Genomic DNA, 112585 nt, shown 5'->3' with positions numbered 1-112585 from the left:
CAGCGGGCCGATCTGGTGGGCGAGTTCCTCGGGCAGACCGCGGTCAAGGCCAACGAACTGATCGACTCGGCGGTCGGCGGGGTGCTCTTCGTGGACGAGGCGTACGCACTCTCCAACACCGGCTACAGCAAGGGCGACGCCTACGGGGACGAGGCCCTCCAGGTCCTCCTCAAGAGGGCCGAGGACAACCGCGACCACCTCGTGGTCATCCTGGCCGGCTACCCCGAGGGCATGGACCGGCTGCTCGGCACCAACCCCGGGCTGTCCTCCCGGTTCACCACCCGGGTCGACTTCCCCTCGTACCGGCCGCTGGAGCTCACCGCCATCGGCGAGGTGCTGGCGGCGGCCAACGGCGACGGCTGGGACGACGAGGCCCTCGACGAGCTGCGCTCGATCAGCGGGCACGTCGTCGAGCAGGGCTGGATCGACGAGCTGGGCAACGGCCGCTTCCTGCGCACCCTGTACGAGAAGTCCTGCGCCTACCGGGACCTGCGGCTCTCCGGGTACGCCAGCACTCCGACCCGGAACGACCTCGCGACCCTCCGGCTCGCCGACCTCATGCAGGCGTACGGCGAGGTCCTGTCGGGCCGCGGTCCGGTCGACCGCGGCCCTCAGCAGGAGCCTCCCGGGTACTGAGACCTGCCCGGCGGTTCCCGCGCGGCCAAGCCTCCGTACCTGCCCCGGACCGGCCTCCGGATCCGGAGGCCGGTCCGGGGCAGCTCCGGATCCGCCCCTAGACCGGCACCGAGTCCCCCACCGGGGCGGTCCGCACCCGGTGGGCGGGGTCGCGGACCTCGCCCACCAGTGTCTCCAGGACGTCCTCCAGGGCGACCAGGCCGAGCACCCGGCCCGAGCCGTCCGCGACCTGTGCCAGATGGGTGGCGGCGCGGCGCATCACGGTGAGGGCGTCGTCGAGGGGCAGTTCGGCGCGGACCGTCGCCATCGGCCGCCAGAGCTGCTGCGGCACCGCCCGCTCCCGCTCCTCCAGGTCGAGGACGTCCTTCACGTGCACGAAGCCCATGAAGGCGGTGCCCGCCTCGGCCCGGACCGGGAAGCGCGAGTACCCGGTGCGTACGGTCAGCTCCTCGATCTCGCGCGGGGTGACCGTCGGCGCGACGGTGACCAGGGAGGACCGGTCGATGAGGACGTCCGTCACCGGGCGGGTGCCCAGTTCGAGGGCGTCCTCCAGGCGCTCCTGCTCGCCCGGGTCGAGCAGCCCCGCCTGGCCGGCGTCCTCGACGAGCCGGCCGAGCTGGGCCCTGGTGAAGACCGCCTCCACCTCGTCCTTCGGCTCGACCTTGAACGCCCGCAGGACCAGCCGGGCGCAGGCGCCCAGGGCGGCCGTCACCGGACGGCACAGCCGGGCGAAGCCGACCAGGCCGGGGGCGAGCCAGAGCGCGGTCCGCTCGGGCGCGGCCATCGCCAGGTTCTTCGGGACCATCTCGCCGATGACGAGGTGGAGGAAGACGACCGCGGCCAGGGCGATGACGTAGCCGAGCGGGTGGATCAGCGCCTCAGGCACCCCGACGGTGTGGAAGACGGGTTCGAGGAGACGGGCGACGGTCGGCTCGGCGACGGCGCCGAGCGTCAGGGAGCAGACGGTGATGCCGAACTGGGCGGCCGCCATCATCTGCGGGAGGTTCTCCAGTCCGTGCAGGACCTGCTTGGCACGGGCGCCGCCGAGCGGTTCGATCTGGCTGCGGCGGACGGAGACGAGGGCGAACTCGGCGCCGACGAAGAAACCGTTGGCCAGCACGAGCAGGACGGCGAAGAGGAGCGGAAGGGTGCTCATCGGGCCGCCTCCGCCACCACGGGGGCCGGCGACGCGGCCGCAGGGACGGGCGACGCGGCCGCGCGGTCCGTCGACGCGGCCGCCGGGTCCGTCTGGACGATCCGTACGCGCTCGGCGCGGTAGCGGTCGACCTGGCGCACCGAGAGCCGCCAGCCGGGGAGTTCGGCCCGGTCCCCCGGGGCGGGGATGCGCCCGAGGAGATCGGCGACGAGCCCGGCGACGGTCTCGTACGGACCGTCCGGCACGTCGAGGCCTATCCGGCGCAGGGTGTGGACCCGGCAGGAGCCGTCGGCCTCCCAGACGGGCCGGCCGTCCTCGGCGGGAGCGGCGGCCAGTTCGGGCCGGCCGTCGGCCACCGTGTCGTGCTCGTCGCGGACCTCGCCGACGAGCTCCTCGACGATGTCCTCCAGGGTGACGACACCGGCCGTACCGCCGTACTCGTCGACGACCACAGCGATCGGCTGCTCTCTGCGCAGCCGCTCCAGAAGGGCCTGGGCGGGCAGCGACTCGGGCACGAGGAGCGGGGGGACCGCGATCCGGCCCACGCGGGTGCGCAGCCGGGCGTGCGGGGCGACGGCGAGCGCGTCCTTGAGGTGGACCATGCCGACGATCTCGTCGATGCGGTCGCGGTAGACCGGGAAGCGCGAGAGGCCGGTGGCCCGGGTGAGGTTGAGGACGTCGGCCGCGGTGGCGTCCCACTGGAGGGCGCTCACCTTCACGCGCGGGGTCATGACCCGCTCGGCGGTGAGACCGCCGAGCGACAGGGTCCGTACGAAGAGGTCCGCGGTGTCCTGTTCGAGGGCACCGGCCAGCGCGGAGTGCCGGGCCAGGGAGACCAGCTCGCCGGGGGTACGGGCGGAGTCGAGTTCCTCGGTCGGCTCGACGCCCAGGAGCCGTACGAGGCTGTTGGCGACCCGGTTGAGCAGGGAGATCACCGGCCGGAAGAGCGTGGAGAAGTGGCGCTGCGGGGTGGCGACGAAGCGGGCCACCTGGAGCGGCCGGGAGACCGCCCAGTTCTTCGGTACGAGCTCGCCGACCACCATCTGGACGGCGGAGGCGAGCAGCATCCCGATCACCACCGAGATCCCGGAGACGGCCCCTTCGGGCAGTCCGGTCGCGGTGAGCGGTCCGTGCAGCAGTCCGGCGAGCGCGGGCTCGGCGAGCATGCCGACGACGAGGGAGGTGAGTGTGATGCCCAGCTGGGTGCCGGAGAGCTGGAAGGACAGCTCGCGCAGGGCGGTGACGACGGTGCGGGCGCGCCGGTCGCCGGCGGCCGCGGCCCGCTCGGCCTCGGCGCGCTCGACGGTCACGAGACCGAACTCGGCGGCGACGAAGAAGCCGTTGGCGAGGATGAGGACGAAGGCCGCGACGAGCAGCAGAAGAGAGACGATCATGCCTCCGCCTCCGGGGAGGGGGCGGCGCGGGTACTACCGGACGATCCGTCCATTGCTGGAGGGAGTCACTCCTCGGGTCGAAGGGTGGCCCCGCGGGCCGCGACGGCGGCCCTGCACACGCGAGGCGGTGGTGCCGCTCGGCACCACCGCCTCCAGAGTAGTCACGCGAAGGCCCCGAGGGGCAGGGGGTCGGCCCCGGATGGGGGACGGACCGGGGTGCGCGACCGGGTTCAGGCCGCCCGGTCCGATCCCGTGCCGTGGCTCTCCGCCAGGGCCCGCAGGGCGCGGGCGTCCCGGATGGCCGCCTCCTTGGCGATGCCGGGCTGGATACCCAGCACGGGCAGGCTGGTGCCGTCGCTCAGGTCGAGGAAGACCCAGGGGTCGCCGGGCCGGAGGTTGACCTTGAGGATCTCCGCCCAGGCGAGACGCCGGGTCCGGGTGATGTTGACGACGGTGACGCCCGCGTCGTCGGCGACGACCTTGGGGCGGCTCAACAGGACGAGGATCCCGAGGAGCAGCGCGGCGGTGAAGACGAAGCTGACGCGCTCCCCCGGTCCCAACCGCTCCAGCATGAGCGCGACGACCGTGATGACGGCGAACATCACGAGACCCGCGGTCAGCAGGACGGCCCGGGTGCGCCCGGGACGGAAGGTGACCGGCAGGGCGGGCGTCGGGGTGTGGGACATCGGTGGTTCCTCGGGGCCTTCGGTGCGGACGGTCCGGGCCGTCAGAGGCGGCAGGCGTGGATGGCGGTGGTGAGGATGGCGCGCGCGCCGATCTCGTACAGGTCGTCCATGATCCGCTGCGCCTCCTTGGCCGGGACCATCGCGCGGACCGCGACCCAGCCCTCGTTGTGCAGCGGGGAGATGGTCGGCGACTCCAGGCCCGGGGTGAGGGCGACGGCCTGCTCCAGGTGCTCGGCGCGGCAGTCGTAGTCCATCATCACGTACGAGCGGGCGACGAGGACGCCCTGGAGGCGGCGGAGGAACTGCTGGACCTGCGGGTGGTCGTCCGAGGCGCCGTGGCGGCGGACCACGACGGCCTCGGAGGTCAGGATCGGCTCGCCGATGACCTCCAGACCGGCGTTGCGCAGGCTGGTCCCGGTCTCCACGACGTCCGCGATGACCTGGGCGACGCCCAGCTGGATCGCGGTCTCCACGGCGCCGTCGAGGTGCACGACGGAGGCGTCGATGCCGAGGTCCGCGAGGTGCTTGGCGACGATGCCCTCGTAGGAGGTGGCGATCGTCATGCCGCCGAAGTCCTCCGGGCCCTTCGCCGTGCCCGGGCGGGTGGCGTACCGGAAGGTGGAGCGGCCGAAGTTCAGCGCGAGGATCTCCTCGGCACTGGCGCCGGAGTCGAGGAGCAGGTCACGGCCGGTGATGCCGATGTCCAGCTTCCCGGAGGCGACGTAGATCGCGATGTCCTTCGGGCGCAGGTAGAAGAACTCGACCTCGTTGTCGGGGTCGATGACCACGAGCTCCTTGGACTCCTTGCGCTGCCGGTAGCCGGCCTCATGGAGCATTGCCGACGCAGGTCCGGAGAGGGAACCCTTGTTGGGAACGGCGATGCGCAGCATGGGGTGAGCTTCCTTTGCCTGGGAGTGTCGGGGGTCGGGGACGGTGGTGCTCAGAGGTGGGCGTAGACGTCGTCGAGCGAGATCCCGCGGGCGACCATCATCACCTGGACGTGGTACAGCAGCTGCGAGATCTCCTCGGCGGCCGCTTCCTTGCCCTCGTGCTCGGCGGCCATCCAGACCTCGGCGGCCTCTTCGACGACCTTCTTGCCGATGGCATGGACGCCCTTGTCCACCAGCTCCGCGGTGCGGGAGGTGGCCGGGTCGCCGGTCTCGGCCTTGAGCTTGAGCTCGGCGAAGAGCTCTTCGAAGGTTTTACGGGTTCCGTTCGCCATGATGGTCCTAAGAGTACGGGGTGAGGATCGCGCACTCAGCGCCAGGGTTCGCTGACGGTACGCAGTGTGGTGGCGGTCGCGACGGCGGCGGTGACGGCCTCGTGGCCCTTGTCCTCGCTGGAGCCTTCGAGGCCGGCCCGGTCGAGCGCCTGCTCCTCGTTGTCGACGGTGAGGACGCCGAATCCGACGGGTACGCCGGTGTCGATCGAGACCTGGGTGAGGCCGTGGGTGACGCCCTGGCACACGTACTCGAAGTGCGGCGTTCCGCCGCGGATGACGACGCCGAGCGCCACGATGGCATCGTAGCCGCGCCCGGCGAGGACCTTCGCCACGACCGGGAGCTCGAAGCTGCCGGGGACGCGGAGCAGCGTCGGCTCCTCGATGCCGAGCTCGCCGAGGGCGCGCAGGGCGCCGTCGACGAGGCCGTCCATGATCTTCTCGTGCCACTGGGCCGCGATGACCGCGACCCGCAGGTCGCCGCAGTTCTTCACGCTGAGGACGGGTGCGCCCTTGCCGCTCATGATTCTCCTTGCCGGTGGATACGTGGAACGTGGTTACTGGTTGCCGCAGGTGGAGGCCGGGGAGCCGTCCAGCCAGGGCAGGTCGTGGCCCATCCGGTCCCGCTTCGTGCGCAGGTAGCGGAGGTTGTGCTTGCCGGCCGTGACGGGCATCGGCTCGCGGCCCTGGACGGTGAGGCCGTGCCGGGTCAGGGCGTCGATCTTGTCGGGGTTGTTGGTCATCAGGCGCAGGCTCCGGACGCCGAGGTCGGCGAGGATCTGCGCGCCGGCCGCGTAGTCGCGGGCGTCGGCGGGCAGGCCGAGTTCCAGGTTGGCGTCGAGGGTGTCGCGGCCGCGCTCCTGGAGTTCGTACGCGCGGAGCTTGGACAGCAGGCCGATGCCGCGTCCCTCGTGGCCGCGGAGGTAGACGACGACGCCGCGCCCCGCCTCGGTGATGCGGTCCATGGAGGCCTGGAGCTGGGGGCCGCAGTCGCAGCGCAGCGAGTGGAAGATGTCGCCGGTGAGGCACTCGGAGTGGACCCGGACCAGGAGGTCCTCGCCGTCGCCGATCCGGCCGTGGACGAGGGCGACGTGCTCGACGCCGTCCACGGTGGAGCGGTAGCCGTACGCGGTGAAGTCACCGTGCGCGGTGGGGAGCTGGACCTCGGCCTCGCGGCGGACGGTCGGCTCGGCGGAGCGCCGGTAGGCGATCAGGTCCTCGATGGAGATGATCGTGAGGCCGTGCTTGCGGGCGAAGGGGACCAGCTCGGGGAGGCGGAGCATCACGCCGTCCTCGCCGGCGATCTCGACGATCGCGCCGGCCGGGCGGAGGCCCGCGAGACGGGCGAGGTCGACGGCGGCCTCGGTGTGGCCGTTGCGGGCGAGGACGCCGCCGGGCTTGGCGCGCAGCGGGAAGATGTGGCCGGGGCGCACGAAGTCGGAGGGCTCGTGGCTGCCGCTCGCGAGCATCCGCAGGGTGGTGGCGCGGTCGGCGGCGGAGATGCCGGTGGTGACGCCGTGGGCGGGGGACGCGTCGACGGAGACGGTGAAGGCCGTGCGCATCGACTCGGTGTTGTGCTCGACCATCTGCGGGAGTTCGAGGCGCTCCAGCTCCTCGCCCTCCATGGGAGCGCAGATCAGGCCGCGGCACTCGCTCATCATGAAGGCGACGACCTCGGGGGTGGCCTTCTCGGCGGCGATGACGAGGTCTCCCTCGTTCTCGCGGTCCTCGTCGTCGACGACGACGACGGGCCGGCCGGCGGCGATGTCGCGGATGGCCTGCTCGACGGGGTCGAGGGCGAGGTCGGTGGCGTCCCAGAGGGGGGCGCGAGGCGCTGCGTGGAGCGCATCGGGCAGGTCGGAGGCGTGCGACGGGCGGGCGCTCATGCGTGGGCTCCTTCCAGAGCGGTGGGGGTGGTGCGCGTACGGAGCCACCAGTCGCGCATGCCCCAGATGACGAGCGCGAAGTAGATGACGTAGACCAGGCCGGAGAAGGCGAGGCCGCTGTTGAAGGCGAGCGGGACGCCGACGAGGTCGACGAGGAGCCAGGCGAACCAGAACTCGACCAGACCGCGGGCCTGGGCGACCATCGCGACGAGGGTGCCGACGAAGATGTACGCGTCGGCCCACGGGCTCCAGGAGAGCGACGGGTAGAGGGTGAAGAGGCCGCCGACGGCGAGGGTGCCGAGGACCGCGCCGCCGAGGAGCAGGCCGCGCTCCTTCCAGCTGGCGAAGCGGACGGCGATGGAGCCGTCCTGGGCCTGCTGGCGGCCCCGGTTCCACTGCCACCAGCCCCAGGCGGCGACGCCGATGACGAGGACCTGCTTGCCGACGCCGCCGGAAAGGTTCGCCGAGGCGTACGCCCCCACCAGGATCAGGCCGGAGAGCAGCTGGGCGGGCCAGGTGAGGATGGAGCGGCGCCAGCCGAGCGCGAGGGCTATGAGCCCGATCGTGTTGCCGATCATGTCGGACCACATGATGTGCTGGTCGAGGACGGTGAACGCCTCGGAGTTGAGCCAGTTCACTTGACGTTCTCCCCCGCGTTGGGGCCGAGCAGCCGCTCGACGTACTTGGCGATGACGTCCACTTCGAGGTTGACCGGGTCGCCGCTCTTCTTGATGCCGAGCGTGGTCAGGTCGAGGGTGGTGGGGATGAGGCTGATGGTGAACCAGTCGTCGGCGACCTCGACGACGGTGAGGCTGACGCCGTCGACCGTGATGGAGCCCTTCTCGACGACGTACCGGGAGAGGTGGGCGGGCAGGCCGACCTTGACGAGTTCCCAGTGCTCGGAGGGGGTCCGCTCCAGGATCGTGCCGGTGCCGTCCACGTGGCCCTGGACGATGTGACCGCCGAGGCGGCCGCCGACGGCCATGGGCCGCTCCAGGTTGACGCGGGAGCCGGTCTCCAGGGCGCCGAGGCTGGACCGCTTGAGGGTCTCGGCCATGACGTCGGCGGTGAACTCACCGTCGCCGAACTCGACGACCGTGAGACAGACACCGTTGACGGCGATGGAGTCGCCGTGCTGGGCGCCTTCCGTGACCAGGGGGCCGCGCAGTCGGAAGCGGGAGGCGTCCTCCAGCTGCTCGACGGCGACGACCTCGCCCAGTTCTTCGACGATTCCGGTGAACACGGTCAGGCTCCCTTGAGGGTGGCGGTGATGCGGAGGTCGGATCCGATGTGCGCGGTCTCGGTGACGTCGAGCCGCAACGCTTCGGTGATGGTGGAGATTCCGGCGTCGGCGAGGGCGGCGGGGCCCGCGCCGAGGAGGACCGGGGCGAGGTAGCCGACGACCTGGTCGACGGCGCCCGCGGCGACGAAGGCGCCCGCGAGGGTGGGGCCGCCTTCGAGGAGGACGGAGCGGACGCCGCGCGCGTGGAGGGCGTCCAGGAGGGCGGGGACGGAGAGGCCGCGCTCGGCCCTGGGGAGGCGGACGACGTCGGTGTCGTCGAGGGAGGTGGTGGCGTCCTCGGCGATCGCGATGAGGGTCGGGGCCGCGTCGTCCAGCACCCGGGCCCCCGGCTTCACGGCGGCTCCCTCGGTGTCGACGACGACCCGCAGCGGCTGGACGGCGCCCTCGATGCCGCGTACGGCCAGATGGGGGTCGTCGGCGCGGGCGGTGCCGGAGCCGACCACGACGGCGTCGGCCTCGGCGCGCAGCCGGTGGACGTCGGCGCGGGAGTCGGCGGAGGTGATCCAGCGGGAGGTGCCGTCGGCGGCGGCGATCCGGCCGTCGAGGGTGGCGGCGTACTTCCAGCGGACGAAGGGGCGGCCGTGGCGTACGGAGGTGAGCCAGGCGATGTTGACCGCCTCGGCCTCGTCCGCGAGGAGGCCCCGCTCGACCTCGACGCCGGCGGCGCGCAGGGTGTCGGCGCCGCCGGTGGCCTGGGGGGTCGGGTCGCCGACCGCGTACACGACGCGGCTGACGCCGGCCTCGATCAGGGCCTGGGCGCAGGGGCCGGTGCGGCCGGTGTGGTCGCAGGGTTCGAGGGTGACGTAGGCGGTGCCGCCGCGGGCGAGGACGCCCGCGTCGCGCAGGGCGTGGACCTCGGCGTGCGGGCCGCCGGCGCGCTGGTGCCAGCCTTCGCCGACCTGGTGTCCGGAGGCGTCGGTGACGACGCAGCCGACGACGGGGTTGGGGCTGGTGGCGCCGAGACCGCGTGCGGCGAGCTCGACGGCGCGTCGCATGGCGGTGATGTCGGCCTGCTGGGCCACCGGGTCCTCCTGCCTCTTCGGGCACGGACTCCGGGGCCTGTCGATGACGACAGAGAGCGGAACGACACTTCTCGCAGGGTGCGCCGAGGCCGCGCCCTGCGGGTACGCCGATCGGTGACGACACAGCGACCAGCGGACGTACGGCCGGCCCACCCCTGAAAGGGGTCGCCCGCCGCGCACTGCCTCCCATCCGGACTTTCACCGTCGGTCCAGGAATCTCACCTGGTCAACCGGCCGCTGGCTGCGGACGGGTCGCGGACTATACCGCCGGTTCGGAATTACACCGACCCCGGAGTGCGCTGCTGCTGATACAGGGCCAGTGTGCCACGACCCGCGCGGGGCGATGCGGCCGAGATCCTGTGGTCTGGCTCACAGAGTCCCACAGAACCACTCTTTGGTCCAGACCTATTGACGCACTGGTCTAGTCCTCTTAATCTCCGTGTCACCTCCTAGGAACGGCCCGACGGGGTGCGCACCCCACGGGCCCAACACGACCCACCCCCTTGTTCGTTGTGTTTCTCACCTCCCCAGGAGGAACCGATCGTGTTGTCCCCCACCACGAAGAGAGCCTCGCTGCTCGCCTCCGGCGCGGCGGTCGCCGGACTTCTGCTCAGCTCCCTCTCGGGCGGCGTCTCGTACGCGGCCGACAACGAGTCCTGTCGCCCCGACGGGCTCTACAAGACCCCGGGCGTCGACGTCCCGTACTGCTCGGTCTACGACGCCGAGGGCCGCGAGAAGATGGGCGCGGACCACCAGCGCCGCGTCATCGGCTACTTCACCGGCTGGCGCGACGGCAAGAACGGCCAGCCCGCGTACCTGGCCAAGGACATCCCGTGGGAGAAGATCACCCACATCAACTACGCCTTCGGCCACATCGGCGGGGACAACAAACTCTCCGTCGGAACGGACGGCCCGAACAACGCGGCCACCGGGATGACCTGGCCCGGTGTCGCCGGCGCCGAGATGGACCCCGCGTACTCCTACAAGGGCCATTTCAACCTGCTCAACAAGTTCAAGAAGCAGCACCCGAACGTGAAGACGCTGATCTCGGTCGGCGGCTGGGCCGAGACCGGCGGCTACTTCGCGGACAACGGCGACCGGGTGAACTCCGGCGGCTTCTACTCGATGGCCACCAACGCCGACGGTTCGGTCAACCAGGCCGGCATCGACACCTTCGCCGCCTCCTCCGTCGAGTTCATCCGGAAGTACGGGTTCAACGGCGTCGACATCGACTACGAGTACCCGACGACCATGAAGGACGCCGGCAACCCGCTCGACTGGCAGATCGCCAACGCCCGCCGCGCGGGACTCGTCCAGGGCTACGCGGCCCTCATGAAGTCCCTGCGCGAGAAGCTGGACGTCGCCGGCGCCGCCGACGGCAAGCACTACCTGCTGACCGTCGCCGCCCCCTCCTCCGGCTACCTGCTGCGCGGCATGGAGACGTTCCAGGTCCAGAAGTACCTGGACTACGTCAACATCATGTCCTACGACCTGCACGGCGCCTGGAACGAGTACGTCGGGCCCAACGCCTCCCTCTTCGACGACGGCAAGGACGGCGAGCTCGCCGCCGCCAACGTCTACGGCTCGGCGCAGTACGGCAACATCGGGTACCTCAACACCGACTGGGCGTACCACTACTTCCGCGGCTCCATGCCGGCCGGCCGGATCAACATCGGCCTGCCGTACTACACCCGCGGCCACAAGAACGTGCAGGGCGGCACCGACGGGCTGTGGGGCAAGGCCTCCGCGACCACCTGCCCGGCCGGAGCCGGTCTGACCAAGTGCGGTGACGGCGCCGTCGGCATCGACAACCTGTGGCACGACAAGGACACCAACGGTGTCGAGTCGCCCGCCGGATCGAACCCGATGTGGCACGCCAAGAACCTCGAGAAGGGGATCGTCGGCGACTACGTCACCAAGTACGGCTTCCCCGCGAACACCACCCTGACCGGCACCTACGTCCGCAAGTACGACTCGACCCTGGTCGCGCCGTGGCTGTGGAACGCGCAGAAGAAGGTCTTCCTCTCCACCGAGGACGAGCAGTCGGTGGGCGCCAAGGCCGACTACGTGGTCAGCAAGGGCATCGGCGGCACGATGGTCTGGGAGATGGCCGGCGACTACGACTGGAACGCCACCAAGGGCCAGTACGAGATCGGTGACACGCTCACCTCGCTGATGTACGACAAGTTCAAGGCCGCCGCCCCGTACGGCGCGAAGAAGTCCAACACGACCCTGCCGACCCAGGCCGTGAAGATCGACACCCAGTTCACCGAGTTCAAGCTGGGCGACTCGAACTACCCGATCACGCCGAAGATCAAGATCACCAACAACACGGCGACGGCCCTGCCGGGCGGCACGGAGTTCCAGTTCGACTACGGGACCTCGGCCCCGAGCAACGCCTCCGACCAGTCGGGCTTCGGCACGAAGGTGATCCGCAGCGACCACACGGGCGGCAACGTGGGCGGCCTGAAGGGCGACTTCCACCGCGTCTCCCTGAAGCTCCCGGCCTGGCAGTCGCTGGCCCCGGGCGCCTCGGTCGACCTGGCCTTCAACTACTACCTGCCGGTGTCCACCCCCTCCAACTGGACGGTGAACATCAACGGCACGACGTACGCCCTCGCCGGTGACCTGGCGCGCGGTACGACGGTGGTGGAGCCGGGCTCCACGACCCCGCCGACCACCCCGCCGACCACGCCGCCCACCACTCCGCCGACGACTCCCCCGACCACGCCTCCGACGACGCCGCCCACGGGCTGCGGCACGGTCCCGGCGTACGTGGCCGGCACGGTCTACAACGCGGGCAACGAGGTCTCCCACAACGGCCGCAAGTACAAGGCCCAGTGGTGGACCCAGAACGAGACGCCGGGCACGACCGGCAGCTGGGGCGTCTGGAAGGACCTCGGCGCCTGCTGACGTACCCCCTGAGACCCCCGGCGGCGGACTTCACGGCCCTTGCCGCCGCCGGGCCCCCTCCGCGCCGCGCCCCCCTGTCCGGGGCGCGGCGCGGCGGCGTTCTCCGGCTCCACGCGGGCGTGGCTCCGCTCGGTTCTTCCACCGGCTCCACTCGGGCGTGGTCGCGGCGGGCGCGCTTCCGCGGACGGTTCCGAGGTCTACGGGAACAGCTCGTCCTGGGCCGCGTCCCTGGCGCGGAGGAGGGCGCCGCGCAGGACCGCCGTGTCGCCGAGGGTGGTGGCGCGGACCTCGGTGGCGAGCGGCGAGAGGGCCGCGAGCTCGGTCTCCACGCGGGCGGCGAGCTCCGCGCCGCCCTGGTGGCCGGTCTCCCCGGCGAGGACCAGACAGCCGGGGTCCAGGACGGAGACGACCGCGGCCGCGCCGACGGCCAGGCGGCGGGCGAGGTCGTCGAGGAAGGGGCCGTGCCCGGAGGCGAGCGCGGCGGCCGGATCGAGCCCGTGCGCGGCGGCCAGGCAGGCGACGGCGGCCGCGCAGGCCAGCTCGTGGAAGCCGCCGTCGCAGCCGGTGGCCGAGGGGAGTCCCGAGGTCCCGGGGACCGGCAGGAAGCCGATCTCGCCCGCACCGCCCGAGGCCCCGCGGCGCAGCCGCCCGTCGAGGACGACGGCGGCGCCGACGCCCTGGCCGAGCCAGAGGAGGACGAAGTCCTCGCGGTCGTGGGCCGCGCCCTCGCGCAGCTCGGCGACGGCGGCGAGGTTGGTCTCGTTCTCGACGAGGACGTGTGCGGGCAGCCGTTCCTGGAGGACGCCGACGAGCCGCCGGTGCCAGGCGGGCAGTCCCGAGGAGTCGCGGAGCTCGCCGCTGGCGGGGTCGATGAGGCCGGGAGCGCCGACGGCCACGCTGTGCAGCCGGTCGGCGCCCGCCTCCTTCACGGTCCGCTCCAGGAGGCTGACCGCCTTCTCGACGGCCGGCCCGGTGCCGCTGTCGTCGCCGACGGGCACGGAGGCCTCGGCGAGCGTCGTGCCGAGCAGGTCGGCGACGGTGACGGAGACGGAGCGGGTGCGGACGTCCAGGGCGGCGAGGTGCGCGCGGTCGGCGACGAGCCCGTACAGCCTGGCGTTCGGGCCCCGGCGCTCGGCTCCGGACTCCCCCACGACATGGACGAGCCCGGAGCCCTGGAGCCGCTCGACGAGGTCGGCGACGGTGGGTCGGGAGAGTCCGGTGAGGGTCTTGAGCTGAGTGGCCGTCAACGGCCCCTCGTCCTGGAGCAGTCGCAGGGCGAACCGGTCGTTGATGGCTCGTGCGGTGCTCGGGGATGCGGCCATGCGGCGATCCTCTCAGACGCGCCCCGGCGAGGATGCCGTCCCGCGGGCTATTTATCAGGCAGGGTTCCTGATAGTTTACCCGCCACACCACGACCCTGGGAGGGGCCCATGGCGGCGGAGACCGTCACCAGCACCGATCGTCTGCGAAGGGCGCGCTTCGCGGTCGCCGCCGTCTTCTGCGTCCACGGCGCCGTCACCGGCAGCTTCGCGACCCGCATCCCCTGGATCCAGGAGCACGCGGGCGTGAGCGCCGGACAGCTCGGGCTCGCGCTCGCCTTCCCGGCCCTCGGCGCCTCACTCGCGATGCCGCTGGCCGGGGCGATCTCCCACCGTTTCGGCGCCCGTACGGCCCTGCGCGGGCTGCTCGTCCTGTGGACGCTCTCCCTGACGCTGCCCTCGCTCGCCCCGAACATCTGGGGCCTGTGCGGCGCGCTCTTCGTGTACGGCGCCACCGCCGGCATGTCCGACGTGGCGATGAACGCGCTCGGCGTCGAGACCGAGAACCGGCTCGGCCGGTCCATCATGTCGAGCCTGCACGGCATGTGGAGCGCGGGCGCCCTCATCGGCTCCGCCGCCGGCACGGTCGCCGCCCACCTCGGCGGCGACGCCCGCCTCCACCACCTCGTCGCGGCCGTGGTCCTCACCGTCCTCGGCCTGCTCTTCTGCCAGGGCGTGCTCGACGTGCGCAGCACCCCGGACGAGGAGGCTCCGCCGCGCTTCTCGCTGCCGCCGAAGTCCGCGCTGATCATCGGCGCGGTCGGCTTCTGCGCGGTCTTCGCGGAGGGCGCCAGCCTCGACTGGTCGGCCGTCTACCTCCGGGACGAGCTGGGCGGCTCCGCCGGTGTCGCGGCCGCCTCCACGACCGCCTTCGCCCTGACGATGACCATCGCGCGGCTCGCCGGCGACCGGGTCGTGGACCGCTTCGGCGCGGTCCGTACCGTACGGGTCGGGGGCGCCGCCGCCACCCTCGGCGGCGCCATGGTCGTCTTCGCCCCGCACGCCGCCGTCGCCATGGCCGGATTCGGACTCATCGGACTCGGGGTCGCGGTCGTCGTCCCGCTCGCCTTCGCGGCGGCCGGGCGCAGCGGCCCGAACCCCAGCCAGGCCATCGCGGGCGTCGCCACCATCACGTACACCTCGGGGCTCATCGCCCCCTCGGCGATCGGCGGCATCGCCGACGCGACCTCCCTGGTCTTCTCCTTCGGCCTGGTCACCCTGCTGACCCTGGGGCTCGTCGTCGGCGCGGGCGTCCTGCGGTCCGGCGGACGCGAGACGGCGCCGACGTCCGTGAGGGACGAGGCGCCGGCGAAGAGCCCCGGCCCGGTCGGGTAGCCACGATCACGCGGCGGCCCGCCGCCGGGCGCGGCTCCCCGCCCGGCGGCGGCGCATACCATGTGGCTGATCTTTTGCGGTCACGACACGACCGCCGGAACCGGAGAACGGGAGCCACCTCATGAACCTCGGCGTGCGCTGGACCTTGCACGGCGACGGGAAGACACCCGCTCCCGGAGCCGTCGTCCGCCCGGACGAACGGCTCTCCTGGCCCCGTACGGCCGGCCTCGGCGCCCAGCACGTGGTGGCGATGTTCGGAGCGTCCTTCGTCGCCCCGGTCCTCATGGGTCTGGACCCGAACCTCGCGATCATGATGTCCGGTGTCGCCACCGTGATCTTCCTCCTCGCGACCCGCGGCACCGTCCCCTCGTACCTCGGCTGCTCGCTCTCCTTCGTCGGTGTCGCCGCCGCCATCCGCGCCTCGGGCGGCACCAGCGCCACCGTGACCGGCGCGATCCTCGTCGTCGGCGCGGTGCTCTTCCTCGCCGGTCTCGCGGTCCGGAAGTTCGGCGCGCGGATCATCCACGCGGCGATGCCGCCGATCGTGACCGGCGCCGTCGTCATGCTGATCGGCTTCAACCTGGCCCCGGTCACCGCGTCGACGTACTGGCCGCAGGACCAGTGGACGGCCCTCCTCGTGATGCTGTTCACGGGTCTCGCCGTCGTCTGTCTGCGCGGTTTCTGGTCCCGGATCGCGATCTTCCTCGGCCTGGTCTTCGGCTACGGCATCTCCTGGGTCTTCGACCTCGTCTTCGGCAGGATCCACTCGGTGTCCGCGAGCGGCCAGGTCACCGACCACTGGCGGCTCGACCTCTCCGGCGCCTCGAAGGCCGACTGGATCGGCCTGCCGTCCTTCCACGGCCCCAGCTTCGAGTGGTCCGCGATCCTGGTCGCGCTGCCGGTCGTGATCGCCCTGATCGCCGAGAACGCCGGACACGTCAAGGCCGTCGGCGAGATGACCGGGGACGACCTGGACGACAAGCTCGGCACCGCGATCGCCGCCGACGGCGCCGCCTCGATGCTGTCGACCGCCGTGGGGGGCCCGCCGAACACCACGTACTCCGAGAACATCGGCGTCATGGCCGCCACCCGCGTCTACTCGACGGCCGCCTACTGGGCCGCGGCCGGTTTCGCCCTGCTCTTCGGCCTCTGCCCGAAGTTCGGCGCGGTCGTCGCCGCCATCCCCGGCGGCGTCCTCGGCGGCATCACCGTCATCCTGTACGGGATGATCGGCCTGCTCGGCGCCCAGATCTGGATCAACGCCAAGGTCGACCTGCGCAACCCGCTCAACCTGGTCCCGGCCGCCGCCGGCATCATCATCGGCGTCGGCGGGGTGAAGCTCACCTTCACGGACACCTTCGAGCTGGGCGGCATCGCGCTCGGCACGATCGTCGTCATCACCGGCTACCACGTGCTGCGGGCGTTCGCCCCGGCCCACCTCAAGGAGCAGGAGCCGCTGCTCGACTCCGGCACCAGCTCGTACGAGAGCACGTCCGGCGAGGAGCCGCCGTCGAAGGGCTGAGTGATTCGCCCGTTCTGGGGAAGCCGGGCCCGGGGTGTTCCCCCGACGGCCCGGCGGCTGGGAGCCTGCCTCCATGGCGCAGACCCAGCAGATCGGGCAGATCGGGCAGGTCGATCGGATCGACCCGCTCGACCGGATCGACGAGATCGGACAGATCGCACAGGCCGGGCAGCGGCTCGGACCGTTCCTTGCCGTCGACCCCGTCGTGGACCGGATGCGGGCGCTCCGCTCGGCCTGGCATCCGGCCGACGGGGTCGCCGTCTTCAACCGGGTCTACCTGACCGTCACCGAGGAGATCGGCCACGCCATCGAGGCGGGCGGATTCGCCGACAGGCGGGCCGCCACCACCCTCGACGTGCGGTTCGCCGAGCGCTACCTCGCGGCGGTCGACGCCGCCGCCACCGGCCGCGCCGCCACCGCCTGCTGGCGGCCCCTGTTCGACTACCGGCGCCATCCCGGCGTACGCCCGCTGCAGTTCGCGCTCGCCGGGATCAACGCCCACATCGGCCACGACCTGGCGCTCGCGGTGGTCGACGCCTGCGGGATCCTGGAGTGCGCGCCCACCGACCTGGAGGACGAGTTCGACCGGGTCGGCGACATCCTCGTCCTCCTGGAGGAGCGCATCCGGGAGGAACTGATGCCGGGCCCGGACCTCCTGGAGATCGCGGACCCGCTGACGCATCTGCTCGGCTGCTGGAGCCTGGACCGGGCCCGCGACGGGGCCTGGCTCGCCGCGCGCTCGCTGTGGGAGCTGCGCGGTCTTCCCGAACTGGCCGAGGAGTTCACGGAACGCCTCGACCGCTCGGTCGGCCTGGTGGGACGGATGCTGCTCACGCCCCTGACCAGGCCCTGAACCCCAAGGGGTAGCCCGGCCCCCGCCCGGCCTCCCGGCCCGGCCACCCGGCCCGGCCACCCGGCCCGGCCACGGACCGCGCGGACCGTCCTGCTCAGTCCTCCGGCAGCTCGACCGGGGCGATCTCGTCGTACACGTCGCCCGGACCCGGGTTGGTGGCGTCGGTGCCGCCGCCGAAGTGGTGCATCACGCCCCAGACCGCGTTGAGCGCCGTCTGCACCGCGCCCTCGGCCCAGCCCGCCGTCCAGGAGATGTCGTCGCCCGCGAGGAAGATGCCGCGCTTGTCCTCGGGCAGCCGGTCCTGCATGAAGTGGGTGAACAGGCGCCGCTGGTAGCGGTAGTGACCGGGCAGGTTGGCCTTGAAGGCGCCCATGAAGTAGGGCTCGTTCTCCCAGGAGACGGTCACCGGGTTGCCGATGATGTGCTTCCGGATGTCGACCTTCGGGTAGATCTCGCCGAGCGACTTGAGCATGACCTCCATCCGCTCGTTCGCGGAGAGCGGCAGCCACTTCAGGCTGTCGTCGCACCAGGTGTACGAGAGACAGATGGTGGCCGGCTTGTCCGGTCCGTCGTCCAGGAGGTAGGTACCGCGGGTCATCCGGTCGGTCAGGGTCATCGACATGACGTCCCGGCCGGTCGGATTTCCACTGTCGTCGACGGCCTTGTCCAGCCAGAACGGGCGGTCCACCGGGACGAAGAGCTTGGAGCTCTCCATGTAGTGGGTGCGCTCGATCGCCGTCCAGTGGTCGATCGGGAAGAGCGAGTCGTCACAGGCGATCTTGGAGAGCAGCATCCAGGACTGGGCGGTGAAGATCGCCGCCTGGAAGGTGCGGATGTCGCCGGAGGCGTCGGTGACGGTGATCCGGTTGCCGGCGGTCCGGTTCAGCCGGGTCACGGCCGGCTTCGGGGCGCCCTCGTGGAGGGAGCTGAGCGAGGTGCCCTGCGCCCAGTGGACGATCTTCTCCGGCTCGCGCTCCCACAGCCGCAGCGGCAGCTGCTGCGAGCCGCCCACGATGCCGCGGTGGTGGTCGTCGGCCTCGGTGTAGACGACGCGGAGGATCTCCAGGATGGAGTTGGGGAAGTCGGTGTCCCAGCCGCCGGTGCCGAAGCCGACCTGACCGAAGATCTCGCGGTGCCGGAAGGACTTGAAGGACTCCGACTCGCAGAGGAAGCCGTAGAAGGTCTGGTTGTCGAGCTTCTCGACGAGCTTCGACCAGATCTCGCGGATGCGCGGGACGTCGCGCTCGCGCATGGCCTGGTTCATGTCGGAGAAGTCGGCGCCCTCCTCCAGGCAGGCGTTCCACGCGTTCATCACGTCGCGGTAGACCTGCGGCAGGTCGTCGACGGTGGTGGCGTAGTGCGACTCGCCCTTGAGGTCGACGACGGTCGACGGGGTCGACTCGGCCAACGGGTTCGGGAAGGGCGTGGTCTCCAGGCCGACGAGGTCGATGTAGTGCTGGAGCGCGGTCGAGGAGGGCGGGAAGCGCATGGCGCCCATCTCGGCGGTGAGGCCCTCGGTGGCGGTGCCCTCGAAGCCCACGGTGCGCAGTCGGCCACCGATCTGGTCGGCCTCGTAGACGACGGGCTTGAGGCCCATCTTCATCAGCTCGTAGGCGGCGATGATGCCGGAGAGCCCGCCGCCGATGACGGCGACCTCGGTGCCGTGCTCGGTCGCGGGTATCTGGCCGAGCCCGGCCGGGTGGGCCAGGAAGTCGTCGTAGGCGTACGGGAAGTCCGGACCGAACATGGTGATCGGCGGCTGGCCGTCGCTGTGGGGGACGGCGGTCGTGGGCACCGTGGACGTCATGGGGTACGGACTCCTTGCGCGGGAAGAAGGGTGAGGCCGGGCGACTCGGCGGGGGCGGGCGGGGCGCTTCAGACGAGGGAGCCGTAGAGGCCCGGGCGCCGGTCGCGGAGGTAGGGGTTCTCCTCGCGGGAGACCGCGAGGAAGGCCGGGTCGACGTCGCCGAGGACGAGGTCCTCGCCGCGTCCGGCCCGCGTCCGGGCGGTGCCGTCGGGACCGGCCAGGGTGGAGAGGCCGACGAACTCGAAGGCGCCCTCGGGGCCGGTCCGGTTGGCGTACGCGATGTAGAGCTGGTTCTCGAAGGCGCGCACGGGGACGACGGACTCGGCGACGACCTCGGCGGGGTGCATGAGGGCGGTCGGCACGAGGAGGAGGTCCGTACCGGCCAGCGCCTGCGCCCGCACGTTCTCGGGGAACTCGACGTCGTAGCAGATCATCAGGCCGACGGTGATGCCGTCGATCTCCGCCTGCACGACGCCGTCCTCACCGGGCGTGAACCACTGGTGCTCGAAGTCGCCGTAGAGGTGGGTCTTGCGGTAGTTCGCGAGGAGGGATCCGTCGGCGCCGACGAGCAGGGCGGAGTTGTGGAGGACCCCGTGCCGCTCGGCGTTCCGCTCCGGGTAGCCGTAGCCGATGGCCAGGCCGTGGCGTACGGCGAGCGCCGCGACGGCGCGGGCGGAGGGGCCGTCGGCCGGTTCGGCCAGGCGGGCCATGTCGGCGCCGATCGCGTACCCGGTGAGGAAGAGCTCCGGGGCGAGCAGCAGCCCCGCGCCGGCGGCGGCGGCGCGACCGGCGGCCTCGTCGAGGATCTTGAGATTGGCGGCCACGTCGCCGAGTTCACCGGAGCTCTGGAGCAGGGCGGTGCGCAGCGCGGGCATGCGTGATCCTCGGGGGTCGGAGTTCAGGGGGAAGACGTCAAAAACGGTACGGTTTCACGCTCCGTCGGGACAAGACGGGAGCGTTGCGGACCGACCGTCGAACCGTTGCGCGATCGGAGGGTGCGGCGGAGATTCGTTGCGTACGGCTCCTCCCGGGGTCTCGGAGGTCCCCCGCCGCGCGGCGGAGACGGAACCGTCCTGAGGCTCGACGCCGTGCGGCGGGCGCCGCGGAAGAGTGGTGGTCGTCCGGAGAACCCCGGACGACCTGCCGAAAGGACCGCGTAGCCATGAACCGCCGTACGAAGATCGTCACCGTCTCCGCCGCCGTTCTGCTCACCCTGGGGGCCGGGGGCATGGCCGCCGCCTCGGCGGACGACAGCCACCGCCCCGCGTCGGCCCCGGCCGCCGTCACGGAGGCCGCGGCGCTGACCGGCACCGCGAAGCTGTACCGCCCGGCCGGGGACGACATCACGTTCTCCTTCGACGCGCACCTGGCGGAGAAGGACCGGCAGGATCCGATGAAGGCCACCGGCACGTTCCGCTTCAGCCACTACAAGGGCGACTGGGGCGGGTACGCCAAGGTGAAGGTCGACTGCCTCACCACGGGCGGCAAGGTGGCCGTCGTGTCCGGCGTCGTCGTCGAGACGGATGTGAAGGAGTTCCGCAAGGCGCGGGTGGGCGTCACGGTGCACGACACCCCCGGGGGCGACCGGCTCGGCTACACCTGGATGACCGCCGACCCGCAGAAGGACAAGGTGCAGCCGTGCCTCAGCGGCGCGCCCTTCGAGAAGGTCGAGAAGGGGACGGGCGACTTCACGGTCGTGCCCTGGGAGTTCGTCTACCCGACCGAGTAGACCGCCCCACGGGGGTGGGCGGGCGAAGGGCGGTGCGGGAACCACGGCCCGCGCCGCCCCGACCGCCGGCGTCCCCGCGGGGTTACGCGGGCGAGCCCGAGGAGAAGCGCCGCAGCAGCGGCGAGAGCACCAGGACGGACTTGGTGCGCTCCACGAACGGCTCGCCCGCGATCCGCTCCAGGACCCGCTCGAAGTGGCGCATGTCCGAGGTGAAGACCTGGACGACGGCGTCCGCGTCACCGGTGACGGTCGACGCGGACACCACCTCGGGGTACCGCTCCAGTCCGCGCCGGATGTCGTCCGGCGAGGTGTTGTGGCGGCAGTAGATCTCGACGAACCCCTCGGTCTCCCAGCCGAGCGCCGCCGGGTCCACCCTCACGGTGAAGCCGGTGATGGCGCCCTCGGCCCTGAGCCGGTCCACGCGCCGCTTCACGGCGGGCGCCGAGAGGCCGACGAGCGAGCCGATGTCGGCGTAGCTGCGGCGGGCGTCCTCCGCGAGGGCGTGGACGATGCGTTCGTCGAGGTCGTTGAGTCGCACTACGGGTGGATCACTTCTCTGTGGTGGCCAGGCGGGAGCGGCGCATGCCGTACAGGAAGTAGAACACGAGGCCCGCGGCCATCCAGCAACCGAAGACGGCCCAGGTGATCGCGTCCAGGCTGAACATGTTGTAGACGCAGAACAGGAAGCCCAGGATCGGGAAGGTCCAGCCGAGCGGCACGCGGAAGGTGCGGTCCATCGTCGGGCGGGTGCGGCGCAGCACGATCACCGCGATGTTGACCAGGGCGAAGGCGAACAGGGTGCCGATGCTCGTGGCGTCGACGAGCTTGCCCAGGGGGATGACGGAGGCGAGCGCGCCGCAGAACAGGGACACGATGACCGTGTTCACGCGCGGGGTGCCGGTCTTGCCGCTGACCCTGCCGAAGACCTTGGGCACGAGGCCGTCGCGGGACATCGCGAAGAGCACCCGGGTCTGGCCGTAGAGGACGGTGAGCACGACGCTGGCGATGGAGATGACGGCGCCGGCGGCGAGCAGGGTGCCCCAGAACTTCTGGCCGCTGACGTCGTTCATGATCGCGGCGAGCGTGGCCTCGGAGCCGTCGAAGTCCTTCCAGTTCCAGGCGCCGACGGCGACGGCCGCGACCAGGACGTAGAGCACCGTGACGATGAGCAGCGACAGCATGATCGCGCGGGGCAGGTCGCGCTTGGGGTCCTTGGCCTCCTCACCGGCGGTGGAGGCGGCGTCGAAGCCGATGTAGGAGAAGAAGAGGCTGGCTCCGGCGGCGCTTACGCCGGCCATGCCGAGCGGCATGAAGTCGGCGTAGTTGCCGGACTTGAAGCCCATGAAGCCGATGGCGCAGAAGAGCACGAGCGCGGCGATCTTCACGAAGACCATGATCGTGTTGACCACGGCGGACTCACGGGCGCCGCCGAGCAGGAAGACCATCGCGAGCAGGACGACGATCAGACCCGGGAGGTTGATGAAGCCGCCCTCGCCGGGGGCCGAGGAGAGCGCGGCGGGGAGGGTGACGCCGATCGTGCCGTCGAGCAGTTCGTTGAGGTACTCCCCCCAGCCGACCGCAACGGCGGCGACGGAGACGCCGTACTCCAGGACCAGGCACCAGCCGCAGACCCAGGCGACGAGTTCACCCATCGTTGCGTACGCGTACGAGTACGAGGAGCCGGCCACCGGTATGGTGCCGGCCAGCTCGGCGTACGAGAGGGCGGAGAAGAGCGCCGTGAGGCCGGCGATCACGAAGGCGAGGGTGACCGCGGGGCCGGCCTTCGGGACGGCGTCGCCGAGGACGACGAAGATGCCGGTGCCGAGCGTGGCACCGATGCTGATCATGGTCAGCTGCCACATGGAGAGCGAGCGGCGGAGGTTGCCCCCCTCGCCCTGCCCACCCTCTGCGACCAGCTGTTCCACCGGCTTGCGCCGGGTCAGTGCGCCGAGGGCGGAGGTCTTGCGGGTGGCCGTGTCGTCGACCGGTGGGGCTGCGCCGTGGTCCAGCACTGCGGAGGCTCCTTATCGCTGCCTGTGGGCGGGGCGTGGACCGCGGCGGTACGCGGGCATGACGAAGCAAGCCCACGGGGGAAGGGGAACCGCCGAGCAGGCGGTCGCCGCCACTCCTGGTACGGGCCCGAGCCTATGGGTCAGGCTTCGCACTCGTAATGCAGGGTTGTTGCGCACTGCCGGATGATCATTGCGCTCTCGGGGCACAGACGGGGAAACATTGCGCTCCCCCGCATGAATCCACACATTGGGGGTGTGAACCGGTCTCCCGGTGCGCATGGACTCCTCGTGCCCCATGACCCCCACCGCGAGCCCTCGACGACCTCACGATCGGAGGCCCGGGTGGCCTGGCTCGACCCGGCGCCGTTCCTGCGCGGTACGTCCTGGCTGGACGGGAACCGGCCCGTGCGCGCCGACCCGGACGACCTGGAACGGCTGCCGTGGGACATCGCCGAGCGGGCCGCGCTGCCCATCGGCGTACGGATCGAGTTCACGGCCTCGCCCGGCACGCGCGCGGTACGGCTCCGCTACCGGGCGGCCGTCCCCGGGCCGGACGACCCGCTGGCCGCACTGCGCCACTGCTTCGCCCTCTGGAGCGGTACGCGACTCGTCGGCGAGACCTGCGCCGCGCCGGCCGCCGAGGCCACCGTCACCCTCCCGCTGCCCCCGGCCGGCGGCGTCTTCACCATCCACCTCCCGGAGGGCCAGGCGCCGGTTCCGCTCGCCCTGGGAGCCCTCGGCGGCTCCCTCTCCCCCGCCCCGGTACGGCCCCGCTGGCTGGTCCACGGCGACTCGATCACGGAGGGCTGGTGGTCGACCCGCCCGGCCCACTCCTGGCCGGCCACGGCGGGACGGCTGCTCGGCCTCGACCCGGTGAACCTCGGGTACGCGGGCGGGGCGCGCGGCGAACTGCCGCTCGCCGAGCACCTGGCGCGACTCCCGGGCGAGGTGATCACCCTCGCCTTCGGCACCAACTGCTGGTCCACGGTCCCCGCGACGGCCGACTGGCTGTACGCCACCGTCAGGGCCTTCGTCGGCCTGGTCCGCCGGGGCCATCCGGACACCCCGCTGCTGATCGTCTCGCCCGTGCTGCGTCCGGAGGCCGAGCACACCCGCAACGCCCTCGGGGCGACCCTCACGGAGCTGCGCAGGGCCATGGAGCGGGCGGGCCGGGACCTGGCCGCCGAGGGCGACGCACGGCTCCTGGTGCTCCCCGGGCGGCCGCTGCTGGGCCCGGAGCACCTCGCGGACGGCCTGCATCCGGACGACCGGGGCCACGCCCGGATCGCGACGGCGGTGGCGGAGGCGCTGCGCGGGGTCCTGGGGACCCTGGACGAGGCCGCGGACCCGCACGCCGGGCGGCCACCCTCGCGAGGCCCCGTGGGCGGCGGCCCGCCCCTCCTCACCCCACCGGCGCCGTGAGCCTCCTGACCAGGAACGTGCGGGCGCCGGCCTCCTCGTGGCCGACGCCCCGGGGGTCCGGCCCTGCCCGCGCGGCTCCGGCCGTTCGTCGGGGCCGTCGAGCTCCGGGCAGTCCCCCACCTCGGGCGCCAGGGGCAGGTCCTCGGCGCGGCAGGGCCCGATCCGCGTACCGTCCACACGGTCCACGCGGCGACGGTACGAGAACGCCGTGGGCCCCCGGGAAGGATTCTCCCGGGGGCCCACGGCGTGAGCGGCGTCGCGGGGACTAGCTCCAGCTGGCGTGCAGCGGCTTGCCCTCGGCGTAGCCCGCGGCGGACTGGATGCCGACGACGGACTTCTCCTCGAACTCGGCGAGCGAGCCGGCACCGGCGTAGGTGCAGGAGGAGCGGACGCCCGCGATGATCGAGTCGATCAGGTCCTCGACGCCCGGACGCTGCGGGTCGAGGAACATGCGCGAGGTGGAGATGCCCTCCTCGAACAGCGCCTTGCGGGCGCGGTCGTACGAGGACTCGTCGGAGGTCCGGTTCTTGACGGCGCGCGCGGACGCCATGCCGAAGGACTCCTTGTAGAAGCGCCCCTTGGCGTCCTGCTGGAGGTCGCCCGGGGACTCGTACGTGCCGGCGAACCAGGAGCCGATCATCACGTTGGAGGCACCGGCGGCGAGCGCCATGGCCACGTCGCGCGGGTGACGGACGCCCCCGTCGGCCCAGACGTGCTTGCCGTGCTTCCTGGCCTCGGCGGCGCACTCCAGGACGGCCGAGAACTGCGGCCGGCCGACGCCGGTCATCATGCGGGTGGTGCACATGGCACCGGGGCCGACGCCGACCTTGATGATGTCGGCTCCGGCCTCGATGAGGTCCTTGACGCCCTCGGCGGCGACGATGTTGCCCGCGACGATCGGGACCCGCGGGTCGAGCGCCCGCACGGTCCGGATCGCGCTGATCATCGACTCCTGGTGGCCGTGCGCGGTGTCGATGACGAGCGTGTCGACGCCCGCGTCGAGCAGCTGCTTGGCCTTGCCCGCCACGTCGCCGTTGATGCCGACGGCGGCCGCGATCCGCAGCCGGCCCTTCTCGTCGACGGCGGGGGTGTAGAGGGTCGCGCGCAGCGCGCCCTTACGGGTGAGGATGCCGACCAGCTTGCCGTCGGCGTCGACGGCCGGGGCGTAGCGGCGGTTGGCCGCGTCGAGCGTGTTGAACGCCTCGCGGGGGTCGATGTCCGCGTCCAGGAGCAGCAGGTCCCTGGACATGACTTCGGAGAGCTGGGTGAAGCGGTCCACACCGGCGAGGTCGGCGTCGGTGACGACACCGACCGGGCGGCGGTTCTCGTCGACGACGACACCGGCGTCGTGGGCCCGCTTCGGCAGCAGGGAGAGCGCGTCGGCGACGGTCTGGTGCGGCTCCAGGACGATGGGGGTGTCGAGCACGTGGTGGCGGCTCTTGACCCACGAGATGACGTCGGTGACGACCTCGATCGGGATGTCCTGCGGGATGACGACCAGTCCACCGCGGCGGGCGACGGTCTCGGCCATGCGGCGGCCGGCGATGGCGGTCATGTTGGCCACGACCAGCGGGATCGTCGTCCCGCTTCCGTCCGGCGAGGAGAGGTCCACCGCCTGGCGGGAACCGACGGCCGAGCGGCTCGGCACCATGAACACATCGTCGTACGTCAGGTCGTAGGGCGGCTTGACGTCATTGAGGAAACGCACGTGCTGACATCCCAGTCGTTCGGATCGGCCCCTAGGCATTTCAGCCAGGGGAAAAAGCACGTAGTTCATTCTCCCACGCCGGTACGAATACCAGCCCCGGGCTAATCATCCGAGCCTTGCCGCAGATGCTTCGTGGGATCCTCCGAAGGCTCCCCCAGGGCGAGGAGGACCGTGAGGCGGGTGGGGCCCTCCTCGACGGCCGTGGCGAAGACGTCCTGGGCGGTCCGCCATTCGCCGGGGTGCGTCCTGGCGTACTCCTGCCAGCCGGTGACGACGAGGACGACCGGCTCGGGGAGGTCGGTGAGGCAGTCGGCGAGGGCGTCCCAGTTGCGTCCGAACCAGTCGGGCAGGTCGAGGGCGGCGGCGCACCGGTCCATGAGGGCGGCCTTGTCGGTGACGCCGGTCAGGTCGAGGAGGACGGGATCGTCAGTCCTCATCCGTGATCACCTCCCGGAAGGACGCGTAGTGGTCGTCGGTCCAGTAGATCTCACCGTTCCGCCCGGTGACGATCCGGCGTGCGCCCCGGTCGCGCTCGCCGGGGGTCTTCACGGTGTACTCGCGGTAGTAGCCGCGCGCCTCGCGGGGCAGGATCCGCTCGAAGTTGGAGAAGACGGCGCCGTCCTTGGCGTACGGGTAGGGGCCGCCGCGCGCGATGAGGGCGAGCGTCCGGCGCGCCTCTGGGGGCAGCTCGGCGGCCCGTACGGTGGCCAGTCCGGAGGTTCCGGTGGGCGCCGCCGCCTCGGCCGTGGCGGTGGTGCGGGCGGACGTGACGGGAGCGGCTCCGCCGCCGCCGGCCGTGGAGCACCCGGCCAGGAGGACGCACAGGACGAGCGCGAGGAGCACGCGCGGGGGCCGGAGCGACATGTCCCGAACATACCGTCACGGGACGACTCCGGCCCTCGTACGCCATGACGGGACGACTCCGGCCCTCGCACGCCGTGACGGGACGACTCCGGCCCTCGGTCGACCCGACCGGGTCGTCAGATGCCGTCCGGGTCCGTCCGGTCGAGCGCCGGGTGGGTGCCCGGGCTGGACTCGGTGAGGAGGTAGTCCGCCGCGGCGCGGTCGGTCACCAGGCTGGTGACGAGTCCGGAGCGGAGGACCGCGCCGATCGCCGCCGCCTTGCGCTGGCCGCCCGCGATCGCCACGACCTCGGGGATGCGGCGCAGCCGGTCCGCCTCGACGGTGATGCAGCGCTCGCCCAGGTCACGGCCGACCCGGCGCCCGTCGGCGTCGAAGAGGTGCGCGGACATCTCGGCGGCGACGCCGAGCGAGGCGTAGTGGGCGCGCTCCTCGTCGGAGAGCATGTCGTGGACCGTCGAGATGCCCGGCTCCCAGGAGCCGATGGAGACACAGGCGACGGTCACCTTGTCGAAGTACTCGAAAGCCCGCGCGATGCCGGTCTGGCTGCGCAGCGCGGCCGCCGTCGCGGGGTCGGGAAGCAGCATCGGCGCGTAGATGGGGTGGGCCTCGCCGCCGGAGACCTGCGCGGCGCGACGCACCGCCTCGACGGAGCCGCGCTCGGCGGTCCCGGCGTCGTACACCCCGGTGAGCTGGACGACCGTGCATGGGGGCAGCCGGTCGAGGGCCGCCGCCATGTGGATGGTGGAGCGGCCCCAGGCCAGGCCCAGGACGTCGCCCTCGGCGACCAGCTCGCCGAGCAGGTCGGCCGCGACCTCGCCGAGGTTCTCCGGGTCGGGCGACTCGTCCTCGCCCTCCGCCGGCGACTCGACGACGACGGCGTGGCGGAGCCCGTAGCGGGCGCGGAGCGCGTCGGAGCGCTCGGCGTCCAGCTCGGCCGGTACACGGATCTCGATCCGTACGAGATCGCGCTCCAGGGCGGTCTCCAGGACCCGGGCCACCTTGAAGCGGCTCACGCCGAACTCCTCGGCGATCTGGATCTTGGACTTGCCCTCGAGGTAGAAGCGGCGGGCCATGGCCGCCGCCTGCACCAGCTCCGCGGGGCCCATCCGCAGGGCTGCGCGTCCCGCCGACATACCCGCCACCGCGATCTCCTCACTGCCGTTCACGTACCGCTGTTCACGTAACGGTGCTCACGTACCGATGTTCACGTCACGACGTTCACGTACCGATGTTCAGGTACCGCTGTCGTTCACACTCTGGACTCGCCGTCCATCCTGTCAGATCCGGCGTGCCTTGATCAGTCCTGTCGGCGGCCCGACGGGCCGCGTTCATCCGCCGGAGGCTCAGTGGCCACACGCCCACGGGGCGGTGGCCGTCACCGCGTCCGCGCGGGCCCTCAGCGAGGCGACGGCGGCGGCCGGATCGGCGGCGCCGTAGACCGCGGAACCCGCGACGAAGACGTCGGCGCCCGCCTCGGCGCATCGCTCGATCGTGGCCTCGGCGACCCCGCCGTCGACCTGGAGCCACAGCTCCAGACCGTGCTTGGAGATCAGCTCACGGGTGCGGCGGATCTTGGGCAGCATGATGTCGAGGAAGGCCTGCCCGCCGAAGCCGGGCTCGACGGTCATGATCAGCAGCATGTCGAGCTCGGGGAGCAGGTCCTCGTACGGCTCGATCGGCGTGGCCGGCTTGAGCGCCATCGAGGCCCGCGCGCCCTTGGCCCTGATCTCCCGCGCGAGCCGCACGGGGGCGGCCGCGGCCTCGACGTGGAAGGTCACCGAACCGGCGCCGGCCTCCACGTACTGGGGGGCCCAGCGGTCGGGGTCCTCGATCATCAGATGGCAGTCGAGCGGGGTCTCCGTCGCTCGGGCCAGCGACTCCACGATCGGCACGCCCAGCGTCAGATTGGGCACGAAGTGGTTGTCCATCACGTCGACGTGCAGCCAGTCGGCTCCGTCGACGGCCTTCGCCTCCTCGGCGAGCCGGGCGAAGTCCGCGGACAGGATGCTGGGGTTGATCTGCGCCATGGGCCAAGCCTCCCACGTTCTTGGGTACTTCTTTGCCGCTGCGCTGTTTCGGTTGCGGTCCAGACCACTTTCGGTACGAAGCGACGAGCGCGGGACCGGCGCAGACCGGGAGATTACGGTCAGACGATCGAAGGGCCGGGGGCTCCCGGCGCCCCCGAAGGCCCTGCGGCTCAGGCGGTCCGGCGCAGCAACGCCAGGTACATCGCGTCCGTACCGTGCAGATGCGGCCAGAGCTGGACGTCCGGCCCGTCGCCGAGCGCCGGTACGCCCGGCAGCAGCGGGCGGGCGTCGATCAGCTCGGCCCCGCCGACCTTCTTCAGGACGTCGTCGACGACCACCCGGGTCTCGGCCAGGTGCGGCGAGCAGGTCGCGTACCCCACGACACCGCCGACACGGACGGCGCTCAGTGCCTCGGTGAGCAGGGCGCGCTGGAGCGGGGCGAAGCCGTCCAGGTCCTCGGGACGACGGCGCCAGCGGGCCTCGGGGCGGCGGCGCAGGGCGCCGAGACCCGAGCACGGCACGTCCATCAGGACCCGGTCGAAGGAGCCGGGACGCCACGGCGGGCGGGTGCCGTCGGCGGCGATCACCTGGTAGGGCCCGGGGTTGCCGGCCAGCGCGCGCTCGACGAGGCGGGCGCGGTGCGGCTGCTTCTCGGAGGCGAGCAGGACGGCGCCGCGCTCGGCCGCGAGGGCGGCGAGGAGCGCGGCCTTGCCGCCGGGGCCCGCGCAGCCGTCGAGCCAGCGGGCGTCGGGGCCCTCGACCGGCGCGTGGGCGAGGGCGATCGCGACGAGCTGGCTGCCCTCGTCCTGGACGCCGGCGCGGCCGTCCTTCACCGCCTCGATGGCACCGGGCTCGCCGCCCTCCGCCATGCGGACGGCGAAGGGCGACCAGCGGCCCGGCAGGGTCTCGGTGGCCTCGGCGAGCTCCTCCGTGGTGGAGCGGCCGGGACGGGCGACGAGGGTGACCTCGGGGCGGTCGTTGTCCGCCTCCAGGAGGTCCTCGATGCCGGCGCGCCCGCCGCCGAGGGCGTCCCAGAGCGCCGAGACGACCCAGCGGGGGTGCGAGTGGACGACGGCGAGGTGGTCCTCGGGGTCCGCGTCGTACGGCGGGGCGACCTGCGCCACCCAGGCGTCCAGATCCTGCCGCGAGATCTTCCGCAGGACGGCGTTCACGAACTTGGCCCGGCCGTCGCCGAGCACCACCCGGGCCAACTCGACGCTGGCCGAGACGGCGGCGTGGGTGGGGATCCGGGTGCCGAGCAGCTGGTGGGCGCCGAGCGCGAGCACGTCGAGCACCGGCGGGTCGACCTCGCGCAGCGGCCGGTCGATGCAGGCGGAGATGATCGCGTCGTACGTGCCCTGGCGGCGGAGCGTCCCGTAGACCAGTTCGGTCGCGAGCGCCGCGTCCCGCCCGTCGAAGTCCCCGGCCTCCCGGGCCTTCCGCAGCAGCGGCGGCAGCACCAGGTTCGCGTAGGCGTCCCGCTCGTCCACCGCCCTGAGCGCCTCGAAGGCGAGCATCCGGACGGGGTCCTTCTGGGGCCGCCGGTAGGGCTTGTGGGGACGGCGACGTGCCTGCTCGCTCAAAGGTGCTCCGCGTGACGAAATGACGAGGTCGAACCCCCCAAGCGTACGTCCGCCGCGCCCCCGCCGGCTCCCGGGGCCGGGACCGGCCTCCCGGACCCGCCGGGGACCCCCTCGGGGACCCGCCAGGGGCCTGCCCTACGCTCCCAGCCGCTCGCCGGGCGCGATGCGGACGCCGCGGGCCCAGTCGGCCGCCTTCATCGGCTTCTTGCCCTGGGGCTGCACCCAGAGGAGCTCGACGGCGTACGAGCCGGTGCCCGCGTACACGGTGCTCTTGCCCGCCGCGAGCTCGCCCGGCGCGAGGTCGCCGCGGTCGGGCAGCGGGGTGACCTGGATCAGCTTGAGGCGCTCGCCGCGGAAGAGCGTCCAGGCGCCGGGGGCCGGGGTGCAGCCGCGGACCACCCGGTCCACCCGGAGGGCGGGGGCGGCGAAGTCGACGTGGGCGTCCTCGACCTGGATCTTCGGGGCGAGGGTGACGCCCTCGGCGGGCTGCGGGACGGCCTTGAGCGTGCCGTCCTCGATGCCGTCCATGGTCGCGGTGAGCAGCCCGGCGCCCGCGAAGGCGAGCCGGGTGAGGAGGTCGCCGCTGGTGTCGGTCGGCCGGACGTCCTCGGTGACGACGCCGTAGACCGGGCCGGAGTCCAGCCCCTCCTCGATCAGGAAGGTGGACGCGCCCGTCACCTGGTCACCGGCCATCAGCGCGTGCTGCACGGGCGCGGCTCCCCGCCAGGCGGGCAGCAGCGAGAAGTGCAGGTTGACCCAGCCATGGGCGGGGATGTCGAGGGCCGCCCTCGGCAGGATGGCGCCGTAGGCGACGACCGGGCAGCAGTCCGGGGCGATCTCCCGCAGCCGGGCGAGGAACTCCTCGTCGCGCGGCCTGGTCGGCCGGAGGATCTCGATCCCGGCCTCCTCCGCCCGCTGGGCCACCGGGCTGGCGACGAGCCGCCGGCCGCGTCCCGCCGGGGCGTCCGGCCGGGTGACCACGGCGGCCACCTCGTGCCGGCCGGAGGCGAGCAGGGCGTCCAGAGCGGGTACGGCGACCTCGGGGGTGCCTGCGAAGACGAGCTTCATGGGTGGCGACTGCCTGTCTGTCCGGGGGCTTTGCGGGCAGCGCACCAGTCTAGGCGCCCGGTGCGGAGGGGGCGTACGGAAGGACGAGCGCCCCGCGCATATGCGTGTACGCCCCCGCAGCGTGACCCAACTCCCGGTGGCGCGTTGGTCAAGAGAGATTGACCGATTCGGGTCGCCGTTCCCCCCTGCGGCCCTTCCCCCTTTACATGCCGGTTCGAGAGGCTTTCACATGGCCGACCACGCAACCCACGACGCCCAGGCTCGGGCGAGTCTGCACCTGCTGGTGCGGGACATCGAGCGGGTCCGGCGGCAGGTGGACGCACTGCGCACGCTCACGGCCCAGCTGGGCAATGTCTACCGCCCTCGCCGCTCCGGCCCGTCCACGGGCTTCGTCGTCTACGGGCGGGCACCCGCCCCCACCGTCCGTCTCGCCCAGGAGCTGCGGGACAGTGTCGAGACCCTGGTGACCGCGGCGGTCGACTTCGACCGCTCGCTCGGGTTCTCCTGGGACGCGGTGGGCTCCGCGCTCGGAGTCACCAAGCAGGCCGTCCACCGCCGTTACGGCGCCCGGCGCGCGCCGCAGCCGGGCGCCGGCGTCGACCAGGACCCGATCGTGGAGCCGGGTGTGACGCGCACGCTCCCCCCGGTCCCCTCGGTCCCCGCCGCCCGCTCGATGCCCCCGCAGCCCACCTCGGGCAGCGCCACCCTCCGCGAGGAGCCGCGCCCCTCGGCCTTCCCCGGGCCGCGCAACGGCTGACCGGCCCGCACCGACGGCCGCCCCCCTCGCCGAGGCGGGCGGCCGTTCCGCGTCCCGGCGCGGAACGGCCGTCAGCCGATGTCCGGCGGATCGACCCGGATCCGCACCGGGTCCCCGCCGCCGCGTGCGAGCCGGCCCGCCCGCGCCTGCTTGAGCGCCGCCGCCAGGGCCGCGCCGCTGCCCGGCGGGACCCGGACCAGGGCCCGCTCCCACTGCTCGCCCGGTGGCGGGTCCCCGGCCCTGCGGGGCCCGCCCGGGCGCACCACGGGCAGGGGCACGGGACCCAGCACCTCGGCGTCGGGAGGCAGCCCGGCGCCCGCCAGAAAGCCTTCGACCGCCTCGGGCGGACCGGTCACCGCCGCCATCCGGGAGACCGGCGGGAAGCCCAGTTCGGCCCGCTCGGCTAGCTCCCGCTGGGCGTGCCCGACCGGGTCCCAGCGGACGAGCGCCTGGACCGGCCGGAGCGTCGGCTCGGCGACCACGACGACGGTCCCTCCCTCGGGCTGGCCCCGCACGAGGGAGGCCGCGTCGATCCAGCGGCGCAGGGCCTCCTCGCCCGCGCGGAGATCGGGCCGGCCGAGCATCGCCCAGCCGTCGAGGAGCAGCGCGGCCGCGTAGCCGCCCTCGGCGACGGGTTCGGCGCCGGGGGTGGAGACGACGAGCGCGGGGCGCCCGGGCACGCTGTCCAGGACGTGGTCACGGCCGGAGGTCCGGACGGGCACCGCGGGGAACGCCCGGCCCAGCTCCTCCGCGGTGCGCCGCGCACCGACGACCTGGGCCCGCAGCCGGGCCGAGCCGCACTCCGGGCAGTGCCAGTCGGAGGCTCCGCGCCCGCACCAGCCGCAGTGCAGCTCCCGCTGTTCGGGGGCCTCCAGGGGACCGGCGCAGTGACGGCAGCGGGCGGGCGTCCGGCAGCGCTCGCAGGCCAGCCGGGGCACGTACCCCCGGCGGGGCACCTGCACCAGCACCGGCCCGGTCTTCAGCCCTTCCCGTACGGTCTGCCAGGCCAGCGAGGGCAGCCGGGCGGCGCGGGCGGCCTCGTCGCGGGCCAGTTCGCCGTCGCCCACGGTCCGGATCAGCGGGGCGGCCCTGCGGACCTGCTCGCGGCCCGCGGTCAGCGCCTTGGCCCAGCCGGACTCGACGAGCTGGGCGGCCTCGACGGTGCAGCTGGTGCCGCCGAGGAGGAAGGCGCACCGGTCGTGGGTGGCGCGCAGGATCAGCACGTCGCGCGCGTGGGGCTGCGGGGCGTGCGGCTCACTGTGGCTGCCGTCGCCGTCGTCCCAGATGACGACGAGACCGAGGTCCCGGACCGGGGCGAACATGGCGGCCCGGGTTCCGACGACGGCCCGCACCGCGCCGCGCCGCACGGCGAGCCACTGCGCGTACCGCTTCTCGGGGCCGGCGTCGGCGGTGAGCAGCGCGTGCCGTCCTTCTCCCAGGACCCCGGTCAGGGCCGCGTCGACCCGGCCGGCGGCCCGCCCGTCGGGGACGACGACGAGGGCGCCGCGCCCGGAGGCGAGGGTCGCGGCGACGGCTCGGGCGATCTCCTCGGCCCAGAACGGTCCCGGCAGCGCGTTCCACACGGCCCGGGGAGCCCCGCCGCGCGCCAGGGAGTCCAGGAACGCCGCCCCCCGTTCGTACCGCGTCCAGCTGCCCGGCTCCGGTGCGGGGGGCGACGGCAGCGGCTCCGGCGAGGGGCGTCCCTCGGCGCGGGCGCTGCGCGGCGGCACGGCGAGCTGGAGCACGTCCGCGAGGCTTCCCGCGTACCGGTCGGCGACGGCGCGGGAGAGCCCGAGGAGCTCGGGTCCGAGGACCGGCTCCGGTGAGACGACGTCGGCGAGCGCCGCCAGCGGCCCGGAGTAGTCGGAGGTGGCCCGGCGCTCGACGAGGAACCCGTCGATGAGCCGGCCGCCCTCCCGGCGTCCGTTCTTGACCTGGTGCGCGCCCGCGCCGAACCGGACCCGCACCCGCACCCCGGGCCGCGCGACCTCGTCGAGTTCCTCGGGGACGGCGTAGTCGAAGAACTGGTCGAGGTGGAGCGACCCCTTGTTCACGACGACCCTGGCCACGGGCAGCTCCTTGGCCAGCGCGGCCCCCCGCCAGGTCCGCGGCTTGGCCCGCGGCACCTTCGCCTTCCGTACGGTCTCCCGGATGAGGGCGAGCTGCTCGGGCTCGGCGGACTCGGCGGACCTCTCGTTCTCGCTGCTCACAGCCCCATACCTACCAGACGCCACCGACAGCCGGGCAGAGCGAAGCCCGGCACCCCCGAGGGGGGCCGGGCTTCGCTCACGTACAGCCGGGGCCTAGAGGCCGGCGGCCTGCTTCAGGGCGGCCACGCGGTCGGTGCGCTCCCAGGTGAAGTCCGGCAGCTCGCGGCCGAAGTGGCCGTAGGCGGCGGTCTGGGAGTAGATCGGGCGCAGCAGGTCGAGGTCGCGGATGATCGCGGCCGGGCGGAGGTCGAAGACCTCGGCGATGGCGTTCTCGATCTTCTCGTTCTCGACGGTGTTGGTGCCGAAGGTCTCGACGAAGAGTCCGACGGGCTCGGCCTTGCCGATCGCGTACGCGACCTGGACCTCGCAGCGCGAGGCGAGGCCCGCGGCGACGACGTTCTTGGCGACCCAGCGCATGGCGTAGGCGGCCGAGCGGTCGACCTTGGACGGGTCCTTGCCGGAGAAGGCGCCGCCACCGTGGCGGGCCATGCCGCCGTAGGTGTCGATGATGATCTTGCGGCCGGTGAGGCCGGCGTCGCCCATCGGGCCGCCGATCTCGAAGCGGCCGGTCGGGTTCACCAGGAGGCGGTAGCCGTCGGTGTCGAGCTTGATGCCGTCCTCGACGAGCTGCTTGAGCACGTGCTCGACGACGAACTCGCGGATGTCGGGCGCGAGCAGCGACTCGAGGTCGATGTCGGAGGCGTGCTGCGAGGAGACGACGACCGTGTCGAGGCGGACGGCCTTGTCGCCGTCGTACTCGATGGTGACCTGGGTCTTGCCGTCGGGGCGCAGGTACGGGATGGTCCCGTTCTTGCGGACCTCGGTGAGGCGGCGCGAGAGGCGGTGCGCGATGTGGATCGGCAGCGGCATCAGCTCGGGGGTCTCGTCCGACGCGTAGCCGAACATCAGGCCCTGGTCGCCCGCGCCCTGCTTGTCCAGCTCGTCCTCGTCGCCCTCGACCCGCTTCTCGTACGCGGTGTCCACGCCCTGGGCGATGTCCGGGGACTGAGACCCGATGGACACCGACACGCCGCAGGAGGCGCCGTCGAAGCCCTTCTTCGAGGAGTCGTAACCGATCTCGAGGATCTTGTTCCGGACGAGGGTCGGGATGTCCGCCCACGCCTTGGTGGTCACCTCACCGGCGACGTGCACGAGGCCGGTGGTGATCAGCGTCTCGACGGCGACGCGCGAGGTGGGGTCCTCGCGCAGCAGCGCGTCGAGAATGGTGTCGCTGATCTGGTCAGCGATCTTGTCGGGGTGGCCCTCGGTGACGGACTCCGAGGTGAACAGACGACGGGACACAACGCTCCCTGGGGTTGCAGCGGCTGCTGGCTCTTCGTTAGACGGACCGGCAGGGGGCTGCGCCCCAAGACGTTCCGCGGACAGTCTATCGGTCGTGGTCGGAGGATGGACCAGGTGTCTCGCCTGACGAATGCCCTGACCGGGTGAATCCGGTCTTTCCGTGCCGGGACCACCCCTGGGGGACGCCCCCGTGAGGGCACCCGATGGGGCGCACATCACACGGGCCCGGCGGCGGTGTGTCAGGTCGTGGGGCGCAGCCGGGGCAGGACGAGGTCCCAGACCGTCTCGGCGAGCGCCTCCTTCGGACCGTACGGCACGGGGGTCTCCGCGCCGTCCGGGGCGAGGACCACGGCCTCGTTCTCCTCGGAGCCGAAGGTCTTGCGCTCCCCCACCTCGTTGACGACGAGGAGGTCACAGCCCTTGCGGCGCAGCTTCTCGCGGCCGTTGGCGAGGACGTCGTCGGTCTCGGCGGCGAAGCCGACGACGACCTGGCCCGGCAGGGCGCGGTCGGCGGAGAGCTCGGCGAGGATGTCGGGGTTGCGGACGAGTTCGACGGTGGGGGCTCCGCCGTCGTCCTTCTTCTTGATCTTCCCGGCGGCGTAGACGGCGGGGCGGAAGTCGGCGACGGCCGCCGCCATCACCACCGCGTCGGCGTCGGCGACGGCCTCGAGCACGGCCTCGCGGAGCTGGAGCGCGGTGCCGACGCGGACGACGTCGACGCCGGCCGGGTCGGGGAGACCGGTGTTGGCCTCGACGAGGGTGACCCGGGCGCCGCGGGCCGCGGCGGCCTTGGCGAGGGCGTAGCCCTGCTTCCCGGAGGAGCGGTTGCCCAGGTAGCGGACCGGGTCCAGGGGCTCGCGGGTACCGCCCGCGCTGACCACGACATGGCGTCCGGCGAGGTCGGGGGCGGCGTCCGCGCCACGAGCCAGGATCCGTCGGCAGATCTCGAAGATCTCCCCCGGGTCGGGCAGTCGGCCCTTGCCGGTGTCGACGCCGGTGAGGCGGCCGACGGCGGGTTCGACGACGACGGCGCCGCGGCGGCGCAGGGTCGCCACGTTCTCCTGGGTCGCCGGGTGCTCCCACATCTCGGTGTGCATGGCGGGGGCGAAGACGACGGGACAGCGCGCGGTGAGCAGCGTGTTGGTGAGCAGGTCGTCCGCGAGGCCGTGGGCGGCCTTGGCGAGCATGTCGGCGGTGGCGGGGGCGACGACGACGAGGTCGGCGGCCTGGCCGATGCGGACGTGCGGCACCTCGTGGACGCTCTCCCACACCTCGGTCGAGACGGGGTGGCCGGAGAGCGCGGACCAGGTTGCCTCACCGACGAAGTGGAGGGCGGAGTCGGTGGGGACGACCCGGACGTCGTGGCCCGACTCGGTGAGCCGGCGCAGCAGCTCGCACGCCTTGTAGGCGGCGATCCCGCCGCTGACCCCCAGAACGACCTTCGGCTTTGCCACGACTTCCACTACTCCCCGCACTCGGACGCGCACTCGGACGCGTTACGACTCCATGAGACACCACAGGCCCGGCGGATGTTCCGCCGGGCCTGTGGTGACAAGTGTTACAGCGCTACGTGCTTAGGTCGCGGGGCCCTCGATGGCCTCGGACGTCAGCAGACCCGCGTTGATCTCGCGCAGGGCGATCGAGAGCGGCTTCTCGTGGACGTGGGTGTCGACCAGCGGACCCACGTACTCCAGCAGGCCCTCGCCGAGCTGGGAGTAGTACGCGTTGATCTGACGCGCGCGCTTGGCCGCGTAGATCACGAGGCTGTACTTCGAGTCCGTGGCCTCGAGCAGCTCGTCGATCGGCGGGTTGATGATGCCCTCGGGCGCGGTGATGGAAGAGGACACGCTCTACCTTCCGAAGATGGAGAAAAGATCAGACATCCGATGGATGTCCGGGGGAATCGGTGGATCATTCCCCAGAAGTCAACAGCATCAACGTTAGCAGCTCGCGTGCGACGTCCTCGACGGAGGTGTTGACGAGGGTGGTGTCGAACTCCGACTCGGCGGCCAGTTCGATCTTCGCGGCCGCCAGCCGGCGCTCGATGACCTCGGCCGACTCGGTGCCGCGGCCGGTGAGCCGGCGGACCAGCTCCTCCCAGCTCGGCGGTGCCAGGAAGACCAGCTGGGACTCGGACATCGAGTCCTTCACCTGACGGGCGCCCTGGAGGTCGATCTCCAGGAGCACGGGCTCGCCGGCGTCGAGGCGGTCGAGGACCGCGCCGCGCGGGGTGCCGTAGCGGTTGCCCGCGAACTCGGCCCACTCGAGGAGCTCGCCGTTGGCGATCAGCTTGTCGAACTCGTCGTCCGTCACGAAGAAGTAGTGGACGCCGTGCTTCTCGCCGGGACGGGGCTTCCGTGTCGTCGCCGACACCGAGAGCCAGACCTCGGGGTGGACCTTGCGCATATGCGCGACGACCGTGCTCTTGCCGACCCCGGAGGGGCCGGAGAGCACGGTCAGCCGCGGACGTACCTCTGCTGCCATGCAGCGATTATTCCAGCTTCACCGGGGTGCCCGGGACGGGTGCCCCGGATCGGGAGCCGGACCGGTCGCCGGATCAGGCGCCGGTGCTGCCGAACTCGCGCTCCAGGGAGGCGATCTGGTTGGAGCCGAGACCGCGCACCCGGCGGCTCTCGGAGATGCCGAGCCGCTCCATGATCTGCTTGGCGCGGACCTTGCCCACGCCGGGCAGGGACTCAAGGAGCGCGGAGACCTTCATCTTGCCGATGACGTCGTTCTCCTGGCCGGTCTTGATGACCTCCTGAAGGGAGGCGCCGGAGTGCTTGAGTCGATTCTTGACCTCGGCCCGCTCCCGGCGAGCCGCGGCGGCCTTTTCGAGCGCGGCTGCGCGCTGTTCAGGGGTAAGGGGCGGAAGAGCCACGCCTACGTCACCTCGGATGTCGATCTGTCGGATACGGACCGGTGAGGAACCCTGCGCCCCACACCAGTGGAGCAACGCTCAACGGAGTGGTCGTTGAACGCCTGCTCTGCCCCGGAGACTAGCGGCCGAGGCCGCTCCAGTCAGCGAGAACAGCGGAAAAGTCCTGGTCAGCATCGACTGACCGGGACTTTTCCGGCAAAACGACCTGGTTTTGAGCCAAGTTTTCGTCAAGTAGTGAGACGGCCCGGTGAGACGGTTCGTCTCACCGGGCCGAAACAGCTCCGAAACGAGGGCGGCTGCCGGGGCGATCCGCTCCGACCTGCGGAGAGACCCCGGAGTCCGTCATCCGCCGACGGCCACCCGGATCTCGTCCGCGTACCGGTGAGCCGAGTCCCGCAGGGCGGCCACGTCCGGGCCGTGCCGCAGGACCCCGCGGCTGACGTTCGGGACGACGTTGCCGACCGCGGCGCCGAAGACGGCGGGGAGGTCGGCCGGGGTCGCGCCCTGGGCCCCGATGCCGGGGGCCAGGAGCGGACCGTTGATGTCCAGGTCGAACGAGGACAGGTCGCCGAGGGTGGCCCCGACGACCGCGCCGAAGGAGCCCATCGGGGTCTCCCCCGCGTTCTCCTCGGCGAGGTGGGCCAGCATGGTCGCGCCGATCGTGAGCCCGGCCGGGTCGTCGGCGCGGACCGCCCGCTGGACCTCCGCGCCCTCCGGGTTGGAGGTCAGGGCCAGGACGAACAGACCGGCGCCGGACTCGCGGGCCAGGTCGACGGCCGGCTTCAGGGAGCCGTAGCCGAGGTACGGGGAGACCGTGAGGGCGTCGGAGAAGAGCGGGGAGTCCACGCGCAGGAAGGTCTCCGCGTACGCGGCCATGGTGGAGCCGATGTCGCCGCGCTTGGCGTCCATGACGACCAGGCCGCCCGCCGCGCGCAGATCGGCGACGGCACGTTCCAGGACGGCGATGCCGCGCGAGCCGAAGCGCTCGAAGAAGGCGGACTGCGGCTTGAAGACGGCCACGGTCTCCGCGAGGGCCTCCACGACGGTGAAGGTGAACCGTTCGAGACCGGCGATGTCGTCGCCCAGGCCCCAGGAGTCGAGCAGGGCGGCGTGCGGGTCGATGCCGACGCAGAGCGGGCCGCGCTCGTCCATGGCGGAGCGCAGGCGGGTACCGAAGGAGAGGGTCACTTGGCGGCCTTTCGGTTGTCGGCGCCGACGGCCTCGGCGAGGGTCGCGTACGGGGAGGCCGCGAGGCGCGCGGCGAGGCCCTTGTGGATCGCGCGGGCGTAGAACGGGCCTTCGTAGATGAAGGCGCTGTAGCCCTGGATCAGGGTGGCGCCCGCGAGGATCCGCTGCCAGGCGTCCTCGGCGTTCTCGATGCCGCCGACGCCCACGAGGACCAGACGGTCGCCCACGCGCGCGTGCAGGCGCCTGAGGACCGCGAGGGAGCGCTCCTTGACGGGCGCCCCGGAGAGGCCGCCGGTCTCCTTGACGAGCTCGGGGTCGGACTTCAGTCCCAGGCCCTCGCGCGCGATGGTGGTGTTGGTGGCGATGATGCCGTCGAGGCCGAGCTCCAGGGCGAGGTCGGCGACCGCGTCGACGTCCTCGTCGGCCAGGTCGGGGGCGATCTTGACCAGGAGCGGGACGCGGCGGTCGGTGACCGTGCGGTCGGCGGCCTCCCGTACGGCCGTCAGGAGCGGGCGCAGGGACTCGGTGGCCTGGAGGTTGCGCAGACCGGGGGTGTTCGGCGAGGAGACGTTCACGACCAGGTAGTCGGCGTGCGCGGCGAGGCGCTCGGTGGACTTCACGTAGTCGGCGGCGGCCTCGGCCTCGGGGACGGTCTTGGTCTTGCCGATGTTGACGCCGACGACCGTCCGGAAGACCGGTACGCGCGCGTGGAGGCGTGCGGCGACCGCGGCGGAGCCCTCGTTGTTGAAGCCCATGCGGTTGATCAGGGCGCGGTCCGGGACGAGCCGGAAGAGGCGCTGCCTGGGGTTGCCGGGCTGGGCCTCGCCGGTGACCGTGCCGATCTCCACGTGGTCGAAGCCGAGCATCGACATGCCGTCGATCGCGACGGCGTTCTTGTCGAAGCCGGCGGCGAGCCCGAAGGGGCCGTGCATACGGAGGCCCAGAGCCTCGGTCCGCAACGCCGTGTGGCGGGGGGCGAGGACGGCGGCGACGAAGGTCCGCAGGACGGGGACGCGGGCGGCGAGGCGGATCCAGCGGAAGGCCAGGTAGTGGGCCTCCTCGGGGTCCATGCGCTTGAAGACGAGGTCGAAGAGGAACTTGTACATACGGGGAGTCCAGGTCTGCTCATGACGAGGGGGACACCGCAGGTCCTGCCGGTGTCCCCCTCCTCGTACGGGCTGCTAGTCGCGGGCCGCGATCAGGTGTTCCGCGTGCTCCTGGAGCGAGCGGACGCCCACGTCGCCGCGGTTGAGCGCGTCGATGCCCTGGACGGCCGCGGCGAGCGCCTGGACCGTGGTGAGGCAGGGGACGCTGCGCGCCACCGCGGCCGTACGGATCTCGTAGCCGTCGAGGCGGCCGCCGGTGCCGTACGGGGTGTTGACGATCAGGTCGACCTGGCCGTCGTGGATGAGCTGGACGATCGTCTTCTCGCCGTCGGGGCCCTCGCCCTCGCTCAGCTTGCGCACGATCGTGGCGTTGATGCCGTTGCGCTTGAGGACCTCGGCGGTGCCGGAGGTGGCGAGCAGCTCGAAGCCGTGGGCGACGAGTTCGCGGGCCGGGAAGATCATCGAGCGCTTGTCGCGGTTGGCGACCGAGATGAAGGCGCGGCCCTTGGTGGGCAGCGGGCCGTAGGCGCCGGCCTGCGACTTGGCGTACGCCGTGCCGAAGACCGCGTCGATGCCCATGACCTCGCCGGTGGAGCGCATCTCCGGGCCGAGGACGGTGTCGACGCCGCGGCCGTGCACGTCGCGGAAGCGCGACCACGGCATCACGGCCTCCTTGACGGAGATCGGCGCGTCGAGCGGCAGGGTGCCGCCGTCACCGGTCCTCGGCAGCAGGCCCTCGGCGCGCAGCTCGGCGACGGTGGCGCCGAGCGAGATGCGGGCGGCGGCCTTCGCGAGCGGGACGGCGGTCGCCTTCGAGGTGAAGGGGACGGTCCGGGAGGCGCGCGGGTTGGCCTCCAGGACGTAGAGGATGTCGCCGGCCATCGCGAACTGGATGTTGATCAGGCCCCGCACGCCGACGCCCTTGGCGATGGCCTCGGTGGAGGCGCGCAGGCGCTTGATGTCGAAGCCGCCGAGGGTGATCGGGGGCAGGGCGCAGGCCGAGTCGCCGGAGTGGATGCCGGCCTCCTCGATGTGCTCCATGACGCCGCCGAGGTAGAGCTCCTGGCCGTCGTAGAGCGCGTCGACGTCGATCTCGATGGCGTCGTCGAGGAAGCGGTCGACCAGGACCGGCCGGGTGGGGCTGATCTCGGTGGACTCGGCGATGTACGACTCCAGGCGGGTCTCGTCGTAGACGATCTCCATGCCGCGCCCGCCGAGCACGTACGACGGGCGTACGAGGACGGGGTAGCCGATCTCGTCGGCGATGGCCTTGGCGCCGGCGAAGGTGGTCGCGGTGCCGTGCTTGGGGGCGGGGAGGCCCGCCTCGGCGAGGACCTGGCCGAAGGCGCCGCGGTCCTCGGCGGCGTGGATGGCCTCCGGGGAGGTGCCGACGACCGGCACGCCGTTGTCCTTGAGCGCCTGCGACAGGCCCAGCGGGGTCTGGCCGCCGAGCTGGACGACGACACCGGCGACGGGGCCGGCGAGCGTCTCGGCGTGGACGATCTCGAGGACGTCCTCCAGCGTCAGCGGCTCGAAGTACAGGCGGTCGGAGGTGTCGTAGTCCGTCGAGACGGTCTCCGGGTTGCAGTTGACCATCACGGTCTCGTAGCCGGCGTCGCTCAGGGCGAAGGAGGCGTGGACGCAGGAGTAGTCGAACTCGATGCCCTGACCGATGCGGTTCGGGCCGGAGCCCAGGATGATCACCGCGGGCTTGGTGCGGGGCGCGACCTCGCTCTCCTCGTCGTACGAGGAGTAGAAGTACGGCGTCTTGGCGGCGAACTCGGCGGCGCAGGTGTCGACCGTCTTGTAGACCGGGCGGACGCCGAGGGCGTGCCGGACCTCGCGGACGACGTCCTCGCGCAGGCCCCGGATCTCGGCGATCTGGGCGTCGGAGAAGCCGTGGCGCTTGGCCTCGGCGAGGATCTCGGGCTCGAGCTTCTCGGCGGCGGCCAGCTCGTCGGCGATCTCCTTGATCAGGAAGAGCTGGTCGACGAACCAGGGGTCGATCCTCGTGGACTCGAAGACCTCCTCCGGGGTGGCGCCGGCCCGGATCGCCTGCATGACCGTGTTGATACGGCCGTCGGTGGGGCGGACCGCCTCGCGCAGCAGCTCGGCCTTGTCGCCGGGCTCGCCCACGAAGGTGAACTGCGAGCCCTTCTTCTCCAGGGAGCGCAGGGCCTTCTGGAGCGCCTCGGTGAAGTTGCGGCCGATCGCCATGGCCTCGCCGACCGACTTCATGGTCGTGGTCAGCGTGGAGTCGGCGGAGGGGAACTTCTCGAAGGCGAAGCGCGGGGCCTTGACGACGACGTAGTCGAGCGTGGGCTCGAAGGACGCCGGGGTCTTCTCCGTGATGTCGTTGGGGATCTCGTCCAGCGTGTAGCCGACGGCGAGCCGGGCCGCGATCTTGGCGATCGGGAAGCCGGTCGCCTTGGAGGCGAGCGCCGAGGAGCGGGAGACGCGCGGGTTCATCTCGATGACGATGATCCGGCCGTCGACCGGGTCGATCGCGAACTGGATGTTGCAGCCGCCGGTGTCGACGCCGACCTCGCGGATGATCGCGATGCCGATGTCGCGCAGCCGCTGGTACTCGCGGTCGGTGAGCGTCATCGCCGGGGCGACGGTGATCGAGTCACCGGTGTGGACGCCCATCGGGTCGAAGTTCTCGATGGAGCAGACGACCACGACGTTGTCGTTCTTGTCGCGCATCAGCTCCAGCTCGTACTCCTTCCAGCCGAGGATGGACTCCTCCAGGAGCACCTCGGTGGTCGGGGAGAGCGTGAGGCCCTGGCCGGCGATGCGGCGCAGCTCCTCCTCGTCGTGGGCGAAGCCGGAGCCGGCGCCGCCCATGGTGAAGGAGGGGCGGACGACGACGGGGTAGCCGCCGAGCGTCTCGACGCCCTGGATCACGTCGTCCATGGAGTGGCAGATGACCGAGCGGGCGGACTCGCCGTAACCGATCTTGGCCTTGACGGCCTCCACGACGCCCTTGAAGAGGTCGCGGTCCTCGCCCTTGTTGATGGCCTCGACGTTGGCGCCGATGAGCTCGACGCCGTACTTCTCCAGGACGCCCTGCTCGTGCATGGAGATCGCGGTGTTGAGCGCGGTCTGGCCGCCGAGGGTGGGCAGGAGGGCGTCGGGGCGCTCCTTGGCGATGATCTTCTCGACGAACTCGGGGGTGATCGGCTCGACGTACGTGGCGTCGGCGATCTCCGGGTCGGTCATGATCGTGGCCGGGTTGGAGTTGACCAGGATCACCCGCAGGCCCTCGGCCTTGAGGACGCGGCAGGCCTGGGTGCCGGAGTAGTCGAACTCGGCGGCCTGTCCGATGACGATCGGGCCGGAGCCGATGACCAGGACGGACTGGATATCGGTGCGCTTAGGCACGCTCGGCCTCCATCAGCGATACGAAACGGTCGAAGAGGTACGCGGCGTCGTGCGGGCCCGCGGCCGCCTCGGGGTGGTACTGGACGGAGAAGGCCGGCTGGTCGAGCAGCTGGAGGCCTTCGACGACCTGGTCGTTCAGACAGACGTGGGAGACCTCGGCGCGCCCGAAGGGCGTGTCGGAGACCCTGTCGAGGGGCGCGTCGACGGCGAAGCCGTGGTTGTGCGCGGTGACCTCGACCTTGCCGGTGGTGCGGTCCTGGACCGGCTGGTTGATGCCCCGGTGGCCGTACTTCAGCTTGTAGGTGCCGAAGCCGAGCGCGCGGCCGAGGATCTGGTTGCCGAAGCAGATGCCGAAGAGCGGCGTCCTCCGCTCCAGGACGGCGCGCATGACGGCGACGGGACCGTCGGCGGTGGCCGGGTCGCCGGGGCCGTTGGAGAAGAACACGCCGTCGGGCTGGACGGCGTAGATGTCCTCGGCGGTGGCGGTGGCGGGCAGCACGTGGACCTCGATGCCGCGCTCGGCCATCCGGCGCGGGGTCATGCCCTTGATGCCGAGGTCGACGGCGGCGACGGTGAACTTCTTCGTACCGATCGCGGGGACGACGTACGTCTCCTTGGTGGCGACCTCGGCGGAGAGGTTCGCGCCCTTCATCTCGGGCTGCGCCTGGACCCGGGCGAGCAGGGCCTCGTCGCGGACGCCCGTCCAGGCGTCGCCGGAGAAGATGCCGACTCGCATGGCGCCGCGCTCGCGCAGGTGGCGGGTGAGGGCGCGGGTGTCGATGCCGGAGATGCCGACGACGCCCTGGCGCTCCAGCTCCTCGTCGAGCGAGCGGCGGGCGCGCCAGTTGGAGGAGACGCGGGCGGGGTCGCGGACGACGTAGCCGGAGACCCAGATGCGGCCGGACTCGGGATCCTCGTCGTTGACGCCGGTGTTGCCGACGTGCGGGGCCGTCATGACCACGACCTGGCGGTGGTACGACGGGTCGGTGAGGGTCTCCTGGTAGCCGGTCATGCCGGTGGAGAACACGGCCTCGCCGAAGGTCTCCCCCACGGCCCCGTAGGCGCGGCCGCGGAAGGTGCGGCCGTCCTCCAGGACGAGTACGGCGGGAGCGGCCTTCTGCCTCTGAGAGGCGACTCCCTGGATGGAGGTGGTCATCGTGCGATGCCTTCCGTCGTGTGGATCATGGAGTTGATGGCCTCGACCCAGGCGGTGTGCTCGGCCGCCCGGTCGGAGCGGAAGCCGGAGTCGATCAGCTGGTCGCCGTGCGCCCAGGTGACGATCAGCAGGCCGCCCTCGGCGAGGACCTTGCCGGCGATGCCCTTGTCGAGGCGTGCCTCGCGCAGGGCCTCGGCCGGGACGAAGAAGTCGTTCGCCCCGGGGCGTACGACCGCGATCCCGGCGTCGGTGAGGGTGAGCTCGACGCGGCTTCGGGTGCCGAGACCGTGGGCGACGATCCGGTCGAGCCACTGCCCGGCGGTCGTCGAGCCGTGGTACCGGCCGGTGAGCTTCAGTGTCGCCTCGGCGCCCGTGGCGGGCACCTCCGGCAGCTCGGGGAGGTCGGACTGGAGGCTGCCGCGCCACTTCCATCCCTGGCGCATGAGCCAGTACACGAAGGCGATGAAGAGCAGCAGTCCGGCGACCCAGCCGAGCCGTCCGGCCCAGTCGGTCACCTCCGCCGACTTCTGATCGGCTGCCTCTGCGGCGATTGCGATGAGTGGTGTCACGCCAGCTTCCCGTCCACGACCGTTGCCCGGCCCCGCAGGATGGTGTGGGTGACGCGTCCCGGCAGCTCACGGCCCTCGTAGGGGGTGTTGCGGCTGCGGGAGGCGAACTCCGCGGGGTCCACGACACCACGGTAAGCCGGATCGACCAGCGTCAGGTTCGCGGGCTCACCAGCCGAGACGGGACGTCCGTGGCCCTTGGCCCGTCCGATGCGGGCGGGCGCGAAGGACATCCGGTCGGCGACGCCGGCCCAGTCGAGGAGACCGGTCTCGACCATCGTCTGCTGGACGACGGAGAGCGCGGTCTCCAGGCCGACCATGCCCATGGCGGCCGCGGCCCACTCGCAGTCCTTGTCCTCGTGCGGGTGCGGGGCGTGGTCGGTGGCGACGATGTCGATCGTGCCGTCGGCCAGCGCCTCGCGGAGGGCGAGGACGTCCTTCTCCGTGCGCAGCGGCGGGTTGACCTTGTAGACCGGGTTGTACGAGCGGACCAGCTCGTCCGTGAGGAGGAGGTGGTGCGGGGTGACCTCGGCGGTGACGTCGATGCCGCGGGACTTGGCCCAGCGGACGATCTCGACGGAGCCGGCGGTGGAGAGGTGGCAGATGTGGACGCGGGAGCCGACGTGCTCGGCGAGGAGGACGTCGCGGGCGATGATCGACTCCTCGGCGACGGCCGGCCAGCCGCCGAGTCCGAGCTCGGCCGAGACGATGCCCTCGTTCATCTGGGCGCCCTCGGTGAGGCGGGGCTCCTGGGCGTGCTGGGCGACGACGCCGTCGAAGGCCTTCACGTACTCCAGGGCGCGGCGCATGATCACGGCGTCGTCGACGCACTTGCCGTCGTCGGAGAAGACGGTGACACCGGCGGCGGAGTCGTGCATGGCGCCGAGCTCGGCGAGCTTCCTGCCCTCCAGGCCGACGGTGACGGCGCCGATGGGCTGCACGTCGCAGTAGCCGGACTCCTTGCCGAGCCGGTAGACCTGCTCGACGACGCCGGCGGTGTCGGCGACCGGGTGGGTGTTGGCCATGGCGAAGACGGCCGTGTAGCCGCCGGAGGCGGCGGCGCGGGTGCCGGTGAGGACGGTCTCGGAGTCCTCGCGGCCGGGCTCCCGCAGGTGGGTGTGGAGGTCGACCAGGCCGGGCAGCAGGATCTGGCCCTCGGCCTCGATCACGGTGGCGCCCTCGGCGGTCAGGCCGGTGCCCACCTCGGCGATGGTCTCGCCGTCGATCAGGACGTCCTGGACCTCGCCGCCCAGGACCTGCGCACCGCGGATAAGGATCTTGCTCATGGTTACTTGTTCTCCTCGGTGCGGGTGTGGGTGACGGCGGAGTCGTTGCCGCCCAGAAGCAGGTAGAGGACCGCCATCCGGATGGAGACGCCGTTGGCGACCTGCTCGACGACCGTGCAGCGGTCGGAGTCGGCGACCTCGGCGGTGATCTCCATGCCGCGGACCATGGGGCCGGGGTGCATGACGATGGCGTGCTCGGGCATCTTCGCCATCCGCTCGCCGTCGAGCCCGTACCGGCGCGAGTACTCGCGCTCGGTGGGGAAGAAGGCGGCGTTCATCCGCTCGCGCTGCACACGCAGCATCATGACCGCGTCGGACTTCGGCAGCACCCGGTCGAGGTCGTACGAGATCTCGCAGGGCCAGGTCTCGACGCCGACGGGGACCAGGGTGGGCGGGGCCACCAGGGTGACCTCGGCGCCGAGGGTGTGCAGCAGGTCGACGTTGGAGCGGGCGACCCGGCTGTGCAGGACGTCGCCGACGAGCGTGATCCGCTTGCCTTCGAGGTCCTTGCCGAGCCCGGCGTCCCGGCCGACGAGGCGGCGGCGCATGGTGAAGGCGTCCAGGAGGGCCTGGGTGGGGTGCTGGTGGGTTCCGTCGCCGGCGTTGACGACGGGGGCGTCGATCCAGCCGGAGGTGGCGAGGCGGTACGGGGCTCCGGAGGCGCCGTGCCGGATGACGACCGCGTCGACGCCCATGGCCTCCAGGGTCTGCGCGGTGTCCTTGAGGGACTCGCCCTTGGAGACGCTGGAGCCCTTGGCCGCGAAGTTGATCACGTCGGCGGAGAGTCGCTTCTCGGCGGCCTCGAAGGAGATCCGGGTCCGGGTGGAGTCCTCGAAGAAGAGGTTGCAGATGGTCCGGCCGCGCAGGGTCGGCAGCTTCCTGATGGGCCGGTCGGCCACCCGGGCCATCTCCTCGGCGGTGTCGAGGATCAGGACGGCGTCGTCGCGGGTGAGGTCGGCGGCCGAGATGAGGTGACGCATCATCGGGGTGTCTCTCCGTGGTGGGGAGTGTGAGGGCGTGCGGGGGCGCGGGGGGTGGCCCGGTCCCGCGCGGGGGAAGCCGGTCCGGCTAGGCGGTGGGCCTGGCACCGAGCAGGACGGTGTCGCGACCGTCCTCCTCGGCGAGCTGGACCTTGACCGTCTCCCGCAGCGACGTGGGGAGGTTCTTGCCGACGTAGTCGGCGCGGATCGGAAGCTCGCGGTGGCCGCGGTCGACGAGCACGGCGAGCTGGACCGCACGGGGGCGGCCGATGTCGCCGAGGGCGTCGAGGGCGGCGCGGATGGTGCGGCCGGAGAAGAGCACGTCGTCGACGAGGACGACCAGGCGGCCGTCGACGCCGTCACCGGGGATCTCGGTGCGGCCGAGGGCGCGCGCCGGCTTCATCCGCAGGTCGTCCCGGTACATGGTGATGTCGAGGGAGCCGACCGGGATCTTGGTGCCGGTGATGGATTCGAGCTTCTCGGCGAGCCGGCGGGCGAGGAAGACACCGCGGGTGGGAATGCCGAGGAGGACCACGTCGTCGGCACCCTTGGCGCGCTCGACGATCTCGTGTGCGATGCGGGTCAGGACCCGCGCGATGTCCGGCGCCTCCAGAACGGGGCGCGCGTCGTCGCTGTACTGCTGCTGGGTGTCCATGAAAAACGGACCTCCTTCTCCGCCTCACGGGACGGCTCTTAAAGGACGTCGGATTTGCGACGTCAACGATACCAGGGGCGGACGGGAACCTTCCCCGCACCCCGGTCGCCACTCCGGGCGCCGTCCCCCGGGAGGGGGGCGGTACGGACCATTCGGCTTGACGGGAAAGAGTAACGCTGCGTAACCTCACAGTGAGTTACCAGCCGCGCGGCGCAGCCGCATGTCGTCACAGCGTCCGGGAGCGTTATGTCCAGCGAATACGCAAAGCAGCTCGGGGCCAAACTCCGTGCCATCCGCACCCAGCAGGGTCTCTCCCTCCACGGGGTGGAGGAGAAGTCCCAGGGCCGCTGGAAGGCCGTGGTGGTCGGTTCGTACGAGCGTGGCGACCGCGCGGTGACCGTGCAGCGGCTTGCCGAGCTGGCCGACTTCTACGGGGTGCCGGTGCAGGAGCTCCTGCCGGGCACCACTCCGGGCGGGGCCGCCGAGCCGCCGCCGAAGCTCGTCCTGGACCTGGAGCGCCTGGCGCACGTCCCCCAGGAGAAGGCGGGCCCGCTCCAGCGCTACGCGGCGACGATCCAGTCGCAGCGCGGCGACTACAACGGCAAGGTGCTGTCGATCCGTCAGGACGACCTGCGCACCCTGGCCGTGATCTACGACCAGTCCCCCTCGGTCCTCACCGAGCAGCTGATCAGCTGGGGCGTGCTGGACGCGGACGCGCGCCGCGCGGTCGCCCACGAGGAGAACTGACCCCTTCCGAGGTCACAGCAGAAACGTACCGCCGGGCCCGTGCACGTCATCCGACGTCCACGGGCCCGGCGCTTTCGTGCGAGCCCAGGCCGAACGGCTGTACGGCCGGCTGTACGGGGGCCGTGCGGCTGCGGGGACACCGAGCCGGGGGTACGTCGAAGGGGCCCGCAGCACGAGTGCTGCGGGCCCCTTCGGCCGCCGGTGACGTCTACAGGATCAGGCGTCGGCGTCCCGGCGCAGACGCGGCTTCAAGTCCTTGAAGCGCGCCAGCAGACCGTTGACGAAGGTCGGGGACTCGTCCGTGGAGAACTCCTTGGCGAGCTGCACCGCCTCGTCGATCGCGACCGCGTCCGGCGTGCCGTCCTCCCAGATCAGCTCGTACGCGCCGAGGCGCACGATGTTCCGGTCGGCGACGGGCATCCGGTCGAGGTCCCAGTCCACCGCGTAGGTCGCGATGAGCTCGTCGATCCGCGCCACGTGGGCGGCGTACCCCTCGACCAGCTGCATGGTGAAATCGTTGACCGGCGGCTGACGGTCGTCCGACCGCGCGTGCCGGACCTGGTCCGCGAGGACCTCCTGGACGGAGGCGCCACGCTGGTCGGCCTCGAAGAGGATCTGGAAGGCGCGCTTGCGGGCCTTGCTCCGAGCGGCCACGGTTAGTCGTTCACCCGGCCGAGGTAGTCGCTGGTGCGGGTGTCGACCTTGACCTTCTCACCGGTGGTGATGAAGAGCGGGACCTGGATCTCGTGGCCGGTCTCCAGCTTGGCGGGCTTGGTGCCGCCGGTGGAGCGGTCGCCCTGGACGCCCGGGTCGGTGTGCTCGATCGTCAGCACCACGGCGGCCGGCAGCTCGACGTAGAGCACCGAGCCCTCGTGCTGCGCGACGGAGGCGGTGAAGCCCTCGATCAGGAAGTTGGCGGCGTCGCCGACGGCCTTGCGCTCGACCATCAGCTGGTCGTACGTCTCCATGTCCATGAAGACGAAGTAGTCGCCGTCCATGTAGGAGAACTGCATGTCACGGCGGTCGATGGTGGCCGTCTCGACCTTCACGCCGGCGTTGAAGGTCTTGTCGACGACCTTGCCGGACAGCACGTTCTTGAGCTTGGTGCGCACGAAGGCCGGGCCCTTGCCGGGCTTGACGTGCTGGAACTCGACGACGGACCAGAGCTGGCCGCCTTCGAGCTTGAGCACCATGCCGTTCTTGAGGTCGTTCGTGGAAGCCACGGTTGCGGAATCTCCTGGACTGACGTGGGACCGTGGAGGCGTACGCGCCTTACAGCGCGAGCAGCTCCTTGGTCGTGATGGTGAGTAGCTCGGGTCCGCCGTCCGCCTCCTGGCGCACGACGAGCGTGTCATCGATCCGGACTCCGCCCCGGCCCGGGAGGTGGACCCCCGGTTCGACGGTGACCGGCACACAAGCGTCCAGTTTACCCATGGCCGAGGGTGAGAGCTGCGGGTCCTCGTCGATTTCGAGCCCCACACCGTGCCCGGTGAGGGGTACGGCGGCCTCCGCGTGCCCCGCCGCGTCCAGGATCTGGCGGGCCGCGCGGTCCACGTCGCGGTACTCGGCGCCCGGTACGAGGGACTCCCGTCCGGCCCGCTGAGCGGCGAAGACGAGCTCGTACAGCTCGATCTGCCAGTCGGCCGGGGCCGTCCCTATGACGAAGGTGCGACCGATCTCGCACCGGTAGCCGCGGTAGTCGGCGCCGAGGCAGACGGAGAGGAAATCACCCTCCTCGACCCGGCGGTCGGTGGGCCGGTGGCGTCGCCGACCGGAGTGCGGGCCGGTGGCGACCGAGGTGGGGAAGGCGGCGCCGTCGGCGCCGTGGTCGACGAGACGCCGCTCCAGTTCCAGCGCGAGGTGGCGCTCGGTCCGCCCCACCAGGATCGACTCCAGGAGCTCGCCGAGCGCCTGGTCGGCGATCTCGGCGGCGATGCGCAGGCAGGCGATCTCGTCCTCGTCCTTGACGATCCTGAGCTGCTCGACGGCGCAGGCGAGGTCGGCGAGACGCACTCCGGGCGCGACGGAGCCCATGGCCCGGTGCCGGGCCACGGTCAGGTCGTGCTCCTCGACGGCGAGCGCGTCGGCTCCCGCCCGGCGGGCGAGGTCGACGGCGGCGACGGCCGGATCTCCGCCCCCTACGGGGAGGACCTGCCGGCGGAGGAGTTCGTCGAGCCGTCCGTCGGCCGGTTCACCGCTGGGCGCGACCGGGCAGAGCAGGACGTCCGCCTCCGGCTCGGGCCCGAGGAGGAGGACCGCGCCCGGGGGCGAGCCACCCGCGAGATAGCGGACGTTGGCGGGGCGGGAGACCAGGGCCGCCGGGCTGCCCGCGGCCGCGCAGCGATCGCGCAGCCGTACACGGCGGTCCGCATACACCTCTGACATGCTCCGAGCCTACGAGCAGCGCGCCGCGGTGGCCTGTTCTGCGCGGCCGGCCGGGGCAGGACGCCCGCCTGCGCGGCCGGGGCCCCGCTCCGGTCCAGGAGGACCGGCCCGGCAGCCCCGGAGCTCACCAGGTGGGCGGGCTGGCGATCGCCCGGGCGAGGATGTCGTCGAGGACCCGGGCGGTGGTCTCGACGTCGTACGTGGAGTTGTCGATGATCGGCAGGCCGGAGCCGTACCAGCCGGCCATGCGTCCGTGGATGGCGGCGACCTCCTCGTCCGAGAGGCGCCGGTTGCCGCTGCGCTCGGCGTTCCGCTCCAGGACGACCTCCAGGCCGGGCAGGAGCACCACCGGCAGCAGGCCGGGGCCGACATGACGCTTCCAGCCGCCGAGGCCGACGACGGGCCGGTCGGGGAAGACGGCGTCGTCGACGATGCAGGAGATGCCGTTGGCGAGGAAGTTGCGCGCGGCGAAGCCGCAGGTGCGGCGGGCGAGCCGGTACTGCGCCTCGGAGTGCTCGTTCCACCCGGACTGCGGGTCGGCGAAACCGGAGCAGACCCACTCGCGGACGTCGTCGAGGCTGATGTGCGCGGTGGGCACCGCCCGGCGCTGGGCCCAGTGCCGGGCCACGGTCGTCTTCCCGGCGCCCGCCGGGCCGATGAGCAGGACGGCGAGGGTGGCCGCGCCGGTGCCGAGGCCGTGCTCCACCGGCGGCGCGAGCGGCGCGGCGACGGGCGGCAGCGGTACCTGGCCGGTGAGGTCGGCGCGCTGGGGAGCCACGCCGGGGTAAGGGGAGCCGCCCGGGTGCTGCGGCCCGCCGGAACGCTGCGGCGCGGCTCCGGGGGCGCCCCAGCCGGCCGCCCCGGGCCCCGCGGGGGGCGAGGCCTGCGGAGGAGCGGTACGCGGGGGCGGCGACGCCTGCGGCGGCCTGGGGCCGCCGGCCTGGACGGTCGGGTGCACACCGAGCCGGGGTCCGGGGGGCGGCCCCGGATACGGGGCGCCCGGCGGAGGCGGCGGAACGGGCGGACTCCCGCCCTGGACACCGCTTCCCGCACCGGGGACGGTCTCGGGTCCGGCACCGGGGACGGTCCCGGGCACCGGAACGGGTCCCTGACCGTGACCGGGAACAGGTCCCTGTCCGGGGCCGGGTCCCTGTCCCACTCCTGCGCCCTGTCCGGGGCCGGGACCCTGTCCGGGGCCGGGGCCCTGCCCGCCGCCGGGCCCCAGCCCCGGGCCGGGACCCTGGGCAGTGCTCCGGCCGGGCGCCTGGCCCGATCGCTCGGGCGGTGGCAGCGGACCCCCCACTGCGTGCTGCATCCGGTGCCACTCCGTCTCGTACGCTCGTACGCCTGATGTATCCGGTGCGCCGGAACGTTACCGTCCCCGGCCCCCACACGGGGAACGGCCGGGGACTTCCCCAGGTGCCCGGCCGGCCTGGCGTCCTGTCAGCCGGCCAGTTGCTCGGCGAGCGCCCGCAGGGCCAGCCGGTAGGAACCGATCCCGAACCCGGCGACCGTCCCGGTCGCCACGGCCGCGACGACCGAGGTGTGCCGGAACTCCTCCCGGGCGTAGGGGTTCGAGATGTGCACCTCGATCAGCGGGGCCGTCCGCTGGGCGGCCGCGTCCCGCATCCCGTACGAGTAGTGGGTGAACGCGCCCGGGTTGATGACCACGGGGACCGAGCGGTCGGCCGCCTCGTGGAGCCAGCGGATCATCTCGCCCTCGTCGTTGGTCTCCCGCACCTCGACGTCGAAGCCGAGCTCCGCGCCGAGGGTGCGGCAGGACTCGACGAGACCCTTGTAGGAGGTGGCGCCGTAGATGTCGGGCTCGCGGGAGCCGAGCCGGCCGAGGTTGGGGCCGTTGAGCACCAGAACCGGACGCGGCTCGCTCACGCCGACACCTCGCCGTACGCCGCGATCAGGACCGCCGGGTCGGGGCCCTCCAGGACGGTCGGCCTGCCGATGCCGTCGAGCACGATGAAGCGGAGCAGGTCGCCGCGGGACTTCTTGTCGACCCGCATGGTCTCCAGGAGCTTCGGCCACTGGTCGCCGCGGTAGGTGAGCGGCAGCCCGACGGACTCCAGGACGGCGCGGTGCCGGTCGGCGGTGGCGTCGTCGAGGCGCCCGGCCAGACGGCCGAGTTCGGCGGCGAAGACCATGCCGACGGAGACGGCGGCGCCGTGACGCCACTTGTACCGCTCGTTCTTCTCGATGGCGTGGGCGAGGGTGTGGCCGTAGTTGAGGATCTCCCGGCGGCCCGACTCCTTGAGGTCGCCGGAGACGACCTCCGCCTTGACCTTGATCGAGCGGACGAGCAGTTCGGCGGTGTGCGGACCGGCCGGGGTACGGGCGGCCTGCGGGTCCTCCTCGATGAGGTCGAGGATCACCGGGTCGACGATGAAGCCGGCCTTGATGATCTCCGCGAGACCGCTGACGTAGTCGTTGACCGGCAGCGAGTCGAGGGCGGCGAGGTCGCAGAGGACTCCGGCGGGCGGGTGGAAGGCGCCGACGAGGTTCTTGCCCTCCGCGGTGTTGATGCCCGTCTTGCCGCCGACGGCCGCGTCGACCATGGCCAGGACCGTGGTCGGCACCGCGATCCAGCGGACGCCCCGCAGCCAGGTCGCGGCCACGAAGCCGGCCAGGTCGGTGGTGGCGCCGCCACCGACGCCGACGATGACGTCGCTGCGCGTGAAGCCGGTCTGGCCGAGCGCCTTCCAGCAGTAGGCGGCGACCTCGACGGTCTTCGCCTCCTCGGCGTTCGGCACCTGGATGGCGACCGCCTCGTAGCCCTGGTCGGCGAGGTCGGCGCGGAGCACCTCACCCGTGTCGGCGAGCGCCTCCGGGTGGATCACCGCGACCCGCTTGGCCTGCTTGCCGATCAGGGCCGGGAGCTCGCCGAGCAGCTGCCGGCCGACCAGCACCTCGTACGGATCCGTGCCCGCGCTGCCCGCGACAGGGATGCGGGTGACTTCCTGGTCCGTCGTCATGCGTCCTTCTTCAGATCCAGTGCCGAGAGGACCGCGTCCGCGACCTCTTCGGGGGTGCGGTCGTCGGTCGTGACGACGGCCCGCGCGACTTCGGTGTAAAGGTGGCGGCGCGCCTCCATCAGCTCGCGCCACTGGCGGCGCGGGTTGACGGCGAGCAGCGGCCGCGCGGTGTTCAGGCCGACGCGCCGGACCGCCTCCTCGACGTCCATCGAGAGGTACGCGACGGGCAGCCCGGCGAGGCGGGCACGGGTGCCGGCGTCGAGGATCGCGCCGCCGCCGAGGGCGAGGACGCCCTCGTGTTCGGCGACGGCAGCGGCGACCGCGTCCCGTTCGAGGGCGCGGAAGTGCTCCTCGCCGTCCTCGACGAAGATGTCGGAGATCTCGCGTCCCTCGGCGGCGACGATGTCGGCGTCGGTGTCCCGGTAGGGCGCGCCGAGCCGTTCGGCCAGGAGCGCGCCCACCGTGGACTTGCCGGAGCCCATGGGGCCGACGAGGACGACCAGTGGCCCGGCGGTCACCGGATGGACAGGTTGTCGAGGTACGACCGCACGTTGCGGCGCGTCTCGGGGACGCTGTCGCCGCCGAACTTCTCGACGACGGCGTCCGCGAGGACGAGCGCGACCATGGCCTCGGCGACGATACCGGCGGCGGGGACGGCGCACACGTCGGAACGCTGGTGGTGGGCGGCCGCGGCCTCGCCGGTGGCGACGTCGATGGTGGCGAGGGCGCGCGGGACGGTCGCGATGGGCTTCATCGCGGCGCGGACGCGCAGCAGCTCGCCGGTGGTCAGGCCGCCCTCGGTGCCGCCGGAGCGGCCGGAGGTGCGCCTGATGCCGTCCTCGGTGCGGACGATCTCGTCGTGGGCCTTCGAACCGGGCACGCGGGCCAGGTCGAAGCCGTCGCCGACCTCGACGCCCTTGATGGCCTGGATGCCCATGAGGGCCGCGGCGAGCCGGGCGTCGAGACGCCGGTCCCAGTGGACGTGCGAACCGAGCCCGACGGGCACGCCGTAGGCCAGGACCTCGACGACTCCGCCGAGGGTGTCGCCGTCCTTGTGGGCCTGGTCGATCTCCGCGACCATCGCCTTCGACGCGTCGGCGTCGAGGCAGCGGACCGGGTCGGCGTCGAGCCTCTCGACGTCGGCGGGGGTCGGGTAGACGCCGTACGGCGCCTTGGCGGCGGCCAGCTCGACGACGTGCGACACGATCTCGATGCCCGCCGCCTCCTTGATGAAGGAGCGGGCGACGGCGCCGAGCGCGACACGGGCGGCGGTCTCCCGGGCGCTGGCGCGCTCCAGGATCGGCCGGGCCTCGTCGAAGCCGTACTTCTGCATGCCGGCGAGGTCGGCGTGGCCGGGCCGGGGCCGGGTCAGGGGGGCGTTGCGGCCCGTCTCCTTGAGCTCGGCGGGGTCGACCGGGTCGGCCGACATGACCTTCTCCCACTTGGGCCACTCGGTGTTGCCGACCATGACGGCGATCGGGGAGCCGAGGGAGAGTCCGTGGCGGACCCCGCCCAGGAAGGTGATCTCGTCCTGCTCGAACTTCATCCGGGCGCCACGCCCATAGCCGAGGCGTCGCCGCGCGAGGTGGTCCGCCACCAGCTCTGTGGTGACCGGGACGCCGGCGGGAAGACCCTCCAGCGTCGCGACCAGCGCGGGTCCGTGGGATTCCCCAGCGGTCAGCCAACGCAACCTGCTCAACGATGCTCCTCATGCTCGCGCCTGGGCACTGCGACGGCGCGGCCGGGTGCGCGGCCCTGGCCCGCCATCCCCGATCCTCCCACGTCCGGGGCGTCGGCTTGGTCGCCGGTCCAGCTATCGGACGCGCGTCCCGTCCTCCTGGACGGTCTCCCCGCCCTCCTGGACGGTCTCCTCGTCCTCCTGGAGGGTCCCCTCGTCCTTCGGGGCGTGGGCGGAACGCTTCCGCAGCCAGGAGACGAAGCCGTACACGACGGTCGATCCGAAGAGTCCCAGCACGGTGTACCGCGCCCACGCGGGCAGGTCGCTGAAGAACCCCACCCAGAGAAATCGCACCACGTCGAGAGCGGCGTCCCACTTGGACGCCAACACCAGTTCCCCGCTCATGTCCCCCGTACTCTCCCCTGCGGCGCCGGTCGGTCCCCGGCGCCGTTCGTTCCCTAGCGGGCGGCCAGCGCCCGCTCCCCCGCCGCGCGCATCGCGGCCAGCGGCGCCCTGGGGACGCCCGTCATCTGCTCGACCTGGAGCACGGCCTGGTGGACGAGGAGGTCGAGGCCGCCGACCACCTTTCCGCCGTGCTCGGACCAGGCCGCGGCGAGCGCCGTCGGCCAGGGGTCGTACAGGACGTCGAAAAGGGTCCCCACGGTGTCCGGTACGGCGCCCGCCAGGGCGTTCGTCGTACCGGCCGGGGTGGTCGCGACGACCAGCGGGGCGGTGAAGGCCTCCGCCGCGTCGTCCCAGGCCGCGGTACGGACGTCCACCCCGAGCCGCTCGCCCCAGCCCCGCATCTCCGCGGCGCGCGCCTCGCTCCGTACGTACGCGGTGACGGGCCCGGCGCAGATCCGGGCCAGCGCGGCGAGCGCGGAGGAGGCGGTGGCTCCGGCGCCGAGGATCGCCGCCGACTCCACCTTCTCGACACCCCGCTCGCGCAGGGCGGCGATCATGCCGGGGATGTCGGTGTTGTCGCCGACCCGTCGCCCGTCCTCGCGGAGGACGACGGTGTTCACCGCCTCGACGGAGGCGGCCGTGTCGCTGATCTCGTCGAGCAGCGGGATGATCGCCCGCTTGAGCGGCATGGTCAGCGAGAGCCCGGCCCAGGCGCCGTCCAGTTCGCCGACGAAGCCGGCCAGCCCGGCCTCGTCGACCTCGAAGCGGTCGTACGACCAGCCGTCGAGGCCGAGTGCGGCGTACGCGGCCCGGTGCAGGACCGGGGAGAGCGAGTGGGCGATCGGCGATCCCAGCACCGCCGCGCGGCGTGGTGACGCCATCAGTTCTTCCTCGACTCGTTGAACTGGTCGACGAGCTTCTGGTGCTCGGCGTTCGTCTTCGTGAACTTGGAGGTCTTGCCGTCGAGCGAGATGAAGTAGTACCACCCGTCGTTCGTCGGGTTGAGCGCTCCCTGGAGCGCCTCCAGTCCGGGGTTGCCGATCGGACCGGGCGGCAGGCCCTTGACGAAGTACGTGTTGTACGGGCTGTTGTACTTCCGGACCTCCGCGAGCGAGAGGTCCAGCTTGCTCTGGTTCTTGATGTAGTTGTACGTCGAGTCGAACTCGAGCCCGCCGAAGGTCTGCGGGTTCGACGGCTTGAGCCGGTTGTAGACGACCTCTCCCATCTTGCGGAAGTCGTCGTGCGACGTGCCCTCCGCCTGGACGAGACTGGCGATCGTGACGATCTCCCAGGGGCTTTCGACCCCGAGCTCCTGCGCCTTGGCCTCCAGGTCGAGCTTGGCGTACTCCTGGTTCGCGCGGCCGACCATCTTGCGGAGCGCGTCCTCGGGCTTGCTGCCCTTGGCCACCGGGTAGCTCGCCGGGAAGAGGAAGCCCTCCAGCGGGTCCTTCACGTTCTTGTGGTTCACCGCCCATTCCGGGAGACCGAGCTCGCCGGCCCTGGTCCTGGCGATGTCCTTCGTCGTACCGGCTTCGAGGCCGAGCTTCCTGTCGATCTGCTCGTAGACCCAGACGTTGCGCCGGCCCTCGGGGATGACGAAGTTGCTCTGGCTCGCCGGGTCGAGCATCAGCGTGACCGCGCTCTCCGCCGACATCTCCTTCTTGAGCGTGTAGACGCCCGCCTGGATGGAGTTGCCCTTCGGGTTCTGCAGCTGCGCCGAGACGAAGGCGTCGACGCTCTTGACGACGCCCGCCTTCTTCAGGATGTTGCCGATCTCGTTGCCGTACGCGCCCTTGGGGATCTCGATCTGGACGTCCCCGCTGCCGCTGCCCGCGTAGTCCTCGGCCGCGCCGAACTGGCCCTGCCAGAACTGGTAGCCGAAGTACCCGATGCCGCCGACGCCGCCGACCAGGACGAGCGCGACGACCAGGCAGGCCGCGCCGTTCTTGCCCTTGCGTTTCTTCGCCTTGCTCCGGCGTTCGCGATCGCCGCCGCGGGAGCCCCGGCCGCCGCGCCCGGGCTCTTCCTCGTACCCGTCGTCCGGCTCGTCGTCGCCGGTGAAGAAGGGGTGCTTCTCCTCCTCCGGATCGGGACGCGCCTCTTCCTCCGGTTCCCAGTCGACGACCGGCTCCGGCGGGTTCTGGCGTCGGCCGGGAGGCTGGGGGGGAGGGTAGGCCTCGGGGGTGCCGTAGAGGTCCGGGTTCTGACCGCCGTACGGATCGGCCGGGGTCGTGCCGTACGGCATGGCCGCCTGGCCCGTCTCCCAGTGACCGTCGTACTGCTGTCCGAGGTTCCCGGGCGTGTCGTAACCGCCCGGGTACCCCGTCCCGTACTGCTGCTGTTCGTACGACTGCTGGTAGTGCTGAGGCTGGTGCTGCGCCTGCTGCTGAGGCTGCTGCTGGTGCTGGTGCTGGTGCTGCGACTGCTGCTGGTACTGCTGCGGGTCGACATACCCCTGCGGCTGCTGCTGGTACTGCTGCTGAGCATGCTGCTGCTGGTACGGGTCGGCCTCGTACTCCTGGCCGCCCTGGCCGTACGAGTCCTCGTAGCCGTGACCGCCCTGGCCGTACTGGTTCGGCTGCTGCGGATGCGGGTACTGCTGCTGGCCCTCCCACCCCTGGTCCCCGTAGAGCGGGTCCCCGGGGTGCCACGGTTCGGAGCCGGGGCTCCGGCCATACTCAGTCATCGATCCCCAAAACAGCCGCGAGGCTTCCGGACGATCCGCCTCTACGTAGTGCGGTAGCTGTTCGAACACCGCCGCATCGCGCGGAACGTTACCGTATCGCGATCAGATGACCACTTCGACGCCCTCACCGGGCGGATTACCTGATACCCGTTCGGACTCAAGAGCGTTCTGAAGGATGATCACAGCGGCGGCCTGGTCGATGACGGACCGCCCCTTCTTCGCCTTCACCCCGGAGGCCCGCAGCCCCTGGGTCGCGGTGACCGTGGTCATCCGCTCGTCGACCAGCCGGACCGGCACCGGGGCGATGCCCTTGGCCATCTCCCCGGCGAAGGCACGGACCTTCGTCGCGGCCGGTCCCTCCCGCCCGCTGAGCGAGCGGGGCAGACCCACGACGACCTCGATCGGCTCGTACTCCTCGACGATCTGGCGGAGCCGCCGGTGGGCGGCCCGGACGTCACGCCCCGGCACGGTCTCCACCGGCGTCGCGAGGACCCCGTCGGGGTCGCACGAGGCGACCCCGATCCGGGCGTCCCCGACATCCACCGCGATACGGCGGCCGCGGCGCATCGTCACGCGGTCTCCACCACGAGGCGCTCGACGGCGGCGATGGCCTCGCCGACGGCCTCCGGGTTCTGGCCGCCGCCCTGGGCGACGTCCGGCTTGCCGCCGCCACCGCCACCGAGGGTCTTGGCGGCGGTGCGGACCAGCTCGCCGGCCTTGAGACCGCGCTCGCGGGCGGCCTCGTTGGTGGCGATGACGGTCAGCGGCTTGCCGTTGGCCGTGGTGAAGAGGGCGACGACGGCCGGGCGGCCGCCCGAGATGCGCCCGCGCACGTCGAGGACGAGCCTGCGCAGGTCGTCGGCGCCGGTGCCGTCCGGGACCTGACCGGTCACCAGGGCGACGCCGCGGATGTCCTGGGCGGAGTCGACGAGACCGGCGGCGGCCTGGAGGACCTTCTCCGCGCGGAACTTCTCGATCTCCTTCTCGGCGTCCTTCAGCTTGCCGAGCATGGAGGAGATCTTCTCCGGCAGCTCCTCCGGGCGGCCCTTGACCAGCTCCTGGAGCTGGGCGACGACCGTGTGCTCCTTGGCGAGGAAGTTGTACGCGTCGACGCCGACGAGGGCCTCGATACGGCGCACGCCGGAGCCGATGGAGGACTCGCCGAGCAGCTTCACCAGGCCCAGCTGGGCGGTGTTGTGGACGTGCGTACCGCCGCACAGCTCCTTGGAGAAGTCGCCGATGGTGACGACGCGGACCTTCTCGCCGTACTTCTCGCCGAACTCGGCGATGGCGCCCTGCCGCTTGGCCTCGTCGATCGGCATGACCTCGGCGTGCACCTCCAGCTCGCGCGAGAGGACCTCGTTGATCTTCTGCTCGACGTCGGTGAGGACCGCGCCGGGGACGGCGTTCGGCGAACCGAAGTCGAAGCGGAAACGGCCGGGCTGGTTCTCGGAACCGGCCTGGGCGGCCGTCGGGCCGAGGGCGTCGCGCAGCGCCTGGTGGGTGAGGTGGGTGGCCGAGTGGGCGCGGGCGATGGCCCGGCGGCGGCGCACGTCGATGGTGGCGTAGGCGGTGGCGCCCACGGTCACCTCGCCGACCTGCACGGAACCCTTGTGCACGGAGACCCCCGGGACCGGCTGCTGGACGTCACGGATCTCGATGACCGCGCCGCTGTGCAGCTTGATCCGGCCCTGGTCGGCGATCTGACCGCCGCCCTCGGCGTAGAAGGGGGTGCGGTCGAGGACGACCTCGACCTCGTCGCCCTCGGAGGCGGCCGGCGAGGAGACGCCGTTGACGAGGAGACCGACGACCGTGCTCTCGCCCTCGGTGTTGGTGTAGCCGGTGAACTCGGTGGCGCCGTTGCTGTCGGCGATCTCCCGGTACGAGGTCATGTCGGCGTGGCCGGTCTTCTTCGCCTTGGCGTCGGCCTTGGCGCGGTCCCGCTGCTCCTTCATCAGGCGGCGGAAGCCGTCCTCGTCCACGGAGAGGCCCTGCTCGGAGGCCATCTCCAGGGTGAGGTCGATCGGGAAGCCCCAGGTGTCGTGGAGCAGGAACGCCTTGTCGCCGGAGAGGATCGTGCCGCCGGAGGCCTTGGTCTCGGTGACGGCGGTGTCGAGGATGTTGGTGCCGCCCTTGAGGGCCTTCAGGAAGGCGGCCTCTTCGGCGAGGGCGACGGTCTCGATCCGCTTGCGGTCGGTGACCAGCTCCGGGTACTGCTCGCCCATCGTGTCGATCACGGTGTCGACGAGCTCCTGGACGACCGGACCGGTGGCGCCGAGCAGGCGCATGTTGCGGACGGCGCGGCGCATGATGCGGCGCAGGACGTAGCCGCGGCCCTCGTTGCCGGGGGTGACACCGTCGCCGATGAGCATCACGGAGGTACGCATGTGGTCGGCGACCACGCGCAGCGAGACGTCGCTGTCGTGGGCCTTGCCGTAGGCGACGCCGGTGAGCTCGGTGGCCTTGTCGATGACGACCTGGAGGGTGTCCGTCTCGTACATGTTCTGGACGCCCTGGAGGATCATCGCCAGGCGCTCCAGGCCGAGGCCCGTGTCGATGTTCTTCGACGGGAGCTCGCCGAGGATCGGGAAGTCGTCCTTGCCCGTGCCCTCACCGCGCTCGTACTGCATGAAGACCAGGTTCCAGATCTCCACGTACCGCTCGTCGTTGACGGCCGGGCCGCCCTCGGCGCCGAACTCGGGGCCGCGGTCGTAGTTGATCTCGGAGCAGGGGCCGCAGGGTCCGGGGACGCCCATCGACCAGTAGTTGTCCTTCTTGCCGAGGCGCTGGATCCGCTCGGCGGGGACGCCGATGACGTCGCGCCAGATCTGCTCGGCCTCGTCGTCCTCCTGGTAGACGGTGATCCAGAGCTTCTCCGGCTCCAGCCCGTAGCCGCCGTGCTCGACCGAGGAGGTCAGCAGCTCCCAGGCGAGCTTGATGGCGCCTTCCTTGAAGTAGTCGCCGAAGGAGAAGTTGCCGCACATCTGGAAGAACGTGCCGTGGCGGGTGGTCTTGCCGACCTCTTCGATGTCCGGCGTACGGACACACTTCTGCACGCTGGAGGCGCGCGAGAAGGGCGGCTTGACCTCGCCCAGGAAGTAGGGCTTGAAGGGCACCATGCCGGCGGGGACGAGCAGCAGAGTCGGGTCGTCCGCGATGAGCGACGCCGAAGGGACGACGGTGTGCCCGCGCTCCTCGAAGAAGCTCAGCCAGCGGCGGCGGATTTCAGCCGACTCCATCAGTGGTCCTCATTCCGGTTGTACGAGATCGTGGGAATCGAATGCGTGGTCGGATACGGGGTGGTGCCGAGCGCGGTCCTGCGGCGCGGCTCCGGAAGCTCGTGGCCCGGGTCGGGTGCGTCCAGGCCGAGCGCCTCCTCCAGTTCGGCCTCCCGCCGGACCATGCCCACCCTCACGTCGAGGGCGAAGTCCTTGAGGCGGTGGCCCGCGTCGATCGCCTTGTTCGCGGCCTGGGCCGCGAGGCTCTCGGGGGTCAGCTGCTTCAGCTTCCGGTTGACCTTGGCGGTGGCCCACACGCCGGCGGCTGCGCCGGCCGTGAACCAGAACGTACGGCGGAACATCGCGGTCAGCCCTTCTGCTTCCGGCGTCGCGAGGACGGCACGGTTCGGCCGACGACCACGGTACGGCGCGAGGTGGCCCGCGGCGTGTCCTCGCCGTCCCCGCCCCGGCCGAGCGCCTTGCGCACCCCGTAGCCGAAGGCGGCGACCTTGACGAGCGGGCCGCCGAAGGTGGAGGCGACCGTGGAGGAGAGCGCGGAGGCGTTGGAGGTGACCTCCTGGACGTCCGAGGCGATGGCGTCGACCCGGTCGAGCTGGGTCTGCGCCGAGCGGACGGTCGCGGACGCGTCGGCGAGCAGGGGAACGGCCTGCTCGGTCACGTCCGCCACCATCCTGGTGGTCGCCCTGAGCGTCTGGGCCAGCCTCACCAGCACCACGGCGAGGAAGGAGACCAGGATCGCCCAGAAGACGGCCACCAGGATCCCGGCAACCTCTCCACCGGTCACGCTGCACCGCTCTCTGCTGTCGTCGGATCTGTCGAAAGTCGTCCCCCGACCCTATCGCGCCCGGGCTCTCCCCCCGTACCGCATTACCGCCCGTGGGACGGGAGTTACGGGAACCGATTGTACGGAGAGCGCGGGGGTGAGTACGCTCCGTGTCCCATGCGACGGAGCAATCTCCCGGCGGAGCTGAACCGGTTCGTCGGACGGGTCGCCGAGCAGGCCGCGCTGACGGCGCTCCTCGACGCGTCCCGCCTGGTCACGGTGGTGGGCGTGGGCGGGGTCGGCAAGACCCGGCTGGCGCTGCGGGCCGCCGCGGCGGTGCAGAAACGCTACGGCGACGGGGTCCGGCTCGTCGAACTCGCGCCGCTGCGCGACGCCCACCTGATCGAGTACGCCCTGGGCGAGGCGCTCGGCCTGACCGACCACACCCCGAGGACCCCGCGCGAGGCGCTCCTGGAGCACCTCGCGGAGCGGCGCACGCTGCTGGTCGTCGACGGTTTCGAGCACCTGGTCGAGGAGTGCGCGCCGCTGGTGCTGGAGCTCCTGGAGCGCGCGCCCGGGCTGACCGTCCTGGCGGCCGGCCGGCGGCCGCTGCGGGTGGCGGGCGAGGCCGTGTTCCGGCTGGCGCCGCTGGGCGAGGCGGACGCGATGACCCTCCTCGCGGAACGGGCGGCGGAGGCGGGCGCCCCGGCCCCTCCGGCCGGGGAGGACGCCGTGCGGGAGCTGTGCCGGCGGCTCGACGGGATTCCGCTCGCCCTCGAACTGGCGGCCGGCCGGCTCCCGCTTCTCTCCGTCCGGCAGATGCTGTGCCGCCTCGACGACCGCTTCCGGCTCCTCGCCGACGGCGCGCGCGGGGCGCTCCCCCGGCATCGGACGCTGCGCACCGCCATCGGCTGGAGCCACGAGCTGTGCACCCCGGAGGAGCGGCTCCTCTGGGCGCGGCTCTCCGTCTTCCCCGGGCCCTTCGACCTGGAGGCGGTGGAGTACGTGTGCGGGGGACCGGAACTGCCCTCGGAGCGGGTCCTGGATCTGCTCGGCGGGCTGCTCGCCCAGTCGCTGCTCACCCGGGAGGACACCCCCGTGGGCCCCGCGTACCGGATGCTCGACACGGTCGCCGCGTACGGGGCCGAGTGGCTGGCGGCGCTCGACGACACCGAGCGGATGCGGCGGCGACACCGCGACTGGTACATGGGCCTGGCCACCTGGTGCGAGCTGGAGTGGTTCAGCCCGCGCCAGGCGGAGGTGGCGGCCCTGACGGAGGTGGCGCTGCCGCATCTGCGGGCCGCCCTCGATCTCTGTCTGGAGGCCCCGGAGGACGCCCATCTCGCCCAGCACCTGGCGGGCACGCTCTGGTTCGCGTGGGTGGGCTGCGGGCGTCTGTCCGAGGGCCGGCACTGGCTGGACCGGTCGCTCGCCCTGGAGTCGGGGCACGAGGAGGCGCGGCTGAAGGCGCTGTGGGTGCTCGGTTACGTGGCTGTCCTCCAGGGGGACGGTACGGCGGCGGTGGCGGCGCTGCACGAGTGCGGGGAGCGGGCCAGGTCCTCGCACAACGCGCTGGCGGAGGCGTACGCGACGCACCGGATGGGCTGTCTCGCGCTGCTCACGGACGACATGCCGAGGGCCGAGGAGCTGATCGGGCGGGCGCTCGACGCCTACCGCGAGCTCGGCGAGCTGAACAGCAACGTGCTGATGGGACAGATCGAGGTGGCCCTGGCGCGGGCCTTCCGGGGTGATCTGGAGGGGGCGGTCGCCCTCTGCCGGGAGGTGCGGGAGATCTGCGAGGAGCGGGGCGAGCTGTGGGCCCGGGCGTACGCCCTCTACGTCCTGGCGTACTCGGCGTGGACCCGGGGCGCGTACGCGGAGGCTCGGGAGCTGCTCACCGAGTGCGTGTCCATCAACCACACCTTCCGCGACCTGGTCGGCCTCGTCCTGGCGGTCGAGCTGCTGGCCCTGGTGACGGTCAGCGAGGGTCACGCGGCGGAGGCGGCGGTCCTCCAGGGGGCGGCGGTGCCGGTGTGGGAGACGGTGGGGGTCCGGCTCTTCGGCTCGGAGGCGTTCGACGCGCCGAGGACGCTGTGCGCGCAGCGGGCGGAGGAGGCGCTGGGGGCGGCGGCGTACGGCGCCGCGTTCCGGGAGGGCCTGGCGCTGTCGGCGGCGGAGGTCGTGGAGCGGGCGCTCGCGGCCCGTCGGAATCCGGCCGTCGGCGGCCCGGCCGCGGCGTCCGCCCCGCGCCCCTTCCGCAGGGCCGGGTCGACGGCGCTCCCGGGAACGCGGAAGCCCGCCGGCTCCCCCACCGGAAAGGGCGGGGAAGCGGCGGGCTGAACACCGCGGGGGTGGTACTTCGCCGGAGCTGGGATCAGCGGGCGTAGTACTCGACGACCAGCTGCTCGTCGCAGATGACCGGGATTTCCTTGCGGTTCGGGTCGCGGTCGAGGCGGAAGGCCAGGGCCTTCAGGTTGACCTGCAGGTAGCGCGGGGTCTCACCGTCGGCGGCGAAGCCACCCTCACGGGCGACCTCGAACAGCGGCTTGGTGCGGCTGCGCTCGCGGACCATCACGACGTCGTCGGGACGGACGCGGAACGACGGCTTGTCGACCTTGCCGCCGTTGACCTGGATGTGGCCGTGGACGACCATCTGACGGGCCTGGTAGATGGTGCGGGCGATGCCCGAACGCAGGACCAGGGCGTCGAGGCGACGCTCGAGCTCGACGACCAGCGCCTCGCCCGTCTTGCCCTCGGCCTTCTTGGCACGGTCGTAGGCGCGGGCCATCTGGCGCTCGCTGATGTCGTACTGGGCGCGCAGGCGCTGCTTCTCGAGCAGACGGACCTTGTAGTCCGAGTTCTGCTTGCGGCCACGGCCGTGCTCGCCCGGCGGGTAGGGGCGGGCCTCGAAGTACTTGACAGCCTTCGGGGTCAGCGCGATACCGAGCGCACGCGACTTCTTGACCTTGGGACGCGACTGGTTAGGCACGTTCTCCAGACCTCCGTTGTAGGTTAGGTTAGGCTCACCTTACTCAAGGAGATCGCATGTCTCGCCCGGGGAACACCACACGCATCACGGACGGCAACACAAAGAACGACGCCCAATCCACGGATGAAGTCCTGGATGGCATCGATACGACGGAGGTCCGATCAGCTCATGGTCAGCCGCGTCCCAGCGGGCTTGAAATTGCGCGGATGCCGTCAGCAGCCGAGCGCACACGAACTCTCGTACAGAGTACATGCTCCGGAGTGCTGCTGATTCCGGGGGGCGAGGGCCACCGGCCCGAGCTGCTCGCGCCCGAGGCGCGGGCGGTCGGGCCCGAGGGCGAGATCTTCCTGCTCTACCCGGCCGAGGCACCACCCGTACGGGCCGCCACGCACGCCCGGGACGACGAGCTGCCGGTCGTCCTCGAACTCACCGACGTCGCCCCCGTCTCCGTCCCCCACCGTATCCGCGGCCGCGCCTGGATCACCGGCTGGCTCACCTCACTGCCCGGTGTGGCCGGTCCGGGACGGACGATGCTGCGCCTGGAGGTGGGCGAGGCCCGCGTGGACGACCTCTGGGGCACCGGCGAGATCGGCACCGAGGAGTTCGCCGCCGCCTCCCCCGACCCGCTGCACACTCACGAGACGGAACTCCTCCAGCACCTGCACACGGCCCACGGGGACCGGCTGCGCGAGCTGACCGCCCTGCTCGGCGCGCGCTCGGCCTCGCTCGTCCCCCGCCGCGACGTCGCCCCGCTCGCCCTCGACCGCTTCGGTCTGCGGGTCCGCTTCAGCTCCGGCCCCGGGGACTGCTTCGACGCCCGCTTCGACTTCCCCGAGCCGGTGCGGGAGATCTCCGGACTCCGCCGCGAGATGCACCGGCTCTTCGAGGCCGCCCGCGCCTGAGGCCTCGGCGCGTCCGGTCACCGGCAGGCGGCGAGCAGCTCCTCCAGCGCCTTCCTCTCCGGCGGCGAGACCGCGAGCCCGTACTTCGCCTTGATCCCGGTCCAGCGCCGGCCGTACTCGCACCAGTACGCCGCCCGCGGCGGCCGCCACCTGTCCGGGGTCCTGCTGCTCTTCTCGTGGTTCGTCGCCTTCTCCGTGGCGAGCAGCACGTCCAGGTCGTTGGCGTACGCCAGCCGCCGCTCCGGCGTCCACGCCCAGGCACCCGCACGCCAGGCCGCGCCGAGGGCGACGACGTGATCGGTCTGGATCCGGGAGGCCCTGCGGTACGAGTAGGGCAACTCCTCGCCGGTGTACGGGTCGCGCAGCACGCCGGACAGGACCACGCACGGGTTCCCGTCACCGAGCCGCACGTCGTCGAGGTCCCGGCGCAGCACGTCGTCCCGGGTGTCACAGCCGTTGCGCCCACCGGGGGCGTCGGTCTCGTCGGACCAGCCGTCCCCGAACTCCGACCGCTCGTACGTCTGCCAGTTCACGCCCCAGGCCACCGTGAGGGCCGCGAGCCGCGTCCGCGCCTCGGCGGGGGTGGGCGGGAAGCCGGGGGTGACGAGGGGAAGGGCGGACGCGGCGGTGGGCGCGGACTCCTTCACCGGACCGGGTGCGCACGCGACGACGGTCAACGCCAGGAGGAGCATTCCCGCTCTACGGATCATGGGGCGAGGCCAGGTGTCCGGGACGCGGCTCCGGACCACGGGCACCGCGCGGGTAGGCCGTGCCCACCCCGTTCCGCCCTGCTGATCGGGCCCACAGCCGGCCGGCGCCTACTCGCCGCCCTTCAGGCGGGCTCTCACCCGCTCCACCACGTCCGCGTACCTCGCCTCCGCGCCGTAGCGCGTCGGCTCGTAGTAGTGGCGGCCGTGGATCGTGTCCGGCGCGTACTGCTGGGCCGCGATGCCGCCCGGTACGTCGTGCGGGTAGACGTAGCCCTGGGCGTGGCCCAGCTTGGCCGCGCCCTTGTAGTGGCCGTCCCGCAGATGCGCGGGGACCGAGCCCGCGAGGCCGTTGCGGACGTCCGCCAGGGCGGCGCCGATCGCCGTCGTCGCCGCGTTCGACTTCGGGGCAAGGGCCAGGGCGATGGTCGCGTGGCTCAGGGTGAGCGCCGCCTCGGGGAAGCCGATCATCGCGACGGCCTGGGCTGCCGCGACCGCGATCGGCAGCGCGTTCGGGTCGGCGAGTCCGATGTCCTCGCTCGCGGAGATCATCAGCCGGCGGGCGATGAACCGCGGGTCCTCCCCCGCCTCGATCATCCGCGCCAGGTAGTGCAGGGCCGCGTCCACGTCGGAGCCGCGGATCGACTTGATGAGCGCGCTGGCCACGTCGTAGTGCTGGTCGCCGTCGCGGTCGTACTTCACGGCCGCGCGGTCGACGGTCTCCTCGACCGTCTGGAGCGTGATCTCCGGCTCCCCCTTGGCGATCGCGGCGCCCGCGGCCGCCTCCAGGGCGGTCAGCGCGCGCCGGGCGTCGCCGCCCGCGACACGGAGCAGATGGGACTCGGCGTCCTCCGGCAGGGTCACGGCCCCGCCGAGGCCGCGCTCGCCGGTGAGGGCCCGCGCCATCAGCCCCCGCAGGTCCTCGTCGGTGAGCGGTTCCAGGGTGAGGAGCAGCGAGCGGGAGAGGAGCGGGGAGATGATCGAGAAGTAGGGATTCTCGGTGGTGGCGGCGATCAGCGTCACCCAGCGGTTCTCCACGGCGGGCAGCAGCGAGTCCTGCTGGGCCTTGGAGAAGCGGTGGATCTCGTCGAGGAAGAGGACGGTCTCCTTGCCGTAGCCGCCGACCGCGCGCCGGGCTCCGTCGATGACGGCCCGGACCTCCTTGACGCCCGCGGTGATCGCCGACAGCTCCACGAACCGCTTGTTGGTCGCCTTGGAGACGACGTACGCGAGGGTGGTCTTCCCGATGCCGGGCGGGCCCCAGAGGATCACCGAGGAGGCACCGGCGGGGCCGCCGTCGCCGTCGCCCACGAGCCGGCGCAGCGGCGATCCGGGCTTGAGCAGGTGCTGCTGGCCCACCACCTCGTCGAGGGTGCGCGGGCGCATCCGGACGGCCAGCGGGCTGCTGGCGGGGTCCTTCTCCTGGCGGTCTTCGGCTGCTGCGGTAAAGAGGTCGGGCTCCACAGTCATGAAGCCTAGGTCACCGCACCGACAACGCCGTCCGGGCCGGTCAGCTCGTCCAGAAGTCCCACCAGCGGGTCAGGATCAGCATGCCGATGATCCCGATGTGCAGGACGGGGAGGATCCAGGTGAACTCGTCGAAGAAGGTCCTGAGGCCGCGGGGGGCGGGGATGACGCCGTGGCGGACGTTGTGCGAGGTCACGTACCAGAACATGACGATGGTGGCGACCCAGGCCAGGCAGCACCACAGGCAGAGCGAGTTGATCTCGTACAGCGACTGGTACATGAGCCAGGTGCAGAACCCGACGCCGAAGAGGGTGCCGGCGTTGAGGCCGAGCCAGTACCAGCGGCGGTAGCGGGCGCCGGCGAGCAGGGCCACACCGATGGCGATCACCATGGCGTACGTGACGAGGCCGAGCATCGGGTTCGGGAAGCCGAAGACCGAGGCCTGCTCGCTCTTCATGATGTTGCCGCAGGACACGATCGGGTTGAGGCTGCACCCCGGGACGAAGTCGGGGTCCTCCAGGAGCTTGAACTTGTCGATCGTGATGACCCAGGCGGCGAGCACCCCGGCCGCTCCGGTGATCACGAGGAGCCAGGCGAAGGCCCTGCTCGCCCCGATCGTGCCGTCCTCGTGCCGGCCGGACGCGGCCTCGTCCACCGCTGCCTTCGTCATGTCGCCTTTTCCCTCGCTCGCGGGCCTTGTGGGCACGGTCATTCTGCCGTACGGGGGACCCGGCCCACCGTTCGGCGGGGATAAGTGAGGGGGGCGTAAGAACGAAGCGGAGGGGCCGGGTCCACGCGCGCGCGTGGACCGGGCCCCTCCGTCCGTGCGGTCCGTCAGGCCAGCTTGGCCCGCACCGCCTCCAGCAGGGCGTCCAGGGCGACCGACCGCTGCTCGCCGGACTCCATGTCCTTGAGCTGGACGACACCCTCGGCGAGGTCGCGCTCACCGGCGACGACGGCGAGGCGGGCGCCCGAGCGGTTGGCGTCCTTCATCGAACCCTTGAGGCCCTTGCCGCCGAAGGAGAAGTCCGCGGCGATGCCCTCCCTGCGCAGCTCGGTGACCTTGCCGAAGAGGATCCGGCGGGCCTCCTCGCCGATGGCGACGGCGAAGACGCTGGTGGCGGCCGGGATGTCCAGCTCGACGCCCTCCGCCTCCAGGGCAAGGACCGTGCGGTCCACACCGAGCGCCCAGCCCACGGACGGCAGCGCGGGGCCGCCGATCATCTCGGAGAGGCCGTCGTAGCGGCCGCCGCCGCCGACCGCCGACTGCGAGCCGAGACCGTCGTGGACGAACTCGAAGGTGGTACGGGTGTAGTAGTCGAGGCCGCGCACCAGCTTGGCGTCGTCCTCGAAGACGACACCCGCCGCGGTGATCAGGGCGCGCACCTCCTCGTGGTACGCCTTGCACGCGTCGCAGAGGTAGTCACGCAGGAGCGGGGCGCCGACCAGCTGCTTCTGCACGGCCTCGCGCTTGTCGTCGAGGACCCGCAGCGGGTTGATCTCGGCGCGGCGCAGGGTCTCCTCATCGAGGTCGAGCCCGCGCAGGAAGGTCTGCAGGGCCTCCCGGTAGACGGGACGGCACTCCTTGTCGCCCAGCGAGTTCAGCAGGATGCGGAAGTTCCGCAGGCCGAGCGAGCGGTAGGCCTCGTCGGCCAGGATGATCAGCTCGGCGTCGAGCGCCGGGTCCTCGGAACCGATCGCCTCGGCGCCGACCTGCGAGAAGTGCCTGTAGCGGCCCTTCTGCGGACGCTCGTACCGGTAGTACGAGCCGGAGTACCAGAGCTTGACCGGCAGGTTGCCCTGCTTGTGGAGGTTGGCCTCCAGGGCGGCCCGGAGCACGGAGGCGGTGCCCTCGGGACGCAGGGCGAGCTTGTCGCCGCCCTTGGTCTCGAAGGCGTACATCTCCTTGGACACGATGTCGGTGGACTCGCCGACACCGCGGGCGAAGAGGTTCACGTCCTCGAAGCCGGGGGTCTCGACGTAGCCGTACCCGGACCGGCGCAGCGGCGCCGAGATGGCCTCGCGGACCGCGAGGTACGTCGCCGAGTTCGCCGGGATCAGGTCGTACGTGCCCTTGGGGGCCTTGAAGGTGCTCACGTGAATCGTCACATTCCTCGTCGGGGAGCCTTCGTGCTCCCGAGGCCGGCGGCCACGTCCCGCAGATACGGGTTGGTGGCGCGTTCCTGGCCGATGGTCGTCTGGGGACCGTGTCCCGACAGCACCACGGTCGAGTTGTCGAGCGGCAGGCACACGCGGGCCAGCGACGCGAGCATCTCGTCCATGTCACCGCCGGGAAGGTCGGTGCGTCCGACGGAGCCGGCGAAGAGCAGGTCCCCGGAGAAGAACACGGAGGGGATCTCCGCGGTCTCCGGCATCCTGAAGGTCACCGACCCCTTGGTATGACCGGGCGCGTGGGCGACGGAGAACTCCAGACCGGCGAGGTCGAGCGCCGCGCCGTCGGTGAGCTCGCGCACGTCGTCGGGCTCCCCCACGGTCAGCTCGCCCATGAGGGGCATCCCGATGGAGCGGCCGAGGGCCTTCTCCGGGTCGCTCATCATGTAGCGGTCGGACGGGTGGATCCACGCGGGGACGTCATGGGCGCCGCACACCGGGACGACGGAGGCGACGTGGTCGATGTGTCCATGGGTGAGGACGACGGCGACGGGCTTGAGCCGATGCTTCCTGAGCGTCTCCTCGACTCCCTGGGCGGCCTGGTGGCCCGGGTCGATGATCACGCACTCCTCGCCTGCGGCGGGGGCGACCAGATAGCAGTTGGTCCCCCAGGCCCCGGCGGGGAACCCGGCAATCAGCACGTTCGTCCTTAGTTGTCGTCCGGCACTGGGCACGGAATTCACGGGAATCGCGGGATTCAGCAGATCAGAGCCTACCGGCGGTGCCGGTTCCACAGCCAACCCGTATACGGTACGGGCACATCCGGCCAGGACAGGAACAGACGAGCGACGGGAGCGGTACCGGTGGTCACCAGCGATCAGCGGCGGCGGCAGCTTGCCAGGGAGAAGTACGCGCGGCAGCAGCAGCGGCGGGAGGAGAACCGGCGCAAGGCGAAGCGCCGCAACACCGTCGTCGCGGCCGCGCTCGCGGTGGTGCTGGCGGCGGGCGGCGCGGTGTACGCGTCCGTGGCGCTGACCGGCGACGACTCCTCGAAGGGGTCGGACACCGCGGCGGGCTCCGACAAGCCGACGAGCGAGGCGCCCACCACGCCGGCGCCCACGCCGAGCAAGCAGGCGGGCCCGGAGCCGAAGCTGGCCGTGGACCCGAAGGCCACGTACGCCATGGCCCTGCGGACCAACGAGGGCGATGTCACGATCACCATGGACGCGGCGAAGACCCCGCGCACGGTGAACTCCTTCAAGCACCTCGCCGACAAGAAGTACTTCGACGGGACGAAGTGCCACCGGCTCACCACGCAGGGCATCTTCGTGCTCCAGTGCGGTGACCCCAAGGGCGACGGCACCGGCGACCCGGGGTACACCATCCCGGACGAGAACCTGGGCGCGCTCGGCAAGGCGGGCGCGGACGGCACGGTGACCTTCCCGGCCGGCACGGTGGCGATGGCCAACACCGGTCAGCCGGGCACCGGCGGCTCGCAGTTCTTCCTCGTCTACAAGGACACCAAGCTCCCGCCGAGCTACACCCCGTTCGGGAAGATCGACGCGGCGGGCCTCGCGGCGATCGAGAAGGTGGCGGCGGCCGGTGTCGAGGGCGGCGCCACCGACGGTGCCCCGAAGAAGGCCGTCACCATCGAGAAGGCGACCGTCGCGAAGAGGTGAGCCGGGCGTCCGCACGCGCGCGTGACCGTGGAATCTCGGTCGCGCTGAGTGCGGACAGCCGGGCCGCCGTTCGCCTAGATTGGCGTTGTGCAGCGTTGGGCCGTCGGCCGCGCTGCGGAAGGCGGGCGAGGCCCGCCGGGAAACTGTGGACGATGCCCGGGGGGTACGACCCCGCGACGGCATCATGGTGAGGAGGCGCTGTGAGCAGCGACCCGTGGGGCCGTGTCGACGAGACGGGCACCGTGTACGTGCGGACGGCCGAGGGCGAGAAGGTCGTCGGATCGTGGCAGGCCGGTACCCCTGAGGAGGCCCTGGCCTACTTCGAGCGCAAGTACGAGGGCTTGGTTGTCGAGATCGGCCTCCTCGAGAAGCGGGTGAGGACCACCGACCTCTCGGCGAAGGACGCCACCGCGGCGATCGAGCACATCCGGCAGCAGGTCGACGAGCACCACGCCGTCGGTGACCTGGCCGCGCTCGCGACCCGTCTCGACAAGCTCGTCGAGACGGTCGAGTCGCGCCGCGAGGAGCGCAAGGCCGAGAAGGCCAAGCAGACCGACGAGGCGCGCGGCGCCAAGGAGAAGCTCGTCACGGAGGCCGAGGAGCTCGCCCAGAGCGAGCAGTGGCGTTCCGCGGGCGAGCGTCTGCGGGCGCTCGTGGACACCTGGAAGGGCCTCCCCCGGCTCGACCGCAAGTCCGACGACGAGCTGTGGCACCGCTTCTCGCACGCCCGCTCCGCGTTCTCGAAGCGCCGCAAGGCCCACTTCGCCTCGCTGGACGCCCAGCGTGAGGACGCCCGCAAGGCGAAGGAGCGCCTGGTCACCGAGGCGGAGTCGCTGTCGAACTCCACCGACTGGGGCAACACGGCGGCCCGCTACCGCGAGCTGATGACGGAGTGGAAGGCGGCCGGCCGCGCCCAGCGCGAGCACGAGGACGACCTGTGGAACCGCTTCCGCGGCGCCCAGGACGTCTTCTTCGCCGCGCGCGGCGAGGTCTTCGCCGAGCGGGACGCGGAGCAGACCGAGAACCTCAAGCTGAAGGAGGAGCTCGCGACGGAGGCCGAGAAGCTCCTGCCGGTGTCGGACCTGAAGGCGGCGCGTGCGGCCTTCCGTTCCCTCAACGAGCGGTGGGAGGCCATCGGCCACGTGCCGCGTGACGCCCGCCCCAAGGTCGAGGGCCGGATGCAGACGGTGGAGCGCGCCATCCAGGAGTCCGAGGAGGCCGAGTGGCGCCGGACGAACCCGGAGGCACGCGCGCGTGCCGCGGGTCTGACCGGTCAGCTGCAGGACGCGGTCGAGAAGCTGCGCAAGCAGATCGACGCGGCCCGTGCCGCCGGCAACGACTCCAAGGCCGACAAGCTCGCCCGCGAGCTGGAGGGCCGCCAGGCCCTGCTCGACCAGGCCCTGAAGGGCCTGGAGGAGTTCGGCGGCTGACACGGAGCCCGTGACCGTACGAGGAAGGCCCCCGGCGAGTGAGCCGGGGGCCTTCCTCGTGTCGTCGCTACGACGTCACGGCCTGCGGGCCGAGGTCACGCGGTAGACGTCGTAGACGCCCTCGACGCCCCGGACGGCCTTCAGGACGTGGCCCAGGTGCTTCGGGTCGCCCATCTCGAAGGTGAAGCGCGAGGTGGCCACCCGGTCACGGGAGGTCTGCACGGCCGCCGAGAGGATGTTGACGTGCTGGTCGGAGAGGACCCGGGTGACGTCCGAGAGCAGCCGGGACCGATCCAGCGCCTCGACCTGGATGGCGACGAGGAAGACCGAGGACTGGGTGGGCGCCCACTCGACCTCCAGGATCCGCTCCGGCTCCCGGGAGAGCGACTCCACGTTGACGCAGTCGCTGCGGTGAACCGATACGCCGCTGCCCCGGGTGACGAAGCCGATGATCGGGTCGCCGGGGACGGGGGTGCAGCAGCGGGCCAGCTTCACCCAGACGTCCTCGACGCCCTTGACGACGACCCCGGGGTCGGCGTTGGAGCGTCGCTTGGAGCGGCCGCGGGTGGGCGGCGTCGCCTCGTCGATGTCCTCGGTGGCGGCCTCTTCGCCGCCGAGCGCCTGGACCAGCTTCTGCACGATGGACTGGGCGGTGACATGGCCCTCGCCGATGGCCGCGTACAGCGAGGAGATGTCGCTGTAGCGCAGTTCGTGGGCGAGGGTGACGAGGGAGTCGCCGGTCAGGATCCGCTGGATCGGCAGGTTCTGCTTGCGCATCGCCCGCGCGATGGAGTCCTTGCCCTGCTCGATGGCCTCGTCGCGGCGCTCCTTGGAGAACCAGGCGCGGATCTTGTTGCGGGCGCGCGGGGACTTGACGAAGCCCAGCCAGTCCCGGGAGGGCCCGGCGCCGGCGGCCTTGGAGGTGAAGACCTCGACCAGGTCGCCGTTGTCGAGGGTCGATTCGAGCGGCACGAGGCGGCCGTTGACCCGCGCCCCTATGGTGCGGTGGCCGACCTCGGTGTGGACCGCGTAGGAGAAGTCGACGGGGGTCGCGCCGGCGGGCAGCGCGATGACGTCGCCCTTCGGCGTGAAGACGAAGACCTCGTTGCGGGAGAGGTCGAAGCGCAGGGACTCCAGGAACTCGCTGGGGTCCTCGGTCTCCTTCTGCCAGTCGAGGAGCTGGCGCAGCCACGCCATGTCGTTGAGGTGGTCGTCCTTGCCGGTCCTCTTCGGCACGTCGGCGCGCACCTTGGAGGCACCGGCGACGGCCTCCTGCTTGTACTTCCAGTGGGCGGCGATGCCGTACTCGGCGCGCCGGTGCATGTCGAAGGTGCGGATCTGCAGCTCGACGGGCTTGCCGTTGGGTCCGATGACCGTCGTGTGCAGCGACTGGTACATGTTGAACTTCGGCATCGCGATGTAGTCCTTGAACCGGCCGGGGACCGGGTTCCATCGCGCGTGGACGGTGCCGAGGGCGGCGTAGCAGTCCCGCACCGTGTCGACCAGGACACGGATGCCCACCAGGTCGTAGATCTCCGCGAAGTCACGGCCGCGGACGATCATCTTCTGGTAGACGCTGTAGTAGTGCTTGGGGCGGCCGGTGACGGTGGCCTTGATACGGGCGGCCCGGAGGTCCGTCTGGACCTCGTCGGTCACTATGGCGAGGTACTCGTCCCGCTTGGGGGCGCGCTCGGCGACGAGACGGACGATCTCGTCGTACATCTTGGGGTAGAGGATCGCGAAGGCGAGGTCCTCCAGCTCCCACTTGATGGTGTTCATGCCCAGGCGGTGGGCCAGGGGCGCGTAGATCTCGAGGGTCTCGCGGGCCTTCTTCTCCTGCTTCTCCCGCTTGAGGTACCGCATGGTGCGCATGTTGTGCAGGCGGTCGGCGAGCTTGATGACCAGGACGCGCGGGTCCTTGGCCATGGCGACGACCATCTTGCGGACGGTCTCGGCCTGCGCGGCCTCGCCGAACTTGACCTTGTCGAGCTTGGTGACGCCGTCGACGAGGAGCGCGACCTGGTCACCGAAGTCCCGGCGCAGGGTGTCGAGGCCGTACTCGGTGTCCTCGACCGTGTCGTGCAGCAGGCCGGCCATCAGCGTCGCCGGGTCCATGCCGAGCTCGGCGAGGATCGTGGTGACGGCGAGGGGGTGCGTGATGTACGGGTCGCCGCTCTTGCGCTTCTGACCGCGGTGCCAGCGCTCCGCGACCTGGTAGGCCCGCTCGACCTGGCGGAGCGTCGCCGTCTCGATCTTGGGGTCGTTGGAGCGGACGATCCGCAGCAGCGGTTCCAGGACCGGGTTGTACGGGGACGAGCGCTGGACGCCGAGCCGGGCGAGGCGGGCGCGGACGCGGTTGGACGAGCCGCCGGAACGGGCGGGGGCCGCCGGGGCCGGCCGCGACGGGGCCGGGGGCTCGGGAGCCGGGCTCTTGGGCGCCGGGCTCTCCGAGGGCGGCGGCGTGGAGGCGGCAGGCGCGGGCCCGGTCTCCGCCGGCTCGTTCTGGGGCGTGCCCGTCCCCTGCGCGGCCTTGTCGGCCTTCGGGTCGGGCTGCGCGGCGGAGAGTGACTGGGCCTCGTCTGGCAAGAGCGCTCCTCTGGGGTCCCCCCGGACGGAGTCTGGGGGAGGTGCCGGGTCCCCCGGTCAGGCCCGGAAAGGCCATGGTATCGAGCCCTGACACGCACTGCTCACGCGGCCGGGCGGGGAACGGACCCGGCACGGGCGCGGCACGCTCTCCGGGCCCCGGACCGGGGGCTCCGGAAAACCGACGGGGCGCCCCGGGGATTCCCCGGAGCGCCCCGTACGAGGTGTTCGCCCGATGTCAGACCGTGATCAGCGCCGTGAGCGGAGCGCCGTTCAGGGCCGGCTCCAGCCGGGCGCGGCCCGGGAGGAAGCCGAGCTCCATGAGGACCGCGACGCCCGCCACCTCGGCGCCCGCGCGGCGGATGAGCTCGATGGAGGCCTCGGCCGTACCACCGGTGGCGAGGACGTCGTCGATGACCATGACGCGGTCGCCCGCGTCCAGGTCCTCGGCGTGCACCTCGATCTCGGCGGTGCCGTACTCCAGCTCGTACGCCTGGCGGAGCGTGGCTCCGGGGAGCTTGCCGGCCTTGCGGACCGGGATGAAGCCCAGCCCCGCGCGGACGGCCACCGGGGCGGCCAGGATGAAGCCGCGCGCCTCGAGTCCGACGATCTTCGTCGCGCCGTGCGCGGAGCACAGCCCGGCGAGGACGTCGGTGAGGGCCGTGAACGCCTCCGGGTCCGCGAGCAGTGGCGTGATGTCCTTGAACAGCACGCCCGGCTTCGGGTAGTCGGGTACGTCACGGATGCGGCTGAGCAGGAGGTCGGTGACGGCCTGGGCCACGGCGGTCATCCTCGGTGCTCCTGGGTGCGACCGCGGCGGTCGGCCCGGGGGCCCACGACCGCGATCTCGTTGTCGTCGAGGGACGGGCCGTCCGAGTCGCCCTTGGCCGCCTCGCCGGCCCGCTTGACCATGATGCGCTTCCTGAGCGCCTTGATCGCCGGCTCGCGCTCCTTGAGGTCGGCGACGAGCGGGGTGGCGATGAAGATCGACGAGTACGCACCGGCGGCGAGACCGACGAACAGCGACAGGGAGATGTCGTTGAGCATGCCGGCGCCGAGGACGCCACCACCGATGAAGAGCAGGCCGGCGACCGGCAGCAGCGCGACGACGGTGGTGTTGATCGAACGGACCAGGGTGCCGTTGATCGAGCGGTTGGCGAGCTCGCTGTAGGTGAAGCGGGTCTGCTTCGTGATGTCCTTCGTCTGCTCCTTGAGGGAGTCGAAGACGACGACCGTGTCGTACAGCGAATATCCGAGAATGGTCAGCAGACCGATCACCGTACCCACGGTGACCTCGAAGCCGACCAGTGAGTAGATGCCCACCGTGATCGTGAGGTCGTGGATCAGCGCGATGAGCGCCGCGACCGCCATTCTCCACTCGAAGGCGATGGCCAGATAGATCACCACGAGGATCATGAAGACCCCCAGGCCGGTCCAGGCCTTGTTGGCGATCTGCTCACCCCAGCTGGGGCCGACGAGCTCCGCCGCGATCTTCTCCTCGGGGACGTTCAGGTCCTTGGCGAGTTCCGAGCGGACCTGGTCGGACTGCGCGGTGTCGAGGCCGCCGACCTGGATGCGCAGGGAGCCGTTGCCGAGCTGCTGGACGATCGCGTCGTGGCCGGAGGCCTCTTCCGCGTACTCCTGCGCCTGACTGACGGTGACGTCCGACTTCGGGGTGGTGAAGACCGCGCCGCCCTGGAACTCGATGCCCATGTTGAGACCGCGGACGGCCAGGGCGACGATGGCGGTGATCGTGATCAGGATGGACAGGCCGTACCAGATCTTGCGGTTGCCGATGAAGTCGTAGCCGACCTCACCGCGGTGGAGCCGGGCTCCGAGATCGCCGAGCTTCGACATCTCACGCCTCCTTCGGGTCGACAGGGCCGGCGGCAGAGCCGGTGGCACGGCGGGAGCGGCGCAGCGGCGGCTTGGCGCCGAGTCGCTTCGGGTCCAGGCCGGACCAGGGGTGGCCGTCACCGAAGAACTTGGTCCGCGCGAGGAGCGTCATGACCGGCTTGGTGAAGAGGAACACCACGACGACGTCGAGCAGGGTGGTCAGGCCGAGCGTGAACGCGAAGCCCTGGACCTTGCCGACGGTGACGATGAAGAGGACGGCCGCGGCCAGGAACGACACGAAGTCGGAGACCATGATCGTGCGACGGGCACGCGGCCAGGCGCGCTCGACGGCCGGGCGGAGCGTGCGGCCCTCGCGCAGTTCGTCGCGGATGCGCTCGAAGTAGACGATGAACGAGTCCGCGGTGATACCGATGGCGACGATGGCGCCGCAGACGGCCGGCAGGTTCAGCGCGAAGCCGATGGCCGGGCCGAGGAGGGCCATGATCACGTAGGTGAGGAGCGCGGAGACACCGAGGCTGAGGATGGCGATCAGCGACAGGCCGCGGTAGTAGGCGACCAGGTAGATGATGACCAGACCGAGGCCGATCGCACCGGCGATCAGGCCGGCCTCCAGCTGGTCGCCGCCGAGCGCGGCGGTGACGGTGTCGACGCTCTGGGTCTCGAAGGAGAGCGGCAGGGCACCGTACGACAGGATGTTGCCGAGGTCCTGAGCCGACTGCTGGTTGAAGTTGCCGGAGATCTCGGCGCTGGCGCTCAGCGTCTGGCGCACCGACGGGGCCGAGACGACCTCGCCGTCCAGGACGATCGCGAAGCGGTTCTGCGGGTCGGCCTGCGAGGAGAGCTTGCCGGTGATCGCCTGGAACTTCTTCGAGCCCGCGCCCGTGAAGTCCATGGTGACGATCCACATGCCGCGCTGCTGGTCGAACTGGCCCTTGGCGTCGTCGACGTCACGGCCCTCGACCTCGGCCGGGCCGAGGAGGTACTTCGACCACACGCCGGGGGCGTCCTCGCCACAGGCGACGGTCGGCTCGGTGGGCTTGACGCCCTGGCCGGCGGCGGTGCGCTGCTTGGGGTCGAGGCAGTTCAGTGCGGTGAACTTCTGCTCGAGCGCGGCGGTGGCGGGGTCGGGCGTCGGGGCCGCCGACGGGGTCCCGCTGGGCTTCGGCGCCGTGGAGGCCGAGCCGGTGCCGGTGGGCGTGGGCGTCGGGGCCTTGAGGGCCTCGGTGAGCGCACGGCCCTGGGTGGCGCCGGCCGTCGGGGTGGCCGGCTTCTCGCCCGTGGACGAGCCGGAGGCGGAGGCGGACGGCTTCGGCGTGGCCGAGGGGGAGCCGGAGGTGCCGGCGCTCGGCGCCGGCGCGGGGCCACCGTTCGTCACCGCGAGAACGGGCCGGAAGTAGAGCTGGGCGGTCGTACCGACCTGCTCACGGGCCTGCTTCTCGTTCGTCCCGCGAGGGATGTTGACGATGATGTTCTCGCGGCCCTGCGTCTGGACCTCGGCCTCGGAGACACCCAGACCGTTGACACGGCGCTCGATGATGTCGACCGCGGTGTTCATGTTGGTCTCGTTGACCGCCGACTCCTGACCGGGCTCAGCCTTGGCCTTGAGCGTGATCGACGTACCACCGGCGAGGTCGATGCCCAGGCGCGGGGTGGTGTGCCCCGACCAGAACATGCCGCCGGTGAGTGCGACCATGGCGATCAGGATGAGTGCCAGGGCGCGGCCCGGCCGGCTCTGTCCCCCCGCCGGCCTTCGGCCCTTCTTCGGTGCTGCCACCTGTCGTATCTCCCTGTCCAACCGTCTCGCGCCGGGTATGCGTGAGACGGCCACGAAGTGTGTGTGGGGACCTTCCCCCGCAGACGTGGAACCGTTCCGGGGACCGCGCGCGCCGGTGGGCGTGCGCGGTGTCCCCGACCGCGACTACTTCGCGTCGGTCTCGCCGTCGGTCTTGCCGTCCTTCTGGCCCTCGGCGGCGGCCTCGGCCGTGTCCGACTTCTTCGTCAGGTCGGCCTTCGGCGCCGCGTCCTCCACCTCGGCGGTCTCCGTCCTGTCCGTGGCCTCGGCGGCCTCGGTCAGGGAGGAGGCGTCGTCCGGGACGACGGTGCCGGAGTCCGAGTCCTCGTCGTCGCCGTGGACGATGCGGTTGTACTCGGAGTCCTCGAGGACCGCGCCGATCGCGTTCTTGGCGTAGACGGCGTGGACGCCGGGAGCGACCTCGAGGAGGACGGTCTCGTCGCCGATCTCCTTGACGGTGGCGTACATCCCCCCGATCGTGCGCACGCCGGTGCCGGGCTGCATCTCGTTGCGCATCTGCGCCGCCGCCTGCTGCTTCTTCTTGGCAGAGCGGGTCATCAGGAACATGGCCCCGATGAGGACGATGAAGGGGAGGAGGGTCACGATGCTCACGGGACGGGTTTCCTTCGCACGGTCGCGGAGAACCCGCGGCCTGATCTTCGGGGGTGGGCGCGCCGACCAGAAAGGGCGGCATCGGCGGAGTCTAGGCGAGTCCGCATCGACAGAACAACGTCCAGCATCGCACCCTGGTTCCTGTCCGGGCGAGTGTCAGCACCGTCACGCCCCGAAGAGCCCCTGTTGTCCGCTTCCGGTCGCCCCGGGGCCCGCTGCCTGCGGCGGAACCAGTCCGAGGTGGGCCCAGGCCGCCGGAGTCGCGACCCGGCCACGGGGGGTGCGAGCCAGCAGACCTTCGCGTACGAGGAAGGGTTCGGCGACCTCCTCGACGGTCTCGCGCTCCTCCCCCACGGCGACCGCGAGGGTGGAGAGGCCGACCGGGCCGCCGCCGAACAGCTTCAGCAGGGCTTCCAGGACGGCGCGGTCGAGTCGGTCGAGGCCGCGGCCGTCGACCTCGTACACGCTGAGGGCCGCCTCGGCGATCTCCCGGTTGATCGCTCCGTCGGCCCTGACCTGCGCGTAGTCGCGGACGCGGCGGAGCAGCCGGTTGGCGATGCGGGGGGTGCCGCGGGAGCGGCCGGCGATCTCGGCGGCGCCGGCCGGGTCGATCTCGACGTCGAGGAGTCCGGCCGAGCGGTGGATGACGCGCTGGAGCTGGGCCGGGTCGTAGAACTCCATGTGGCCGGTGAAGCCGAAGCGGTCGCGCAGCGGGGGCGGCAGGAGCCCGGCCCGGGTGGTGGCGCCGACCAGGGTGAAGGGCGGGAGTTCGAGGGGGATGGCGGTGGCGCCGGGGCCCTTGCCGACGATGACGTCGACGCGGAAGTCCTCCATCGCCATGTAGAGCATCTCCTCGGCGGGCCGGGACATGCGGTGGATCTCGTCGAGGAAGAGGATCTCACCCTCCTGGAGGGAGGAGAGGATCGCGGCGAGGTCTCCGGCGTGCTGGATCGCGGGGCCCGAGGTGATGCGGATCGGGGCGTTCATCTCGGCCGCGATGATCATCGAGAGGGTGGTCTTGCCGAGGCCGGGGGCGCCGGAGAGCAGCACGTGGTCGGCGGTGGCGCCGCGCTGGCGGGCGGCCTTGAGGACCAGGTCGAGCTGCTGGCGGACCTTCTCCTGGCCGACGAACTCGCTGAGGTCCTTGGGGCGCAGGGCCGCCTCGACGGCCTGGTCGTCGCCCTCGGCGGAGGCGCCGACGATGCGCGCCCCGTCGTCGGATGCCTCGGCGGTGGTGTCGTCGTCCCAGTTCACGGTGGATGCCTTCTCGTTCGTACGGCCGGGTCGGGCCGGGTGGTAGGGCCTGTCCGGCCACGGGGTCGGATCAGGCCGGGTCGTGCGGGCCGGCGGGCCGGACCCGGCGGGGGTGCGCGGACGGCCCCGGGTCAGCGGGCGCGGTTGAGGGTCTGCAGGGCGGCGCGCAGCAGCTGCGGCACGGGGGCGGTACCGGTCTCGGCGATCGCGGCCTCGGCCTGCGGGGCGACCGCGCCGACGGCCTCCTCGGCCTCGCGGCTCGCGTAGCCCAGGCCGATCAGGGCGGCGGTCAGCTGCTCGGTCCACGGCGCGGGTCCGGAGGCCGCGGCGCGCTGGGCGCCGACCAGGCCGCTGCTGCCGAGGGGGGCGCCGAGCTTGTCCTTCAGTTCGAGGAGGAGTTTCTGGGCGCCCTTCTTGCCGATGCCGGGGACGGCCATGAGGGCCTTCTCGTCGCCGGTGGAGACGGCGACGCGCAGGGCGTCGGGGCTGTGCACGCCGAGCATGGCCTGGGCGAGGCGGGGGCCGACGCCGCTGGCGGTCTGCAGGAGTTCGAAGACCTGACGCTCGTCGTCGTCGGCGAAGCCGTACAGGGTGAGGGAGTCCTCGCGGACGACGAGGGAGGTGGCGAGCCGGGCGTCCTGCCCGATCCGGAGGGCCGCGAGGGTGCCGGGGGTGCACTGGACGGCCATGCCCACGCCGCCGACCTCGATGACGGCCGTGGTGGGGGCGAGGGCGGCGACCGGGCCGCTGACGAAGGCGATCATCGGGTTCGGCCTTTCACTGCGGCCGCCTGCCGGGCGGCCGCCTGCTGGAGACGGTTCTGGGCGACGGCCTGCTGGAGGCGGTTCTGGGCGGGGGCCCGCCAGATGTGGCAGATGGCGAGGGCGAGGGCGTCGGCGGCGTCGGCCGGCTTCGGCGGGGCGGAGAGCCGGAGCAGCCGGGTCACCATGGCCCCGACCTGCGCCTTGTCGGCGCGTCCGCTGCCGGTGACGGCGGCCTTGACCTCGCTGGGGGTGTGCAGGGCGACGGGGATGCCGCGGCGTGACGCGCAGAGCATGGCGACCGCGCTCGCCTGGGCCGTGCCCATCACCGTACGCACGTTGTGCTGGCTGAACACCCGCTCCACGGCGACGAGTTCGGGTGAGAAGCGGTCGAGCCACTCCTCGATGCCCCGCTCGATGCCGACCAGGCGCACGCCGATGTCGTCCTCCGGGGTCGTCCGCACCACGCCAACGCCGAGCATGGTGAGGGGCCGTCCGGCGACGCCCTCGACGACGCCGACGCCGCACCGGGTCAGGCCAGGGTCCACCCCGAGTACCCGCACCGCGCCCCCTCCAGTCGATCACCTGTTTGTGCAGGCTATCGGCTGCCACCGACAACGCCGCACGAACGGCGGCGGGCCGACGGGGGTGTGTCCCCGTCGGCCCGCTGCGGAGCGGTCGCGATCAGACGTCGACCTTCTCCATGACCTCGTCGCTGACGTCGAAGTTGGCGAAGACGTTCTGCACGTCGTCGCTGTCCTCCAGCGCGTCGATCAGCTTGAACATCTTGCGCGCGCCCTCTTCGTCGAGCTCGACCTGCATGGTCGGGACGAAGCTGGACTCGGCGGAGTCGTAGTCGATGCCGGCCTCCTGGAGGGCGGTACGGACCGCGACCAGGTCGGTGGCCTCGCTGATGATCTCGAAGGACTCGCCGAGGTCGTTGACCTCCTCGGCGCCGGCCTCGAGCACCGACTCCAGGACGTCGTCCTCGGACAGCTCGCCCTTGGGGAGGACGATGACGCCCTTGCGGTTGAACAGGTACGAGACCGAGCCCGGGTCGGCCATGGAGCCGCCGTTGCGGGTCATGGCCACGCGCACGTCGGAGGCGGCGCGGTTGCGGTTGTCGGTGAGGCACTCGATGAGCACCGCGACACCGTTCGGGCCGTAGCCCTCGTACATGATCGTGGCGTAGTCGGCGCCGCCGGCCTCGAGGCCCGCACCGCGCTTGAGCGCGGAGTCGATGTTCTTGTTCGGGACCGACTGCTTCTTCGCCTTCTGGACGGCGTCGAACAGCGTCGGGTTACCGTCCAGGTCGGCGCCGCCCGTACGGGCCGCGACCTCGATGTTCTTGATCAGCTTCGCGAAGAGCTTGCCGCGCTTGGCGTCGATCACGGCCTTCTTGTGCTTCGTCGTAGCCCATTTAGAGTGGCCGGACATCTGCCTGTCTCCTTCGCGTAACCCATTTCTGAACGAACCCCAGAGATCCTACCGGGATCGGGTCAGCGTGCCGCGCGCACCATGTCGACGAACAGGGCGTGGATGCGGTGATCACCGGTGAGCTCGGGGTGGAACGAGGTCGCGAGCGCGCGGCCCTGCCGTACGGCGACGACATGGCCCTCGTGCTCGGCGAGGATCTCGACCTCGGCGCCGACGGACTCCACCCAGGGGGCCCGGATGAAGACGCCCTCGACGGGGCCTCCCTCGACGCCCGCGACGGTGACGCCGGCCTCGAAGGACTCGTTCTGCCGCCCGAAGGCGTTGCGGCGGACGATCATGTCGATGCCGCCGAAGGTCTCCTGGCCCGAACGCGGGTCGAGGATCTTCTCGGCGAGCATGATCAGGCCGGCGCAGGTGCCGTAGACCGGCAGGCCGGCGGCGATGCGCTCGCGCAGGGGCTCCGCCATGCCGAACAGGTCGGCCAGCTTGGAGATGGTGGTGGACTCACCACCGGGGATGACGAGGCCGTCGATCTCGGCCAGTTCCTCGGGGCGCCTCACCGGCCTGGCCACGGCGTCCGCCGCGGCCAGGGCGATCAGGTGCTCCCGTACGTCGCCCTGGAGGGCCAGGACGCCGATCACGGGTGTGGTCATGAGTGCTTACCAGCCGCGGTTGGCGTAGCGCTCGGACTCGGGGAGGGTGTCGCAGTTGATGCCGACCATGGCCTCGCCCAGGTTGCGGGAGGCGTCCGCGATGATCTTCGGGTCGTCGTAGAAGGTGGTGGCCTTCACGATGGCGGCGGCGCGCTTGGCCGGGTCGCCCGACTTGAAGATGCCGGAGCCGACGAAGACGCCCTCGGCGCCGAGCTGGCGCATGAGCGCGGCGTCGGCCGGGGTGGCGACGCCACCGGCGGAGAACAACACGACCGGCAGCTTGCCGAGCTCGGCGACCTCCTTGACGAGCTCGTACGGGGCGCGCAGGTCCTTGGCGGCGGCGAACAGCTCGTTGTTGTCGAAGCCGCGCAGCCTGGCGATCTCGTTCTTGATCTGGCGCAGGTGGCGGACGGCCTCGACGACGTTGCCGGTGCCGGCCTCGCCCTTGGAGCGGATCATGGCCGCGCCCTCGGCGATGCGGCGCAGGGCCTCGCCCAGGTTGGTGGCGCCACAGACGAAGGGGGTCGTGAAGGCCCACTTGTCGGAGTGGTTGACCTCGTCGGCCGGGGTCAGGACCTCGGACTCGTCGATGTAGTCGACGCCGAGGGACTGCAGGACCTGGGCCTCGACGAAGTGGCCGATGCGGGACTTGGCCATGACCGGGATGGAGACCGCGCCGATGATCTCCTCGATCATGTTCGGGTCGGACATGCGGGCCACGCCGCCGTCCTTGCGGATGTCCGCGGGGACCCGCTCCAGGGCCATGACGGCCACGGCGCCGGCGTCCTCGGCGATCTTCGCCTGCTCGGCGTTGACCACGTCCATGATCACGCCGCCCTTGAGCTGCTCGGCCATGCCGCGCTTGACGCGCGCGGTGCCGGTCTCGGGGGACTGGAAGGTGGTGGAAGGCGTGGTGGACACGGATACCTCACTCGTGACAACAGGGGTTGACGACAAGATGAGGAAACAGGCCACCTCGGGTCCACAGCAAGGGCCAATGTGGACCCGGTGGATCGTTTTCGCAGGCTGTGGGGGTCAGACCGGGCGATCGGCAAGGGCCACCGGGGGCTCGTCGTCCATTTCGAAGGCCAGCGGGAAGGGCGCGTGGCCCGCCAGCCGGAACCAGCGGACGGTGCGGTGACGGCGCAGGGCCCGGGCGGCCCGTACGGCGTCGTTGTGGAAACGGCGGGCCATCGGCACCCGGCGGACGGCCTGCGCGAGCTCCCCCACGGCCTCCTCGCCGCCGGGGGCCTGCCGGACGACCTCCATCTGCTCGGGCTCGCCGAAGACGGCCCGCAGGGCCTGGCTGAGTTCGCTCTCGGCGACCTCCCGGTGGTCCTCCTCGGCCTGCCGGGCGGCGTGCGCGGCCTCGTACAGAACGATCGAGGCGGCCGGGTCGAGGACACCTGAGGTGGCCAGCTCCTGGGTGACCGAGGCCCGGCGCAGCAGCTGCGCGTCCAGGGCGGCGCGGGCGGCGTCGATACGGGAGTGCAGCCGGTCGAGCCGTCCGGCGGTCCAGCTGAGATAGACGCCGACGAGAATCAGCGCGACGACGGTCCAGATCAGGGTTTCGGTCACGGGCGCACAGGCTACCGGGGCGGCGGCAGCACCCCTTCCCAGAGGTCGCGGTCGTGGGCGAACAGGACACGCGCGGGGCGGCCCGACGCCAGCTCCGCGAGCCGGTCGAGCCAGGGCCGGTACGGCGTCCCGAACTCGGCCGCGACGTCGTACGCCTGCCCGGCGAGGACGGTCACGCGGTCGCCGTGGTCGAGGAGGAGCGACTGATGGCCCTCGGTGTGGCCCGGGGTGGGCACGAGCAGCACGCCGGGCGCGATCTCGTGTTCGCCGTCGATCTCCTCGTACCGGACGCCGGGGAGGAGCGAGTCGATGGTGTGGCCGCCGGCGCGGGCGGTGGCGAGCTCGGTGCGCTGGACGAGGACGGGGGTGGCGGGGAAGCGCTGGTTGCCGCCGATGTGGTCGAAGTGCAGGTGGCAGTTGGCGACGAGGTCCACGTCGGCGGGGCCGACGGTGAGGGGGCGCCGGACGGGCCGGTAGTGGGCGTCCGTCTCCGGGGAGCCGGTCCCCATCCCGGTGTCGAAGAGCAGCCTCCCGCCGACGTGCCGCACGAGGTACCCGAGAACGGGCTCCACGCGTGGGTGGGGACCGCCCCACTCGGCGGCGGGACGGGTGAAGTGCCCGAGGTCGAGCCGGCGCACGGAGATCGGGTCCATGCGCGCAACCTGCCCGGAAGCACGCCGCGCAACCGCCCCCGGGCCCGCGCCACCGGTGCGCCGGCTACAGGCCCAGCCTCGCCCGGAGCCCCACCCGTTCGTCCGTGTCCACCGCCGCCGCCCCGTCCGTGACCGTCTCGTAGACCGCCAGGATGTCCGCGCCGACCGTCGTCCAGTCGAAGCGGCGCACATGGGCCGAGCCGCGGGCGCTCAGGCCCGCGCGGCGTTCCTCGTCGCCCAGGAGCCGGATCGCCGCGTCCGCGAGCGCGTCCGCGTCCTCGTTGGCGAAGAGGTCGCCCGCCGCCCCCTGGTCGAGGACCTGGGCGAAGGCGTCCAGGTCGGAGGCGAGGACCGGCGCACCGGCCGAGAGCGCCTCGACGAGGATGATGCCGAAGCTCTCGCCGCCGGTGTTGGGTGCCACGTACACGTCGACGCTGCGCAGGAGCCGCGCCTTGTCCTCGTCGCTGACCATGCCGAGGAACTCCACCCGGGACCGCATCTCGCGCGGCAGCGAGGCGACCGCCTCCTCCTCGTCGCCGCGTCCGGCGACGAGGAGCCGCGCTCCGGGCCGCTCGGTGAGGATCCGGGGCAGGGCCCGCATGAGGACGGGCAGGCCCTTGCGCGGCTCGTCGATCCGGCCGATGAAGCCGAGGGTCTCGCCCCGCCACTCCTTCTTCGGTTCGGCGCGGGCGAAGAAGTCGACGTCGACCCCGTTGGGGATGACGACGGCGTCGCCGCCGAGGTGCTCGACGAGCGTGCGGCGCGCGTACTCGCTGACCGCGATGCGGGCGCTGATCTTCTCCAGGGCGGGCTGGAGGATCGGGTACGCGGCGATCATCGCCCGGGAGCGCGGGTTGGAGGTGTGGAAGGTGGCGACGATCGGCCCCTGCGCGGCCCAGCAGGTGAGCAGGCCGAGGGAGGGCGAGGTCGGCTCGTGGATGTGGACGACATCGAAGGTGCCGTCGTGCAGCCAGCGGCGCACCCGCGCGGCCGAGAGGAAGCCGAAGTTGAGCCGGGCCACGGAGCCGTTGTACGGCACGGGGACGGCCCGGCCGGCCGAGACCACGTACGGCGGCAGCGGGGTCTCGTCGTCGGCGGGGGCCAGGACGGAGACCTCGTGGCCGAGCCGGACGAGGTGTTCGGCGAGGTCGCGGATGTGGAACTGGACGCCGCCCGGCACGTCCCAGGAGTACGGGCAGACGATCCCGATCCTCACTCGCCGCGCTCCCCGCCCCGCTCGGCACCCACCGTGGGTCCCGGGCGTTCCTCCAGGTCGGCGAGCCACAGTCGTTGCAGCATGTGCCAGTCCTCCGGGTGGTCCGCGATGCCGGCCGCGAAGGCGTCGGCCAGCGCCTGTGTCATCACGGACGTCTTCTCGTCCCGCGTACCCGACTCGGGCACGTCGACGGGTGCGTGGATGCGCCCCCTCATGACGTCCGTGTCGTCGTACCAGAGGGTCGCCGGCAGCAGCACCGCTCCCGTGTGCTGGGCGAGGATGGCGGGTCCGGCCGGCATCCGCGCCGTCTCCCCGAAGAAGGTGACCTCGGTACCGGAGGCCGACAGGTCGCGGTCGGCGACCAGGCAGACGAGGCCGCCCGCCCGCAGGCGCCGTGCGAGGGTCCCGAAGGCGGAGCCCCCGGTGTGCGGGAGGACCTCCATGCCGAGGGACTCGCGGTAGGCGACGAAGCGGTCGTACAGCGTCTCCGGCTTGAGCCGCTCCGCGACCGTGGTGAACGGCACGCCGAGGGCGCGGGTCACCCACACCCCCGCGAGGTCCCAGTTCGCCAGGTGCGGCAGGGCGACGACGACCCCGCGACCGGCGGCGAGCCCGTCCATCAGGTGATGGGCGTCCTTGAGGTCCACCCCGTGTTCGACCCGCTCCTTGCTCCAGGTCGGCAGCCGGAAGGACTCCATCCAGTACCGCATGTACGAGCGCATGCCGGCCTTCGACAGCTCGGCGAGCCGCTCGGGCGTGGCGTCGGGCACCACGCGCGCGAGGTTGGCCTCAAGGCGCAGGACGCTCTTGCCGCGCCGCTTCCAGGTGAGGTCGGCGATCCGCCGGCCGAGGCCCGCGGCCACCGGCTCGGGCAGTTTCTTGACGGTCGCCCAGCCGGCGCCGTACAGCCCGTCGCTCAGTCGGTCCTTCAGCGTGCTCACGTCGCAGCCCCGTTCCCCCCGGCCGCGGCGGCGTCCGCCTCGGCCGATTCACGTCGTACGGTCACGACCCGCTGGCCCAGGGTCACGGCGCTGCCGACGGCCACGATCCACAGGGCGATCGGGAGCAGGATCTCGACGCCGGGGACGCCGAACGTGTGCAGCCCGGCGAGGCCGGCGGCGACCAGGGAGATCACCAGGCGTTCGGCGCGCTCGATCAGGCCGTTGACCGCGACCGGCAGGCCAATCGATTCGCCTCGCGCCTTGGTGTAGGACACGACCTGACCGCTCGCCAGGCAGAAGATCGCCACGGCGCACAGCACGTTGTCGTCGCCCTTGCCCGCGTACCAGAGCGCGAAGCCGCCGAAGATGGCGCCGTCGGCGACGCGGTCGAGCGTCGAGTCGAGGAAGGCGCCCCAGCGGCTGGAGACCCCCGCCTGCCGGGCCATGTTGCCGTCGACGAGGTCGGAGAAGACGAAGAGGGTGATGACGATGGTGCCCCAGAAGAATTCCCCGCGGGGGAAGAAGACCAGCGCGCCGGCCATCACTCCCGCCGTGCCGATGAGCGTGACCGCGTCGGGGCTGACGCCCCGGCGGAGCAGAAACGCTGCGAACGGTGTGAGGACACGCGTAAAAAATGCACGCGCGTACTTGTTCAGCATGGCCTTCCCGAGGTTCGGTGGGCCGCGCGGCCCCTACGACCACCGGCTCACCCATCGTAGCGACGCGCGCCCCGGCGTACCGGCGGGCACCCGCCCCGCCGCGTCGGCGTCCCTGCGAGGACCCATCCGCGTACGACGTACGGACGCGTCGGAGCGCCCGGAGGTTGCCCGGCGGTAGTACGGACCCCGGGACGGCACGGGGGCGCCCTGAGCGCCCCGGCGTCGCGCGACGGATGCCCGGCACCGTGCGACGGATGGACGCGTCCTGGCGTCGGTGCAAAGCTCGAAGGACCACCGCGGGCACCGCCGGAGCCGTACCGCGACTCACCACTCCCCCACGCCCGCGTCCCGCCGCACCGTGCGAGCAGCCGGGAGGACACATCATGGGTGACAAGGCGAACACGGCCGCCGGGGCCGCCGGCAGAGCTCCGACGGCCGACCGGCCCACGGCCGTACGGAACGTGGTGCTGGTCGGCCACAGCGGATCGGGGAAGACGACCCTGGTCGAGGCGCTCGCGCAGACCGCCGGCGCGCTCAACCGGGCGGGCCGCGTGGAGGACGGCGGCACCGTCTCCGACTACGACGAGATCGAGCACCGCAGGCACCGCTCCGTACAGCTCTCCCTCGTCCCGGTCGGCTGGGACGGGTACAAGATCAACCTCCTCGACACTCCCGGGTACGCCGACTTCGTCGGGGAGCTGAGGGCCGGTCTGCGCGCGGCGGACGCGGCCCTCTTCGTCGTCTCGGCCGCCCAGGAGGCCGACGCCGTCGCCGCCTCCACCCGGATGATCTGGGAGGAGTGCGCCGCCGTCGGCATGCCCCGCGCGATCGTCGTCACCCACCTCGACACGGCCCGCACCGGCTACGACGAGCTCACCGCCGTCTGCGCCTCCCTCTTCGGCGGCGACGACCCGGACGCCGTCCTCCCCCTCCACCTCCCGGTGTACGGCGACGAGGCCCCCGACGGACACGCGCCGGCCACCGGGCTGGTCGGCCTGCTCTCGGAGCGGACCTTCGACTACTCCACGGGGGTACGGAGGGAGGGCCCGCCCGACGAGGGCAGACGGGGGATCGTCGCGGAGGCCCGGGCCCGGCTGATCGAGGGGATCATCGCCGAGAGCGAGGACGAGAGCCTCATGGACCGCTACCTCGGCGGCGAGGCGATCGACCTCGAGACCCTCGTGGACGGCCTGGAGAAGGCCGTCGCCCGGGGCACCTTCCACCCGGTGCTCGCGGCCGCGCCCGCCGTCGACGGCGGCACCCAGGGCCTCGGCACCCTGGAGCTCCTGGAGCTGATCACCGGAGGCTTTCCCTCCCCCGTCGAGCACGAACCGCCCGCCGTCACCACCCCCGACGGGCGCCCCCGGCCCCCGATCCGCTGCGACCCCGAGGGTCCCCTGGTCGCCGAGGTCGTCAAGACCGCCGCCGACCCCTACGTGGGCCGGATCTCCCTCGTCAGGGTCTTCTCCGGCACCCTGCGTCCCGACGAGACCGTGCACATCTCCGGTCACGGCCTGGCCGACCGGGGCCACGAGGACCACGATGTCGAGGAGCGGATCGGCGCGCTCACCTCCCCCTTCGGCAGGCAACAGCGGCCGATGGCGCACTGCGTCGCCGGGGACCTGGCCTGTGTGGCCCGGCTCGGCCGGGCGGAGACGGGCGACACGATCTCCGCGAAGGACGATCCGCTCCTGATCGAGCCCTGGAGCATGCCCGAGCCGCTGCTCCCGCTCGCCGTCGAGGCCCACAGCAAGGCCGACGAGGACCGGCTGTCGCAGGGTCTGGCCCGGCTGGTCGCCGAGGACCCGACCCTGCGCCTCGAACAGAACCCGGACACCCGGCAGGTGGTGCTGTGGTGCCTGGGCGAGGCCCACCAGGACGTCGTCCTCGAACGCCTCAGGGGCCGGTACGGGGTGCGGGTCGACGCCGTGCCGTTCAAGGTGGCGCTGCGCGAGACCTTCGGCGGGACCTCGGCGGGCCGGGGCCGGCACGTCAAGCAGTCCGGCGGCCACGGCCAGTTCGCCATCTGCGAGATCGACGTGGAGCCACTCCCGCCGGGCAGCGGCATCGAGTTCGTCGACAAGGTGGTCGGCGGGGCGGTCCCGCGCCAGTTCATCCCCTCCGTAGAGAAGGGGGTACGGGCCCAGGCCGCGAAGGGCGTCTCCGCCGGCCATCCGCTCGTCGACATCCGCGTCACCCTCCGGGACGGCAAGGCCCACTCGGTGGACTCCTCCGACGCCGCCTTCCAGACGGCCGGCGCGCTCGCCCTGCGCGAGGCGGCCGCCGAGGTCGCCGTCCATCTCCTGGAACCGGTCGCCGAGGTCCAGGTCCTCGTGCCGGACGAGTACGTCGGCCCCGTCATGAGCGACCTGTCGGGGCGGCGCGGCCGGGTCGTCGGCACCGAGCAGGCCGGTCCCGGGCGGACCCTGGTCCGGGCCGAGGTGCCGGAGATCGAGATCGGGCGGTACGCGATCGACCTGCGGTCCGTGTCACACGGCACCGGCCGGTTCGACCGTACGTACGCACGGCACGAGCCGATGCCGTCACATCTGGCCGAGAGGGTCCGCCAACAGGCCTGAGGTCGCCGCGGGTTGGCGTATGGCGACGGCGACCGTCCGCCCGGTGCCCCGGGCGGACGTCATTCGGCCTCGATGTCCACAGGCGGTGACGCGCACGACGGTCCCCGGTTACGCTGTGGTGCCCAGCTCAGAAGGTGTGCGGGGCACGGCAGTTGGGAACAGCCCGCACAGATACTCGCGCGCGATGGGGGCGGCAGTGGCGATCGATGGCTTCGGACCCGGGGCGCAGGTCCCCCTCGTGGGCTCGGGCGGCGGCACGGGAGCGACGAACGCGCTCGCGTCCGCCGCGTACCGGGACAGCGAACTGAAGACGATTCAGGACGCGGACAACGAGCTCTACAAGACGACACTCAAGGCCGGGAAATGGGAGAAGCTCTTCCGCCCCGACCTGGGAGAGGCGTTCTCCCGCGCCGTCCAGGTCCGGATGCTGGGCGGCGGTCGCGCCGCCCTGATCCAGTCCTTCGGCGCCGATCCGCAGCCGGTCGTCGAGCACTGCCTGGCGGCCACCCACATCCGTCGGCAGCGTGACAGCAAGCTCACCCTGGTCACCTTCGTCTGCGGTGTCCTCTTCCTGCCCGGCCTGCTGCTCTGGCTCGGCGTCATCCAGCTCCGCCGGATCGCCGCCGGATCCCAGAAGAAGCGCACCAGCGCCATCGGCACCGCGCTGCTGTGGGCGGCCGGGCTCCTGGCCGCGCTCGTCCTGCTCAAGCTGCCCTTCCACGGGATCCTGCCGAACTACCTGCGCGCCATGCTCGTGGCCCCCGTGGTCGGCTGGTTCCTCGCCCGCCGGATCTGCGAGAGGTCCGCCGTCGACCTGCGCGAGCGCTGGACGGCGCTGCTCAGCGGTGGTGGCATCGGCGCGCAGATCCCCAAGTCCGTCCCGAAGGACCCCAGCGAGAAGGCGGCCGAGGAGCTCCGGCTCAACCTGGAGAAGCTCTCCGCCGAGCAGCAGTCCAACATCGCGTTCTACGCCGGGCCCAAGGGAATCCTCGGCCTGGGCACCCGCTGGGGCAGCTGGACGCTCGCCGAGGAGCTCGTCCCGCAGGCCGGCCGGGAGATCCACGACTTCCGCGCCTGGGACGTCGTCCGCAAGATCCACGACCAGCTCACCCTGCTGGAGCGGGGCTCCCTCAAGACCGGCTTCCCGAAGCCGACGGTCAAACACTGGATCGTCTCGGCCGTCGGCGAGGGCGCCGACTCCGTCACCCGCCCCGAGGGCGACAGCATCGTCCACTTCCAGGTCAAGCCGCACGAGATACAGCGCATCTGCAACGACCAGCAGTTCGGCGCGGGCAATCGTCACTACCTCGGTGTCCAGTTCACCCTCTGGGACGGGAACCTCGTCCTGACGATGATGGTCACGGTGACCTCGCTCCACCACACCCTCAGGATCGAGGTCACCGGCCACGCGCTGGGCCCCGTCCACAGCCTCTTCGGCACGAAGCCCGCGGCCAAGACCAAGGAGGTCTCCAAGGCCGTCCGTTTCTGGGAGACGAAGTCGATCCAGCAGCCGCTGCTCGTGGCCGACGACATCGTGCGCCTCGCGGTGCGCGCCCCGCTCACCTGGTACCCGCCGGTCCTGGAGTACCTCGGCGGCAAGATGGTCCTGCCCGAGCCCTTCGGCCTGCGGCACGTGTGGGCCGGACCGCTCTGGAAGAACCGCTTCATGGCCGACGACGCCATCCGCATGGCGACGCCGGTGCTGCGCGCGGTCCACTCCGCGACCCTGAAGATGCTCGACGAGCACGGCGTGGACACGGAGCGCTTCGTCAACCGCTCGCTGGTCCTCAGCGGCGGCGTCCAGGAGCCGGGCCCCAAGAAGGCCGACGTCTACGACGCCTGACGTGACGGTGCGACGGAGGGCCCGGGGCGGCGTTCGCGCCCCGGGCCCTCCGTACCGATCCGACGTGTCCGGTCCCGTACGGCTCAGACGGTGGCCGGCCAGGCGTCGGCCAGCATCTTCCGGGTGTCCGCGAGGAGTTGCGGCAGCACCTTGGTGTGTCCGACGACCGGCATGAAGTTCGTGTCCCCGCCCCAGCGCGGCACCACGTGCTGGTGCAGATGGGCGGCGATCCCGGCGCCCGCGACGGCGCCCTGGTTCATGCCGATGTTGAAGCCGTGCGCGCCGGACGCCGCCCGCAGCGCGACCATCGCGCGCTTGGTGAAGTCGGCGAGCTCCGCCGTCTCCGCCGCGTCCAGGTCCGTGTAGTCGGCGACGTGGCGGTAGGGGACGACCATGAGGTGACCGCCGTTGTACGGGTACAGGTTGAGGACCGTGTACACGCTCTCGCCCCGCGCGATCACCAGACCGTCCTCGTCCGACTTCGCCGGGATCGAACAGAACGGGCAGCCGTCCTCGGCGCCCGGCCCGGTGGGCTTGTTCTCGCCCTGGATGTACGCCATCCGGTGAGGCGTCCACAGGCGCTGGAACGCGTCCCGCGTCCCCACTCCGATCTGCTGCTCCGGCTCAGTCGTCATGTCGAGCAGCATATTGCGTCGTCCGTTCGGAACGTGTCGCCGGGGCGGAAGATCGATGCAGCGGCCATGCTGATCCGATGAGCGACAGGGCACCGAAACCGCCTCGGCTTGAGCGCTGGGACCGCCGCATGGAGGGGCCGCTCGCCGTGGCCTCCCTCGTCTACCTGACGGGCTACGCGGTCCGCATCCTCGCCCACCACCGCCTCCCCCAGGGCTGGCTCGACCTCTGTCTCGCGGTGACCCTCGGCGCCTGGGCCCTCTTCATCGCGGACTACGCGGTACGGCTCCGGCTCAGCGGCCTGGGTCCGCTCCGCTTCCTCCGCGGCCACCTCCTGGACACGGTCGTCGTGATCCTGCCGCTGCTGCGACCGGTGCGGATGGTCAGCATCTACAACCAGATCCAGCGCCGCCACGACAAACCGCGGCTCGGTCTCTACGCGCGCGTGATGGTCTACTCGGGCCTCACCGTGGCCCTGCTCGGCTTCGCGGGCGCGCTCACCGTCTACCGGTACGAGGTGGACGCCCCAGGCGCCTCGATCGTGACCTTCGGCGACGCGGTGTGGTGGGCCTCCGCCACGCTGGCGACGGTGGGGTACGGCGACGTGGTGCCGGTGACGCCCATCGGCAGGCTGGTCGCGGTGGGCATGATGGCCTGCAGTCTGGCCCTGCTCGGCGCGGTGACGGGTTCGTTCTCGTCCTGGCTGATCCAGACGTTCCGGCGGGAGGGCGAGGACGAGGACGGCGGAAGGCCCCCGGGGGGTTCCCCGGGGGCCTCCTAGGTCACGCTTCGGGCCGTCAGACCTGGACGCGGTCCTCGACGACCTTGGCGAGCTTGGCGATCGCCTCGTCGACGGGGACGCCGTTCTCCTGCGAACCGTCGCGGTAGCGGAAGGAGACGGCGCCGGCGGCCATGTCCTCGTCGCCCGCGATGATCATGAACGGGACCTTCTGCTTCTGCGCGTTCCGGATCTTCTTCTGCATCCGGTCCGAGGAGGAGTCGACCTCCACCCGCAGGCCCCGCTTCTTCGCCTTGGCGGCGAACTCGTGCAGGTAGTCGACGTGGGCGTCACCGATCGGGATGCCGGTCGCCTGGACGGGCGCCAGCCACGGCGGCATCGCGCCCGCGTAGTGCTCCAGGAGCACCGCGAAGAAGCGCTCGATCGAACCGAACAGCGCGCGGTGGATCATGACCGGGCGCTGCTTGGTGCCGTCCGGGGCGGTGTACTCCAGGTCGAAGCGCTCCGGCAGGTTGAAGTCGAGCTGCACGGTCGACATCTGCCAGGTACGGCCGATGGCGTCGCGTGCCTGCACCGAGATCTTCGGGCCGTAGAACGCGGCGCCGCCCGGGTCGGGGGTCAGCGGGAGTCCCTGCTTCTCGGCGACCTGCTGGAGGACCGCGGTGGCCTCCTCCCAGATCTCGTCCGAGCCGACGAACTTCTCCGGGTCCTTGGTGGACAGTTCCAGGTAGAAGTCGGTCAGACCGTAGTCGCGCAGCAGGTTCAGGACGAAGGTGAGGGTCTTGTCCAGCTCCTCCGCCATCTGCTCCTTGGTGCAGTAGATGTGCGCGTCGTCCTGGGTGAAGCCGCGGGCCCTGGTCAGGCCGTGCACGACGCCCGACTTCTCGTACCGGTACACGGTGCCGAACTCGAAGAGGCGCAGCGGCAGTTCACGGTACGAGCGGCCGCGCGCGTCGAAGATCAGGTTGTGCATCGGACAGTTCATGGGCTTGAGGTAGTAGTCCACGCCCTCGTCGAGCTGCATGGGGGGGTACATGCCCTCGGCGTACCAGTCGAGGTGACCCGACTTCTCGAACAGCTTGCCCTTGGTGGCGTGCGGCGAGTAGACGAACTCGTAGCCCTCCTCCTCGTGGCGCCTGCGCGAGTAGTCCTCCATGACCCGGCGGATGATGCCGCCCTTGGGGTGGAAGACCGCGAGGCCGGAGCCGATCTCGTCCGGGACGGAGAAGAGGTCGAGTTCGTTGCCGAGCTTGCGGTGGTCGCGCTTCTCGGCCTCGGCGAGGAAGTCGAGGTGGGCCTTCAGCTCTTCCTTCGACGGCCAGGCGGTGCCGTAGATGCGCTGGAGCATCGGGTTCTTCTCGCTGCCGCGCCAGTAGGCGGCGGCGTTGCGCATCAGCTTGAACGCCGGGATGTTCCGGGTGGTGGGCAGGTGCGGACCGCGGCAGAGGTCCTTCCAGCACAGGTCGCCGGTCTTGGCGTCGAGGTTGTCGTAGATGGTCAGCTCGCCGCCGCCCACCTCGACGCTGGCGCCGTCGTCGGTCGACGCGGAGCCCTTGATGCCGATGAGCTCCAGCTTGTACGGCTCGTCCACCAGCTCGGCGCGGGCGTCCTCGTCGGTCACCACCCGGCGGGCGAAGCGCTGGCCGCGCTTCTGGATCTCCTGCATCTTCTTCTCGATGACCTTGAGGTCCTCGGGGGTGAAGGGCTTCTCGACGTCGAAGTCGTAGTAGAAACCGTCCCGGACCGGCGGGCCGATGCCCAGCTTGGCCTCGGGGAAGAGCTCCTGCACGGCCTGGGCCATGACGTGCGCGGTCGAGTGGCGCAGGATGTCGAGACCGTCCGGGGAGGAGATCTCGACGCCCTCGACGACGTCGCCGTCGGAGAGCTCGTACGACAGGTCCTTCAGCTCGCCGCCGACGCGGGCGGCGATGACGGTGCGGTCGTCGGCGAACAGGGCGCCGGCGGTGGTGCCCGCGCTCACCGCCCTCTCCTCTGCTTCCGAGGCGGACTGGACGGTCACACGGACATCAGACACGAATGCTCCATACATAGGGGCGCTGGCAGGCACGAGGTGCCGGCGCCGGCGGTGCGCGACAGAGACGAGGTGCCGCGCACGGCCGATCCTACCGAGGCGACCGACCCGCCCGCGAAACGGTTTGCCGCGGCTCGCGCCGGGTCCGGCGCTATGCCTCGTCGGGGCCGCAGGTCTCCTCGAAGAAGTCAGCGTCCTCGACGGTCCCCTGGAGCGACTTCATCAGCCGGTCCCGTTCCGTCTCGTCGACCTGGACGGGGACCACCCCGGAGGCGTCGGTGAGGCGGCGGAAGCCGCCCCGGCTCTCCAGGCGGCCCGCCACCCGGATCGGGAGGCCGACGAGGTGGGCGTGGCCCGCGGTGCGGTACGCCTCCTCGTCGAGGGTGACGCGGACGTGCGGGACCTCCGCCCCGCCGAGCACCCGGAGGCGCACGGTGCCCTCGCCGCGCGGCCCGGAGCGGCGCATGCGGACGACGGCGCCGGTGAGCCGTACCGGCACGGACGGCTCGTCGGTCAGGTAGCGGGCGCTCGCCTCGCGCAGGGCGGGCAGGTCGCCGGGCGAGAACTCGACCGGTTCGGGCCGGGCGGCGCACCCCGCGGGCGCACCCGTCGACGGGGCCCACTCCAGGGCGATGCGGGCACCCTCGGTGCCGCGGACGAGGGCGACGAGCGCCTCGGTGAGTTCCCGGCTGACGCCCGCCTCGACGGCGGCGTCGAAGGCCTCCATGCCGCCGGTGGCCCGCTGGTAGTCGGTGGCCTCACGGGCGGCGTGCAGCGCGTGGTAGAGCCGGACGGCGATCGGGCGGCCCGGTTCGACGGGCAGGAAGGCGGTCATGCCGCGGCCGCCGGGCGCCGCGCCGACGACGACGGTCTCCAGGGAGGCCTGGGCGGGGCGCCGGTGCCGGGCCCCGTGGTAGCCGGCCCGGCCGCGCACCGCGAGGGCGCCGGCGAGGAGCAGCTGACGGGCGGCGGACCTGAGCTGTTCCTGCACGGTCCAGGGGACGGTGCCGGCCGGGCCCGGGGGCACGTCGCGCCACCAGCGGATCTCGTCGCTGGGCACGGCGAGGCCGGTGAGGACCTCGCGCGCGGAGGGCGTGCCGCTGCGGGCGAGGGCGGTGAGCGCCTCGCCGAGGAGGTCCTCGCAGTCCGGGAAGGCGCGGCTCTCGGGGACGAGGAGGCTGGTGCCCGTGCCGGGGCCGGGGGGCGTCCAGCGGCTGTAGCGGCCAGCCGCCCCGCCGCGCCTGCGCCACCCGTGGCGGGCGAGGAGGGCGCCGAGGACCCGCGGGTCGACCCGGCCGGGGTCGGGCGCGCCCTGGCTGTCCGCCCAGGGGCCGGCGGGCGGGGCGGGGACCCCGGTCCACGGGCCGGGGGTGTCGCCGGGCGCCGGGTGGGGCCGGTAGGGCGGGGGAACGGAGACGGGGCCGTGTCCGGCCCCGGTCCCCTCCTCCCCGAACCTCGGTTCGTCGGTCGGTCGGTGCATCAAGGTCTCCCTCCCACGCCGACCCGGGTCATGATCTCGCAGAGCGCCCGGTCGTCGAAGATCCGTGCCGTCGGTATGCGCACGGTGGTCCGGCGCCGTCCCGTGACCGGGTGTCCGGCCAGGTTGATCCAGTAGCAGCAGTGCCGCAGGTCGAGCCGGTCGTGGCCGGCCCTCAGCCAGTCCTCCTGTGACCTCGGGACGAGCATCACGACGAGGATCTTGTGCACGGAGACCGGCGTCCTGGCGAGCTTCACCAGGTGGTCGTTGTCGAGGGTGAACGAGAAGGTGCTCCCGGGCGGGCGCGGCGATATCTGGTAGGTGCACTTGAGCTGCACCTTGATGGTCACCTCGTCGTCGACGGTGTGCGCGGGAGCGCTGTGGCTCACGTGCCAGTCGATGCCGTTGTCCGGAAACGGCTGGGAGAGCGAGCAGCCGGCCGCGGCAGCGACCGCGTGCAGATAGCCCACCTGAAGGGTCTCCATGCAGGCGGTGGTGGCGAGTGAGCCGCGCGTCGGTGCCAGCCGCTGGGGCGGCAGCCCTCCCGACTCGGGCTGGGCGAGCGCCATGTCGATTTCCTTCCCCGTCCCTTGTGTTGTGACCGGTCCGCGTACGGCGCAAACAGTCCGGGTATCACCGTTTCGGGGCAGGGGGTTGGCCATCTGCCGCACGTGTGCAGGGAGTTCAGGGATGACGATGCACTGGTACGAAGGGCCCCTGGCCGCTTTCGACACGGAGACCACGGGAGTCGACGTCGAGGGCGACCGGATCGTCTCGGCCGCACTGGTCGTGCAGGATGCCGCGGGAGCCCGTCCGCGGGTGACGCGCTGGCTGGTCAATCCGGGCATACCGGTGCCCGAAGGGGCCACCGCCGTGCACGGCCTGACGGACGAGCACCTCCAGCGGAACGGCCGCTGGCCGGCTCCGGTGATGGAGGAGGTGGCGCGCGCCCTGTCCGAGCAGACCGCGGCGGGCCGTCCGCTGGTGGTGATGAACGCGCCGTTCGATCTGACGATCCTCGACCGGGAGCTGCGCAGGCACCGGGCGTCCACGCTCGGCGACTACCTGGGGGGCGCTCCGCTGTGCGTGCTCGACCCGCGGGTCCTGGACAAGCACCTGGACCGCTACCGCAAGGGCCGGCGCACGCTCACGGACCTGTGCGCGTTCTACGAGGTGGAGCTGGCGGGCGCGCACGACGCGGCGGCGGACGCGACGGCGGCGCTCGATGTCGTACGGGCGGTGGCGCGGCGCTTCTCGTCCCGGCTCGAACGGCTGACCCCGGCGGAGCTCCACACCCTGCAGGCGGTGTGGCACGCGGCGCAGGCGCGGGGGCTCCAGGCCTGGTTCACCCGGCAGGGCACGCCGGAGACGGTGGACCCGGCGTGGCCGCTTCGGCCGGAACTGGGCACGGCGGCCTGACACATGACAGAGGCCGGTCCGTCTTTCGACGGACCGGCCTCTACCCGGTGGGCGATACTGGGATCGAACCAGTGACCCCTTCGGTGTGAACGAAGTGCTCTCCCGCTGAGCTAATCGCCCGGGAACGGGTTGAACCATACAGGCCTTCGCGCCCTCCGTTCAAACCGGCCGCCCGCCGCCCGGGGTACTCAGGCGGGAAGCGGCCGAAGATGAGTACCGGGACGCATTCCCGCCGGGTGTGGCCCGGGCCACACTCCGGACATGGACAACTCCCTGCCGCCCGCGGACGAGCTGGTGCTCGTCGACCGTGAGCTGGCCCAACTCGACACACGCCGGTCCCAGTTGCTGGCCCGGCGGGCCTGGCTGCTCCAGGTGCTGTACGCGCCGGCCGCGCCGGCGAGGGCGGCGACGGCGCGCCCGCGCCCGCCGGTGGCGGACTCGACGCCGCGGAGCGCGCAGAACGTGCTGCTCACGCTCGGCGGCACTCTGCTGACGATCGCGGCGGTCGCCTTCACCCTGGTGAGCTGGGGCTCGATGGGGATCGGCGGCCGCGCCGCGGTGCTGTCGCTGGTGACGTCGGCGGCGCTGGTGGCGCCCGTGGCACTGCTGCGCCGGAGCCTGGTGTCGACGGCCGAGTCGGTGGCGGCGCTGGGTCTGGTCCTGATGGTGCTCGACGCGTACGCGCTGCACCGGGTGGCGCTGCCGGAGACGGACGGCCTCGGGTACACGGCGGTGGCCGCCGCGGTCCTCGCGGGCGCGTGGGCGGCGTACGGTTCGGCGCTGTCCCGGCTGCGGAGCCCGCTGCCCGCGGCCGTGGTCGCCGGCCAGCTGCCGCTGCCGCTCGGGGTGCTCGCGGCCGGCGGCGGGCCGACGGCCTTCGCGTGGGCGGCGCTGGTCACGGCCGCGGCGGACGGGGCCCTGGTGCTGTGGACCCGGCCGGCGTCGGTCCGGATCACGGCGGCCACCGGTGCGGTGGTGCTGGGCGGCTGGGCGCTCCTGACCGGTGGCTGGCTCTCGCTCACCTCGCCGTGGAGCGGCGCGCCGCTGCTCCTGGCGGGCGCGGCGGTGACGCTGTACGTGGCCTGGCGGACGCCCACGCTGTCGGTGGCGGGGGCGGCGATCGCCGGTCTGACGGCCGTGACGGCCCTGGGCGGTCTGCTGAGGGGGTCCGTCCCGGCGGAGTGGACCGTGCCGGCGTACGTCCTGTGCGGGCTCGCCCTGGCGTCGGTGTGGCGCGTGGGCGCGGTGGGCTCGGGCACTGCCCCCGCGGCGGGAGAGGCGGGGGCCGGGCGGCCGACGCCCACCGACGCGGCCGCCGGTCCTGACGGAGCCCGCGCGGCCGGGGTGCGGCTGCCGGCCGGGGTCCGGCTCGGCCTCGCCGGCGCGGGGGCCGGGGTGGCGGCGCTCGGGGCCGCGTGGGCGCTGCCGCCGGTGGCGGCGGGCCTGCTCGGGCCGGTGGCCCGGACCACGGAGGTCTGGTCGGGCGAGCACGCCGGGCGCGCCCTGGCCTCGTACCCGGCGACGGCCGTCCTGGTCCTCGCGGTGGCCGCCGCCGTTCTCGCGGCCCTCCCCCGGCTGTGGGCGCGCTGCGCCGCCCTCGTCCTGGTCTGGGCGCTCCTGACCGCGCTGCCGGTCTCCCTCGACCTGCCGTACGCGGCGACGCTCTCCCTCCAGCTCCTCACCAGCGCGGCGGCGCTGGCCTGCGCCGTCCGTCCGGGCCCGCTCACACGCGGCCTGCGTCCGGCCGAGGCGCCCGGGGCACCGGTCGGCGGGCCGGGACCGGCGAATCCGCCGGGCGCCATCGGTCCCGGTGCGCCGTGGGTCTCCTGGGCGCCCGAGCGGCCGGGCCGTCAGCCGTCCGCCGTCGAGCCGGGGACCGCCCTCGGGTGGAGCGCGTACGCCGCCGGGCTGGCGTCCGTCCTGAGCGCGATCGCCCTGGCCCTGGACGTGCGGGGGGCCACGTTCACCGCGCTCGGGGTGGTGCTGGGGCTCCTCACGGGCGTGGCGGTGCTCGGTGGCGGCGCGCGCCGGGTGGTCGCGGCCTGCGGGGCGGTGCTCACGGCGACGGGGCTCGTGTTCGCGGCGGCGGCCGTCGGCGGGTTCGAGGACCACTGGACGGCGCTCGCGCTGCTGCTCGTCCCGGCGGCGACCGCCGCCCTCGGCTCCCGGGCTCCGCGCCCGGTGGCCCTGGCGGTGGAGATCACGGGCGGGGCCGTGGGGCTGCTCGCCCTCGGGATCGCCGTGTCCCGGCCGGCCTTCCTCGCGCTCGCCCTGGCCCTCGGCGGGGTGATCGCGGCGGCGACGGCGGTGCGGCCGGAGCGGCGCCGGTTCGCCTCCTGGACGGCGGCGGCGCTGTTCCTGCTCGCCACCTGGGTGCGGCTGGCGGTCTGGGACGTCACGACCCCGGAGGCGTACACGCTGCCGGTGACCGTGCCCGCCCTGGTCGTCGGGTTCCTGCGGCGGCGCCGGGACCCGGAGGCCTCGTCCTGGACGGCGTACGGCCCCGGTCTCGCGGCGACGCTGCTGCCGAGCCTCTTCGCGGCCTGGATGGACCCGGAGTGGGCGCGCCCGCTGGCCCTGGGGGTCGTGGCGCTCACGGTGACGCTGCTGGGCGCGCGGTTCCGGCTCCAGGCGCTGCTGGTCCTCGGTGGCACGGTGCTGGTCCTGGACGGGCTGCACGAGCTGGCGCCGTACGTGGTGCAGGTGGTGGGCGCGCTGCCGCGCTGGCTGCCGCCGGCCCTCGCCGGGCTCCTGCTGCTCGCGGTGGGTGCCACCTACGAGCAGCGGCTGCGGGACGCCCGGAGGCTCCGGGACCGGGTCGCGCGGATGCGGTGACGGAAGACGCCGAAGGCCCGGGACGGTGATCCGTCTCGGGCCTTCGGGCCGGGTGGTGGGCGATACTGGGTTCGAACCAGTGACCCCTTCGGTGTGAACGAAGTGCTCTCCCACTGAGCTAATCGCCCCGGTGCACCGCAAACATTACCGCATGTCAGCGGGGCTCCCGAACCATCCGAGGGTCACTCGGTGATCTTCCACGGCATGACGAAGCCGAACTTCCAGAGGTAGACGCCGAGCAGGACGGCGATGATCACCAGGCCGACGGTGGTCAGGATGATGTTGCGGCGGCGGACCTTGGGGTCGAGGGCGCGCTGGGCGGCCTCGGTGACCTTGCGCTTGGTCCAGCGGAGCACGAGCTGGGCCCAGACGAACTCGGTCGCCCAGATCGCCATGCCGCCGAAGATGACCAGCCAGCCGGGGCCCGGGAGCACCAGCATGAGCACTCCGGCACCGACCACCGCCAGACCCACGACGAAGACACCGACCTGCCAGCTCAGATGCAGGCCTCGTCGGGACTTGATGAACTCCGGTGCGCGGGATCCCAGTTCGGCTTCCTGGCCGTCTGCGGACTCCCCGGTGCGCTCGTCACTCTCCGCATTCATGCCTCCCAACTTACCGGACGGCGAGCCGTCGCCGGAATGGCGGTATTACCGCAGGTCACACGCACCCATACGAGCTACCTGAACGATCACAAAACCGACAGAGGGGTTTACAACGGCACTGGAGGTGGCATGTCGATTTCGCCGACGTGCGAATCCCCGAGCGCACACTGAGCGAAAGGCCCTGGCGCTTATGAACACCACGGTCAGCTGCGAGCTGCACCTGCGCCTCGTTGTGTCGAGCGAGTCCTCACTGCCTGTACCCGCGGGCCTGCGGTATGACACGGCCGATCCCTATGCCGTGCACGCCACCTTCCACACCGGAGCCGAGGAGACGGTCGAGTGGGTCTTCGCCCGCGACCTTCTCGCCGAGGGGCTGCACCGGCCCACCGGCACGGGCGACGTCCGTGTCTGGCCGTCCCGTAGTCACGGTCAGGGAGTCGTCTGCATCGCGTTGAGTTCCCCCGAGGGAGAAGCCCTGCTCGAGGCCCCGGCGAGGGCCCTGGAGTCGTTCCTGAAGAGGACCGACGCCGCTGTGCCACCGGGCACCGAGCATCGACACTTCGATCTCGACACGGAGCTCTCCCACATCCTGGCCGACAGCTGAGCCAGGCCGAGAGCCGCACGGCGCCGTCCGACTCGGGGCGACGGCGCCGCGCGGGCAGCCACATAGGCACGACATCCGGCGCTCCCACCGCGCAGCCGGCGCGGTGGTGGGCGCCGGTGTCCTTTTCCCGGTCGCGCTAAAGTCAGCGCCATTCCGCGGGCGCCCGCCCGCGGCCGGCCAGGGAGCGAATCGTGCTGATCCCCCACGACACCCGGATCGCCCTCGACACCGTCGTCGATCTGATGAACACGGCGCCCCAGGGCGACCGCGCCGACGAGCTCGCGGACCTCCAGGGGCTGCGGATCTTCGTGGAGGCGCACAAGATCAGCGGCGTGGGGGAGCTCGGGCCCGGCGACCTCCGGGCCGTGCGCGCGGTGCGCGAGAATTTCGCGGCGGTCTTCTCCGCCCCCGAGTCCCGGATCGCGGCCCCCCTGATCAACCAGCTCGTGGCGGGTGCGGGCACCACACCGCAGCTCACCGACCACGACGGCTACGACTGGCACGTGCACTACTTCGCGCCGGGCGCCTCCGTGGCGGACCACCTCGCGGCCGACTGCGGCATGGCGCTCGCGTTCATCGTGGTGGCGGGCGAGCAGGAGCGGCTGCGGCGCTGCGAGGCGCCGGACTGCGGCCGGGCCTTCGTCGACCTCTCCCGCAACCGTTCGCGCCGCTACTGCGACAGCCGCACCTGCGGCAACCGTCTGCACGTGGCCGCGTACCGGGCACGGCGCAAGGAAGCCGCGGGCTGAGACGGGCCGGAGCGGGGACCGAGGCGGGAGACGTCCCAGCACGCGCCTCCGCACACCCCACCGCACCCCGCGCCGCACACCTCACAGCACGAAGAGATCGTGCACGGCGGCCATCAGCAGCAGACAGCCGATCACCCCGAGGAAGATCATCAGAGGGGGCTGGGAGAGCGCGAACAGACAGCCGCGCGGCTCTTCGGCAGGGGCATCGGGGGCGGCGGGAACGGGGTCCCGCGAGGTATCCAGCATCTCGGGTGGATGATCGCGCACCCAGGACCCCTGAAGTCCCCTAAAACGCTCCAGCGCAAAGGGAGTTCACCCCTTCCCGTGGATCACGGGAAGGGGAATCGCCAGAAGCGATCAGATTCCGTGCTTCTTCAGAATCGCCTCGATGTCACTGAAGTCCTCTCCAGCGGCCTTGCCGGCCTGCGGCTTCGCCGTCACGGCACGGGAGGGCGCCGACGCCCCGGGGGCCACGGCACCCGGCTCGGCCCCCCGGGTGGCCTGCTTCCGGCCGCCCCGGCGCCGCTCGACGGACCGGGTGGACAACAGGAGCAGCCAGGCGGCGCCGAGCACACCGAAGCCGGCCCAGGCGACCGGACTGAACGCCGTGTCAGCGATCCACTCGACGGCCCCCGTCATCACCAGACCGAGCGGCACCAGGGCGTAGGCCGCGATCCGGGCGGCGGGCAGGAACCGCTTCCGGTACGCCATGATCGCGGCGATGCCCAGGCCCGCCGCGGACACCGCGGAGCAAATCGTCTCGGCGAGCATGCGGTCCTCCAGGTCCCGGGTGATACGTCCCTTCCATCCTGCACCGCCGAGGCCGCCTCGGGCCATGGCCCGAGGCCGGTCTCAGGGAGATCTCCGGGTCACCCCGGCCGGATCTCCTCCCCAGGTCCCGGTGAGGGAGACTGCTGTCATGAGCGACTCCACCACCGCACCCGCCTCCCCCGTCGTCCTCGAGGCGTGGTTCGACCTCCAGTGCCCCGACTGCTTCCGGGCCCTCGACGACGTCCACGCGCTCCGCGAGAAGTACGGCGACCGGCTCGACGTCCAGCTGCGCCACTTCCCGCTCGCGAAGCACAAGCACGCGTACGCGGCCGCCCAGGCCGCCGAGGAGGCCGTCGAGCAGGGCAAGGGCTGGCCGTACGTGGCGGCGCTGCTCGCCAGGACCGCCGAGCTGGGCGAGCGGGGCGAGCCGGTGCTCATCGAGATCGCCGGCGAACTGGGCCTGGACGCCGAGGAGTTCGACACCGCCCTGATCGACGGCCGGCATCTGCTGACCGTCGACGCCGACGAGGCCGAGGGCAAGGCGATCAAGGTCACCGGCACCCCGACCTACGTCATCGACGGTGAGCGTCTGGACGGTGGCCAGAGCCAGGACGGTCTGCGCGGACGGATCGAGGAGATCGCCGACCGCCTCCTCGGCGCCTGACCCCGACCGCGGGCCCGACCCGTCCGCCGGCGTCTACCGCAGCTCCTTCGCGCTGTTGACGTGGGTCGTACGGAAGCCGAGCGACTCGTACAGCCGGATCGCCGGCGTGTTGCCCGCGAAGACGTGCAGTCCGAGCCGGGTCTCCCCGGCCTCCCGGGCGACCCGCTCGGCGAGCAGCATGAGCGCCCGGCCGTAGCCGCGTCCGCGCTGTCCCTCGGCGACCTCGATGTCGTACACGAAGGCCGCCCATCGCTCCGGCTCCAGCTCGATCCGGCCGGTCCAGAGGTGTCCGGCGGGCCGCCCGTCCCGTACGACCACGTGGATCGCGACGCCGGGGGTCGCCAGGCCCAGCGGCAGGAACCTCGCGTGACTGCTCTCCGCCTTGGCCCGGGCCTGGGCCTCGGGGACGCCGCGGTCGATCCAGCTGCGCGCGAAGCCGTCCTTGGCCCGGACCTCCCACTCCCCGAACTCGGCCTCGGTCATCGGCCGCACCTCGACGCCCCCGGGCAGCTCCGGCGGCTCGGCGGGCAGCTCCTTGACCATGTTCCGGCTGCGCTCGGTGTACCCGAGCGAGTCGGCCATCCGCAGCGCCGCCTCGGCGTCGGCGGGCACCGAGATCTGCGCCTCGACGCAGCCCCAGCCCCGCAGCACCTCCTCGGAGGCGAGCGCGGCGACCGTGCCCCGGCCCCGTCCACGGTCCGGTTCGTCGACCCGGAGCCGGCCGATCACGCCGGCGGCGGCGCCGAAGCCGGGGTCGGTGGAGAGATGGACGGAACCGACACGGCGGCTGTTCACACACACGTCGTAGGTGCGGGAACGGCCGCCGTCGGGCCTCTGCTGTAGCGGCTCGGCCGGCCGCAGGGTGGTGGTCATCATGGGTGTTCTACCCACCCCGGGGCCGTCCGTCATCAGGTTTTACCCGAGGCGCGGGTCCCGGTCCCGGGCGGCGTTCTCGTCGAAGATCCGCATGGCCTTGGCGGTGACCGGGCCGGGCGCGGGGCTCAGCTCGCGTCCGTCCACCCGGTGCACGGCCTGTACGTCACGGAGGGTCGAGGTCAGGAAGATCTCCTCGGCGCTCTCCAGGACGTCCAGCGGCAGGTCGGCCTCCTGCGCGCCGGTCCACCGCACGGCGAGGGCGCGGGTGATGCCGGCGAGGCAGCCGGAGGAGACGGGCGGGGTGAGGATCCGGCCGTCGACCACGACGAAGACGTTGGAGCCGGTGCCCTCGCAGAGCTGCCCGACGGTGTTGGCGAAGAGCGCCTCGGTCGCCCCGTGCTCGCGCGCCCTGGCGAGGGCGACCACGTTCTCGGCGTACGAGGTGGTCTTGAGGCCGGTGAGGGCGCCGCGCTCGTTGCGGGTCCAGGGCACGGTGACCACGGCGGTGGAGTCGGCGCGACGGCTGCTCTCGCCGAGGGCGACGACCAGGGTGGGGCCCGCGTCCCCGCGCTCCGAGCCGAGCGGGGAGAACCCGCCGGTGTACGTGACGCGCAGCCGGCCGAGTTCCATCGGGTTGGCTTCGAGGACGGCGGCGCAGGCTCGGCGGACCTCGTCCAGGTCCGGGTCGGGCAGGCCGAGGCCTCTGGCGGAGCGGGTGAGCCGCTCCAGGTGAAGCGTCAGAGCAAACGTTTCTCCCCGGACGGCCTTCACCGTCTCGAAGATCCCGTCGCCGACGGTCAGTCCGTGGTCCAGAACGGAGACCAGAGCGGTCTCCGCGTCGTGCAGCCCGCCGTTGACCCAGAGTTTCATCGAGAAATGGCCTTTCCGCTCGCCTCAAGGGCGCCTGACTCGTAGGCGCCCGACGCTATCGCGACGAGCCGGGCCGCCTTGAGCTCGGTCTCCTCCCATTCCCGCTCCGGGTCGGAGCCCCAGGTGATCCCGGCGCCGGTACCGAAGCGCAGCACGCCCTCGGGACGGTCGATCCAGAAGGTGCGTATGCCGACGGCCAGCTCGGCGGTGCCCGCGTCGGCGTCGACCCAGCCGACGCCTCCGCAGTAGGGGCCGCGCGGCGCGGTCTCCAGCGCCTCGATGATCCGCAGCGCGCTGGACTTGGGCGCGCCCGTGACGGAGCCGGGCGGGAAGGTGGCGTCCAGCAGCCCGGGCCAGCCGGCGCCCTCGCGCAGCAGGCCGGTGACCGTGGAGACGAGGTGGACGAGGCCGGGGTGCTCCTCGACCGCGCAGAGGGCGGGGACGGCGACGGAGCCGGTCTCGCTGACGCGCCCCAGGTCGTTGCGGACCAGGTCGACGATCATCACGTTCTCCGCGTGGTCCTTGGGCAGCAGGTCGGCCGCGGTGCGACCGGTCCCCTTGATGGGGCCCGAGGAGATCAGCGCCCCCTCCCGCCGGAGGTAGAGCTCGGGAGAGGCGGTGGCGATCTCCACGCCGTGGGCGGGGAGACGGATCGTCCCGGCGTACGGGGCGGGGTTGCCGCGGGCGAGCAGCGCGGTGAGGGCGTCGACGTCGGCGACGGCCGGATCCGGCAGCGGCGCGGTCAGCACCCGGCAGAGGTTCGCCTGGTAGACCTCGCCGCGCGCGATGTGCTCGCGCACGCGCCGCACCCCCGCGATGTACGCGGTGCGGTCGAGGGAGGACGTCCAGTCACCGGCGGCGGGGCCGCGCCAGGCGCCCGGGAGGGGCGCGGGGACGGGGTCCGGCCGCACGTCTCCGAAGCGGGCGCAGGTCAGGCGCCCCTCGAAGTCCGCGCAGACGGCCCAGAAGCCGGCGGAGTCCAGGGCTTCGGGGTCGTGGGTGACGTCCCGGAGGTCGGTCGCGACGAGGCCGCCGAAGCGGGCCAGAGGAGCAAGGTCGTGCACGCATCGAGTCTAGGTCGGCCGGAGGAGGGACACCGGGCACACGCGTCGGCGTACGGAGGGGGCGCGCGGGACGAGGGCTCCGCGCCACCCGGGGAACACGGCGAGTGAACGCGGCGCGAACCCTCCGGGACGCCCGGCCGGGCACCGGGATCGGCGCGCAGGTCAGCACGCTGCGGAAACGCGTTTTTGTGCTGGCCCAGGAATCCGCTAGAGTTCAACACGTCGCCGGGACGCGCAAGCGAAACGGAAACGACAAGCGGACGTGGCTCAGTTGGTAGAGCATCACCTTGCCAAGGTGAGGGTCGCGAGTTCGAATCTCGTCGTCCGCTCGATGTGGGGGATCTTCCCGAACCCCTGTATTCACTCCTGGTGGAGTGGCCGAGAGGCGAGGCAACGGCCTGCAAAGCCGTCTACACGGGTTCAAATCCCGTCTCCACCTCCAAGGACGATTAGCTCAGCGGGAGAGCGCTTCCCTGACACGGAAGAGGTCACTGGTTCAATCCCAGTATCGTCCACTGGACCCCCGGGTCCTGGATCTTCGGATCACCCGCGCGATTAGCTCAGCGGGAGAGCGCTTCCCTGACACGGAAGAGGTCACTGGTTCAATCCCAGTATCGCGCACGCAGTACGCAGTACCTCCGGGTATGTTCGTGTGCACCCCGCGCGATTAGCTCAGCGGGAGAGCGCTTCCCTGACACGGAAGAGGTCACTGGTTCAATCCCAGTATCGCGCACCACCGAGAAGCCCCCGGCCGCATCGCGCGGCCGGGGGCTTCATCGTACCCCCGGTCAGGAGGAGAAGAGCATCCGGCCGAAACCACGCTGACGGTGGTGACCGCCGCCGTGGTGGCCACCGTGGTGCGGGGCGCCCCAGGCGGGAGCCGCCGGGGCGGGCTGCGCCGGGTAGGCCTGCGGGGCGGGCGGCGCGGGCGGGGCCTGCTGGACCCACTGGGACTCCAGGCGGGTCAGGGCCTCCAGCTCGCCGTAGTCCAGGAATATCCCGCGGCAGCCGCTGCACTGCTCGATCTGGACACCGTTGCGGTTGTACGTGTGCATGGCCGCATGGCACTTGGGACACTGCATGGTCGGCTCAACTCCCTGACTTCGCCGTTCGAATGGTGCTTCACCTTAACGGGACGCCGAACCGGCCGAATCGGTTCGGAGTCCGGCGATACGGGCACAGGTGTCGATCATCACGTCCTCGACCTCGTCGAGCGGCCGGTGCTCCGCCGTCGACTTGGCGAGCGCCAGAGCGGCGGTCTGGACCGTCAGGGCACGGGCGGGCACGTCGAGTCGGATCCACGGATCGGCGCCCACGGCGGGTCCTCCCGCCCGCTGGTACGCGCCGAGGAAACGGGACCAGACCTCCGGGGGGAGGAGCCCGGCGGCGAACCAGGCGGCGGGGCGGGCCAGATCCCAGGCGGGGTCGCCCAGACCCAGGTCGTCCACGTCGATGAGTCGCCAGGCGGCGGGGGGTGCGGGCCGGGTGGCCTGGGCCGGTACGGGAGCCGGTACGCGCACCAGTTGGCCCAGGTGGAAGTCGCCGTGGCAGAGCAACCGGGGCGCCGGGGAGGCTCCGCCGGGGGTGGGCCGCCGGGCGGCGTCGGGGATCGATCGCCAGGCCGCCTCCACCGTCGCGGCCGCCGGGTGGTCCGGTGCCGTCCCGCGCATCCGGTCCACCGCCAGGGCCACCTTGAGGGGAGCCCGCATCTCCGGGAGCCG

The 112585-nt window shown here is 72.0% G+C and carries 106 protein-coding genes, 7 tRNA genes and 1 riboswitch (2 of these 114 running past the window's edge); of the genes, 26 read left to right on the top strand and 87 right to left on the bottom strand.

Annotation, left to right across the window (positions count from 1 at the left end; all coding sequences use genetic code 11):
- Positions 1–636, top strand: partial view of an AAA family ATPase gene (locus tag ACRRSS_RS11800; RefSeq protein WP_435971155.1) — the final stretch only. Its footprint begins 1287 nt before the window's first position; only the last 636 of its 1923 coding nucleotides appear in the window; the start codon falls outside the window, past its left edge; it ends in the stop codon at positions 634–636.
- 97 nt (positions 637–733) lie between these two features.
- On the opposite strand, the gene ACRRSS_RS11795 is transcribed toward ACRRSS_RS11800, so the two are convergent.
- The 10 genes from ACRRSS_RS11795 to ribD all read right to left on the bottom strand — a co-directional run bounded on the left by ACRRSS_RS11795 (position 734) and on the right by ribD (position 9302).
- Positions 734–1792 carry a hemolysin family protein gene (locus tag ACRRSS_RS11795; protein ID WP_435971154.1) on the bottom strand — a complete coding sequence of 353 codons (1059 nt, stop codon included), beginning with the start codon at positions 1790–1792 and terminating at the stop codon, positions 734–736.
- On the bottom strand, positions 1789–3186 hold the full coding sequence (locus tag ACRRSS_RS11790) for a hemolysin family protein (protein ID WP_435971153.1): 1398 nt from the start codon (positions 3184–3186) through the stop codon (positions 1789–1791). Before ACRRSS_RS11790 ends, ACRRSS_RS11795 begins: the two co-directional genes overlap by 4 nt.
- A gap of 230 nt (positions 3187–3416) precedes the next feature.
- Positions 3417–3872 (bottom strand): PH domain-containing protein, encoded by a 456-nt coding sequence (locus ACRRSS_RS11785; RefSeq protein WP_435971152.1) that lies wholly within the window; start codon positions 3870–3872, stop codon positions 3417–3419.
- A gap of 41 nt (positions 3873–3913) precedes the next feature.
- On the bottom strand, positions 3914–4762 hold the full coding sequence (hisG, locus tag ACRRSS_RS11780; protein WP_435971151.1) for an ATP phosphoribosyltransferase: 849 nt from the start codon (positions 4760–4762) through the stop codon (positions 3914–3916).
- 50 nt (positions 4763–4812) lie between these two features.
- Positions 4813–5094: a phosphoribosyl-ATP diphosphatase gene (locus tag ACRRSS_RS11775; protein WP_055598714.1), complete on the bottom strand. Its 282-nt coding sequence runs from the start codon at positions 5092–5094 to the stop codon at positions 4813–4815.
- 35 nt (positions 5095–5129) lie between these two features.
- Complete coding sequence (gene ribH / locus ACRRSS_RS11770; protein WP_382548142.1) at positions 5130–5615, bottom strand: 6,7-dimethyl-8-ribityllumazine synthase; 486 nt, start codon at positions 5613–5615, stop codon at positions 5130–5132.
- Positions 5616–5648: 33 nt separating this feature from the next.
- Positions 5649–6977 carry a bifunctional 3,4-dihydroxy-2-butanone-4-phosphate synthase/GTP cyclohydrolase II gene (locus ACRRSS_RS11765; protein ID WP_435971150.1) on the bottom strand — a complete coding sequence of 443 codons (1329 nt, stop codon included), beginning with the start codon at positions 6975–6977 and terminating at the stop codon, positions 5649–5651.
- Positions 6974–7567, bottom strand: coding sequence for a nicotinamide mononucleotide transporter family protein (locus ACRRSS_RS11760; RefSeq protein WP_435975305.1), 594 nt, complete (start codon positions 7565–7567; stop codon positions 6974–6976). The genes ACRRSS_RS11765 and ACRRSS_RS11760 overlap by 4 nt, the downstream gene beginning before the upstream one ends.
- A 44-nt stretch (positions 7568–7611) precedes the next feature.
- Positions 7612–8220 carry a riboflavin synthase gene (locus tag ACRRSS_RS11755; protein WP_435971149.1) on the bottom strand — a complete coding sequence of 203 codons (609 nt, stop codon included), beginning with the start codon at positions 8218–8220 and terminating at the stop codon, positions 7612–7614.
- 2 nt (positions 8221–8222) lie between these two features.
- A complete protein-coding gene (ribD, locus tag ACRRSS_RS11750) occupies positions 8223–9302 on the bottom strand; it encodes a bifunctional diaminohydroxyphosphoribosylaminopyrimidine deaminase/5-amino-6-(5-phosphoribosylamino)uracil reductase RibD (protein ID WP_435971148.1) in 1080 nt (359 codons plus the stop codon).
- A 172-nt stretch (positions 9303–9474) separates the two neighbouring features.
- Positions 9475–9604, bottom strand: a riboswitch (FMN riboswitch).
- Between the two features lie 241 nt (positions 9605–9845).
- Here ribD and ACRRSS_RS11745 point away from each other — a divergent pair.
- The gene (locus ACRRSS_RS11745) at positions 9846–12215 is read left to right on the top strand and encodes a chitinase C-terminal domain-containing protein (protein ID WP_435971147.1); all 2370 of its coding nucleotides are present in this window, start codon (positions 9846–9848) and stop codon (positions 12213–12215) included.
- A 197-nt stretch (positions 12216–12412) separates the two neighbouring features.
- On the opposite strand, the gene ACRRSS_RS11740 is transcribed toward ACRRSS_RS11745, so the two are convergent.
- Positions 12413–13537, bottom strand: a complete 1125-nt coding sequence (locus ACRRSS_RS11740) for an ROK family transcriptional regulator (RefSeq protein WP_435971146.1) — start codon at positions 13535–13537, stop codon at positions 12413–12415.
- A 108-nt stretch (positions 13538–13645) separates the two neighbouring features.
- On the opposite strand from ACRRSS_RS11740, the gene ACRRSS_RS11735 reads away from it, so the two are divergent.
- The 3 genes from ACRRSS_RS11735 (at position 13646) to ACRRSS_RS11725 (ending at position 17244) form a co-directional block, all read left to right on the top strand.
- Complete coding sequence (locus tag ACRRSS_RS11735) at positions 13646–14869, top strand: MFS transporter (RefSeq protein WP_435971145.1); 1224 nt, start codon at positions 13646–13648, stop codon at positions 14867–14869.
- Between the two features lie 121 nt (positions 14870–14990).
- Positions 14991–16391, top strand: coding sequence for a uracil-xanthine permease family protein (locus ACRRSS_RS11730; protein ID WP_435971144.1), 1401 nt, complete (start codon positions 14991–14993; stop codon positions 16389–16391).
- A 154-nt stretch (positions 16392–16545) separates the two neighbouring features.
- Entirely contained in the window at positions 16546–17244 is a 699-nt protein-coding gene (locus ACRRSS_RS11725; protein ID WP_435975304.1) for a DUF5995 family protein, read from the top strand.
- Between the two features lie 94 nt (positions 17245–17338).
- Here the strand turns inward: ACRRSS_RS11725 and ACRRSS_RS11720 are convergent, their stop codons facing one another.
- Both ACRRSS_RS11720 and ACRRSS_RS11715 read right to left on the bottom strand, forming a co-directional pair.
- Positions 17339–19051: a flavin monoamine oxidase family protein gene (locus tag ACRRSS_RS11720; RefSeq protein WP_435971143.1), complete on the bottom strand. Its 1713-nt coding sequence runs from the start codon at positions 19049–19051 to the stop codon at positions 17339–17341.
- A gap of 68 nt (positions 19052–19119) precedes the next feature.
- Entirely contained in the window at positions 19120–19926 is an 807-nt protein-coding gene (locus tag ACRRSS_RS11715; RefSeq protein ID WP_435971142.1) for a carbon-nitrogen hydrolase family protein, read from the bottom strand.
- Positions 19927–20213: 287 nt separating this feature from the next.
- Here ACRRSS_RS11715 and ACRRSS_RS11710 point away from each other — a divergent pair, with 287 nt between their 5' ends.
- Positions 20214–20780: a Repetin gene (locus tag ACRRSS_RS11710; RefSeq protein ID WP_435971141.1), complete on the top strand. Its 567-nt coding sequence runs from the start codon at positions 20214–20216 to the stop codon at positions 20778–20780.
- An 82-nt stretch (positions 20781–20862) separates the two neighbouring features.
- Here ACRRSS_RS11710 and ACRRSS_RS11705 read toward each other — a convergent pair whose 3' ends face one another.
- Together ACRRSS_RS11705 and ACRRSS_RS11700 are read right to left on the bottom strand one after the other, a co-directional pair.
- Entirely contained in the window at positions 20863–21318 is a 456-nt protein-coding gene (locus ACRRSS_RS11705; protein WP_351787626.1) for an Lrp/AsnC family transcriptional regulator, read from the bottom strand.
- A 10-nt stretch (positions 21319–21328) separates the two neighbouring features.
- Positions 21329–22792, bottom strand: coding sequence for an amino acid permease (locus ACRRSS_RS11700; protein WP_435971140.1), 1464 nt, complete (start codon positions 22790–22792; stop codon positions 21329–21331).
- 288 nt (positions 22793–23080) lie between these two features.
- Here ACRRSS_RS11700 and ACRRSS_RS11695 point away from each other — a divergent pair, with 288 nt between their 5' ends.
- Positions 23081–24214 carry a GDSL-type esterase/lipase family protein gene (locus ACRRSS_RS11695; protein WP_435971139.1) on the top strand — a complete coding sequence of 378 codons (1134 nt, stop codon included), beginning with the start codon at positions 23081–23083 and terminating at the stop codon, positions 24212–24214.
- Between the two features lie 265 nt (positions 24215–24479).
- Here the strand turns inward: ACRRSS_RS11695 and ACRRSS_RS11690 are convergent, their stop codons facing one another.
- From ACRRSS_RS11690 to fmt, 7 genes are all read right to left on the bottom strand, one after another.
- Positions 24480–25922, bottom strand: coding sequence for a GuaB1 family IMP dehydrogenase-related protein (locus ACRRSS_RS11690; protein WP_435971138.1), 1443 nt, complete (start codon positions 25920–25922; stop codon positions 24480–24482).
- A gap of 101 nt (positions 25923–26023) precedes the next feature.
- The gene (locus tag ACRRSS_RS11685) at positions 26024–26359 is read right to left on the bottom strand and encodes a barstar family protein (RefSeq protein WP_435971137.1); all 336 of its coding nucleotides are present in this window, start codon (positions 26357–26359) and stop codon (positions 26024–26026) included.
- Positions 26349–26786, bottom strand: coding sequence for a ribonuclease domain-containing protein (locus tag ACRRSS_RS11680; protein WP_435971136.1), 438 nt, complete (start codon positions 26784–26786; stop codon positions 26349–26351). Before ACRRSS_RS11680 ends, ACRRSS_RS11685 begins: the two co-directional genes overlap by 11 nt.
- Before the next feature lie 116 nt (positions 26787–26902).
- Positions 26903–27919: a sugar-binding transcriptional regulator gene (locus ACRRSS_RS11675; RefSeq protein WP_435975303.1), complete on the bottom strand. Its 1017-nt coding sequence runs from the start codon at positions 27917–27919 to the stop codon at positions 26903–26905.
- A gap of 210 nt (positions 27920–28129) precedes the next feature.
- Entirely contained in the window at positions 28130–28813 is a 684-nt protein-coding gene (gene rpe, locus ACRRSS_RS11670; protein ID WP_435971135.1) for a ribulose-phosphate 3-epimerase, read from the bottom strand.
- 170 nt (positions 28814–28983) lie between these two features.
- Positions 28984–30396, bottom strand: coding sequence for an RsmB/NOP family class I SAM-dependent RNA methyltransferase (locus ACRRSS_RS11665; protein ID WP_435971134.1), 1413 nt, complete (start codon positions 30394–30396; stop codon positions 28984–28986).
- Positions 30397–30531: 135 nt separating this feature from the next.
- Positions 30532–31464: a methionyl-tRNA formyltransferase gene (fmt, locus tag ACRRSS_RS11660; RefSeq protein WP_435971133.1), complete on the bottom strand. Its 933-nt coding sequence runs from the start codon at positions 31462–31464 to the stop codon at positions 30532–30534.
- A 229-nt stretch (positions 31465–31693) separates the two neighbouring features.
- Here fmt and ACRRSS_RS11655 point away from each other — a divergent pair, with 229 nt between their 5' ends.
- Positions 31694–32221 (top strand): hypothetical protein, encoded by a 528-nt coding sequence (locus ACRRSS_RS11655; protein ID WP_435971132.1) that lies wholly within the window; start codon positions 31694–31696, stop codon positions 32219–32221.
- A 71-nt stretch (positions 32222–32292) separates the two neighbouring features.
- Here ACRRSS_RS11655 and ACRRSS_RS11650 read toward each other — a convergent pair whose 3' ends face one another.
- The 14 genes from ACRRSS_RS11650 to pyrR all read right to left on the bottom strand — a co-directional run bounded on the left by ACRRSS_RS11650 (position 32293) and on the right by pyrR (position 48935).
- Positions 32293–34431 carry a primosomal protein N' gene (locus ACRRSS_RS11650; protein WP_435971131.1) on the bottom strand — a complete coding sequence of 713 codons (2139 nt, stop codon included), beginning with the start codon at positions 34429–34431 and terminating at the stop codon, positions 32293–32295.
- A 93-nt stretch (positions 34432–34524) separates the two neighbouring features.
- The gene (gene metK, locus ACRRSS_RS11645; RefSeq protein ID WP_435971130.1) at positions 34525–35733 is read right to left on the bottom strand and encodes a methionine adenosyltransferase; all 1209 of its coding nucleotides are present in this window, start codon (positions 35731–35733) and stop codon (positions 34525–34527) included.
- 239 nt (positions 35734–35972) lie between these two features.
- The gene (coaBC, locus tag ACRRSS_RS11640) at positions 35973–37187 is read right to left on the bottom strand and encodes a bifunctional phosphopantothenoylcysteine decarboxylase/phosphopantothenate--cysteine ligase CoaBC (RefSeq protein ID WP_435971129.1); all 1215 of its coding nucleotides are present in this window, start codon (positions 37185–37187) and stop codon (positions 35973–35975) included.
- Positions 37188–37307: 120 nt separating this feature from the next.
- Positions 37308–37580 (bottom strand): DNA-directed RNA polymerase subunit omega, encoded by a 273-nt coding sequence (gene rpoZ / locus ACRRSS_RS11635; RefSeq protein ID WP_030316319.1) that lies wholly within the window; start codon positions 37578–37580, stop codon positions 37308–37310.
- A 64-nt stretch (positions 37581–37644) separates the two neighbouring features.
- Positions 37645–38217 (bottom strand): guanylate kinase, encoded by a 573-nt coding sequence (gene gmk / locus ACRRSS_RS11630; RefSeq protein WP_435971128.1) that lies wholly within the window; start codon positions 38215–38217, stop codon positions 37645–37647.
- 73 nt (positions 38218–38290) lie between these two features.
- Positions 38291–38614 (bottom strand): integration host factor, encoded by a 324-nt coding sequence (locus tag ACRRSS_RS11625; RefSeq protein ID WP_030008746.1) that lies wholly within the window; start codon positions 38612–38614, stop codon positions 38291–38293.
- 342 nt (positions 38615–38956) lie between these two features.
- Positions 38957–39802, bottom strand: a complete 846-nt coding sequence (gene pyrF, locus ACRRSS_RS11620) for an orotidine-5'-phosphate decarboxylase (RefSeq protein WP_435971127.1) — start codon at positions 39800–39802, stop codon at positions 38957–38959.
- Complete coding sequence (locus ACRRSS_RS11615; protein WP_435971126.1) at positions 39799–40908, bottom strand: quinone-dependent dihydroorotate dehydrogenase; 1110 nt, start codon at positions 40906–40908, stop codon at positions 39799–39801. Before ACRRSS_RS11615 ends, pyrF begins: the two co-directional genes overlap by 4 nt.
- 75 nt (positions 40909–40983) lie before the next feature.
- Entirely contained in the window at positions 40984–44292 is a 3309-nt protein-coding gene (carB, locus tag ACRRSS_RS11610; protein ID WP_435971125.1) for a carbamoyl-phosphate synthase large subunit, read from the bottom strand.
- Positions 44285–45448, bottom strand: a complete 1164-nt coding sequence (gene carA, locus ACRRSS_RS11605) for a glutamine-hydrolyzing carbamoyl-phosphate synthase small subunit (RefSeq protein WP_435971124.1) — start codon at positions 45446–45448, stop codon at positions 44285–44287. Before carA ends, carB begins: the two co-directional genes overlap by 8 nt.
- The gene (locus ACRRSS_RS11600) at positions 45445–46017 is read right to left on the bottom strand and encodes a hypothetical protein (RefSeq protein ID WP_435971123.1); all 573 of its coding nucleotides are present in this window, start codon (positions 46015–46017) and stop codon (positions 45445–45447) included. Before ACRRSS_RS11600 ends, carA begins: the two co-directional genes overlap by 4 nt.
- Positions 46014–47300: a dihydroorotase gene (locus tag ACRRSS_RS11595; RefSeq protein WP_435971122.1), complete on the bottom strand. Its 1287-nt coding sequence runs from the start codon at positions 47298–47300 to the stop codon at positions 46014–46016. Before ACRRSS_RS11595 ends, ACRRSS_RS11600 begins: the two co-directional genes overlap by 4 nt.
- A 2-nt stretch (positions 47301–47302) precedes the next feature.
- Complete coding sequence (locus tag ACRRSS_RS11590; RefSeq protein ID WP_435971121.1) at positions 47303–48283, bottom strand: aspartate carbamoyltransferase catalytic subunit; 981 nt, start codon at positions 48281–48283, stop codon at positions 47303–47305.
- An 85-nt stretch (positions 48284–48368) separates the two neighbouring features.
- Entirely contained in the window at positions 48369–48935 is a 567-nt protein-coding gene (gene pyrR, locus ACRRSS_RS11585; protein WP_351909457.1) for a bifunctional pyr operon transcriptional regulator/uracil phosphoribosyltransferase PyrR, read from the bottom strand.
- Positions 48936–49181: 246 nt separating this feature from the next.
- On the opposite strand from pyrR, the gene bldD reads away from it, so the two are divergent.
- Complete coding sequence (gene bldD, locus ACRRSS_RS11580; protein WP_015032294.1) at positions 49182–49682, top strand: transcriptional regulator BldD; 501 nt, start codon at positions 49182–49184, stop codon at positions 49680–49682.
- A 216-nt stretch (positions 49683–49898) separates the two neighbouring features.
- Here bldD and nusB read toward each other — a convergent pair whose 3' ends face one another.
- From nusB to ACRRSS_RS11505, 15 genes are all read right to left on the bottom strand, one after another.
- Complete coding sequence (gene nusB / locus ACRRSS_RS11575; protein ID WP_351910410.1) at positions 49899–50336, bottom strand: transcription antitermination factor NusB; 438 nt, start codon at positions 50334–50336, stop codon at positions 49899–49901.
- Between the two features lie 2 nt (positions 50337–50338).
- A complete protein-coding gene (gene efp, locus ACRRSS_RS11570) occupies positions 50339–50905 on the bottom strand; it encodes an elongation factor P (protein ID WP_073818654.1) in 567 nt (188 codons plus the stop codon).
- 49 nt (positions 50906–50954) lie between these two features.
- The gene (locus tag ACRRSS_RS11565; RefSeq protein ID WP_435971120.1) at positions 50955–52067 is read right to left on the bottom strand and encodes an aminopeptidase P family protein; all 1113 of its coding nucleotides are present in this window, start codon (positions 52065–52067) and stop codon (positions 50955–50957) included.
- A 124-nt stretch (positions 52068–52191) separates the two neighbouring features.
- On the bottom strand, positions 52192–53025 hold the full coding sequence (locus tag ACRRSS_RS11560) for an AAA family ATPase (protein ID WP_435971119.1): 834 nt from the start codon (positions 53023–53025) through the stop codon (positions 52192–52194).
- Between the two features lie 485 nt (positions 53026–53510).
- The gene (gene aroQ / locus ACRRSS_RS11555) at positions 53511–53957 is read right to left on the bottom strand and encodes a type II 3-dehydroquinate dehydratase (protein WP_435971118.1); all 447 of its coding nucleotides are present in this window, start codon (positions 53955–53957) and stop codon (positions 53511–53513) included.
- The gene (gene aroB / locus ACRRSS_RS11550; protein WP_435971117.1) at positions 53954–55051 is read right to left on the bottom strand and encodes a 3-dehydroquinate synthase; all 1098 of its coding nucleotides are present in this window, start codon (positions 55049–55051) and stop codon (positions 53954–53956) included. The genes aroQ and aroB overlap by 4 nt, the downstream gene beginning before the upstream one ends.
- Positions 55048–55569, bottom strand: coding sequence for a shikimate kinase (locus ACRRSS_RS11545; protein WP_435971116.1), 522 nt, complete (start codon positions 55567–55569; stop codon positions 55048–55050). Before ACRRSS_RS11545 ends, aroB begins: the two co-directional genes overlap by 4 nt.
- On the bottom strand, positions 55566–56750 hold the full coding sequence (gene aroC / locus ACRRSS_RS11540) for a chorismate synthase (protein WP_435971115.1): 1185 nt from the start codon (positions 56748–56750) through the stop codon (positions 55566–55568). The genes ACRRSS_RS11545 and aroC overlap by 4 nt, the downstream gene beginning before the upstream one ends.
- Before the next feature lie 114 nt (positions 56751–56864).
- Positions 56865–57134 carry a hypothetical protein gene (locus ACRRSS_RS11535; protein WP_435971114.1) on the bottom strand — a complete coding sequence of 90 codons (270 nt, stop codon included), beginning with the start codon at positions 57132–57134 and terminating at the stop codon, positions 56865–56867.
- A 53-nt stretch (positions 57135–57187) separates the two neighbouring features.
- On the bottom strand, positions 57188–58015 hold the full coding sequence (locus ACRRSS_RS11530; protein WP_435971113.1) for a shikimate dehydrogenase: 828 nt from the start codon (positions 58013–58015) through the stop codon (positions 57188–57190).
- Positions 58015–59820 carry an endolytic transglycosylase MltG gene (gene mltG / locus ACRRSS_RS11525; RefSeq protein WP_435971112.1) on the bottom strand — a complete coding sequence of 602 codons (1806 nt, stop codon included), beginning with the start codon at positions 59818–59820 and terminating at the stop codon, positions 58015–58017. The genes ACRRSS_RS11530 and mltG overlap by 1 nt, the downstream gene beginning before the upstream one ends.
- 102 nt (positions 59821–59922) lie before the next feature.
- The gene (ruvX, locus tag ACRRSS_RS11520; RefSeq protein WP_398006708.1) at positions 59923–60387 is read right to left on the bottom strand and encodes a Holliday junction resolvase RuvX; all 465 of its coding nucleotides are present in this window, start codon (positions 60385–60387) and stop codon (positions 59923–59925) included.
- A gap of 2 nt (positions 60388–60389) precedes the next feature.
- A complete protein-coding gene (gene alaS, locus ACRRSS_RS11515; RefSeq protein WP_435971111.1) occupies positions 60390–63059 on the bottom strand; it encodes an alanine--tRNA ligase in 2670 nt (889 codons plus the stop codon).
- Entirely contained in the window at positions 63059–63400 is a 342-nt protein-coding gene (locus ACRRSS_RS11510) for a DUF6167 family protein (RefSeq protein WP_435971110.1), read from the bottom strand. The genes alaS and ACRRSS_RS11510 overlap by 1 nt, the downstream gene beginning before the upstream one ends.
- A gap of 5 nt (positions 63401–63405) precedes the next feature.
- A complete protein-coding gene (locus ACRRSS_RS11505) occupies positions 63406–63843 on the bottom strand; it encodes a DUF948 domain-containing protein (protein ID WP_435971109.1) in 438 nt (145 codons plus the stop codon).
- Positions 63844–63999: 156 nt separating this feature from the next.
- Between ACRRSS_RS11505 and ACRRSS_RS11500 the strand changes: the two genes are divergently transcribed.
- On the top strand, positions 64000–66162 hold the full coding sequence (locus ACRRSS_RS11500) for an ATP-binding protein (protein ID WP_435971108.1): 2163 nt from the start codon (positions 64000–64002) through the stop codon (positions 66160–66162).
- A gap of 34 nt (positions 66163–66196) precedes the next feature.
- Here ACRRSS_RS11500 and rpsD read toward each other — a convergent pair whose 3' ends face one another.
- Positions 66197–66811, bottom strand: coding sequence for a 30S ribosomal protein S4 (gene rpsD, locus ACRRSS_RS11495; RefSeq protein ID WP_024758279.1), 615 nt, complete (start codon positions 66809–66811; stop codon positions 66197–66199).
- A 206-nt stretch (positions 66812–67017) separates the two neighbouring features.
- On the opposite strand from rpsD, the gene ACRRSS_RS11490 reads away from it, so the two are divergent.
- Positions 67018–67713 (top strand): DUF2470 domain-containing protein, encoded by a 696-nt coding sequence (locus tag ACRRSS_RS11490; protein WP_435971107.1) that lies wholly within the window; start codon positions 67018–67020, stop codon positions 67711–67713.
- 17 nt (positions 67714–67730) lie between these two features.
- Here the strand turns inward: ACRRSS_RS11490 and ACRRSS_RS11485 are convergent, their stop codons facing one another.
- The 5 genes from ACRRSS_RS11485 to ACRRSS_RS11465 form a co-directional block, all read right to left on the bottom strand.
- Positions 67731–68423: a GmrSD restriction endonuclease domain-containing protein gene (locus ACRRSS_RS11485; protein WP_435971106.1), complete on the bottom strand. Its 693-nt coding sequence runs from the start codon at positions 68421–68423 to the stop codon at positions 67731–67733.
- A 108-nt stretch (positions 68424–68531) separates the two neighbouring features.
- Positions 68532–69884, bottom strand: coding sequence for a replication-associated recombination protein A (locus ACRRSS_RS11480; protein WP_435975302.1), 1353 nt, complete (start codon positions 69882–69884; stop codon positions 68532–68534).
- A gap of 46 nt (positions 69885–69930) precedes the next feature.
- A complete protein-coding gene (locus ACRRSS_RS11475; protein ID WP_435971105.1) occupies positions 69931–70557 on the bottom strand; it encodes a vitamin K epoxide reductase family protein in 627 nt (208 codons plus the stop codon).
- 164 nt (positions 70558–70721) lie between these two features.
- Positions 70722–71984 carry a histidine--tRNA ligase gene (hisS, locus tag ACRRSS_RS11470; protein WP_435971104.1) on the bottom strand — a complete coding sequence of 421 codons (1263 nt, stop codon included), beginning with the start codon at positions 71982–71984 and terminating at the stop codon, positions 70722–70724.
- 8 nt (positions 71985–71992) lie between these two features.
- A complete protein-coding gene (locus tag ACRRSS_RS11465) occupies positions 71993–72700 on the bottom strand; it encodes an MBL fold metallo-hydrolase (protein WP_435971103.1) in 708 nt (235 codons plus the stop codon).
- A 162-nt stretch (positions 72701–72862) separates the two neighbouring features.
- On the opposite strand from ACRRSS_RS11465, the gene ACRRSS_RS11460 reads away from it, so the two are divergent.
- Both ACRRSS_RS11460 and ACRRSS_RS11455 read left to right on the top strand, forming a co-directional pair.
- The gene (locus ACRRSS_RS11460; protein WP_435971102.1) at positions 72863–73678 is read left to right on the top strand and encodes a peptidylprolyl isomerase; all 816 of its coding nucleotides are present in this window, start codon (positions 72863–72865) and stop codon (positions 73676–73678) included.
- Between the two features lie 200 nt (positions 73679–73878).
- Positions 73879–75108: a DUF349 domain-containing protein gene (locus ACRRSS_RS11455; RefSeq protein WP_435971101.1), complete on the top strand. Its 1230-nt coding sequence runs from the start codon at positions 73879–73881 to the stop codon at positions 75106–75108.
- Between the two features lie 75 nt (positions 75109–75183).
- Here the strand turns inward: ACRRSS_RS11455 and ACRRSS_RS11450 are convergent, their stop codons facing one another.
- From ACRRSS_RS11450 to pgsA, 16 genes are all read right to left on the bottom strand, one after another.
- Positions 75184–77694 carry a RelA/SpoT family protein gene (locus ACRRSS_RS11450; protein ID WP_435971100.1) on the bottom strand — a complete coding sequence of 837 codons (2511 nt, stop codon included), beginning with the start codon at positions 77692–77694 and terminating at the stop codon, positions 75184–75186.
- Between the two features lie 235 nt (positions 77695–77929).
- Positions 77930–78481, bottom strand: a complete 552-nt coding sequence (locus ACRRSS_RS11445; RefSeq protein WP_435971099.1) for an adenine phosphoribosyltransferase — start codon at positions 78479–78481, stop codon at positions 77930–77932.
- Positions 78478–79548 (bottom strand): protein translocase subunit SecF, encoded by a 1071-nt coding sequence (gene secF, locus ACRRSS_RS11440; RefSeq protein ID WP_435971098.1) that lies wholly within the window; start codon positions 79546–79548, stop codon positions 78478–78480. Before secF ends, ACRRSS_RS11445 begins: the two co-directional genes overlap by 4 nt.
- Before the next feature lies 1 nt (position 79549).
- Complete coding sequence (secD, locus tag ACRRSS_RS11435; RefSeq protein ID WP_435971097.1) at positions 79550–81322, bottom strand: protein translocase subunit SecD; 1773 nt, start codon at positions 81320–81322, stop codon at positions 79550–79552.
- Positions 81323–81466: 144 nt separating this feature from the next.
- Positions 81467–81952, bottom strand: a complete 486-nt coding sequence (gene yajC, locus ACRRSS_RS11430) for a preprotein translocase subunit YajC (RefSeq protein ID WP_435971096.1) — start codon at positions 81950–81952, stop codon at positions 81467–81469.
- Between the two features lie 165 nt (positions 81953–82117).
- Positions 82118–83206 carry a Holliday junction branch migration DNA helicase RuvB gene (ruvB, locus tag ACRRSS_RS11425; protein WP_435971095.1) on the bottom strand — a complete coding sequence of 363 codons (1089 nt, stop codon included), beginning with the start codon at positions 83204–83206 and terminating at the stop codon, positions 82118–82120.
- A gap of 131 nt (positions 83207–83337) precedes the next feature.
- Positions 83338–83970: a Holliday junction branch migration protein RuvA gene (gene ruvA / locus ACRRSS_RS11420; protein ID WP_435971094.1), complete on the bottom strand. Its 633-nt coding sequence runs from the start codon at positions 83968–83970 to the stop codon at positions 83338–83340.
- Positions 83967–84530, bottom strand: coding sequence for a crossover junction endodeoxyribonuclease RuvC (gene ruvC, locus ACRRSS_RS11415; RefSeq protein WP_435971093.1), 564 nt, complete (start codon positions 84528–84530; stop codon positions 83967–83969). The genes ruvA and ruvC overlap by 4 nt, the downstream gene beginning before the upstream one ends.
- Positions 84531–84651: 121 nt before the next feature.
- A complete protein-coding gene (locus tag ACRRSS_RS11410) occupies positions 84652–85404 on the bottom strand; it encodes a YebC/PmpR family DNA-binding transcriptional regulator (RefSeq protein WP_351905439.1) in 753 nt (250 codons plus the stop codon).
- A 62-nt stretch (positions 85405–85466) separates the two neighbouring features.
- Positions 85467–86057 carry a pyridoxal 5'-phosphate synthase glutaminase subunit PdxT gene (pdxT, locus tag ACRRSS_RS11405; protein ID WP_351905436.1) on the bottom strand — a complete coding sequence of 197 codons (591 nt, stop codon included), beginning with the start codon at positions 86055–86057 and terminating at the stop codon, positions 85467–85469.
- A gap of 6 nt (positions 86058–86063) precedes the next feature.
- Positions 86064–86978 (bottom strand): pyridoxal 5'-phosphate synthase lyase subunit PdxS, encoded by a 915-nt coding sequence (gene pdxS / locus ACRRSS_RS11400; protein WP_351905433.1) that lies wholly within the window; start codon positions 86976–86978, stop codon positions 86064–86066.
- Between the two features lie 114 nt (positions 86979–87092).
- Positions 87093–87635, bottom strand: coding sequence for a hypothetical protein (locus ACRRSS_RS11395; protein WP_435971092.1), 543 nt, complete (start codon positions 87633–87635; stop codon positions 87093–87095).
- An 11-nt stretch (positions 87636–87646) separates the two neighbouring features.
- The gene (locus tag ACRRSS_RS11390; protein ID WP_435971091.1) at positions 87647–88288 is read right to left on the bottom strand and encodes an N-acyl homoserine lactonase family protein; all 642 of its coding nucleotides are present in this window, start codon (positions 88286–88288) and stop codon (positions 87647–87649) included.
- Between the two features lie 64 nt (positions 88289–88352).
- A complete protein-coding gene (locus ACRRSS_RS11385) occupies positions 88353–89504 on the bottom strand; it encodes a glycosyltransferase family 4 protein (RefSeq protein WP_435971090.1) in 1152 nt (383 codons plus the stop codon).
- Positions 89501–90445 (bottom strand): phosphatidylinositol mannoside acyltransferase, encoded by a 945-nt coding sequence (locus ACRRSS_RS11380; protein ID WP_435971089.1) that lies wholly within the window; start codon positions 90443–90445, stop codon positions 89501–89503. The genes ACRRSS_RS11385 and ACRRSS_RS11380 overlap by 4 nt, the downstream gene beginning before the upstream one ends.
- Positions 90442–91104: a phosphatidylinositol phosphate synthase gene (pgsA, locus tag ACRRSS_RS11375; RefSeq protein WP_435971088.1), complete on the bottom strand. Its 663-nt coding sequence runs from the start codon at positions 91102–91104 to the stop codon at positions 90442–90444. Before pgsA ends, ACRRSS_RS11380 begins: the two co-directional genes overlap by 4 nt.
- A gap of 383 nt (positions 91105–91487) precedes the next feature.
- Between pgsA and ACRRSS_RS11370 the strand changes: the two genes are divergently transcribed.
- Complete coding sequence (locus ACRRSS_RS11370) at positions 91488–93683, top strand: elongation factor G-like protein EF-G2 (protein ID WP_435971087.1); 2196 nt, start codon at positions 91488–91490, stop codon at positions 93681–93683.
- A 184-nt stretch (positions 93684–93867) separates the two neighbouring features.
- A complete protein-coding gene (locus ACRRSS_RS11365; protein ID WP_435971086.1) occupies positions 93868–95526 on the top strand; it encodes a hypothetical protein in 1659 nt (552 codons plus the stop codon).
- Positions 95527–95609: 83 nt separating this feature from the next.
- On the opposite strand, the gene ACRRSS_RS11360 is transcribed toward ACRRSS_RS11365, so the two are convergent.
- Complete coding sequence (locus ACRRSS_RS11360) at positions 95610–96173, bottom strand: HIT family protein (protein ID WP_435971085.1); 564 nt, start codon at positions 96171–96173, stop codon at positions 95610–95612.
- 65 nt (positions 96174–96238) lie between these two features.
- Between ACRRSS_RS11360 and ACRRSS_RS11355 the strand changes: the two genes are divergently transcribed.
- Positions 96239–96940, top strand: coding sequence for a potassium channel family protein (locus tag ACRRSS_RS11355; RefSeq protein ID WP_435971084.1), 702 nt, complete (start codon positions 96239–96241; stop codon positions 96938–96940).
- Between the two features lie 16 nt (positions 96941–96956).
- Here ACRRSS_RS11355 and thrS read toward each other — a convergent pair whose 3' ends face one another.
- The 3 genes from thrS to ACRRSS_RS11340 all read right to left on the bottom strand — a co-directional run bounded on the left by thrS (position 96957) and on the right by ACRRSS_RS11340 (position 100976).
- On the bottom strand, positions 96957–98933 hold the full coding sequence (gene thrS / locus ACRRSS_RS11350; RefSeq protein WP_435971083.1) for a threonine--tRNA ligase: 1977 nt from the start codon (positions 98931–98933) through the stop codon (positions 96957–96959).
- Between the two features lie 148 nt (positions 98934–99081).
- Complete coding sequence (locus ACRRSS_RS11345; protein WP_435971082.1) at positions 99082–100410, bottom strand: hypothetical protein; 1329 nt, start codon at positions 100408–100410, stop codon at positions 99082–99084.
- Entirely contained in the window at positions 100410–100976 is a 567-nt protein-coding gene (locus tag ACRRSS_RS11340) for a DUF4365 domain-containing protein (RefSeq protein WP_435971081.1), read from the bottom strand. Before ACRRSS_RS11340 ends, ACRRSS_RS11345 begins: the two co-directional genes overlap by 1 nt.
- A 121-nt stretch (positions 100977–101097) precedes the next feature.
- Between ACRRSS_RS11340 and ACRRSS_RS11335 the strand changes: the two genes are divergently transcribed.
- Entirely contained in the window at positions 101098–101826 is a 729-nt protein-coding gene (locus tag ACRRSS_RS11335; RefSeq protein WP_435971080.1) for a 3'-5' exonuclease, read from the top strand.
- A 48-nt stretch (positions 101827–101874) separates the two neighbouring features.
- On the opposite strand, the gene ACRRSS_RS11330 is transcribed toward ACRRSS_RS11335, so the two are convergent.
- Positions 101875–101946: transfer RNA gene (locus ACRRSS_RS11330), tRNA-Val, on the bottom strand.
- 141 nt (positions 101947–102087) lie between these two features.
- Here ACRRSS_RS11330 and ACRRSS_RS11325 point away from each other — a divergent pair.
- Positions 102088–104661: an SCO7613 C-terminal domain-containing membrane protein gene (locus ACRRSS_RS11325; RefSeq protein WP_435971079.1), complete on the top strand. Its 2574-nt coding sequence runs from the start codon at positions 102088–102090 to the stop codon at positions 104659–104661.
- Between the two features lie 53 nt (positions 104662–104714).
- Here the strand turns inward: ACRRSS_RS11325 and ACRRSS_RS11320 are convergent.
- Positions 104715–104789: transfer RNA gene (locus tag ACRRSS_RS11320), tRNA-Val, on the bottom strand.
- 54 nt (positions 104790–104843) lie between these two features.
- Positions 104844–105266 carry a TIGR02611 family protein gene (locus ACRRSS_RS11315; RefSeq protein ID WP_435971078.1) on the bottom strand — a complete coding sequence of 141 codons (423 nt, stop codon included), beginning with the start codon at positions 105264–105266 and terminating at the stop codon, positions 104844–104846.
- Between the two features lie 190 nt (positions 105267–105456).
- Between ACRRSS_RS11315 and ACRRSS_RS11310 the strand changes: the two genes are divergently transcribed.
- A complete protein-coding gene (locus ACRRSS_RS11310) occupies positions 105457–105870 on the top strand; it encodes an SsgA family sporulation/cell division regulator (RefSeq protein WP_015032345.1) in 414 nt (137 codons plus the stop codon).
- 191 nt (positions 105871–106061) lie between these two features.
- The gene (locus tag ACRRSS_RS11305) at positions 106062–106619 is read left to right on the top strand and encodes a CGNR zinc finger domain-containing protein (protein ID WP_435971077.1); all 558 of its coding nucleotides are present in this window, start codon (positions 106062–106064) and stop codon (positions 106617–106619) included.
- Positions 106620–106700: 81 nt separating this feature from the next.
- Here the strand turns inward: ACRRSS_RS11305 and ACRRSS_RS11300 are convergent, their stop codons facing one another.
- Positions 106701–106865: a hypothetical protein gene (locus ACRRSS_RS11300; protein WP_435971076.1), complete on the bottom strand. Its 165-nt coding sequence runs from the start codon at positions 106863–106865 to the stop codon at positions 106701–106703.
- Between the two features lie 111 nt (positions 106866–106976).
- A complete protein-coding gene (locus ACRRSS_RS11295) occupies positions 106977–107390 on the bottom strand; it encodes a hypothetical protein (RefSeq protein WP_435971075.1) in 414 nt (137 codons plus the stop codon).
- 148 nt (positions 107391–107538) lie between these two features.
- On the opposite strand from ACRRSS_RS11295, the gene ACRRSS_RS11290 reads away from it, so the two are divergent.
- Positions 107539–108054, top strand: coding sequence for a DsbA family protein (locus tag ACRRSS_RS11290; RefSeq protein WP_435971074.1), 516 nt, complete (start codon positions 107539–107541; stop codon positions 108052–108054).
- A gap of 33 nt (positions 108055–108087) precedes the next feature.
- On the opposite strand, the gene ACRRSS_RS11285 is transcribed toward ACRRSS_RS11290, so the two are convergent.
- The 3 genes from ACRRSS_RS11285 to ACRRSS_RS11275 are packed head-to-tail and all read right to left on the bottom strand — an operon-like array spanning position 108088 to position 110864.
- Complete coding sequence (locus ACRRSS_RS11285) at positions 108088–108927, bottom strand: GNAT family N-acetyltransferase (RefSeq protein ID WP_435971073.1); 840 nt, start codon at positions 108925–108927, stop codon at positions 108088–108090.
- A gap of 42 nt (positions 108928–108969) precedes the next feature.
- Positions 108970–109800, bottom strand: a complete 831-nt coding sequence (locus ACRRSS_RS11280; protein WP_435971072.1) for an aminotransferase class IV — start codon at positions 109798–109800, stop codon at positions 108970–108972.
- On the bottom strand, positions 109797–110864 hold the full coding sequence (locus ACRRSS_RS11275) for a chorismate-binding protein (RefSeq protein WP_435971071.1): 1068 nt from the start codon (positions 110862–110864) through the stop codon (positions 109797–109799). The genes ACRRSS_RS11280 and ACRRSS_RS11275 overlap by 4 nt, the downstream gene beginning before the upstream one ends.
- Positions 110865–111120: 256 nt before the next feature.
- Between ACRRSS_RS11275 and ACRRSS_RS11270 the strand changes: the two genes are divergently transcribed.
- The 5 genes from ACRRSS_RS11270 (at position 111121) to ACRRSS_RS11250 (ending at position 111600) form a co-directional block, all read left to right on the top strand.
- Positions 111121–111193: transfer RNA gene (locus ACRRSS_RS11270), tRNA-Gly, on the top strand.
- 39 nt (positions 111194–111232) lie between these two features.
- Positions 111233–111306: transfer RNA gene (locus ACRRSS_RS11265), tRNA-Cys, on the top strand.
- Between the two features lies 1 nt (position 111307).
- A tRNA-Val gene (locus ACRRSS_RS11260) sits at positions 111308–111379 on the top strand.
- A 34-nt stretch (positions 111380–111413) separates the two neighbouring features.
- Positions 111414–111485: transfer RNA gene (locus ACRRSS_RS11255), tRNA-Val, on the top strand.
- 40 nt (positions 111486–111525) lie between these two features.
- Positions 111526–111600 (top strand) — tRNA-Val (locus tag ACRRSS_RS11250).
- Between the two features lie 52 nt (positions 111601–111652).
- On the opposite strand, the gene ACRRSS_RS11245 is transcribed toward ACRRSS_RS11250, so the two are convergent.
- Both ACRRSS_RS11245 and ACRRSS_RS11240 read right to left on the bottom strand, forming a co-directional pair.
- The gene (locus ACRRSS_RS11245) at positions 111653–111946 is read right to left on the bottom strand and encodes a zf-TFIIB domain-containing protein (RefSeq protein WP_435971070.1); all 294 of its coding nucleotides are present in this window, start codon (positions 111944–111946) and stop codon (positions 111653–111655) included.
- A 45-nt stretch (positions 111947–111991) separates the two neighbouring features.
- Positions 111992–112585: the 3' portion of a phosphotransferase family protein gene (locus ACRRSS_RS11240; protein WP_435971069.1), read on the bottom strand. It continues 432 nt past the right edge of the window; 594 of the gene's 1026 nt are visible here — the last part of the coding sequence; its start codon lies off the right edge, out of view; the stop codon is at positions 111992–111994.

The sequence above is a fragment of the Streptomyces sp. Qhu_M48 genome (assembly GCF_051305195.1).
GTDB lineage: Bacteria > Actinomycetota > Actinomycetes > Streptomycetales > Streptomycetaceae > Streptomyces.
Note: the sequence above shows the minus strand (reverse complement) of the source record. Positions and strands in the feature narration are given on the sequence as shown.

What these genes read in the sequence shown, in the direction of transcription:
- mltG (WP_435971112.1), bottom strand. Translation starts at nt 59,820, where the DNA reads ATGACTGAGTATGGCCGGAGCCCCGGCTCCGAACCGTGGCACCCCGGG.
- ACRRSS_RS11535 (WP_435971114.1), bottom strand. Translation starts at nt 57,134, where the DNA reads ATGAGCGGGGAACTGGTGTTGGCGTCCAAGTGGGACGCCGCTCTCGAC.
- secF (WP_435971098.1), bottom strand. Translation starts at nt 79,548, where the DNA reads ATGTCGAAGCTCGGCGATCTCGGAGCCCGGCTCCACCGCGGTGAGGTC.
- ACRRSS_RS11740 (WP_435971146.1), bottom strand. Translation starts at nt 13,537, where the DNA reads ATGGCCGCATCCCCGAGCACCGCACGAGCCATCAACGACCGGTTCGCC.
- ACRRSS_RS11445 (WP_435971099.1), bottom strand. Translation starts at nt 78,481, where the DNA reads ATGACCGCCGTGGCCCAGGCCGTCACCGACCTCCTGCTCAGCCGCATC.
- ACRRSS_RS11365 (WP_435971086.1), top strand. Translation starts at nt 93,868, where the DNA reads ATGGGGGCGGCAGTGGCGATCGATGGCTTCGGACCCGGGGCGCAGGTC.
- ACRRSS_RS11760 (WP_435975305.1), bottom strand. Translation starts at nt 7,567, where the DNA reads ATGTGGTCCGACATGATCGGCAACACGATCGGGCTCATAGCCCTCGCG.
- ruvX (WP_398006708.1), bottom strand. Translation starts at nt 60,387, where the DNA reads ATGCGCCGCGGCCGCCGTATCGCGGTGGATGTCGGGGACGCCCGGATC.
- ACRRSS_RS11485 (WP_435971106.1), bottom strand. Translation starts at nt 68,423, where the DNA reads ATGATCCGTAGAGCGGGAATGCTCCTCCTGGCGTTGACCGTCGTCGCG.
- ACRRSS_RS11390 (WP_435971091.1), bottom strand. Translation starts at nt 88,288, where the DNA reads ATGGACCCGATCTCCGTGCGCCGGCTCGACCTCGGGCACTTCACCCGT.
- ACRRSS_RS11410 (WP_351905439.1), bottom strand. Translation starts at nt 85,404, where the DNA reads ATGTCCGGCCACTCTAAATGGGCTACGACGAAGCACAAGAAGGCCGTG.
- hisG (WP_435971151.1), bottom strand. Translation starts at nt 4,762, where the DNA reads ATGCTGCGCATCGCCGTTCCCAACAAGGGTTCCCTCTCCGGACCTGCG.
- ACRRSS_RS11340 (WP_435971081.1), bottom strand. Translation starts at nt 100,976, where the DNA reads ATGGCGCTCGCCCAGCCCGAGTCGGGAGGGCTGCCGCCCCAGCGGCTG.
- carA (WP_435971124.1), bottom strand. Translation starts at nt 45,448, where the DNA reads ATGACCACCTCCATCCAGGGAGTCGCCTCTCAGAGGCAGAAGGCCGCT.
- pgsA (WP_435971088.1), bottom strand. Translation starts at nt 91,104, where the DNA reads ATGCTGAACAAGTACGCGCGTGCATTTTTTACGCGTGTCCTCACACCG.
- ACRRSS_RS11735 (WP_435971145.1), top strand. Translation starts at nt 13,646, where the DNA reads ATGGCGGCGGAGACCGTCACCAGCACCGATCGTCTGCGAAGGGCGCGC.
- ACRRSS_RS11315 (WP_435971078.1), bottom strand. Translation starts at nt 105,266, where the DNA reads ATGAATGCGGAGAGTGACGAGCGCACCGGGGAGTCCGCAGACGGCCAG.
- ACRRSS_RS11285 (WP_435971073.1), bottom strand. Translation starts at nt 108,927, where the DNA reads ATGACCACCACCCTGCGGCCGGCCGAGCCGCTACAGCAGAGGCCCGAC.
- ruvA (WP_435971094.1), bottom strand. Translation starts at nt 83,970, where the DNA reads ATGATCGCCTTCGTCAGCGGCCCGGTCGCCGCCCTCGCCCCCACCACG.
- ACRRSS_RS11765 (WP_435971150.1), bottom strand. Translation starts at nt 6,977, where the DNA reads ATGAGCGCCCGCCCGTCGCACGCCTCCGACCTGCCCGATGCGCTCCAC.
- alaS (WP_435971111.1), bottom strand. Translation starts at nt 63,059, where the DNA reads ATGGAGTCGGCTGAAATCCGCCGCCGCTGGCTGAGCTTCTTCGAGGAG.
- ACRRSS_RS11685 (WP_435971137.1), bottom strand. Translation starts at nt 26,359, where the DNA reads ATGAGGACTGACGATCCCGTCCTCCTCGACCTGACCGGCGTCACCGAC.
- ACRRSS_RS11615 (WP_435971126.1), bottom strand. Translation starts at nt 40,908, where the DNA reads ATGTACAAGTTCCTCTTCGACCTCGTCTTCAAGCGCATGGACCCCGAG.
- ACRRSS_RS11565 (WP_435971120.1), bottom strand. Translation starts at nt 52,067, where the DNA reads ATGTCAGAGGTGTATGCGGACCGCCGTGTACGGCTGCGCGATCGCTGC.
- ACRRSS_RS11655 (WP_435971132.1), top strand. Translation starts at nt 31,694, where the DNA reads ATGGCCGACCACGCAACCCACGACGCCCAGGCTCGGGCGAGTCTGCAC.
- ribH (WP_382548142.1), bottom strand. Translation starts at nt 5,615, where the DNA reads ATGAGCGGCAAGGGCGCACCCGTCCTCAGCGTGAAGAACTGCGGCGAC.
- ACRRSS_RS11510 (WP_435971110.1), bottom strand. Translation starts at nt 63,400, where the DNA reads ATGTTCCGCCGTACGTTCTGGTTCACGGCCGGCGCAGCCGCCGGCGTG.
- rpe (WP_435971135.1), bottom strand. Translation starts at nt 28,813, where the DNA reads ATGGCGCAGATCAACCCCAGCATCCTGTCCGCGGACTTCGCCCGGCTC.
- ACRRSS_RS11595 (WP_435971122.1), bottom strand. Translation starts at nt 47,300, where the DNA reads ATGAGCAAGATCCTTATCCGCGGTGCGCAGGTCCTGGGCGGCGAGGTC.
- ACRRSS_RS11345 (WP_435971082.1), bottom strand. Translation starts at nt 100,410, where the DNA reads ATGCACCGACCGACCGACGAACCGAGGTTCGGGGAGGAGGGGACCGGG.
- ACRRSS_RS11500 (WP_435971108.1), top strand. Translation starts at nt 64,000, where the DNA reads ATGCGACGGAGCAATCTCCCGGCGGAGCTGAACCGGTTCGTCGGACGG.
- ACRRSS_RS11590 (WP_435971121.1), bottom strand. Translation starts at nt 48,283, where the DNA reads ATGATGCGTCACCTCATCTCGGCCGCCGACCTCACCCGCGACGACGCC.
- aroB (WP_435971117.1), bottom strand. Translation starts at nt 55,051, where the DNA reads ATGACGACGGACCAGGAAGTCACCCGCATCCCTGTCGCGGGCAGCGCG.
- ACRRSS_RS11370 (WP_435971087.1), top strand. Translation starts at nt 91,488, where the DNA reads ATGGGTGACAAGGCGAACACGGCCGCCGGGGCCGCCGGCAGAGCTCCG.
- ACRRSS_RS11795 (WP_435971154.1), bottom strand. Translation starts at nt 1,792, where the DNA reads ATGAGCACCCTTCCGCTCCTCTTCGCCGTCCTGCTCGTGCTGGCCAAC.
- ACRRSS_RS11335 (WP_435971080.1), top strand. Translation starts at nt 101,098, where the DNA reads ATGACGATGCACTGGTACGAAGGGCCCCTGGCCGCTTTCGACACGGAG.
- ACRRSS_RS11300 (WP_435971076.1), bottom strand. Translation starts at nt 106,865, where the DNA reads ATGCTGGATACCTCGCGGGACCCCGTTCCCGCCGCCCCCGATGCCCCT.
- ACRRSS_RS11720 (WP_435971143.1), bottom strand. Translation starts at nt 19,051, where the DNA reads ATGACGTCCACGGTGCCCACGACCGCCGTCCCCCACAGCGACGGCCAG.
- ACRRSS_RS11280 (WP_435971072.1), bottom strand. Translation starts at nt 109,800, where the DNA reads ATGAAACTCTGGGTCAACGGCGGGCTGCACGACGCGGAGACCGCTCTG.
- gmk (WP_435971128.1), bottom strand. Translation starts at nt 38,217, where the DNA reads ATGGCAGCAGAGGTACGTCCGCGGCTGACCGTGCTCTCCGGCCCCTCC.
- ACRRSS_RS11730 (WP_435971144.1), top strand. Translation starts at nt 14,991, where the DNA reads ATGAACCTCGGCGTGCGCTGGACCTTGCACGGCGACGGGAAGACACCC.
- ACRRSS_RS11325 (WP_435971079.1), top strand. Translation starts at nt 102,088, where the DNA reads ATGGACAACTCCCTGCCGCCCGCGGACGAGCTGGTGCTCGTCGACCGT.
- ACRRSS_RS11295 (WP_435971075.1), bottom strand. Translation starts at nt 107,390, where the DNA reads ATGCTCGCCGAGACGATTTGCTCCGCGGTGTCCGCGGCGGGCCTGGGC.
- ACRRSS_RS11475 (WP_435971105.1), bottom strand. Translation starts at nt 70,557, where the DNA reads ATGACGAAGGCAGCGGTGGACGAGGCCGCGTCCGGCCGGCACGAGGAC.
- pdxT (WP_351905436.1), bottom strand. Translation starts at nt 86,057, where the DNA reads ATGACCACACCCGTGATCGGCGTCCTGGCCCTCCAGGGCGACGTACGG.
- fmt (WP_435971133.1), bottom strand. Translation starts at nt 31,464, where the DNA reads ATGAAGCTCGTCTTCGCAGGCACCCCCGAGGTCGCCGTACCCGCTCTG.
- ACRRSS_RS11490 (WP_435971107.1), top strand. Translation starts at nt 67,018, where the DNA reads ATGCCGTCAGCAGCCGAGCGCACACGAACTCTCGTACAGAGTACATGC.
- ACRRSS_RS11530 (WP_435971113.1), bottom strand. Translation starts at nt 58,015, where the DNA reads ATGGCGTCACCACGCCGCGCGGCGGTGCTGGGATCGCCGATCGCCCAC.
- ACRRSS_RS11775 (WP_055598714.1), bottom strand. Translation starts at nt 5,094, where the DNA reads ATGGCGAACGGAACCCGTAAAACCTTCGAAGAGCTCTTCGCCGAGCTC.
- bldD (WP_015032294.1), top strand. Translation starts at nt 49,182, where the DNA reads ATGTCCAGCGAATACGCAAAGCAGCTCGGGGCCAAACTCCGTGCCATC.
- ACRRSS_RS11360 (WP_435971085.1), bottom strand. Translation starts at nt 96,173, where the DNA reads ATGCTGCTCGACATGACGACTGAGCCGGAGCAGCAGATCGGAGTGGGG.
- ACRRSS_RS11785 (WP_435971152.1), bottom strand. Translation starts at nt 3,872, where the DNA reads ATGTCCCACACCCCGACGCCCGCCCTGCCGGTCACCTTCCGTCCCGGG.
- ACRRSS_RS11290 (WP_435971074.1), top strand. Translation starts at nt 107,539, where the DNA reads ATGAGCGACTCCACCACCGCACCCGCCTCCCCCGTCGTCCTCGAGGCG.
- ACRRSS_RS11675 (WP_435975303.1), bottom strand. Translation starts at nt 27,919, where the DNA reads ATGTCGGCGGGACGCGCAGCCCTGCGGATGGGCCCCGCGGAGCTGGTG.
- ACRRSS_RS11790 (WP_435971153.1), bottom strand. Translation starts at nt 3,186, where the DNA reads ATGATCGTCTCTCTTCTGCTGCTCGTCGCGGCCTTCGTCCTCATCCTC.
- ACRRSS_RS11245 (WP_435971070.1), bottom strand. Translation starts at nt 111,946, where the DNA reads ATGCAGTGTCCCAAGTGCCATGCGGCCATGCACACGTACAACCGCAAC.
- ACRRSS_RS11680 (WP_435971136.1), bottom strand. Translation starts at nt 26,786, where the DNA reads ATGTCGCTCCGGCCCCCGCGCGTGCTCCTCGCGCTCGTCCTGTGCGTC.
- ACRRSS_RS11355 (WP_435971084.1), top strand. Translation starts at nt 96,239, where the DNA reads ATGAGCGACAGGGCACCGAAACCGCCTCGGCTTGAGCGCTGGGACCGC.
- pyrR (WP_351909457.1), bottom strand. Translation starts at nt 48,935, where the DNA reads ATGGACACCCAGCAGCAGTACAGCGACGACGCGCGCCCCGTTCTGGAG.
- ACRRSS_RS11710 (WP_435971141.1), top strand. Translation starts at nt 20,214, where the DNA reads ATGAACCGCCGTACGAAGATCGTCACCGTCTCCGCCGCCGTTCTGCTC.
- ACRRSS_RS11715 (WP_435971142.1), bottom strand. Translation starts at nt 19,926, where the DNA reads ATGCCCGCGCTGCGCACCGCCCTGCTCCAGAGCTCCGGTGAACTCGGC.
- ACRRSS_RS11310 (WP_015032345.1), top strand. Translation starts at nt 105,457, where the DNA reads ATGAACACCACGGTCAGCTGCGAGCTGCACCTGCGCCTCGTTGTGTCG.